The organism is Marinomonas posidonica IVIA-Po-181, assembly GCF_000214215.1.
Lineage (GTDB): Bacteria > Pseudomonadota > Gammaproteobacteria > Pseudomonadales > Marinomonadaceae > Marinomonas > Marinomonas posidonica.
On record NC_015559.1, the window covers coordinates 2014525 to 2129867 of the forward strand.

Genomic DNA, 115343 nt, shown 5'->3' on the forward strand with positions numbered 1-115343 from the left:
TCCGCGCCCGCCTCTTTTGCTCTCGTGGTAAGATCAATGGCTTCATGCGTTGAATTAGCCCCTGTACCGGCAATGACATGAACTCGGCCATTTACTTTTTTCACCACCTGACGAACCACATTCGCATGCTCTTCATGGGTTAAAGTAGATGACTCTCCTGTCGTGCCAACAGCAACAATACCGTGAGTTCCTTCATTGATATGAAACTCAATTAGATCATCTAACTTCTCAGTGTCTACAGCGCCATCGGGTAACATGGGGGTGATAAGCGCAACTAAACTACCTGTGATCATTTTTGAGTCTCCGATAAAATTATAAGCGCGCCTATAGTAACGCCCAGACACAGGTTTAACAATAATTGACGGTTGTAAAGCCTATGTAATTTTCGCTTATCGAGGTTTGCGCAAGATTTTTTCACTTTGACTTGTTAAGCTAATAATATATCTATCATTTTTCACACTATTAAGAGAAATATTATGACCATTAAAGTAGGACAAGTCGCCCCTGATTTTTCGGCTAATGATCAAAACGGTGAAACCATCACCCTAAGCCAATTTAAAGGTAAAAAAGTGGTGTTGTATTTCTATCCAAAAGACAACACACCTGGCTGTACCGCACAAGCTTGTGATCTTAGAGACAACTATCAAGCATTACTAGATCAAGGCTATATTGTATTGGGAATCAGCCCAGACACAGAGAAAAAACATCAGAATTTCATCACCAAATACGAACTGCCTTTTCCATTAATAGCGGATACGGAAAAAGAAGTTCATGAGCTTTATGGTACTTGGCAACTTAAAAAATTCATGGGCAAAGAATACATGGGAACGGTACGTACGACCTTCATCATTGACGAAAACGGTGTTATCGAAGAGATTATTGCCAAGGTCAAAACTAAGGCGCATGCAGAACAAATCTTAAAATAACCTCATCCTCGACAACAAAAACGCCCCTGACTATCGTTAGCCAAGGGCGTTTCCTTATTATCTATATGCCGCCGCGAATATGTTGGCGTACATTGGTCTGATAAAAGTCTTTTAGCATAGTATGAAGCTCGTCATTCAAAACGGGCAAATCTGATGCCTGTGCATTTCGTATCACCTGACTTGGCTGACTTGCGCCTGCAATAATAGTTGATACTTGTGGTTGATCCAATATCCAACGCAGCGCCACATCCAGTACATTATGGTTAGACGTCAGTCTCGCCTTCAATTCGTCAATCAGGACCACACCTGTCTCAAATGGAATGCCGTTAAAGGTTTCACCCACGTGAAATGCTGCTCCATCCTTGTTATAGGAACGATGATCCTGCTCATTAAATTGATACCCATGATGCATTTTTCCTGATAACAAGCCACTGGCTAAGGGCAATCGAACAATTACACCAATGTTTTGCTGCTCAACCAATGGAAAGACCTCTTCCACGGCATCTTGGCGAAAGATATTAAACAGCATCTGCAAACTGACCAACTTATCACTTTGACAACAGAACCTTGCTTCATCAAGCATTTCCACACTGGCACCAAAATGCTCAATAACACCTTCTTGCTGCAAGTCTTCCATCCAAGCCAAAATGTCTCCCGCAAACAATACCTCTCTTGGCACACAATGCAGTTGTGCAAGATTAATAATCTCGACTCCTAGACGTTTAGCAGAGGCTTGTAGGCTTTGTTTGATTTTCTCTTTAGTGTATCCGTCCGGATAAAGAGCCGCATCTCGACCCACTTTCGTCGCTATCTTTGGTGCCAGTGTCGAGGAGGCTAACCAACGCCCTATTCGCTCTTCGCTCAGCCCTGCACCATATACATCGGCTGTATCAAAAAAGCTAATGCCTTGTTCTGAGGCAGCATCTAATACAGCGATTGCTTGCTTGTCTTCTACCGGCCCAAAATCATTGCCCAATTGCCAACATCCCAAACCTATCTCTGAGATCGACCAACCAGTTTTACCCAATATTCTTGTTTTCATCTGATATCCTTATTATTTGTTTTATACCAGCATTTATTGCCATTACCCTAGCAATTATCGATTGTCACATCCTCTCTCCACTAAGACAGTTTGATGCCTGCTAGCATTACGATGACACCGACCCTCACATTATTGATCACTCTACTCGGCTTTGCATTAAGGAAACACATCGATTATTTAAAAATCGCCACAACTTATAAACTTAGTCACCAACATTGCGATTTCGGTCTGATGATTATCTTCCATAGTATTAGTGGACTTCTTGATCTTATTTTCACAACCTATGGCAGGAGTCGTTTAATCTCAACAGTCTAAAACCAAAAAAACCACGCTCAGGGCGTGGTTTTTTTTAAGATGTAGCTCTTTTTATTGGCGCGTAAGCCTATCATTCCCTAAGACTAAGCCCTGTACCGTTGAGCGATAAGGATTTATGTCCAGACCTCCTCGACGTACGTACCTTGCATACACAGTCAAAAACTCTGGCTGACAATGACGCATAATATCGATAAAAATGCGCTCGACACATTGCTCATGAAAATCCGTGTGCTCACGGAAAGAAACAATGTACTTCAACAAACTTTCATGATGAATTTTAGGCCCGCGATAATCAATAAAGACCGATCCCCAATCAGGTTGATTAGTGACAGGGCAATTTGATTTTAGCAAATGACTGACTAGGCGCTCTTCTACCTGTCCTGCCTCTTTCTCTACTCGCAACAAGTCACTATTAGGATGATAGTCTTCAATTGTCACCTCTAATTCGTCAATACAATAGTCCGGCGTCAATACCACCAAGGAAGACATGGAATCCAGTTCACGAATGACCACACTCACCCTTGCCCCCGCAGCGGCAGACAAGTCTTTTTCCAAAATTTCTTGTACCTGATCGCGACTCTCATAACGCATTTGATTTAGCGAGTTAAGGTATAATTTGAACGACTTTGACTCAATAATATTGGGAGACTCACATGGCAATCGAAATTCCGCCATAGCGACCACGGGCTTCCCCTTCAAGTCTAACCAAGACAACTCATATGCATTCCAAACATCTTCCCCATAAAAGGGTAATCGTTCAGACGCAATTCCCATATCTGTCCATTTATCAACCCGTCCAATGGGATAAAGCAACCCTGCATCGTACTCAGAAACATACTCCGTTTGCTGACCCAAGGGTAAAAAGCCCATAACTTACCTCAATTTCGAATGCCTTTGCCCTGATTGAGCAAACGCAAACCGTACCAAAACAAAACCACAATAAACACACTCACCATGACTAGAGCCCAATAAATATTAATATCAGAGACCCCTAAAATTCCGTAACGGAATGCGTTCACCATATAAAGAACCGGATTCAATAAAGACACCGACTGCCAAAAGTCAGACAGCAAATCAATCGAATAGAACACCCCACCCAAATAGGTTAAAGGGGTAAGAATGAAAGTGGGAACAATGGAAACATCATCGAAACTACGAGCATAGATCGCATTCACAAAGCCGCCAAGTGAAAACATGACAGCCGTTAAGCAAACCACCAACACAGTTAAAAACAAGTTCTCTAGTGCTAAATGAGTAAAGAACAACGACAAAATCGTTACGATAAAGCCCACAAATAAGCCGCGCGCCACGCCTCCCAAGACATACCCTAATAAAATGACCCAATTAGGTGTTGGTGAAACAAGCAGCTCTTGAATACTAAGCTGAAATTTCGCTGAAAAGAAGGAAGACGATACATTTGAATAGGAGTTGGTAATCACCGACATCATAATCAAGCCCGGCACAATGTACTGCATGTAACTAAAGCCACCCATTTCACCAATACGGTCACCAATCAAGTTACCAAAAATAGCAAAATACAGGGTCATTGTAATGGCTGGCGGCAACAAAGTTTGAGGCCAAATGCGAGTAAAACGGCGAATCTCTCGAACCAAAATGGTATAGAACGCAATCCAAATTTCTGAGTTTTTCATCTGCTTAGCCTTTAATCAATTTAACAAACAGCTCTTCCAAACGATTCGACTTATTGCGCATGCTGACCACATTCACATTCGCCTGATCCAAAGCACTGAATATACGGTTTATCGATTGTCCTTTTACGACCTCTACTTCCAAGCTACTACCGTCATGATTCAAAACAACATGAAAGTCATCAACCGACCAGTCTAATGGCAAGGCTTGATCTAAATCTAAAATGAATGTTTCCTGGTTAAGGGTCTTCAATAAGGCTTTAATACTGGTGTTTTCGACGATTTCGCCTGCGTTGATGATGGCGATATTGCGGCATAACTGCTCCGCTTCTTCGAGATAATGAGTCGTCAAGATAATGGTCGTGCCATTTTCGTTGAGACCTTTAATGAACTCCCACATTGAACGACGCAGTTCGATGTCTACACCCGCCGTTGGCTCATCCAAAATTAACACTTCTGGCTCATGAATTAACGCTCTTGCTATCATTAAACGACGCTTCATGCCGCCAGACAACATACGAGATTGAACGTCTTTCTTATCCCATAGATCCAGCTCTTTGAGGTATTTTTCAGCGCGCTTCGCTGCGATCTCCTTATCTATGCCATAAAAACCCGCTTGAGTCACAACCACATTAAAGACAGTCTCAAAAACATTAAAATTAAATTCTTGTGGCACGACCCCTAAATACTGTTTTGCTTTAGCAAAATTTTTATCAATATCTTCACCAAAAATCGCCACCTTACCTGAAGACTTATTGACTAAGGAACACAAAATTCCAATGGTGGTAGACTTACCTGCTCCGTTTGGGCCCAGTAGCGCAAAGAAATCCCCCTTCTCTACGGTTAGGTTTACGCCTTTTAATGCCTCAAAACCACTTTCATAACGCTTTTTGAGGTCACTAATTTCGATCGCATATGTCATAATTACCGCTCTCGTACGGCATCAGCCGACTCAATAGTTACTAATTAAATAGGGTTTTACGTGGAATCACGCACACAATACATACTGAGCGCCTTTGCAGACTTACGTCAGCGAATTGCCGAACATGATCCTTTTAACTCAACAGATCTGGCAGAAGAAGAAATTGATTTTCTTGAAAAGTGGGATCAACTAACAGCTCGCATTGAATCAAATGCCCCTGACTACACATTTGATGCTCAAGAAGTATTGTCACGCTTTATTCGCTGCTACCCAAACCTAGTCCCCCTGATTAAACGGGAGTTACTTTGGTTTATGGGTGGAGAATGCCTGCATTTCTTGGGTGATGAAGAAATCAATTTTTACCAACAGCTTGAAGATCAATTATACGAATTAGATCGCCAAAAAATTGACTATAATTTGCAAGATGAAATTAACAAGCTAAGAAATACCCCTAAAAACCTGCATTAAAACAGTGGTTGGGCGGCCTAGACCGCCCAACTGAACCTATACCTTTTTAAACACCAAGGTACCGTTGGTCCCACCAAAGCCAAACGAATTATTCAACACCACATCAATCTTACGCTTCTGAGGTGTAATCGGTACATAATTCAAATCACAGCCATCGCCTACTTCTTCCAAATTAATGGTTGGCGGCGCCACTTGATCACGAATTGCCAAAATTGAAAAAATGGATTCGACAGCACCTGATGCCCCTAGCAAATGCCCAATCATAGACTTAGTTGAGCTAATCGCCACATCGGAAGCGTCTTCCCCCATTACCGATTTAACCGCTTGGGTTTCGGCTAGGTCACCCGCCAAAGTAGATGTACCATGGGCATTAATGTAATCAATTTCCATTGCCGCAACACCAGCGTCCTTGAGAGCGGCCGTCATGGCAGAAGCGGCACCTTCTCCACCTTCCGGCGGCGCTGTCATATGATGCGCATCGTCACTCATACCGAACCCTGCCAGTTCTGCATAAATGGTCGCACCGCGTGCGACGGCGTGTTCATACTCTTCCAATACAAGAATGCCGGAACCGTCTCCCATAACGAAACCATCACGATCTTTGTCCCAAGGACGACTCGCGGTTTTAGGATCATCATTACGGGTTGATAAGGCCCTCGCTGCCCCGAAGCCCCCGATTCCTAATGGAGTAATCGCCATTTCAGCACCCCCCGCAATCATGACATCAGCATCACCATAAGCAATCATTCGACCAGCCATGCCGATATTATGAGTGCCTGTAGTGCACGCTGTCACAATTGAAATATTCGGTCCTTTAAAGCCAAAACGTATCGCTACGTGGCCAGAAATCATATTAATAATCGCGCCTGGAACAAAAAAAGGCGAAATACGTTTAGGGCCGGATTCATTCAATAGCTCTAGATTTTTTTCAATCATTGGCAAACCACCAATGCCCGAACCTATTGCACAACCAACACGAGCCAGATCCACTGTCTCATCACGAATGTCGGCATCCTCCAGCGCTTGAACAGCAGCGGCGATACCATATTGAATAAAAAGATCCATTTTGCGTGCTTCTTTAACGCTCATATATTGAGTCGCATCAAAATCACTTACTTGAGCCGCAAAACGCGTGGAGAACTGATTAGTATCGAAAGAGGTAATGTCAGACACACCACTTTTACCTTCTAATATATTATCCCACGTATCTTTCACATTATTGCCAAGGGGTGTCACCATTCCCATACCAGTGACTACAACCCGACGACGAGACATAAGATTCCTCCAGAAATCCATCACCACAACCTGAGATGGCTATTAATAAGAAAAGCCGCTGTAGCGAATACAAGCGGCTTTTCGGGAAACTCAGTTCACTAATAAATTACAAGTTAGCGTTGATGTAGTCGTTCGCTGCTTGTACTGTAGTGATTTTTTCAGCTTCTTCATCAGGAATTTCAGTATCAAATTCCTCTTCAAGAGCCATAACCAACTCAACTGTGTCTAGGGAATCTGCACCTAGGTCATCAACAAAAGATGCTGAAGCGACAACCTCTTCCTCTTTAACACCTAGTTGTTCGCAAACAATTTTCTTAACGCGTTCTTCAATGCTACTCATTAGAAGTTCCTACTCTACTCATTAACAGCTCATTGTGAGCATATTATAATATTCAATCGCCTTACGGCATGATTCTCAACATGAACCGGAGACATATTTTCGTTGAATTAAAATTAAAATTCAACTCAAATTACGACATATACATGCCACCGTTGACATGCAAGGTCTCACCGGTGATGTAAGCAGCGCCTTGCGACGCCAAAAATGCGACAGCTGCCGCAATTTCTTCAGGTTGACCAAGGCGAGCGGAAGGCACTTTTTCCACCAATTTGGCTTTGTGCTCTTCTGGTAACACCTTAGTCATATCTGTTTCAATAAAGCCTGGGGCAACACAGTTAATTGTAATGCCTCGAGAAGCGATTTCAGCAGCCAAAGAACGGCTAAATCCTTCAAGACCCGCTTTCGCTGCAGAATAGTTGGTTTGACCGCCATTCCCCATTGAACCAACCACTGAACTGATGCTAATAACACGGCCAAATTTCGCCTTTGTCATGCCTCGTAAGCAAGCTTTAGTGACACGGAAGACTGATGTCAGGTTAGTGTTTACCACTTGCTCCCATTCATCTTCTTTCATGCGCATCATTAGGTTATCACGGGTAATACCAGCGTTATTCACCAAAATAGTTGGTGCACCAAATTCAGCCGTAATTTCTTTTACAACGGTATCAACTGAGTCACTGGATGAAACATCCAATACCCAACCCTTGCCATTCTCACCCAGGTATTCGCTAATGCTTTGCGCACCTGACTCACTAGTGGCTGTTCCTATTACTGTTGCACCCTGTTCAGCAAGTACAGTGGCGATGGCTTTACCAATGCCACGTGTCGCTCCTGTCACTAGGGCAATTTTTCCTTCAAGACTCATGCCTGTCTCCAATATTTCACAAATAAGACTGAATGCTTATCCAGCCAAAGTTGATTCAAAGCCAGCCAAGTCTCCAATAGAAGACGATGCTAAACCTTTGACAATTCGCTTATTCAATCCACTTAACACTTTGCCAGGGCCACACTCAATCGTCGTGACCACACCCAACTCAGATAGCAGTAAAACAGACTGTGTCCACAATACTGGCTCGCTAAGTTGTGCGACTAAGTTTGCCTTAATCACTTGCGGATCAGAAACCGCCTGCCCTGTCACATTCTGCACCAAGGTGCAGGTTGGCTCTTTAAATTCAATAGAATTTAACTTAACCGCTAGTTTTTCACCAGCCGGAATCATTAATTCACAATGCGATGGTACGCTAACAGGCAAAGGCAAAGCACGTTTTGCACCCGCTTCTTTCGCATTTTCCATCGCCGCTTCAACTGCCGCAACATGACCCGCAATCACCACCTGACCTGGTGAGTTGAAATTTACGGCACTAACAATACCATCTGCTGCCTCACATGCCGCAACGACTTTATCATCATCTAAACCAATGATCGCCGCCATCGCACCTTCACCAGCTGGTACTGCTTGCTGCATGTATTCACCCCGAAGCTTAACCAAAGCAACAGCATCCGCAAAGGCCATAACGCCTGAACAAACTAATGCAGAATATTCACCAAGACTATGGCCTGCAACATAAGCTGGCTGATCACCACCCTGTTGCTCCCATAAACGCCATAGAGCAACACTTGCCGTAAGAAGTGCGGGTTGAGTTTTATCGGTTTGACTGAGTTTCTCGGCATCATTTTGAACAAGATCCCACAGATCGTAGCTAAGTACTTCAGACGCTTCAGCAAACGTTTGCTGAATAATTTCGTGCTTTTCAGCCAAATCAGCCAACATTCCCAATTGCTGAGAACCTTGTCCTGGAAAAACAAACGCTGTTGTTGTGCTCATCACATCTCCTCTTTACTAAGTCGCGATTCAATGGCTTTACTTAAATTAGCCCGCGCAATATCCATTCCATATTCAATCGCCCCAATCATAGCAGGCAGATCAGAGCGACCATGACCTTTTACCAAATTGCCACGCACACCCACTAAGCAAGCACCATGGCGGCGTTCAGTTTGGTAAAAAGTCTCAAAAACAGGTGCCACCTGCTTTGAATCACCAAATTTATTCATTAAAAAAGACAACAAACCTTCCGAGGCTTTTAGAACCGCATTGCCGACCATGCCATCACAAACAATGACATTTTTTTCACCTTCAAATAAATCCGTCCCTTCAGCATACCCTAAATAATTAGGCCAACTTTTATCAATTAAAAGGCTATCCGCCTCTTTTATTACCACACTGCCCTTTGAACTCTCCACACCAACATTGAGCAAACCGACATTGGGCGTTTCATTGCTTAACGCCTCGACATAAGCAGCCCCTAATTCAGCAAACCCAACCAACATAGAAGCAGGGCAATGCACATTCGCACCTAGATCCACCAAACACCTAAGCGGATTTGAATACAGTTCACGAATCAAAGCTGGGTACAATTTAGGCCGAATAACACCTAGCAAATGCCTTGCTAAAGCCACCATAACACCTGTATTTCCAAGCGTTACCACCACATCAGCAGAACCCGATGACAGAGCACGAATGGATTGGTAGAGAGACGTATTGTGTCGGCGAAATAAGGATAAAACAATTTCTTCATCCGCTTTGATCACATCGCTACAAGCGATCAATGATAAGCGTTCATGATGTGAAGGCAGATCAAGCCCATCAACAGGAGTGTAATAGAGAGTAATAGCAACCTCTGGATATTGAGCCAATATCGAGACTGCACCCTCAAAAGCAATGCGGGGACCTAAGTCCCCGCCCATAGCGTCTAAAGCTACCCTGATCATGGGTATCTTAGTTACTCACCTTTAGGGGCGATAACTTGACGGCCACGGTAAAAGCCGTCTGCAGAAATGTGGTGACGACGGTGAAGTTCACCTGTTGTCTTTTCTACAGATAGTGTTGCGCTAGTCAAAGCATCGTGTGAACGACGCTGGCCGCGACGTGAACGAGTTACTTTACTTTTTTGTACTGCCATTTTTGGAGCTCCTAACTTTACTTAGCCTTTAATTGGGCCAATATACTAAATGGATTCGGTTTTTCGTCATCCGCTGCGTCATCGGTAGACGATGCATACTTTTGAGCTGTTGGGTTGCAACCACTTTCTTCGTGATAAGCGACTATAGGTAAAGCGAGTATAATTTCTTGCTCAACCATGTCTGCTAAAATTACTTCACCATCGGTCATGACAACAGGATCGTAATTGTTTGGAAGATTCTTAGCATGATCTTCGTCGTAGACGAACCCCAATGCAAGATCGACCTCCAAATCATGATCAACCGCCCCCATACAACGCTGACAAACAACTTGCACGTTTGCAGTTAATGATCCGGTAGCAATATATCGCCTATCCTCATCAACTCTAAAGTCTAAATGTATAAATGCATTACCCTCATCAGAGGCTAAAATAGCACACAGCTCCTCAAATTGATTAAGGGGCATGTTCCCTTCAAATGCCAACTCATTGTTTGCATATTTACGAGGGTCAAAATATTTAGGTAATGTGTCATTTAACATGGCGGCAAATGATATTGCCAAGGGGCGCCATTGTCAAAGTCTAAGTACACTTTAAACGCTTTTTTTCACTTTATTTTGAAACAGATAGGCAAAAAAAAGTAAAATCCGTTCACTCCACTGCAATCTGGTAAAATTAACATGCAAAAAAACATCATTCTAGGCTCATCCTCTCCTTATCGAAAGGCATTAATAGAACGCTTACAAATTCCTTTTGAGTGCTTATCCCCCAACATAGAAGAAGGCGCACACTCAGATGAATCACCTCAACACCTGGTTGAACGACTCAGTATCGAGAAAGCTGAAGCCGTCTCCAGACAGCTAAGACAACAAAGCACCTCACAAGACGATGCCTGCTACATTATTATTGCTTCGGATCAAATCGCCGTACTAGACAATAAGATTCTTGGAAAACCACACACCAGCGACAAAGCCTTTCAGCAACTTAAAGAGTTCAGCGGCCGTAAAGTGACCTTTTTAACAGGATTGTGCGTATACAACACCACCACTCACTCATACGAATACAGCTTGAGTCAGTATCATGTGTATTTTCGGTCGCTAAAGGATACGGAAATAAAGCGCTACATCGACATTGAACAACCTCTCGATTGCGCCGGCAGCTTCAAGTGCGAAGGATTAGGAGTCTCGTTATTTGAAAAAATGGCAGGCGATGACCCAAATTCATTAATCGGTCTACCTTTAATTGATCTTTGTCGATTACTCAGAAATCAAGGCATCAACCCTTTGTAAAAGAGTGATAAACAGATTGATTAGAGTCCATACCTACAATCGCTTTGCGAGCGATCTGATAAGCAAATTCAATCCAGCTGTTAACAGAAGGAGCAGAAATGATTTCTTCAACTCCCTCCACATCACTCTCTAGAGCTATGGTCCAGCCCTAACAAAACTCACTCGATCTACACTAAGGGATGCTCGCCCCATATCAGCCAAATTAACAAAGCGTACCTTTTCCGCTAAACGCGTTCCCAGACCTGACACCAATTCATCAATATAACGATCACCAACGCTCAAGGCAGGCATCCTGTCTTGCTGTTGACTGGTGACAAATCCAATCACTGATTGACCTGCAGGCAAGTCCGTTAAAAAACGACGAATACGCGGTATATCTTTAACATCAAGTTGCGCCATAATATTGCCTGAAACCATATCCTCATTAGGCAAAGCAACTTGATCTAAACGCACCATGACATCACCCGCACCACGACGATTCACATACAATATCTGATACAAACTATCAGCCGTCTTTACCACCAAGAGGGACTGACTTTGATCAGAGCCATACAACAAGTAATCACCAAAGAAGTTATTTGCCCAAGCATTACTGCTGCCACAGCTTCGGCTCTGACATTCAAACAAGACTTGATGATCGACTTTGGTTAATTCAGCGTAATAGTGCTGATAGACATCCGTTAAAAGTACATTGCGATTGATCTTGTACAATGAAGTCACAAGATTTCCGGTTAATCGCTCAACCTTCTCAGGCTCCCAGCCTCGCCCAGAGCGTTGAATTTTTGCCAACGGCACCTCAACCGATACCGCTTGCTCAGAACGACTTTTCACCAATTGCGCATCACGGTAACTCTCGACAGCCGATGAATCAGCAAACGCAAAGCTCGCCCAAGAAAAACTTAACAATGCAAAAAGACTGAGCTTAACCATAATTTCTTACCCTTACACAAGCTAGCCTGTGGCAAATTAATTTTGATCAATGAATTGCTTAATTTCTGTTGCCACCTCAAAGCTACTCTCAGACTCTAGGTGGAAATGATGATTCCCATCGAGCCACTTCATTTTCACCCATGGAAATTGTTTTATACGCTGATCAACCACTTCTGGATGGCTTTGATAAATACCGTCTTTTGCCAGCAAGACTAAGGTTGGACACTTAATTTCCTGAATAAACGCCTCTACCCCAGTTTCGTCCATACGAAACGGTGATGGGAAGGTCAACTTGATATCATGACGCCAGACCCAGCACTGCGAATCCGACCATCTCGCCCCACGACTCACCAAGTTTTGCGAAGCAGCTTTAGAAAGTTTAGTAAAACCCTCCATTCTCGCCAGCACCATTGCCTCTTCCGATGGATAGCTAGTCTCTCGGCCCTGCTTTAGCTTGGCCATTTTATTGACCGCTCTTTGCAAATGGCCAACGCGTTCAGTAGCGGATCCACTCATTGGCCCAATGTTATCCAAGACAATCAAGCCACGCACTTTATCCGGAGCGATGGCGGCGACCAGCATAGCAACAGCCCCACCCATACTATGTCCTATCAACCACACGCTTTGCTTAGATTGACTCAACACCGACACTAGGTCCAAGACATAGTCCCATAAATGATAAAAGCTACCAGCTGGACGATGGCTCGATAGCCCATGGCCAGCCAAATCTAGTGCGGTATGAGTATAATCAGACAAATAAGGAGCAAGCTGAGAAAAACTGGCCGCATTATCTAACCAGCCATGCAGTGATAATATTTTAATGTCAGAGGAATCTTTAGAAAGCCATTGAATGGCCGCCAGCTCGGTATGCGCCAGCTTGTATACGATGTCATTTCCCATAATACGCATTACCAATCTATGAGAGTTATTTCCATTATCTGGGTGAAGTATGCCAACGAAGTTGACAACACGCCGGCGCAAAAAAGTCCCCTTCTAAGGCTGCCATGGTGGCCGTTGTCATTGCAAACTGAAACGGCAGAGGCTCATCACTTAGATATTCCACCAATTGTTGCGCAAAAGGTTGGTGAGTCACCAGCAAAATAGATTCACCATCTTGCTGCTGCAACCAATCCGCTACATCAGCAGGCTGACCTGAAGGTGTAATCGTTGTTGCCGTTTCGAAGGACAAATTCATATCCAGTTGCGCTAAAAATATTTTTGCCGTCTGTTGAGCACGAATAAACGGGCTAACAAATACCCTATCGAATATTTCCGACCTGGCCATGAAAGCTTGAGCGGCAGACTTTACTTCTGCCACCCCCAGCTCGGTTAACTCTCTTAATTCATCTGCGCCATGAGAATAAGGTGTCGCATTACCATGCCGCAAAACATAAAGACGCTTACGCTTCATCATCAGACGTTACTTGAGGCCAAGGTTGGAAAGGAAAAGGTTTTTCCTCATCCGCATAAGACAAGTAAGCAAAAATCTGACCGATAAAAGCAGAGACATTCGTTAGCCAACAAGCCAAGGTAACAGGCTCATGCTTTGAACCCAGCTTAACCAAACTCACCAACACCACTAGGATGCCAAACACGGTTAAAGCCAAATTTAGAACAAACCAATAAAACACCATAAAGATCAAACGAAACCAAAAATCCTGTTTGGCATAGCCTGGTTTAGACATGCTCATTCTCCTCATTAGTCGCAAATTCAACATCCCACTTCTGCTCACCCGTCATCATAGAACCGATAAGAGAATCCAAAGTAGCACCGTCAAATATTAATTTAAACAAACCTTCTGCAAGTGGCATATAAAGGCCATGTTTATGCGCCTCCTCAACCACCATTTTCAGTGTATTTACACCTTCAGCCACTTCGCCAATCGAACCGACCGCCTCTTCTAGGTTTTGGCCAGATCCAATCGCAAAGCCCACGCGATAATTACGACTCAATGGCGACGTGCAAGTAGCAATCAAATCTCCCATCCCCGCCAAGCCCAAAAAGGTCATAGGATTGGCACCAAAATGTACAGCAAATCGACTCATTTCAGCCAAACTGCGCGTCATAATCATCGACATGGTATTTTCGCCAACTTTTAGGGCTTTCGCCAAACCACAGACAATTGCATAGATATTCTTTAACGCCCCCGCCAATTCCACACCTTTACTGTCAGCATTTTCGTAAACGCGAAACGTTGGCGATTTAAGTAACTCTATCACTCGCTGGCGAACTAAGTCATCTGAACTCGCAATAACCGAGCCTGTCATCTGACCAGCGGCAATTTCTTTGGCCAAATTAGGGCCACTTAACACCCCAATTTTTTGCGTAACCGCATTACGTTTCAGCACATCACTCATTAACTCAAAGCGATTCGGATTGAACCCCTTAGTGGTACTGATCAATATTTTATCCGATGTTAACAATGGCTCTATCCGCTCAACCACTTGCTCAAACGACTTAGACGGAATAGACACAAAAACGGTATCACTGTCACGTATCGCTTGCTCTAAGTTACTAGTCGCCAATAACTCTTGATGAAGCGGGGCATTAGGAAGATAGCGACTGTTTAGCCCTGTTAAATTAATCTCTTCAACTTGTTGCTCGTTACGCATCCACTGACTAACCTGGTGACCATTCGTTGCCATAATATTGGCCAACGCGGTACCAAAACTTCCGCCACCTAAAACACATACAGAATGCTTAATCATGATCTGTTCCTTTCTTGTCATCTCAAGGTTAGGATGAACAACTGACTTCTAAGGATTTTCCCCATTCCGGCGACCTCTGAGCAAGCTCATCAGATGCTTGATGTTCTTCGAACGGGGAAGTTAAAACATTTAACAAACGCCTAAAGGGTAAATAATCACCTTGCTCGGCCGCTTGAATGACGCTATGCGCCAAATAATTTCGCAATACAAATTTGGGATTCGTTTGCAGCATACGTTCCGACATTTGCGACCACGACAAGGTATTTGAGAGTCTAGCCGCCTGATATTGCTGCAACCAGTTAGATAAAGCTTGACGATCAATAACTTCATCTAACAACAAGTCGAACTCACTCTCTCTAAAATGCGCTAATAATCGAAAGAACACACTGTAATCCATTTTTTCTTTTGTTAGCAGACTAAACAAAGACGGCAGTAACACATGAAGATCCGTCGTTTTTTCTAACCCTGTCTTTGCTAACATCAAGTCATCATAATGTTGCTGTAACTCAGCTTCATAAGTTTGTAAAATTGATACTAACTGATCTCGTTCTAAATGATTGGAAAAGCAGCGCATCAGACAATTCAAATTCCACAAACCAACACCGGGTTGACGCGCAAAGGCATAACGCCCTTCATAATCAGAATGATTGCACACCCATGATTCGTCAAAATCTTCCATAAATCCATACGGACCATAATCAATGGTTTCCCCCGTAATGGAAAAGTTATCCGTATTCATGACCCCATGTTGAAAGCCAACGGCTTGCCACTTAGCTATCATCTGCGCGGTTCGCTTTACCACTGCCAGCAACATAGCTACAAGTGGCTGCTCCGCTTGACGACACTCTGGATAATAATAGTCTAGACAATGCTCAACCAACTGATCTAATTGCGCCTGCTTACCTTGATAAAAGAAAAATTCAAAATGCCCAAATCGAATGTGTCCGTTTGCGGTGCGCAACAACATGGCACCAGGTTCTGGCCTCTCTCGATAAACCGCTTCTCGACTATCAAATAACGCCAGCGCTCGGGAACTTGGAATGGACAATGCCGACATAGCCTCACTGGCCAAATACTCTCGAATACAGGATCTCAATACAGCACGGCCATCCCCACGACGAGAATAAGGCGTCAGTCCCGCCCCTTTCATATGCAAATCATATAAAAGACCATCCTGCCCACGAACTTCGCCCAATAAGACTCCCCGCCCATCACCAAGTTGAGGTGAAAAGCCACCAAACTGGTGACCTGCGTAGACCATACTCAGACCTTGAGGCAAAACAGTTTCGCCCATTAATAAGGCTTTAGTTTCAGGAGATTTAATATCAACAGATAAGGAAGTCGCTAGCGCTTGGTTAAATTCAACCAAACGCTGCTCATGAAGTGGCTGAATCGCCACATGTGTGTAAAAAGCGTCGCCTAGAGTCGCATAATGATGTTCTAAATTCATCCTAGCCTACTCGTTAGATTTGCTTACTTAGACATGTCTACCATGTATTCGCAGCGAATACTTTCCCCTACCGTTTTTTCAATTTCTGGGATCATGAAAGCATCGTCTTCACTAGCAAAACTAACAGACTTGCCAGTTTCACCACCTCGACCAGTACGACCAATACGATGCACATAATCCTCAGGATCTTCCGGTAGAGCGTAATTTACCACCAACTCAACATTATCAACGTGGATACCACGCCCAGCAACATCGGTTGCAACCAGTACCTGAATACTGCCATCTTTGAAACTTTTTAAGGTTTTTACTCGCTTATCTTGTGCCACTTCACCCGACAAAATTGCGCAATTAATTTTTTCCATTTTTAGACGTTCGTACAAATCCCGCGTTTCATCACGACGATTGGCGAAGATAATGGTTCGTTGACTGCCATTTTCTTCTATTAATTGCTTCAACACAGGCCATTTTTGATCGGCTTCAACCGTATAAATCACCTGTTCGATGTTTTTGTTGGTCGCTTCTTTTGGCACAACCGACACTTCCTTTGGAAAATAGGTCCATTGTTTCGCCAAAGCTTGAATGTCTTTCGGGAAAGTCGCACTAAACAGCATGGTTTGACGGGTTTCTTTGTGCGGCGTCATACGGATAATGCTTTTCACATCTGGAATGAAGCCCATGGACAACATACGGTCCGCTTCATCCAGAACCAAACACTCCACTTTATTTAGCAAGACTTTACGACTACGAGCAAAATCTAATAATCGACCCGGTGTGGCCACAAGAATGTCCACATTTTCGGTTTGCAAAGCCTGTTTTTGCTTTTCGTAGCTTAACCCACCCACTAACGCCACGACATTTAAATGACAGTTAGCCGTTAGCTTCACAGCTTCATCTGCAATCTGTAACGCCAATTCACGGGTTGGCGCAATAATCAAACCACGGGCGAGATTGTTAGCTCGCTCTTCTTCCAATGGGTAATCTAGGAAATCCGTGATCATGGCAATCAAAAACGCCGCGGTCTTACCCGTACCTGTTTGAGCCTGACCTATGATGTCATAACCCTGCAATGTAGTTGGCAAGGTTTCCGCTTGAATCTCACTGCAATACTCAAACCCCATTTCTGCAATGGACTTTAACACTCGATCCGGTAAGTTCAAATCATGAAAGCGTAATTTACCCTCCGCTTCTGGCACCTTAAAATCATCTATAGACCAAACACCTTGATTCGACGTTGCCTCATCCATTTTTGCTTCACTTGCCTTACCTTGAGCTTTTCTAGGTCGCTTATTTTGACGGCGAGTTCGTTTCGGTTTGGTGTTACTTTCTGGTGCTACGTCTTGATTTTGGTTTTCCATATCGGAATCTATACACTTCTTCGGTTAGAGGTTAATTATCTGAGCATGGAGTGTACCTAATTGATCCAGCTTTATCATCTTTTCCTTTAAAACAGGGTAAAAACTCAGTGGAGTTTAAACCGCTGTTTCTTTGCCATCACCCCAATCGATAAGGCGGTAAACTCTGAACCAATTGGTTTCCATAACGCTTGGTTTTAAGACGCTTATCCAATATATGAATGGTCCCTGAGTCTGTTTCACTTCTTAACAAGCGACCTGTGGCCTGCACTAGACGCAACGAGGCATCTGGAATGGTGATTTCCATAAAGGGATTGCCACCACGCTTTTGGATCCATTCCGCTAAGGTGGCGTCAACAGGATCATCAGGCACAGCAAACGGAATTTTGGCAATAAACACAGAGGAAAGATAATCACCGGGCAAATCCACCCCTTCAGCAAAACTGGCCAAGCCAAATAGCAAACTGCCTTTATCCTCATCAATTCGTGATTTGTGTGACTCTAATATGATTCGCTTCGATTGCTCACCCTGTATTAACAAGATATCTTTCAACGACTCTTTCAAAGATTGCGCCACGTCTTCCATTTGGCGACGAGATGAGAACAACACCAAACTGGCTTTATCTCGATCCACCTTCTCGTTTAGGTAATCAACAATTTCAGCCGTATGCAGCTCAACCTGATTTGGCTCAGATTTCATCTCTGGAATCACCAACACGCCATTATTCTGAAAGTCAAAAGGGCTTAACACACGCAGATACTCGCTCTCTCTCGGCACCCCCGAACGCATATTAAACCGATGAAATTGATTCAACGCCGTGAGTGTCGCAGAGGTCACCACGGCACCAAAACACTTATCCCATAATTGCTGCCGTAAAGTATTGGCCGCTAGAATCGGGGAAGCCCCCAACTCAATATCCTGCTCCATGCCCTGACCAGATAAAATCAACCAACGAGCATTTGGTGGATATTGCTGATCATCCGTCGTTGAATACAGCTGCCACAAACCAACACTTTGCTCGATTCGCCCCAATATCGCCCCTAAAATGGGCTGCCAAGTTTCGGCCATTTCAGGCGTCACACCCATACCCTCATTCTGCTTGGCTTTTTTGCATTCGTCCTGAATGCTTTCAACGCTATTAAATAATTTTTGATAGCTGGTCGACAAACTGTATGCCAATTGCTTCAACTCATCAGGCACCACACCAAACTCAAATCGATGCTGATTATTATTCTGATCCAATCCCAAACCATTAATATAAGGTGATAAGCCTTGCTGAGCGTATTGGATGAAATTGACAATAGTCTGAATCTGTTGCGGCATTTTAATCAGCAATTGACCCGTTAAACTCACCTCATCGGTAAGCTCCTGCTTCAAATTCACCAAATTCTTTTCCAATTGTCTAAGCCAGCTAATACTTTGCTGCAACCTGACCTCATGACGGAAATGCCCTATGGCTTTATCAGGCAGGTGATGGCCCTCATCGAACACATAAATGGTTTCTTTCGGCGGCGTCAGAATAGCACCACCACCTAAGGACAAATCCGCCAGCACAAGGTCATGGTTCGCGACGATGACATCAGCCACTTCAATCTCGGCACGGGCTTTAAAAAATGGACAGGCCGAATAATTGGCACAATTACGATTCGTGCATTGTTGATGGTCAGTCGTTAAGCGACGCCAGTCTAGCTCTCGAATAATACCTTCCCAATTATCTTTATCACCATCCCATTTACCTTTACTTAATGCTTCATCCATCTCTTGATAAAGCACAGTATTGACATCATCCGATTGGAGGTGCTGCTCAAACAAACCGGCAAACATATCGTCCATAGCCTGCTCTTGTGTGCCTAGAAAAGCCTCCAGATTGTTGAGACAAAGATAGCGACCGCGACCTTTCGCTAAGGTGTACTTAAAATTTACCTCGGTATTGGACAAGATATCAGGTAAGTCTTTATGGAGAATTTGTTCTTGCAGAGCCACGGTGGCTGTTGAGATAACAAGCTTTAATCCTCTTGCCTTTGCAATAGGAATGACAGCAAGACAATAGGATAAGGTTTTACCTGTTCCCGTCCCTGCCTCGATGACTGCCACATGTTTTTCATCTAGCCGCTCTCCCTCGGTACCTTGTTTAATGTTTCCCAACGTACGCGCGATCGCACCTATCATTTGGCGCTGACCAACCCTTGGTTTATGGGATTTGGCATCCAGCATATCGCGATAGGCTGATTGGATTTTATTTTTTAATTCGTCTGAAAGCATTTATTTTATTGAGAATCGTTAAGAATGCTGTATATAATAACAGTTACTGTATAAACAACCAGATAGTGCCATGATTAAATTAACCAAAAGACAATCTGATGTACTCGATACCATTCGCGAGTTTATTAATGAAACCGGATTCCCACCTACCCGTGCGGAAATCGCGAAACGACTTGGCTTTAAATCCCCAAATGCGGCTGAAGAACACTTAAAAGCCCTCTGCAAAAAAGGCGCAATTGAAATGCTGTCCGGCGCTTCTCGTGGCATTCGATTGGTTGAGTCTTCCGAAAACAACGCTCCAGAAGACGAGTTAGGTTTGCCCGTTATCGGTAAAGTGGCCGCAGGATACCCTATATTGGCTCAAGAGAACATAGATACCCATGTTACTGTTCCAGGTAATATGTTCTCACCGAAAGCAGATTATTTCTTGTCGGTTTCCGGCACCAGCATGAAAAACATTGGCATTATGGAAGGTGATTTATTGGCCGTCCACAAAACCAATACGGTTCGCAATGGGCAAATTGTCGTTGCCCGCATTGGCGATGAAGTCACCGTTAAACGCTTCGAGCAAAAAGGACGCATTGTTCGATTAATTCCTGAAAACGAAGACTACCAGGACATTGTTGTGGACCTTGAGAGCGAAGAGTTTGCAATCGAAGGCCTGTCTGTCGGCGTTATTCGACAAGGACTATAAAAGCCAATACACATCATAAAAAAGGTGGCCTAAAGCCACCTTTTTTTTGTTGATCTTGTTTAAAATCATTAATGAAGAATTTTAGGACGGAAATCATCGTCCATGTAATCCAACCCTTCATCAGCCATAGACTCATCCGAATACACAAAATCAATCCCTGCATGAAACATGCATTTTGCCAATTCAAAATAACGATCCTGCAAATAAGACCGTGTCGTGTCTGAAATTTTCAGGGTTGCTAACGGCTCTGTTTCCTCGCCACTGTCACTGGCTGGGCGTAATACAATATCGCCGTTTTCCAGCTCAACAATTTCAAGGTATGACTCTTTCATATTAATACTCAGATGACTCTTCTCTAAAACGTAACACCAAGTCAGTTAGCTTGGTCAAATACAATTGCATTGAGGCACCATCATCCCCACCAGAACCAATAAGGTCCGTTCGGCCAAAAGATGATTGAACCAAATGACACTCTAATTGTTGCTGATAAGCACTCAGAAGCTGGCAACACCAAGATCTAGACTGACTTATTAAGTCCTTTAACTCTGACAGAACCGGTACAACAGACTGCTTGGCTTCGGCTTCAGAGGCCAATGTAATCACATCCAAACAATCAGACAATGCATAACTCTGTGCAACTTCTTGCAACAAACCATTGAAGGCACTGCGTAATTGAAACAAAGCCGAGCCTTCAAGACTACTGACCAGCCAAGCTTCGTCACTTGACTGAGCAAGTGCCAGTAAACGCTTTGCAGCATCAAGCCTTTGATTCGTTACACTGGCATAACTTACGCTGATCATTTTTTCTTTTTACCTTCTTCGATGACCCATTTACCGCCATCATAAAAAGCTTTCCACCCCGTTGGTTTGCCTTCATTTTCCGTCATAATGTATTGCTCTTTGGTTTTACGACTATAACGAATCAAGGTAGAACGGCCTTCTGAATCAGCAACGGGCGCATCTGCGAAAAAATGATATTTTGGATCAATTTGATCCATATATGGAATCAATTCTTTCACATAAGGCGCACGGGTTTCGCGTTTACGAGGGAATTGGCTAGCGGCCAAGAACAAACCAGTTGCACCATCACGCAACACGTAATGATCCTCCACCTTCTGACAAGCCAAGTCCGGCATAGGCACTGGGTCCATCTTAGGCGGCGCAACTTCACCGCTTTTAAGCAGCTTACGAGTATTCTTACACTCTTCATTGGTACAGCCAAAATACTTACCAAAGCGCCCCGTCTTAAGCTGCATTTCTGAACTGCATTTATCACACTCAATCACCGGCCCATCGTAGCCTTTGATTTTGAAGCTGCCCGCTTCCACTTCGTAACCGGTACAAGATGGGTTATTACCACAAACATGCAGTTTGCGATGCTCGTCCATCAAATAACTGTCCATGGCAGAGCCACAAATCTTACAGCGATGCTTATTGATCAGCGCCTTAGATTCACCTTCTTCATCGTCGACCGCAACCGCTTCATCGCCACGAATAAGATTAATAGTGGCCTTGCAACGCTCTTTAGGCGGTAAAGCATAGCCAGAGCAAGACATGAAGACCCCTGTGCTGGCGGTACGAATCTGCATAGGACGACTGCATGTTGGGCATTCAACATCCGTCGGCGTTGGCTCATTTAGCATCATGCCGTCATCGGGCGACTCCGCTTTTGCCAACACATTGCTAAAGTCACGATAGAAAGCATTCAGAGTTTGAATCCAGTCTTTATCCCCTTCAGCGATTTCATCCAAACGCTCTTCCATTTGCGCCGTAAAACTAAAGTCCATCAAGGATGAGAAACTGCCAACCAATCGATCGGTGACAATGTCTCCCATTTTCTCTGCATAGAAACGACGATTTTCAACTCGAACATAACCACGATCTTGAATGGTCGAGATAATAGACGCGTAGGTTGAAGGTCGACCAATACCACGCTTTTCCAATTCTTTCACCAAGCTGGCTTCGCTGAATCGAGCCACAGGTTTGGTAAAGTGTTGCTCAGGTAGCAACTCTTTGAGATCTAAAAACTCACCCTGAGTCACATCAGGCAAGATATTATCTTCGCCTTTCTTCACAACCGTTTGCATGGCTCTGGTGTAACCATCAAAGCGCAAAATACGCCCTTTCGCTTTAAATTCGTATTCCTCTGCCACCACGGTAATCGTGGTAGAAGTGTATTCAGCAGGCGTCATTTGACAGGCCATAAATTGGCTGCGAATCAAATCGTATAGACGGTGAGCGTCTTTTTCCATCCCTAACAAATCATCCACGCGCACATTCACATCAGAAGGACGAATGGCTTCGTGAGCCTCTTGCGCACCTTCTTTACTTGAGTAACGAATAGGATCGGCGGGTAAGTAAGCTTCACCAAATGAGCTTAAAATGTATTGACGTAAAGACTCAACCGCCTCAGCACTCAAATTGGTCGAGTCGGTACGCATATAAGTAATGTAACCCGCTTCATACAAACGCTGAGCCAGCATCATGGTCTTCTTAACGCCATAGCCTAAACGCGTACTCGCTGCTTGTTGCAAGGTCGAGGTAATGAAAGGTGCAGAAGGCTTGCTCTTAGTCGGTTTATCCTCGCGACTTTGAACAAGGTACTTCGCCATTTGTAAACGAGCCACATGCTCATCCGATTGCAACTGATTAACCGGTCGATATTCTTTACCTTGGTACTTCGCCGCCTCAAATTTAATCATGTCATCACTTGAGGTCGATAACATGGCATCCAGTTCCCAAAACTCTTCTGGAACGAAGGCACGAATTTCCTGTTCACGCTCAACGATCAAGCGTACCGCAACGGATTGAACTCGGCCAGCAGACAAACCACGCGCTACTTTCGCCCAAAGTAATGGTGACACCATAAAGCCAACCACACGATCGAGAAAACGACGCGCTTGCTGTGCATTGACTCGGTTTAAATCCAACTCGGAAGGCGTTTCGAAGGCAGACTGAATGGCTTTCTTGGTAATTTCGTTAAATACAACACGCTTATAACGGCTGTCATCACCACCAATGGCCTCACGCAAATGCCACGCAATGGCCTCTCCCTCTCTATCCAAATCGGTCGCGAGATAGATGGTGTCAGCATTTTTGGCCAATCGTTTAAGTTCATCGACGACTTTTTCTTTGCCGGGCAACACCTCATAATTAGCATGCCAATTATCTTCAGGATCGACGCCCATACGAGCAATTAGCTGCTTACGAGACTTACGGCTTTTATACTCAAGCTTTTCTTCTGGGCTCATTTTACGCGTCAAAGCGGCTTGCTTTGCTCGCTCCTGAGGCGTCGAAGTCGCGGTTTTACCCGATGGAAGGTCTCGAATATGACCTACACTCGACTTAACGACAAAGTCATTGCCTAAGTATTTATTAATAGTTTTCGCCTTGGCTGGCGATTCCACGATTACCAGTGATTTTCCCATTGAACTGTGTAAGCCTTTTATAAAGTCGATCTGCAAATACTAATTGCACGAAGTTTAATCTCTCGGGGCGCTGATATTAAGCAAACACCTTTTATATGACAAGCGATCCCTGTATTGTTTCTATAATAATTCTTGCTGAACTTGGTATTTCTTATTTAACATACTGAATTCATTGCTAAAGGACAATCATGGCTACGCTGCAAATTTTAACCATCGCGTTTTTAATTATCATAGTACTGTTATCAGTCATTATTGGTTCACGCGCCCATCAAAAAGAAAAAGAGATCACCGAACGCCGAGTTAAACAACTCCAACTGTCCAATCGCGCCGATCGTGTTGAACAACATATACGTGGTCTTAAAGACGTCAACACCGACTCTATTGCCTCTGATGTTCTGTATGACTTCTATCTAGACACACTTCGAGAACTTCTGCAATATTCCGACGATCCTGAAAAAATTGAAATTCGTATCGCGACCGCTGAAGAAGGTCGCAATATCGACCCAATTGAATTTAGCCCAGAACCAGAGCTATTCAGCTTTCAGGAAAAAAGCAACTACAAAGAAAGACTCACCAAATTAGCCAAAATGTTACTTTATTTACGTCGTAAAGGTCGTATTAGTAATGCCCACTATCAGGCCTGCTATGACTATTTACGCTGGTTAAACTTGTGGATCCAGCTTAACCGTCAAATCGTCCAAGCCAACAAAAACTTTGACAATGGCGATACCCGTGTTGCTCAAACACTCTATGGTGTCATCCTGTCACACCTCAAATCTGACGCCATAGAAAGACCAGAGAAAAACACGTTAAAAACCTTTGTCACCGAACGCATGAGAGAAATATTATCGCCACAAATCGAGGCCATGAAAGAAAGTGAGAATCCTGAGGAAGCGCTGGCCAAACTCATGCAAAGCGTGGAATCTCCTGACGCCCCAATGAAACCCAAATAGCTCAAGTATTCCGTACGCAAGGACGATTTTTAAATCACTAGTTTCATCCAGAATCACACGCTTAATGGCAACTTTGTAAAAGATTGCAAGAGTTCGGCAATGTCGTCCACGCTCGATTCATCGCCTTGCTCCTGCCAATAAAAATCGACACTGGCCGCTTGAATTTTAATGCCTTCAAGTCGACCTTCAAATTCTGTCAAAATGGCCTTATCACGATTGGTTAGAGCTATCGACTGACTGGCCCACCAAGCTGACGAGATTGAATCGTATTTCCACACCTCATAAGGCAAAAGCCACACAGGCTTAACAAGAGCCTCCAGCGGCTTAGCCCGATACAAAGAATAACTTACCACTTTTTTGCGTGTCATTGACTTATCCCACTTGTCAGGAAGGTCAATTGATGTAAGCTGGACTGTGAGGTTAAGCTGACGCGCATGCATACGCAGAGCCATACGTTGACGCTCTTTTTTTGGTGGCACAATCCACAAAGCGGAACCCATTAAAGACAAGACGATACAAATAACAATAAGAGCAGTCATATTAGTGTCTCTTTCGTTTTAAACTATAATAAATATATCAAGCCAACTCTGGAGGTATTCTAGATGTATAACAGAATTCTACTCGCTGTTGATCTAACGGATGAAAGTATCAAGGTGGCTAATAAAGCCGTTGGTTTATGCAAAGCAACAGGCGCTAAGTTAACCATCCTTCATGTTATTGAATCACTCAACTACGCTTATGGCGGCGACGTCCCTATCGACATCACTGACATTCAAGCACAGCTTCAAGATACAGCAAAAGAACGCATTGCCATTCTTGAAGATCAAATTGATGCACCCGTTGAAGAATGTTGCATTACACAAGGTGGTATCGAAAGTGAAATACATCGCATTGCAGAAGAAAAGCAGGTAGATCTAATCGTGGTTGGCAGTCACTGCCGTCACGGATTAGCACTTTTACTTGGCTCCACGGCAAATGGCGTTCTTCATGGCGCACCATGCGATGTACTCGCCATCAAGGTCGTAAAAGACTAAATTACTTGCAATAGAATAAGAAAGGCGATGCATTCATCGCCTTTCTTCCATCTTTCGTTACCGCATATTATGCGCTAGCTTCTTGTCCAAGTCGTGCCTTCGCGACTGTCCAAAAGCTCAATCCCTTGATCCGCTAGCTGGTCTCGAATTTCATCACTGCGTGCAAAGTTTTTGTCTTTGCGAGCCTGAGTACGCTCATCAATCAAGGCTTGAATCGCGCTCTCATCTAACCCTGCCGTAATGGTGCTATTTTGTAAGAAATATTCAGGCACTTGATCCAAAAGACCTAATAAGCTTGCTAAAGATTTCAACTCCGCCGCCAAGTTGGCCGCTTTATCACTCTCTTCCGCTTTCGCTTTATTCAACTCTCTGACCAATTCAAACAACACAGAAACAGCGACAGGCGTGTTGAAATCGTCCTGCATCGCCTCTTCAAAACGAGCCGTATATTCTGAGGCAACCCATTCTTCAGCAACACTCTGCTGGCGCAACGCCGTATACAAGCGCTCCAGCGCCACTTTAGCTTCGTTAAGGCTTTGATCAGAATAATCAATCGGACTACGATATTGGCTAGACACCATCAAATAACGAACCACTTCAGGGTTGTATTTTTCCAATACATCACGCACCGTGAAAAAATTCCCCAATGATTTGGACATCTTTTCGTTGTTAACGCGAACCGCACCACAATGCATCCAATAGTTCACATAATCCTTGCCCGTCGCCGCTTCCGATTGCGCGATCTCGTTTTCATGGTGCGGGAACTTAAGATCAGGACCACCACCATGAATATCGAAATGACTGCCTAGGCAATTAGTTGACATCGCTGAACACTCAATGTGCCAACCTGGACGACCCAGCCCCCAAGGTGACTCCCAAGCCACTTCTCCGACTTTTGCTTGCTTCCACAAAACAAAGTCAGCAGGATGCTCTTTTGCTGTTTCTACATCAATACGTGCACCCGCCAGCATGTCTTCCAGTTTGCGATTATTAAGCTTGCCATATTCTTTAAACGCAGTAGCTCGATAATAGACGTCACCAGACGTACCCTGATACGCAAAACCTTTGTCGATCAAGACTTGAACCATATCTATGATTTGTTGCATGAATTCAGTGGCTTTCGGCTCACGATCAGGCATTTTATTACCTAAACGTAATTCATCTTCACGCTGCGCTGCAATCATACGCTCAGTTAAAGCTTGCGTGGTTTCATTATTTTCTTCCGCACGCTTAATGATCTTGTCATCCACATCCGTGATATTTCGGACATAATTCAGTTCGTAGCCCAAATGACGAATAAAGCGTGAAATCACGTCAAAAGAAATCATGGCGCGAGCATGACCAATATGGCAAAAATCGTATACCGTGTTGCCACACACGTACATACCAACCTTACCTTCTTCAATTGGTTTGAAAATTTCTTTCTTCCCACTGAGGGTGTTGTAAATCTTCAGCATCGCCGTTATTTTCCTTTTGCTTCAATTTTCGCCCACGAATCACGCAAGGTCACTGTACGATTGAACACCAAACCCTCTTCCTTCAAATCGCGACAGAAATAACCTTCACGTTCAAATTGGAAGCCTTGGCCTTTCTCTGCTTCTAACAAAGAAGGTTCTACTTTCGCACTGGTTAATACGGTTAGAGATTCTGGGTTAATAAAGTCTAAGAAGGTCTTATCTTCGTAATTTGCATCTGGCGCTTCGTTATCAAACAAACGATCGTATAGGTTTACACTCGCATCAACAGCATGCTTCGCACTCACCCAATGAATCACCCCTTTCGGCTTATAACCCTCTGGGTTCACACCCAGGGTATTTTCATCATAACGACAATGTAGCTCAATGACGTCACCAGCATCATTTTTGATCGCTTCATCACAGGTAATCACATAACCACCACGAAGACGAACAGCGCCTTCCAGCGTTAAACGCTTCCACTTACGAGGCGGCACTTCTGCAAAATCAGCCGCATCAATATACAGCTCCTTACTAAAGGGCACTTGGCGCTGACCTGCAGCTTCATTCTTCGGATGATTACTCACCGTGAAGATTTCTTCTTTGCCTTCAGGGTAGTTAGTTAACACCACTTTAATTGGATTAAGAACCGCCATGGCGCGATTGGCATTCGCGTCTAAGTCTTCACGAATCGCATGCTCCAGCATGCCAACGTCGACCACACTGTCCGATTTAGTCACCCCAATGCGTTCACAGAAATTGCGAATAGATAAAGCAGTGTAACCGCGACGACGTAGACCTGAAATAGTCGGCATACGAGGGTCATCCCAGCCATTAACGTGCTGCTCATCCACCAGCTGTTTTAGCTTACGCTTACTGGTCACAGTGTAATTCAAGTTTAGGCGAGCAAACTCTATTTGCTGCGGATGAACCGTGCCCAAAGTCGCCAACACCCAATCGTATAATGGGCGATGATCTTGGAACTCCAAGGTACAAACAGAATGGGTCACGCCTTCGATTGCGTCAGACAAACAATGGGTAAAATCGTACATAGGGTATACGCACCACTGATCACCTGTTTGATGGTGGTGAACGTGACGTACGCGATAAATAATGGGGTCTCGCAGGTTGATATTTGGACTCGCCATATCAATCTTCGCGCGCAACACCACTTCCCCATCAGCGTATTTTCCCTTCTTCATGTCTTCAAAAATCGCTAAATTTTCTTCAACAGAACGGTCACGAAATGGACTATTTTTACCCGGCTCTTTCAATGTTCCGCGATATTCTCGCATTTGTTCGGCATTTAATTCACAAACATATGCCTTACCAGCTTTAATTAACTGTACAGCGAAATCGTATAACTGACCAAAGTAGTCGGAGGCAAACTTAGGCTCGTCCTTCCACTCAAATCCAAGCCATTCAACATCACGTTTGATAGACTCGATGTACTCAACACTTTCCTTTTCAGGATTCGTATCGTCAAAACGCAAGTTACACTGACCTTGGTAGCGCTGGGCCAAGCCAAAATTCAAACAAATTGACTTTGCATGACCTATGTGAAGATAGCCATTTGGCTCAGGTGGGAAACGAGTCAGCACTTTGCCGCCGTGCTTGCCTGTTTCATTATCTTTATCAATGATTTGGGTAATAAAATTACCTGGTTTTGACGTTTCTGACATGTTTGATGTAAGTCCCGATAAATATTCGTCTAACTGTGAAAATTTGTTCAACGTGCAAGTATATAGCATTTGAGTTTGTATGGGAGATGACTCAGCAAATTTCTTTTTGCGCCACTGACATTTGTACGATTAATCCATTTGTGAACTTACAAGGCATATCGAGCGACAAAAAACACCAAGACTCCGATGACGATGGTCAACAACTGATGCTGACGATAGATGCCTACAGCAAATGCGGCCAACGCCCCAAGCAACCAAGGGTTATCAAGCGACACATCCATTTCACCACTTGGCATTAACACCATTGGGGTAATAATGGCCGTCAGCACGGCCACAGGCATATATTTTAACGCTCGCTCCACATAATCTGGCATGGTCACCTTATGTGCTCGCGCCAGCAACACAAAACGAACCCCAAAGGTAACAACAAACATTCCCAAAATAATAACAAGCGATTGCGTGACACTCATGAGTCAACTCCTTCTAACCGAACTGCATTACCATGACGCCTCTTCCTCTGCTCAGCAAAGTAACCAACCAACACGCCAATCACAGCCGAACTCAATAAACCTAAATTATTCGGCAAATCTGCTAATACAATAGATGACACCGCCGCACTCACGAGACATAGCCAAAAAGGGTGATTTTTCAAATAAGGCGTAATAATTCCAATAAAGGTCGCCACCATGGCAAACTCCAACCCCCACTCGCTCATGCCGGGAATCAACTCACCCGACAACACGCCCAATACAGTGGTAACATTCCACATAAGATAAAAAGCCCAAAATGACCCAAGATACGCTTTATGGCCCGTTTTATCATTCAAGGCACCTGTCGTATACAGCGGCCTTACGGCAGCGTAAGTTTCATCAATCAATCCAAAACCCATCATCAGACGCGTCGAAAAAGGCAAATGCTTAACGTATTTCACCATGTCCGCGGCGTACAAAAGGTGGCGAAGATTCACAATAAAGGTGGTTGACACAATCACCCATATCGGCGCATTGAGCGCAATTAATCCCAACGCAACGAACTGTGCAGAGCCAGCAAACACAATGGCTGACATAGCAATGGCGAACCAAGGGCTTAAGCCATAACTGGAAGCCAAGGAACCAAATAAAATACCAAAAGGTATACCGCCAACAATCATCGGAATGGAAGCGACAACACCTGTCTTGATGGATGCAAACGTATTCAAGGGTTTCCTCCTAGTGCTTTTTCCATATATAAGTCAGCCCTTTTGTATAAAGATGTGAAGGGAACAGGCTTAGCCACAAAGCCATTTTTTTCATACAGAGACTTGGCGGCTAATAAGCAATTCGCCGTTTCCAAATACAGGGTTTTCACGCCTTGAGCACACGCTATTTTATGACAATGACTTAACAGGCGTTGCGCAATTCCCATACCCTGACAATGATCGGCAACCGCGAGTTTTAAAATTTCACCCACTTTGTCAGGATGAGGTTTAAAAGCAAGACAACCAAGCACAGACTCCTTTCCATCTCGTTCACACACAGCCAACCAGATTTGTCCATGATACTGAGACATCCAAGCCTTCGGAGAGTCTAATAGCTCGTAATCGTGTTTATTAATTTGCCCAGGAAAATAGCGTTCAAGCCAGTTCATATTCAAATCATGAAAAGCTAATTGATGCTGTTCAGATTCTAATTGCACTATCGTGATGTCAGACAATCGATCCAACACCTTATTTGCTACACTGTCTGTTAATACTTGCTGTTCCAACTTTACCAAAGCCGTCATAAAGTCATCGCTTGAAAAGGACAGCATGCGCTCTAACACTTGTTGCATCTCCAACAAAACAGGTTCCACTTTCGCCATCGCCTGTTGACCCATTGATGATAAAGTCAACATAGTGCGACGCTGGTCTCGCTGATCCTGAATTTTATCCAACAAGGCTTCGTTTAGCATTTTGCTGATTTGCTTACTGATCGCTGGATGACTCAAATGGAGACGATCTGCCATTTCTGTCACAGATAACGCTCCCTCAACTTGCAACAAACGCAGTATCGGAAAATAGGTCGATGAGATTGGAATCTCACAATACCCATAAATCTCTTGGACTTGCGCAAAAAGATAATCACTTAAACGCTTCATTCGACTCCCTAATGTCAGCACGCCAAACTGCTCCATATCCACCTCCTTAATAAAGCAATACAGCCATCTTCAAACTGGATGATAACAAGTTTTTCAAATTTGCGTAACCGGTTACATATATAAAACTCCAAAGATTGCTTTTAACTCAGCTAACCACTCGTTTGACACCACCAACCTCTGCTATACTGCGCCCCAAATTTATTCCCATCGGAGAAACAAAATGTCAGAAAAAGCCGTCGTGGTATATTCAGGCGGAATGGACTCATTTACTGTGCTCAACACCGCCATCCAACAAGGACTAGAAGTTTATGCGATCTCCTTTAACTATGGTCAAAAGCACAGCAAAGAACTGCAAGTCGCCGCTCAGGTTTGTCAGAGTCTAAACATTCCTCATAAAATTGTTGATATCACCGCCATCAACAGCTTGATGGCCAATTCGTCTCTTACCAGTGACGAAGACATCCCTGAAGGCCATTACGAAAGTGACAGCATGAAGTCCACTGTCGTACCGAATCGCAACATGGTGCTGCTGTCCATGGCTATTGCTTATGCTGTGTCTTTGGAGGCAGGCAAGGTATATTACGGTGCTCATTCAGGTGACCATCACATTTATCCAGATTGCCGACCAGAATTTGTCGATGCGATGAATGCGGTTGCTCAGATTGCCAACTACCAAGCAGTCGACATTGTTACTCCTTTCTTACACTCATCTAAAGGTGAGATTTTGAAAGCCGGTTTAGACATGAAGTTGAACTATGGAAACACCTGGACTTGCTATAATGGCCGCGAAAAGTCCTGCGGCAAATGCGGTGCTTGTAACGAACGCCTAGAAGCCTTTGCCGAACAAGGTCAGACCGACCCACTAGAATACGAATTAAGTTAAACTTGCTCTAACACTTGGCTTTTGTTCCACAAACGTCCAAGTCATTAGGTGACAACCCTACCTCGACTGTTTTTCGAGGCATACAAGGTAAGCACATGTACTCTGTAAAAGAAGCCTTTTACTCCTTGCAAGGAGAAGGCGCACACGCTGGACGCCCAGCATTATTCTGCCGTTTTACGGGCTGTAACCTTTGGTCAGGCCTAGAAAAAACACGCTCTCAATCGGATTGCCAATTCTGTGATACAGACTTCATCGGCACCGATGGACAAAATGGTGGCAAATTTCGTTCAGCCGAATTACTACTCAAGCACCTCGACGCGTTATGGCCCGCCCAACAGGAATACAAATATGTGGTATTTACCGGTGGCGAACCTGCTCTTCAATTAGACGATGCATTAATTAGCACAATGAAGCAGGCAGGCTATACGATTGCCATTGAAACCAACGGCACCTTACCTTTACCTCAAGGGATTGATTGGATTTGCGTGAGCCCTAAAACCAACAAACCACTTGTGGTCACCAAAGGCAATGAGTTGAAGTTGGTGTATCCACAACACCACTTACTACCAAACCAATTTGAAACACTGGCCTTTGATCATTTTTACCTTCAGCCTATGGATCAAAGCCACTTAACGGCTAACCAAATTCCACTACAAGACACCCAGGCAGCCACTTTAAATTATTGTTTAGCACATCCAAGGTGGCGTCTGAGCCTACAAACACATAAAATGCTCAACATCGATTAGCTGTCCAAATTTAGACTGATATAAAATAAGGAATGAAACATGATTATTTTACACACCAACCACGGCGATATTCAGATTCAACTTGATTACGAAAAAGCGCCTAAGACAGCAAAAAACTTTGAAGACTATGTGACTTCAGGTTTTTATGACGGAATCATCTTCCACCGTGTCATTAATGGCTTCATGGTTCAAGGTGGCGGCTTTGAACCAGGCATGACTCAGAAAGACACTCGCGCTCCAATCGAAAACGAAGCTGACAATGGTCTAACGAACGACGCAGGCACATTGGCAATGGCCCGTACTATGGACCCTCATTCAGCTTCCGCTCAATTCTTTATCAACGTCGCGGATAATAGCTTCCTAAATCACCGCAGCAAAACTCCTGACGGTTGGGGTTATGCCGTATTTGGTAAAGTAACGGCCGGCATGGACGTGGTAAACAAAATAAAAGAAGTCAGTACAACCGTTAAAGCAGGACACCAAGATGTGCCAGCTGAAGATGTGATCATTGAGTCAGCTGAACTGGTAAAAAGCGAAGGCTAATGACCCGATTCTTTATTTCAGATTTACATCTAAGTGACAAACGCCCGGATCTCATCCGGGCGTTTGTTCAAATGATGGATGAACTTAAAGCTCAGAAAACGCCCGCGGAACTGTATCTATTAGGGGATTTTTATGAAGCTTGGATTGGTGATGATTATCAACCCGAATGGAATCAACCGATTGAACTTGCCTTAGCACAATTATCTCAATCCGGTTGGCAGATCTACTTTCTGCACGGCAATCGTGATTTTTTAATTGGGCAAGCTTGGCTAACCCGTATTGGTGCCAGATTACTCGACGAACAAAGCGAACTTAGCCTGGAAGAAGGCAAGCTTTTGCTTGCTCATGGGGATGAATATTGCTTAGCCGATACCGAATATCAAGCCTTTCGTCGCACCGTTCGTTCTCCCGCCTGGCAACAACAGATTCTCAGCTTACCGATTGAGCAGCGCATTGCCTTAGCAGCACAGCTGCGCAATGACAGCCAAGCCATGGCGTCTGAAAAAGCCATGAGCATTATGGACGTAACGGAACAAGCTGTGATCGATTCATTGCAACAACATACTTGCACCGCCATTATCCATGGCCATACTCACCGACCAGAGATTCATCACAATGGACAATACATACGTTGCGTTCTAGGTGATTGGGACAAGTACATCTGGTTTGCTGAGGTCCAGCAAGGTCAATTTAAGCAATCACGCTCAAGCGTTGAAGCCTTCTTAAAACAAGGGCTAGAGGCTTTGCAAACGGTTCATCAACAAACGCTATTTCACTAGCGCACAAAAAAACCAGTAAGTATTGCTTACTGGTTTTTTAATCGAGGGTGTTTTGACTCATCGCCCTAACAACTCTTTTACCCAAGTCGTTTCTTCAGTTTGACGAGAACGATCAAACTCCAGATTACGATGATGTAGCATGGCAATCGCTCTGAAGAAGGCGTTATTTACCATCACGGGTGACAACTTAACACCATGCTCTTGCCACCAGTAATGCTGTGCCTTACTGGTTAACACCTGATATAAATAATCCAACTCCATTGAGCCGCGGTACATCACATCCAGATCGACAATGGGATCGACTTTTGCGATTTCCAGCGCTAACCAATAAGTCACGTCTGGCAAGGTTTCACTTTTTTGCGAGCTCATAAGTAGGTCTCCTAATGAGATTACATTATGAGTTTAGCAGTTCACTGCCTTACCAATGTTAAGAACCGAAATAGCTTTGTGCTAATTTGTAACTTATGCAGCACTCGGCGGGCCACTGTGCACGCGGAATTCAACGTCTGGCTCGGTAATCAATTTATGCTCCAGCTCGCGGAAAAACGCGACTCGCTCATCGATTGATTCATTCGCGTATTCTTCAGCCAAGGCAAGGTAATCTTCAAAATGGCGCGCTTCAGATTTAAGTAAGGATATATAGAACTTTGACAATTCTTCATCCAAATGTGGGGCCAATACAGCAAAACGTTCACAAGAACGAGCTTCCACAAAAGCACCTATGATCAGGGTATCCACTAAGCGAGCAGGCTCATGCGTACGAATATGTTTACGTAGTCCGTCAGCATAACGAGATGCCGTAAGATGCTCATAGGCCACATCACGATTGCGCATGAGTTTATGAACTTGTTCAAAATGCAGTAGCTCTTCTCGTGCTAAACGAGACATTTTATGTAAAAGGTTATCGCGATCTACGTAACGATACATTAAGCTCATAGCCGTTGATGCGGCTTTTTTTTCACAATGCGCATGATCATTTAAAAGTAAGTTTTGGTTTTCTATGGCCCAATTCACCCAAGCTTCAGGGGATTGACAGGGAAGAAACGCGACAAGCTCAGGGTACGCGGATAACATTAGTCTACCTTTTTGTGTTAAAAAACGAGATTATACTAGTTATTCGCCATTTAGGCAGCAACGTCTTGATTTGGAAATCAATTTCGTAATGAATGAATTTTATCAACCTACAAAATTAAAAATCGGCCAACATGTTGGCGTTGAACTGGACCCTTACATTTTGAACTACCCTATGGACAGCCAAAAAACCACTTGGATGGCGGATCAGGGTGGTCGTCCATTTGTCCTGCGTTTTTATCAATCAGACAAAGGTAAGGTAGAAGAGTTTTTACAAAACGCTCGCAAATACACCAGCATAAAGCATCCTGCGATCACACCTAACTACCCTCCTTTTTATTCAAACTTGTGGGTATTTTCTTGCTCGGCTGTGTGTGGTGGTGAAAACCTTTACAGTTTTCTAGGCAAATACCCAGAGGGTGCCCCTTTAAATGTGGTGATCAGCCTCTTGGATGGCATAGCAAAAGCGTTAGACCAGGCCCATAACAACAACTTGTTGCATGGCCATCTTGATTTATCGTCCGTTCAGGTCGTCAACGGCATCGGTATTATGACAGGATTTGGTGCACACAATTGGATGCAGAAAATTGACGACAAAGACATGGACAACCGCTTCATTCCGCCAGAATATCGCAAACAGGATCAAAAGAAGTCCCCAGCAGCAGATAGATTCGCCTTTATGCGGCTTTTAATGGCTGCCTTACTGGGAGAATCCATACTGGATAAAAACCTAGCAACCGACTTACCAGAATCTCACACACACTTAAGTGATAATACTTGGCAAAAACTCGTCAAATGGACCCGTGAAAGCGAACAAGCTAGGCCTAAAAATCTCACCGAAGTCATCCGCCTGATTCGCGCAAACCTTTACAAACCTGATTCCCAAGATGAATCGGCACTCAAAACCTACATTCGACGCCAGGTAAAAAAGGTCAACAAAAAGCTCATTGGTATTAGCGCTGCCTCTGTCGCCAGCCTAATACTAGCGTTGATTTTTTGGCCAGAAGCAAACGAAGACCCCATTGCAATCAAACCAGCACCCGCCAAAATAGAGAAACAAGAAACCCCGTTTGAGAAACTTCCCAAGGTACTGGAGGAACCACTCGCAACTGGCGGCACAGCCCCTAAAGTCGAAAAAATCCCACCGGCGACTTTTTTGATGGGCGATCAAAATCGCTTTGGTGACGACAATGAAAAACCCGTCCATGAAGTGGACATCCCCAATGGCTTTTACATCAGTAAATACGAAGTAACCTTTGATCAATACGACAAATTTGCTCAAGCCACTGGTCGAAGCCTGCCCCTTGATAATGGCTGGGGGCGCGGCAAAAGACCGGCCATCAATGTCAGCTGGTATGATGCAAAAGCTTATACAGCATGGTTGTCTGAACAAACAGGGCAAGAGTATCGACTGCCAACTGAAATCGAATGGGAATATTCTGCGCGAGCCGATTCCAGCACGGCTTTCTGGTATGGCAACGACGTTAAGCCCGGGTATAGCGTTTGTGACAGCTGCGGCAGTCAATGGGATGCCGTATCGACTGGCCCTGTCGGAAGCCAGGCCAGCAACCCTCTTGGTTTGTTTGATATGCATGGCAATGTAGCCGAATGGATAGAAGATTGTTATCACGACTCTTATGAAGGCGCCCCTACAAATAATCAGGTGTGGCTGGATAATCAATGCGATAATCGAGTACTACGCGGTGGTTCTTGGTTCGATATTCCAAGGGTTGGTAGAAGTGCGACACGCTATCGAGCACAGCCGGACCTGAAAGCCAGCAACTGGGGATTTCGTGTGGTGAGAGTGATTCAGCCCCTGTGAAAATCGGTGCTCGCTAAATCAGAATAATTCCACTAAATGTCACCTATTCGAAATTGTTATGGCCCTGTCGCACTCTTGTCACGGTTTTTCCTATAATATAAGTAGGGTCAAACGTATAGAGTTGTTTTACATCATGGTCTGGCAGCGGGCCATTTTATATACGTAATATTTACGCGAATTTAAGTCCAGAGGTGTTATATGAGCCTGTATCTAGAATACTTGCAAGAAATTGAAGACCGTAAGGGTGAAGGGTTACACCCAAAACCAATCGACGGCGGTGAATTATTGACTGAGATCATCGCTCAAATTAAAGACACAGAACACGAACACCGAGAAGATTCTCTAAACTTCTTTATTTATAACTCACTACCAGGCACCACCAGCGCCGCTGCTGTGAAAGCCAAATTCCTTAAAGAAATCATCTTAGGTGAAGAAACAGTTGCAGAGATCTCTGCCGAACGAGCATTAGAATTTCTTTCCCACATGAAAGGCGGACCGTCGGTCGAAGTACTGATTGACCTGGCACTTGCTGATGACGCTAAAGTGGCTTCTGCTGCTGCAGAAGTATTGAAAACTCAGGTTTTCTTATACGAAGCAGACATGGAACGCCTTGAAGTTGCTTACAAAGCTGGCAACAAGATCGCAACAGAAATCCTAGAGAGCTACGCTAAAGCGGAATTCTTCACCAAACTACCTGATATTGATGAAAAAATTGAAGTCATCACCTACATTGCGGGTGAAGGTGATATCTCTACTGACTTATTGTCTCCAGGTAACCAAGCACACTCTCGTGCTGACCGTGAATTACACGGTAAATGCATGATCTCTCCAGAAGCTCAGCAAGAAATTGTCGAGCTAAAAGAAAAGCACCCAAATGCTAAAGTCATGTTGATTGCCGAAAAAGGCACCATGGGGGTTGGTTCCTCACGTATGTCTGGTGTTAACAACGTGGCGCTATGGGCAGGCAAACAAGCCAGCCCTTATGTCCCTTTCGTTAACTTTGCACCAGTCGTTGCAGGTACTAACGGCATTTCTCCAATCTTCTTGACGACCGTTGGCGTGACTGGCGGCATCGGTATCGACCTTAAAAACTGGGTTAAGAAAGTAGACGCGAATGGCAACACAGTCGTTGATGCAAATGGCGACCCTATTTTAGAAGAAGCCTACTCTGTCGCAACTGGCACGCTTTTGACAATCGACACGAAGAAGAAGAAATTGTACAACGGCGACAAAGAGCTGGTTGATCTTTCGGACTCTTTCATCGCGCAAAAAGTCGAATTCATGCGTGCAGGTGGATCTTATGCTGTCGTCTTTGGTAAGAAGTTGCAAACGTTCGCAGCAGAAACTCTTGGCGTTGAAGCACCACAAGTTTATGCACCATCGCAAGAAATTTCAGTTGAAGGCCAAGGCTTAACCGCTGTTGAGAAAATCTTTAACAACAATGCTGTTGGTGTGAACTCTGACACACCTCTACACGCGGGCTCTGACGTACGTGTGAAAGTAAACATTGTTGGTTCTCAAGACACCACTGGCCCAATGACGGCGCAAGAGCTGGAGTCCATGGCAGCTTCTGTTATCTCTCCTATCGTTGACGGTGCTTACCAGTCTGGTTGTCACACAGCGTCCGTATGGGATAGCAAAGCGCAAGCTAACATTCCTAAGCTAATGAGCTTCATGAGCAACTTCGGCTTGATCACAGCACGTGATCCTAAAGGTGTTTACCCACCAATGACCGACGTTATCCATAAAGTGTTGAATGACATTACCATTGACGATCGCGCCATCATCATCGGCGGCGACTCTCACACTCGTATGTCTAAAGGTGTCGCGTTCGGTGCTGACTCGGGTACGGTAGCGCTTGCACTGGCAACAGGTGAAGCAGCAATGCCGATTCCTGACTCTGTAAAAGTGACCTTTAAAGGTCACATGAAGAGCCACATGGACTTCCGTGATGTCGTTCACGCGACTCAAGCACAAATGCTTAAGCAGTTTGGCGGTGAGAACGTTTTCCAAGGCCGCATCATTGAAGTACATATTGGTACTCTTTTGGCTGACCAAGCCTTTACATTCACCGATTGGACTGCAGAAATGAAAGCGAAAGCATCAATCTGTATCTCCACCGATGACACACTTGTTCAATCACTTGAATTGGCGAAGAGCCGTATTCAAATCATGATTAACAAAGGCATGGAAAACGAAGCGAAAACGCTACATGGTCTTATTGCACTAGCAGACAAGCGCATTGCCGGCATTAAGTCAGGTGAACAACCTGCTCTAGCGCCTGACAACAATGCAAAATACTTTGCTGAAGTGGTAGTGGATCTAGATGAAATCGCTGAGCCTATGATTGCTGACCCTGACGTAAACAACGATGACGTTTCTAAGCGTTATACCCACGATGTTATTCGTCCTGTGTCTTTCTACAACAACAAGCCAGTTGACTTAGCGTTCGTTGGTTCTTGTATGGTTCACAAAGGTGACATCCAAATCATCGCGCAAATGCTACGCAACATTGAATCAAAACAAGGTAGCGTATCATTCAAAGCGCCTCTTGTTGTTGCCGCGCCAACCTACAATATTGTCGATGAGCTTAAAGCAGAAGGCGATTGGGATATCCTTACCAAATACGCTGGCTTCGAATTTGACGACAGCAACCCTAAGGGTCAAGCACGTACTAAATACGAGAATATCCTGTATCTAGAACGCCCTGGCTGCAACCTGTGCATGGGCAACCAAGAGAAAGCGGAACCAGGTGACACGGTAATCGCCACTTCTACTCGCTTGTTCCAAGGTCGTGTTGTTGCGGACTCTTCAGAGAAGAAAGGTGAATCACTATTGGGCTCAACCCCTCTGGTTGTTCTTTCCGCTGTATTGGGTCGCTTCCCATCAATGGATGAATACTTATCTGCCGTAGACGGAATCAATTTAACTGATTTTGCGCCACCAGTAGAGGAAATGACAACAGCGCCTGCTGAACTGATCGCGGTCAGCAGTCACTAGTTATTAGACATTCGTTCAGCTTGAACACATTAAAAAGCCGATACTGTTAATCAGTATCGGCTTTTTTATTATATTTAAGCATTTAACCGCCCTATCCCCGCGACCCACAAGACTGCGTCTAGTTGCTTTTGCAACACATTGGCTTAAACACAAACAGCCATGACATGGTCAGCGACATCAGTATTGGCATATCAGCTTAAAAAAGCTATCAAAAGGGCATTAAAAAGCCCCGCAAAAGCGAGGCTCATTCTGATTAGAATGGGTTAATTAAATCACTTCTCGTTCTACGAGTTCGTCAAATTCGGCTTGCATTTGCCTTTCTGAATGACTCTCTACGTCCTTAGCATTGATGTGATGCTGTCGGCCAGAGTGTTTGGCTTTATGCTTAATTAACTGTTTTTCTAATTTACTAACTAAAAGGTCTAGGGCGGGTTTAAGTTGCTTATCTGTCTTAACGGTTGCAAATAAGTCATGACCAGGAATATGAACAATGGCCTCTACAATAAGTTCATGGATCTCATGCTTTTCAGTATTTAGAATCACTTTAATGCTAGTTATCTGATTGTTGATACGCGCCAAGTGATCCATTTTTTCTTTGACTACTTGTTGTACTTCTTCACCAGACTGGACATGGTGACCGTTGATATTCAATGTATACATATAGCATTTTCCTTCTGTTTTAGTCAGACGTTTAATTTATTTATTATTAATCCTCCTCTTGCCTTCCTATTATTAATCTATGGACGATGACATCCAATTTCAATCCCAATAATGTAAATACTTGCTCAAGATCATGTAGACAAAGGGTGATTTTTTCATCTGCTTCAAATCCTCGCTACCTTTAACAGAATGGTTTCAAACACTATATTTTCAGTGTAGCAGGAGCACGCCAAGTCACCATGAAATTATGTAATTAAATTTTAATAAAATCATGTTAGGAACAAAAAGTAGCAGGCAAAAAAAAGCACAGCTTAGGCTGTGCTTTTTCCAACTATTTTCGGACACTAGTCTTCAAGCAAGATGCGCAGCATGCGACGAAGTGGCTCTGCCGCTCCCCACAACAGCTGATCCCCTACGGAGAAAGCACTGATGTATTCCGGTCCCATATTCAACTTACGAATACGCCCAACTGGAATATCCAAAGTACCTGTTGCAGCAGTTGGCGTGAGTTGTTCCATAGTTGCTTGCTTGTCATTGGCAATCACTCGAACCCAATCGTTATGCTCCGCTAATAAACCTTCGATATCCGCCACTGGGATATCCTGGTTAAGCTTGATCGTAAAGGCTTGGCTATGGCAGCGCATGGCACCAATACGAACACATAAACCGTCTACTGGGATAATGTTTGACGTATTGCCAAGGATTTTATTCGCCTCTGCTTGCGCCTTCCACTCTTCACGACTTTGACCATTATCTAACTGTGCATCGATGTAAGGAATCAAGCTACCAGCTAATGGCACCCCAAATTGATCGACAGGCATATCGGCCGAACGCATTTTTTCCGCCACTTTACGATCAATATCTAAGATCGCACTAGCAGGATCAGCAAGCTCACCAGCGACCGCTCCTTGCAACATGCCCATTTGATTGATCAATTCACGCATATGACGAGCACCGCCACCAGATGCCGCCTGATAGGTCATGGAAGTCATCCACTCGATATGACCTTTATCAAACAGACCACCTAGGGCTAATAACATCAAACTAACGGTACAGTTACCACCGACAAAGGTTTTCACGCCATCTTGCAAACCTTGCTTAATGACGTTTTGGTTCACTGGGTCTAATACGATGATGGCATCTTTGTCCATACGCAATGAAGACGCGGCATCGATCCAGTAACCTTTCCAACCAGCCTTACGCAACTGAGGGTAAATCTCCTTGGTATAATCACCACCCTGACAGGTGATAATAATGTCCATCTTCTTCAATGACTCAATGTCTTTCGCGTCTTGAAGCAATGGAATATCTTTACCAATTTCTGGCCCTTTCTGCCCCGTCTGAGATGTAGTGAAAAAAACTGGATCAATGTGATCAAAATCATTTTCAGCCAACATACGTTGCATCAATACGGAACCGACCATTCCGCGCCAACCGACTAAACCTACAGTGTTTTTTGACATGGTTTTCTACCTTTTTTTGTGGGGTCACTCATACCAAGAGCAATATCCCGAATGAATGCTTAACACTCTATTGTTAAGCTTTTAATGCTGCCAGTACCGCATCACCCATGGCTTGCGTACTCACAGTTGTACAGCCTTCAGACGCAATGTCTGATGTTCTCAACCCTTGATCAAGAACCTTACTAACGGCCGCTTCAATTGCATCAGCAGCAGGCTTAGCCGCCAACGAATAGCGCAACATCATCGCAACGGACAAAATCGTGGCTAATGGGTTAGCAATGCCTTTACCCGCAATATCTGGTGCAGAACCATGACAAGGCTCATACATCCCACGACCTTCGGCATTTAATGATGCAGAAGGAAGCATGCCAATTGATCCCGTTAGCATAGCGGCAGCATCAGAAAGGATATCACCAAACATGTTGCCAGTAACCATTACATCAAACTGTTTTGGTGCCTTAACCAACTGCATTGCAGCATTATCGACTAACATATGCGTTAATTCGACATCAGGATACTCTTTGGCCACTTCTTCCATGACTTCTTTCCACAACACCGTCACTTCAAGCACATTCGATTTATCAATTGAGCACACGCGCTTACCGCGTTGACGAGCCGCCTCAAATGCCGAGCGAGCAATACGACGAATCTCAGATTCACTGTATACATAGGTATTAAAACCTTCACGTTCACCATTTTCTAAAGTGCGGATACCGCGAGGTTGGCCAAAGTAAATACCGCCCGTTAACTCACGAACAATCAAGATATCCAAACCCGCTACGATTTCAGGCTTCAAACTGGAAGCATCGGCCAATTGTGGGTATAAAATGGCAGGACGCAAATTAGAGAAAAGCTCAAGATTAGAACGCAAGCCTAATAAACCTTTTTCTGGTCGAACGGCCATGTCTAAACCGTCCCATTTTGGCCCACCAACAGCTCCTAATAAAATGGCATCAGCGGCTTTAGCTTTTGTTAACGTCGCTTCAGGTAAAGGCGAGCCAGTCTCATCGTAAGCTGAACCACCCACCAAAGCACTTTCATGCTCAATATCCAATGCAAAGGTGTCATTAACGGCATCTAATACACGTACCGCTTGTGTAACAATTTCTGGACCAATGCCGTCACCAGGCAAGACCAATACTTTTTTTGTCATTACTAATCCTTACTAATTGAATTATTGTTCACGGCTTAAAAATAACCAAGGAGCCTCATTCATTCGCTTCTCTTCATAACGACGAATGTTCTCTTCTTGTTGTAGCGTCAAGCCAATATCATCTAAACCATTCAACAAACAATGCTTACGAAATTGATCAACCACAAATTCAAACTTAGCACCAGAAGGGGCCGTCACGGTTTGGTTTTGAAGATCAATGTCAATCTGAGCACCTTCTTTACCATCGACTTCAGCAAACAGTTGATCAACGTCTTCTGCATCCAAAACAATGGGTAATAAACCATTTTTAAAACAGTTGTTGTAAAAAATGTCAGCAAAACTTGGGGCAATAATTGAACGAATGCCATAATCATCCAGTGCCCAAGGCGCATGTTCACGGCTCGAACCACAGCCGAAATTCTGTCGTGCCAATAAAACACTCGCACCAGCATACCTAGACTGATTTAGCACAAAATCTTGACGCAAAGGACGACCTTCACATGATTGGTCTGGCTGCCCTTCGTCTTCATAGCGCAATTCATCAAATAAGTTTTTACCGAAACCCGTACGCTTAATGGATTTCAAAAACTGCTTCGGAATAATCATATCCGTGTCAACGTTTGCCAAATCCAAAGGAGCCGCCAAACCTGTGTGTTTTGTAAAGGGACGCATATTCTCTCCTAGTGTTTCACAAATTCGCTAACGTCAACGAAATGGCCAGCTATCGCGGCCGCAGCGGCCATGGCTGGACTGACTAAATGCGTACGCCCACCAAAACCTTGTCGACCTTCGAAATTACGGTTAGAGGTAGAAGCACAGTGCTCGCCGTTGCCTAATTTGTCTGCGTTCATTGCCAAACACATTGAACAACCAGGCTCACGCCATTCAAGACCAGCCGCCTCAAACACTTCATGTAGACCTTCTTTCTCAGCTTGTGCTTTCACTAAACCGGAACCTGGTACCACAATTGCTTGCTTCAAGCTTGAAGCCACTTTACGGCCTTTCACAACTTCAGCAGCAATACGTAAATCTTCTATACGAGAGTTTGTGCAAGAACCGATAAATACACGATCCAATGTTACGTCCGCCAAAGTCGTTTTGCCCTCAAGCCCCATGTATTTCCAAGCACGGGCATAACCTTCTTTTTTCACTGGATCCACTTGATCTTCTGGACGAGGAATCGCTTCATCAATGGCAATAACCATTTCAGGTGAGGTTCCCCAAGTCACTTGAGGTTTGATGTCTTCCGATTTAATGACCACAACTTCATCAAACTGGGCGTCTTTGTCTGACACCAAATCTTGCCAAGCCGCCACCGCCATATCCCAATGCTCGCCTTTTGGTGCATAAGGACGATCTTTCACGTATTCGATAGTCGTATCGTCTACTGCAATTAAGCCAACTCGAGCACCCGCTTCAATGGCCATATTACAGACGGTCATACGACCTTCCATCGACAAAGACTGAATACCAGTGCCACCAAACTCGATGGCGTAACCAGTGCCACCCGCTGTACCGATTGCGCCGATAATCGCCAGTACGACGTCTTTAGCCGATACCCAAGACGATAATTCTCCGTCTACTCGAACCAGCATATTGCGACTTTTCTTTTGTACTAAGCACTGAGTGGCTAATACGTGTTCAACTTCAGAGGTACCAATACCATGAGCCAAAGCCCCAAAAGCACCGTGAGTCGAAGTGTGGGAATCACCACATACGACGGTCATACCCGGTAAAGTAGCGCCTTGTTCTGGCCCAACAACGTGCACAATACCCTGACGAATGTCTTTCATGTTGAATTCAGTAATACCAAACTCGTTACAGTTTTCATCAAGTGTCGTGACTTGAATCTTTGACACTGGGTCTTCGATACCATCTACACCTGAAATACGCTCATTTTTGGTTGTCGGCACATTATGATCCGGCGTCGCCAAACTGGCAGAGATACGCCATGGTTTACGACCCGCCAAACGCAAGCCTTCAAATGCCTGCGGTGATGTGACTTCATGAAGTAGCTGCAAGTCGATATAAATCAATGCACTACCATCATCTCGTTGTTGGACAAGGTGGTTATCCCACAATTTGTCGTAAAGGGTTTTACCAGCCATAAGTTCTCTCCTAAAAATCTTATTGCGCTATCCTAAAACTTTGGCTTAAATTACTCAAATTCATATTTTTCATGTTTTGGATTATTTTTTGGAATGCTAGATATTGCTGAGTTAATTACCTTTATAAAAGTTGCGGAGACACACTCATTTTCCGATGCCGCGACACGTCTATTTGTCACCCAACCAGCCGTCAGCAAACGCATTGCGGCATTGGAGTCCAACCTTGGTGTGAAATTATTTGATCGTATTGGCAGGCAGGTACAGTTAACGGAAGCCGGTATTCGCTTATTACCCAAAGCAAAGAAAATGGCGGAAGACCTTGAAGACATCAAGCGTAGCATGACATTACAGATGCAAGACGTCAGTGGCGAGCTTCGCCTGTCTACAAGTCACCACGTGGGATTACATCGCTTACCAGACTCACTAAAACGTTTCCAGCAGGATTATCCTAGTGCGCAATTAGAAATTGAATTCACTCAATCGGAAGAAGCCTACCAAGATGTTTTAAAAGGCCACGCTGAACTCGCAGTCATTACCTTATCCAATAAAGAGAACAGCCTATTAGAATCCATTCCAATTTGGTCGGACCCCCTAACATGCGTGGTTAGTAAGGATCACCCCTTAACACTCCTAGATCAAATTAGTTTAGTCGATCTCGCTGAATACCCTTGCGTGTTACCAAATAAAAATACCTTCACTCGACAAATTGCCGAGCAAGTATTTGGTAAGCAAGGTCTGAAACCACAGGTACGAATGAACACCAACAACCTTGAAACCTTGGCGATGCTAGTGAGTATTGGTTGGGGTTGGTCGTTACTGCCCTCTACTCTGGTTGATGACAGATTGACGGTTTTGAACTTTCCTGAGCTCAATGTGGAAAGAAAATTAGGCGTATTGCACCATAAGCAAAAAACCCTTAGCCGAGCAGCCAATGCTTTTATCACTTTGTTAAAACAAGCCTCACATTGAGGCCTTTGTTTTAACAGCATGGCTTGGCTTATCTCTCTTTCTGGCTGCTAATCAAAATAATGAGCGCCAACCCACTCACCATAGCGGCTGCAGTAAAAGCCCAGGCGCCCCCTGCCCACTCCCAAAGATAACCAGTAACGACCATGCCTAAACCGCCCCCCAAACCGATGGCGAAGGCACTGTACATTGCTTGTCCTTGTCCCGCATAACGCTCTGGAAACAAACGTCTAATTTGCTCGATTGATACCATATGAAACAGGGCGAAGGTAATACAGTGAAGCATTTGCGTTAGCATCAGTATCCATACATTTGAGGCAAACCAACCAACCAGAAGCCAACGAATCACACCACAGACAAAACACAACATCACCAAATGTACAACATCAAATCGTTTTACCGTATTGCCAAAAAACAGAAACAGAATGATTTCTATGATCACACCAAATGCCATTAGAAGACCAATGACCTCACCACTGTAACCAAAGTTCGACAAGTGGACCGCAAAAAAAACATTGAAAGGAGCATGCGACATGAAGGCCAAAAACGCCAAGCCAAAAAACAACAAAGACTCAGGGGTTTTCAAAAGAGTAACGAACGACACTTGCTCTTTATGATTACTCGCTTCGTATGCCTGCTCTTTCACAAAAAAGATGGTCACTACCGCCAACGCCAGAAAAGTACACATAGTGGGTATCACTACCCAGGCACCAAATTGTCCGATCAAAAAGCCACCGGCGGCCACAGCCACCACATAGCCGATCGAACCACCCACCCTTAACCTTGTATAAGGTACATCCAATCGACGAATACTGCGCACAGCAAGGGAGTCTGTCATGGGTAGTAAGGCGGAATAGAATAGCGCCATGCAACAGGTTAATAACCAGAGGCTTTCAAATTCCTTATTCCAATTAAACGGTAAAACCGCGATAAAGCACCCAAGAACGGCACATTGTAAAATCCGCTTAGGCAAGCCAATTTTCGCCGTTAACCATCCCCAAAAGTGGGGTATCACAATACCTGACAAGGTAAAGGTCGACATGAGACGACCAATTTCTGACGCAGTTAAGCCTATCGATTTATAATAAACTGAGATGTAGGGCATCATCACCCCAATTAAACAACAGAAGAAAAAGTAGAAGAAAAACAATGGCCAGGCCACTGGTCGAGCTTTTCGTGAAAACATCTTAGCCTCAAAGATCACATCTATTCGTAATCATTATTATGCAAAAAGCGATTTCTTTGAGTATGCTGGAAATACTGAAAAAAAGCACGATCCAACCAATAATAACAACCCGCTCAGTTTAGCTCAGATTTTTAAGCTCAACCAATAAAGGAACTCAACATGACAACAAATCAGCCATGGTGGCGCGGTGCGGTCATTTATCAGGTGTACCCTCGCAGCTTTTTTGATGCGAATAATGATGGCATTGGCGATCTCGCTGGTGTGACACAAAAAATGGACTACATTGCCAAGCTAGGCGTTGACGCCATCTGGCTGTCGCCCTTTTTCACCTCGCCGATGAAAGATTTTGGATACGATGTTTCAGATTATTGTGATGTGGATCCCATTTTTGGCAACCTAGACGATTTCGACCAGTTAATTCAGGCTGCCCATGAAAGGGGACTGAAGGTCATCATAGACCAAGTATTGAATCACTCCTCAGATCAGCATCCTTGGTTTATTGAGTCTCGACAAAGCCATGATAACGATAAAGCAGATTGGTATGTTTGGGCCGACGCCCAAGACGATGGCACTGTGCCAAATAATTGGCTATCGGTATTTGGCGGACCCGCATGGCATTGGGATAGTCGGCGTCGGCAATATTATTTACACAACTTCCTCGATAGCCAACCTGATTTAAATTTCCATAATCCTGATGTGGTCGATGCGTTATTAGAAACAGTGGAGTTTTGGTTGAAGCTTGGTGTAGATGGTTTTCGTTTAGACACAGCAAATTATTATTATCATGATCTAGCACTTAGAAATAACCCACCAAATGAAGATGTGGTAGAAGGCAGTATTGGTATTAGATTAGATAATCCCTATGCTTACCAACTTCACTTGTATGATAAATCTCGCCCTGAAAACATCGCTTTTTTACAACGTCTGAGAAGCCTGCTGGATCAATACCCTGGCACTACGACCGTTGGCGAAGTGGGGTGTGACTTCTCCCTAAAAACCATGGCGGATTACACACAAGGCGATGACAAACTCCACATGTGTTATTCGTTCGACCTATTAACTCACGATAGTAGTATGCAGCACATACGAGACACCATGGAGACCATAGAAAAAGGCTTGGGTGACGGCTGGCCTTGCTGGTCGATTGGCAATCATGATGTAGAGCGAGTGGCGACCCGCTGGGGCAAAGATCAAGACAATATAGCCAAAAGCAAAATCTACATGCTGATGTTACTTAGTCTGCGTGGCAGCATTTGTTTGTATCAAGGGGAAGAGCTGGCGCTAATAGAAGCCGAATTAAGGTTTGAGCAGCTGGTTGACCCTTTTGGCATTGCATTTTGGCCTGAGTTCAAAGGGCGCGACGGCTGTCGCACTCCTATGCCTTGGGATACAAGAGAAAATGCTGGATTCAGTCAACATCTTTCAACCTGGTTACCCATCCCGACTCAACACTACCCTCTTGCGGTCAGCAAACAAGAACAAGATCAAGACTCATGCTTGCACGCTTATCGAGACTTCCTGACCTTCAGAAAAAGTAGAATGGCACTAAAAGTAGGAGACATTGCCTTCCTATACAACGATGAAGATAGGTTGATTTTCATTCGGAGGTATCAAGACCAGAGCTGCTTAATTGCAATTAATACCAGCCAAAACGAGTTTCAATACCCATGCCAGCATGAATTAGCGGCCATCGAATTGCCCAATAGCTTACCAGCAGGAAAAATCGAAGCGGGTTTGATTGTCTTACCCGCTTACAGTGTTGTGATCGCCGATTTAATTGAACAATAAGGCCATGATAGCCTGTTTAAGGATTACTCGGCCGATGGCTGGTCGAGTAAATCCTCTTCCCCTGGCCAAGCATTAATAATGGCTTTCACCAGCGTGGCCAACGGAATCGCGAAAAAGATTCCCCAGAAGCCCCAAATGCCACCAAAAAACAGCACAGCAACAATAATCGCCAACGGATGCAAATTAACGGCTTCCGAAAATAACAGCGGTACCAGCACATTGCCATCTAAGGCTTGTACGACCAAATACGCCACAACGACATATAGAAATTCGTTTTGTGTACCAAATTGATAAAACGCCACTAAAACCACTGGAATGGTGACCGCCGCTGCGCCGATGTACGGAATTAACACCGACAAGCCAACCAATAAAGCGAGTAATTCAGCGTACCTCAAACCAAACAATAGAAACACCAAATAAGTCACCACACCAACGACTAACATTTCGATAAACTTTCCACGAATGTAGTTAGCGATCTGATCATTCATTTCATGTGAAATCCGACGCATCATTTTTCTTTCTTTTGGTAACCAAGACGTCAGATAGGTCAAAATAGACCTTTGATCTTTTAACAAAAAGAAAATAACTAAAGGGACTAAGACCAGATAAATAACCAAGGAAAACAAAGAAGGAATGCTTGATATGGAGAAAGAAACAATCCATTGACCCAAATTAGTCGATTCATTCGCCAAGGAATTTATCACTTCATCAATGGTAGTTTGACTAACGATTTCACTGTGCCCTTCTGCAAAGCGCTGAACCACGTCCCTGAGCTCAGTGAACATTCTTGGCGCATCTTTAAAAAAGCGGTCTGCTTGACGCCATATAATCGGCACCATGACGCTGATAAAAACCACACAACCGGTAATAAAACCAACAAATACTACCAATACAGAAGAGGTATGGCCTAAGCCCATGCGCTGGATACGCTCAACCAAACCTTGTAATAAAAAAGCCAAGACAATGGCAATCAATACTGGCGCTAGGATGCCCCCCCAAAATGCGAGAACACCGATACAAGCCAGTAATAATAATAGAAAAACCACCACTTCTTCATTCGAAAAATAACGCTTAATTAACCCGTCAACAATTTTTAACATAGCGCCTCAATTGAATCCTTTTGAATAATGAAACAAAACTCGTTCTTATCATTTGATAAGGACAGAAGCGAATAACCCTGCATTTCAAGGTACTGAGGAATGTCTTTCAGTGAGCCAGAATCACATGTCGTCATGCTCAAAATTTGACCTGCCTGCATCTTACTTAATGCCAACTTTACTTTGAGTAAAGGCATTGGACACCTATCTTCTCTTGCATCTAAGATTACGTCATACTGAGTACTGTGTTCGATCATACATTCTTTATCTGCTTATTTGACCGCCTTATTATGAGACTATTTTCTACCGTTACAACCAAATTGACATTCATCACCCTAGTTTTTTGCGCTTCAATTATCCATTTTAGCCATGCTAGCATCCCTGATCTAGAAGCGAATAAAGACGAAAGAACACTCTCAAACCCATCCTATGTTTTAGGCCAGTACTGGTTTCGAAAGCTTAATGGCAGTCGTGCATTGATTGATTTCCCGCCAGCCTATGACTATTTCAAAGACACTCTAGCCATTTTATTACCCCAAACCGATTTATATAATAAAACCGTTGAAATGACCTTTCTGAACAGTTCACAGAGCAATGCCTTCGTCATTCCTGGTAATCACATGTTTTTGTATTCAGACATCATGGAAATCATTACCAATGAGGAAATGCTGCTTGGCTTAATCGCGCATGAATTGGCCCATTTAGATTTACAACATTATGAAAGACAAAATCAGCATTCTGGCGAAGAACTGCAAAAAACACTCGTCATGCTTGGCGCGGGCATTGCCGCCGCATTAGCGGGTGCAGGTTCAGATGCGACAACGGCATTATGGCTAGGTGGTATTGCCAACCAAGCAGAGAACACCCTCACTTACAGTCGTAATCAGGAGCAAGAAGCCGACCGTCGCGGCCGCGAATACCTGATTAAGGCTGACATTAACCCTGATGGCATGACGCAACTGTTTCAAGCCTTTTTTAAAAAAGCATTGGGGCGTCCTAAGTTAGAATTTTTATCAACCCACCCGTCACCTGATACACGAATGTCTGATTCCTTTAGTACGGCGACAAAAGAGAGTATTTTAAATCAGCGGGATGGGCGTGACTTTGAGTTTTTCAGAGCCAGCTTGTTAGCTTATAGAGCAGGATTAGAAGATCAACCTTATCGTTATCTCTCTCAGCATATCCACAGCCGTGATCCAAGCCATTTTGCGAAAGCCTTGTTTGCATACTTAGTGCAATCCCCCGAACGCGCGATTCACTATTTAGAACAAGTTCAAACACACAATCGTTATACCCATTATTTGCTTGCTTTAAGCTATGCGTCCTTGAATCAATATTCAAAAGCCATAGAGGTATTAAATAAAGAGTTAAATTTAGCACCGAACAATATTTATTTCTCCTCACTAAATTCACAATTGACCCAAAAAAAGCCAGACGCGTTAAAATCGGATTATTTATATCAAAAAAGAATTATTTGGAGAGCTTATATTCAATATTACAAAAACAACAATAACAAAAGCATGGCACTTTATTATCGATCTCTTCTTGATTTCAATAGAGGAAAAGAACAAACCGCTAAAGCCCTATTAAAAAGATCCATCAAAATAGTAGACACGGATAATGTCGAAAAACTTAAAATCACTGAAAAAGAATTTGAAAAAATCATCAAAGCGGAAAAAGACGAAGATTTAAAACCAGAAGATAGTTAAACCATTTCAAGCAAAATATAAAAAGCCAGATGAGACAAGCCCATCTGGCTTTTTATCATTCACAATTATTACTCAGCCTGTAGAGCATCAAACTGTGCTTGTAAAGCATCATGTTTTTGTAGGTATAAAGCCGTTTTTTGAGCTGGAGTGTAAGCACCGTTTAAATCAACACTGGCATCAACGTTTGCCCCCATGTTTTCCAGTGTCATGGCCAGCGCTTCAACACTGCCGCGAGCGCTCATTAGACGATCAGAAGCACTTTCGTCAGATGCAGCCATTGCGGCAGTTGAAAAAACAGAGACTGTTACTAGAGTAAGAATGGTTTTATTTAAGTTGTTCATAATAATATCCTTTTAAAAATTGATTAATTAAATTGTGAATCGGATTTTACTAAATATTATTCAGCTGATTGAGCATGAAGCGCATCGAACTGATCTTGTAGATTAGAATAGACTTCAGTATAAACCGCTTCTTTTTGGCTCGGTGTGTAAGCGCCATTTAAATCAACGCTAGCATCCACTGTCGCGCCCATATTTTCTAAAGTGTTTGATAAAGCTTCGATACCTGCTTTTGTACTTTGAATACGATCTGAATAGTTATCATCAGAACCAGCAAATGCAGATGTCATTACTGTCGCTGTTAATAGTGTTAGAGCGGCTTTTGTTAACGTTTTCATATTTACCTCCTAAAAGGATTTAATTTAAATCGTTTTATGAAGCTGTTTTGCTTCGGTAGAGATATAGTAGTCTTTTTCGGTTAATAAAAAAGTCTTTCGACCTCGCTTCCATTCTTTTTCCAAATACGAATTAAACAACACAAAATTGAACCAAATTCACATAAATACACTCTTTAAATCAGCAAATAAGGAATAAAAAAACAAACACATATTTTATTGAACTTATTTATAATACTTGTGAAGGTAGCCAACTTGGCTGAGAATAGAAGCCTAGTAACATAAAAGAATGAAGCAGAAGACAACTCATGCCACCGTTAGCACTCATTGATAATTTAGAACACCTTCCCAATCCTTTTACGCAGTTTGAAGCCATTGCGGCATCACTGACACCAAATGCTCCACAATTAGCGAAAGCGGAATATCATCGAGATTTGCAATTAGCCCTTTGCTTCATTTATAGCTACAACGGCTCACAAGCCACATTTAATTCCTATCGACGAGAGGTAGAACGCCTCCTATTATGGTCTTGGAATATTGCCAAGACCCCAACCAGTGAATTACGTCGAGAACAAATTGAAGACTTCATTCATTTTTGTATTGAACCACCAGAAAGCTGGATAGGTACCAAAAATGTCGCACGCTTTAAATTGCATATGGGACAGAGGACGCCGAACAAATCATGGCGACCTTTCGTCGCACATGTAAGTAAATTAGCGTTTAAAAATGGCGACACGCCTAAAACCAAAACTCATGCCTTGTCTCAAGCTGCCATTAGAGCCACCTTTTCTATTCTGTCGTCGTATTTTGGCTTTCTCATGCAAGAAGATGCGGTTCAACAAAATCCTGTTGCCCTGATTCGTCAAAAAAGTAAATTTGTCAAAAAAGAAGTGACTCGAAAACAAGTCCGTCGCATTTCCAATTTACAATGGGACTATGTCATTGAAACAGCAGAACAGCTGGCGGATGAAGATCCAATAACTCATGAAAGAACCCTCTTCATCATGAATGCCTTATTGGGTATGTATTTACGTATTTCGGAATTAGTCGCGGATGAAAGATCCGCCCCTGTTATGGGCGACTTTACTAAGGACTCAGATGGCCACTGGTGGTTTAAGGTACTGTCTAAAGGCAATAAAGAACGTCTAGTGGCCGTTTCAGATGAGATGTTGAACGCTTTAATGCGTTATCGGCAGTTCCGAGACTTACCCAGTTTACCGACCGTCGCAGAAGCCACACCACTGATTCCGAAAAATCGCGGGCAAGGCGCAATGACCAGTACTCGACAAGTCCGTAATATTGTTCAGTCGTGTTTTGATCAAGCGTATTTGCGTATGTGTGAAGATGGCATGCGAACAGACGCCGAAGATTTACGCGTCGCCACGGTTCACTGGCTACGCCATACGGGCATTTCAGAAGATGTAAAAATTAGACCAAAAGAACATGTAAGAGAAGATGCTGGTCACGCTAGTATGGCCACTACTGATAAGTACATTGATACCGAGTATCGTGAGCGCCATGCCAGTGGCCGCAAAAAAAGTCTACGACCACATTAATACAGACATTAAGACCAGCGTTTTAAGCTTAGTTCATCTTTTTCAACCGCTGAAACCCATTGGCTTTTATCGCCCTGGGTTTCTTTTTTCCAAAAGGCAGCCCGACTCTTTAAATAATCCATAATAAAATCACAGGCTGCAAACGCTTCGGCTCGGTGCGCTGCACTAACACCAACAAACACGATTTGATCATTAATGGACAATTGGCCAACCCGATGCACCACGGTCACATCTAGTAAAGGCCATCTCTCTTTTGCCTCATTAACAATACTTTCTAGGTTGTGCTCTGTCATGCCGGGATAATGTTCTAGCTCAAAACTACAGGCTTCGACAGGCTGATCCGAAAAATGTCTGACTAAACCGACAAACATAGCAACCGCACCGGTTACATTCTTTTCCAACAAGTCTTGATAAAGCTCTTGAACCTGGAAGTCTTGCTCTTGCACCTGAATCATCTAGCCTCCAGTTACCGCTGGGAAAAAGGCAATTTCACGAGCCGAGGTCGGTACCATGTCATTATCTCGTGTAAATTCAAAATCTACCGATGAATGAACACTAGAGTCCAATAAGTGATGTCCAGTTTTAATGTCTCTGGCTAAAGCTTGCTTTAAGTCACCAACACTTACTGGCAGATCAATTTCAAATTGATAATCGCTCATCTCAAGCTTTTCTCTTAGTGAAGCAAAAAAGACCACGTTAATCTGGCTCATTCGTTACGCTCCAATCACCACTCTTACCACCGGTTTTCTCTACTAACTGTACATTTTCAATAACGATGCCTTTGTCTACCGCTTTACACATATCATATAGGGTTAACGCTGCCACACTGACACCGGTTAAGGCTTCCATCTCCACCCCTGTTTTGCCGGACAATGCACATGTACAAAGCACCTCTAATTGATGTTCATTTAATTGTGCAATATCAACACTGACTTTGGTGAGCATCAAGGGGTGGCAAAGTGGTATTAGGTCTGAGGTTTTCTTTGCCGCTTGTATACCTGCTATTCTCGCGGTTGCCAAAACATCGCCTTTAGCGAAACCTCCGGCCAATATTTTAGTCAACGTCTCAGGCTGCATAGTCAATACACCTCGTGCTGTCGCAGTCCGTTTAGTGGGTGCTTTATCTGAAACATCCACCATGTGCGCATGTCCACGGTGATCTAAATGCGTTAACGAATCGCTCATATATATCCTAAACAAATCAACATATTTGAAAATTTCACCTATATTTTAAGAAAGCTGAACGGATTGCAAGCCAAAACAAGGAGAAGTTTCAAATTAAGATAGGACATTTAGAGAATGAACGGCGGTATAAGATTAATTTGCCTATTCACAGCCTTGCTCGTCTCACAAGTCTCCTGGTCCTATGACATTCAAATCGAAGCCAATGCCTTTCCAACGTTCGCTGAAAAAACACCTTTAACGCCAAAAGAAGCTTTATACCAAGAGTACAACACTGATTTGTACGAGGGCTCACAAGACTTTTCGGACCATGCCTACTGGCACAAGATTACCTTTCCCAAAACCTACCCTTTTTCACAGCAAACATTTTATCTAGAGTTAGATTATTACGTTATTGAAGAGCTGGATTTTTATGTGTTTCATGATACTCAGTTGGTCGAACATTTAAGACGTGGGGCTTTACAAGACTGGAACAAACTTGGTGCCGTCTACGATGGCATCCTCATCCCCATCATACTGTCACCGTTCAATGAAACTCATTTACTCATTCGAAAAGCAGGCGATAGCCCCTTACTGACCCCAGTGCGTCTGCTTAATAATAGTGAGGCCGAATTTAGCCGATTGCAAAAACTGATTTTCTGGACCGCGATTATTAGCTGTCTTGTTATTTTGTTAGCACACAACGCCTTGGTCTTCATTCTGTTAAGGCAAGCCGGTTTTATTTATTACCTAGGTTTAAATGCTCTCGTGTTCATCGCTCTTTCCATTATCACAGGCTTTAGTCGCTGGTTGTTTAACGAAGCCTTCAGTCAATGGTTAGTGGCGAATATCTTCCTGATTTTTGGTGTCGGTGCTTGGCTATTATTCCGCTTTAGTCTGCATTTCCTTAGGGAAGTCAAAGTGCCTTCGCCGAAAAGCTTTCTCGCGCGTCACGGCGACTGGATCTTCATCATTTTTTTACTGTGTAATGCACTTTTACCTGTAAAAACGGTTGCTGGACTCTTTGCTGGAATAGAGGTCTTTCTGTTCATTAGCTGCACTTATTGGGGTGTCAAGGCTTTCATACGAGGTTTTATTGCCGTCAGGTTCTATCTGTTTTCTTGGCTGTTCCTAATTGCAGGAAGCATTATAAACACCTTACTGTTTTGGAAATTGATTCCAATTAACGATTTTACTGAGGCCATTTTCCCCGCCTTTAGTATTATTCAATTACTTGGCTTCTCTTTCGCCCTAGCCGATAAAGCAAAGCAAAGTGAGCGCAACCGTCAACTACAGCTTTTAACCGATCAATCAACGGGCTTACCAAACCGTTTATTCTATTTTGACGAGCTACCAAACCAGATTCAGCTGCAAATTAAAAACCAACAGCCCATGGCTCTGGTGATCATAGACATCATTAACCATCATTCATTAAGTCAGGCTTTTGGTCCAGCTAAAGCCGATGCGGTTATGTGTGAATTAATGCAAGAACTTCATCAACATATCCAACCTATAGAAGGATTGCTTGCTTTTCATTTACCAAACAAAACTCATAAAAGGCTCATCAGAATGACGGCTAGGAATTTGGCCTTCATCAGCACGACGCCCAATATGTTAGAAACACAGATACAACGAGTTCAACAGATGCTAGAGCATCCAACTCAGCTCAACAAAATACAATTCCGTCATCAATACAAAATAGGCAGTGCCCTCTTTCCAAGCCAAGGAAGCAATCTGGACAGACTCTATCAAAATGCGCTTATTGCCCATAATTCCGTCACCTTCTCTTCTGGTACTTGGGCGGCCTTTACGGATGAACTTAAAAGCGATCACGCGCAACAACTCACCATTATCACCCTGCTACGAGAAGACATTCGAAATGGCAGACTCCATTACCATATCCAACCTCAAGTCTGCTTACGAACCAATAAAATTATTGGCGGAGAAGTGCTATTACGTTGGCACAATGAACAATTAGGCCCTGTATCACCCGCAGAATTTGTCCCCTTGGCAGAACAAGCCGGTTTGATTTACCCATTAACAGAGATGTTATTTGAAAAAGTCTTTGTCTGGGCAAGCCAGCATCAAGATCTGCTCAAGACAACCAGTTTATCTTTGAACATTTCAGCGTTGGACTTGCTGCAAGCCGATTTTGCACAAAAAGTCTATAACAGTATCAATGTACATCAATTAACCCCTGAGCAATTTACCCTCGAGATCACTGAAACCAGTATGTTTCACAATAATGATATTGTGAATAATAACGTTGAAGAGCTTCATAAAACGGGCTTCAAATTGTCCATCGATGACTTTGGCATTGGCTACAGTTCCATGTTGAATTTAGTCACATTGAAAACCAATGAATTGAAGATTGATCAGTTTTTTGTCATGGGTCTGCTTAAACAGAAATCCAACCAATACCTATGCCAAAACATGATTCACCTTTGCCAGCAATTAAACATCACCAGTGTTGCGGAAGGCATTGAGGACCAACAAACACTGGCAACACTCAAAGACTGGCAGTGTGAAATTGGACAAGGTTATTTCTTGTACAAACCCATGAGTCCAGACGACTATTTATTACTACTGCAAGAGACTCTTTGTGAATAGTTTGTACCAATCTCGAATTCAGGCATAATGAACCTCATCGCTAGTTGACGACACATTATATTGAACATCATGAGCCTATTAGACGACTATCAGCTACTGGAAATTCCCACCAATGCAAGTGAGCAAGAAGCCAAAAGTGCTTTTAGACGTCTAGCAAGGAAATATCACCCAGACAAAAACCCCGAAACCGATACCACAGAACATTTCCAACGCTTACAAGCGGCTTATGAAAATGTCCAAAACGCCATACGTCAAGGTGCTCAAACCGCTGATTGGAAACCTTTTTCATTCACCCAACCGGATCCATTCCATACTGCGGGTTTTCGTCATAGCAACCAGTCAAATAACGCAAGCGATAAAGCGCAAGAAGCTTTCATTCGTGAGCGACAACGCGCTTATGAAGAAATGAAACGCAATAATGCTCATCAAGAAAAAACTCGCAATGAAGCCATTAAAGCAGCTCGAAATACCCTTAATGAAAAACGCATTAAAGCACTGTATGAAGAGGCCTTTAAAGCATCTGAAAACTTCACCTCTGACGGCTACAAAGGTTCATCGAGCCAGCAAACAAATTATGATATTCCGCCCTATCAAAGCTTTATAGACGATGAGATGGAACAATCAACAGAAGACCGCCCGAAAGTTCATGCGGTTAAACTGGATGCTGCTAAAGCCGCTTTTCGAGCGGCCACTTACATAGCCTGTTTTGCGGCAGGCATTTACGCCACCCTATATTGGCAAGATCAGAACGCACTAACAGAGATGGACACTCCAAACCCACGCTATGTCGCAGGCTTATACCCTCAGTTTCGGATTGGTACCAATTACACCTTACAAGCCAGTTCACTCTATGCTGAGCCTGACAGCACCAGTAAGGTGTTGGAAGACATACCTGCCCAAGTAGATGTCCAAGTGTTCAAACAGCAAGGTGATTGGTTAACCATTCGCTATCAAAATAAAAATGGCTGGTTGCCAGCTCAATCTACCGGCTTTGGCAGTATTAGAAATGCCAGAAAAACGGGCTGTTTTGGTTACCCTGGTATCGCTCCTGATCATGGTGAACTTATCGGATCTGCACAAGGCAATAGCCGTCTGCGCATTTTAAATCAGCTGCCTAGCCAAAGTTTATTAACCTTTCAGTCTTTTGATGGCAAACCGCCTTTTTCCATCTATCTAAATAAAAAACAAGCTTTTGCCGCCAACTTCATTCCAAGGGGACAATATCGATTGGTGCTTGAGACAGGATCCCTGTATCATCACGCCTGCCAGCAATTTCTCTTCAATGATAAGAAACGCATTATCCTTGATAATGTTGACTTTGCTAGCACAGAACAAACCCTTACATTGAGCAATTTATAAACACCTTGTAAAGCCAATTTATCGAGTAATTCATATCCATGCTAAGCAACATTCGTATCGTTTTAATCAACACTTTCCACCCAGGTAATGTGGGGGCGATTGCCCGTGCTATGAAAAATATGGGATTAAAAAACCTATATCTGGTAGACCCGAATGACTACCCTTCTGACGAAGCTACCAGCCGTGCAGCTGGCGCGGTGGACTTACTCGAAAATGCCACCATAGTTCCTACCTTTGAAGAAGCCATTGCGGATTGCAGTTTGGTCATTGGCACCAGTGCACGACATAGAACCTTTCAGTTACCTATTATGAACGCTCGTGAATGTGCTGAAAGTGTGATTCCTGAAGCCGTTAACCATCAGGTTGCTATTGTCTTTGGACGTGAAACCACTGGTTTACTAAACGAGGAAATTGCCCAATGTCATCGCCAAGTTTATATTGATGCGAATGATGAATACCCAGTGTTGAACATTTCTCAAGCGGTTCAAATTATTGCTTATGAAATCTGGATGGCCAATCAAAATAAAGGCTTTGCCCAGAAAGAAATACCTGAATACCCACATAAAAAAGACATGGACCTTTTTTATAACCACCTCGAAGAGACACTTTACGGCATCAATTTCATCATTCGAAATCATCCAGGTAAAGTGCTCGATAAATTACACCGCTTCTTCAATCGTTCTCGACCAGAAAAACAAGAACTTGGTATTTTGCGTGGTGTATTAGCAGCCGTTCAGCGAGAAGCAGGTTTGGTCGACGCCAATAATCATCAACAAACTGATAAACCTACATCAGAGGATAACAACACTTCATCAAGCTCAAGTGCTTCTTGATTGATAACACCTCTAGAAAACAAAAAAGGGCATTGTGAAAACAATGCCCTTTTTGATATACCGCCAAATAAGACAGTACTTACTCTCTAAAGCTTGAACTTGTTAACCTGACCTCGAAGAGACTCAGCTAATTCTTTCAATTTGTTTGCTTGCGCCAAGCCCTCTCCCATTTCCGACTGAAGCTGTGTGGAAACCTCACGAATCGCATAGGTATTTTGACCAATTTCACTGATCACACTTGTTTGCTCTTCTGCAGCCGTAGCAATTTGTGCTGTCATGCCATTGATCATATCAATCGATTTCGCAATATCCGCAAAACTGCTACCAGATTTCTCTGTATCATCGACACTGGTTGATGCCAATGTATGACATAGCGCCATTACGTCAACTGCTTTGGCTGTCGTCGTTTGAAGACGAGAAATCATGCCAGAAATTTCTTCTGTAGACGTATGAGTTCGTTGAGACAATACTCGCACTTCATCCGCTACAACAGCAAAACCTCGTCCTTGCTCACCCGCTCGAGCAGCTTCAATTGCCGCATTTAAGGCTAGCAAGTTCGTTTGCTCAGCAATGTCACTGATAGTAGAAACGATCGAATTAATTTTATCGCCCTGTTGGTTAAGCTCAGTAATCACATCCGTTGCAAGCGTGACCTCTTGCGCCAATTGACTAATGGATGACAAGCTGGTTTTGGCTAACGCTTGTCCACTGCTACTAATGTCCACTGTGTTATTGGCTCTTTGCGCAGTCTGCTCGGCATTCGTTGCAATTTCTTGGGTGGCTGTTGTCATTTGTTCGACGGCGGCCACAACCGACACCATTTCGTCCTGCTGACGAGTTAAGCGCTTGGTGCTTTCGGCAACAGAATGGGCACTGGACTGGGACTGCTCAAATAAAACATTACTCAAATTATCAATGTTTTTAATGATCTCTCTCAATTTCAGAACGAAACCGTTAAAGTTAGTCGCCAGCTTACCCACTTCATCTTTGCTTTTGGTGACAATGTTTACGGTTAAATCCCCATCACCTTGAGCAATGTCTTCCAAAGCCGCTGACACTTTTAAAAGATCACTTAATAAAATCCGAATCAACAAAGTCAGTACAAAAATAGACGCTATGATTAAAACAATGACAGTAACGACCTGATAAAGCATAAGCTTTTGAATTGGCGCCAACAATGTCGCTTTGTTACCTAGCGACACCAAAGACCAAGGGGTGCCTTCGATGCGCACTGATGACATCAAGTATTCATCTTGACCAATACTCACGTCATCTAACGCTTGCGTTCTGACATTGTCTTTGATGCGTTCTAAATCTAAATTCGATTTCAATTCGCTAAGCGGTTTGTTGTTCAAACTTCCATCTGGATAAGAAATCACATTACCACTATCTGATACGATGAAAGCTATCCCATTACCTGGTGCTTTCAAACTGGAAACCACGTCATTGATGCCAGTTAAAGCAACGTTGGCGGTTACCACACCCAAAAACTGACCATTGGATTGAATTTGATCTACCGATGACAAAATAAACACTTTAGACGATGAGGCAAAAAACGGCTCAGTAATAGTCGGGCCATTAGAATTCGCGCCAGCTTGATACCAATCACGGACTTTCACATCATAACCCGCTTTTGTATTCTTACCATTCACTCGGTAAGCATCGCCAGTTTCCGTACCAAACAACACACTAATAAAATCGCCAGCCACTTTACCTTGAATCAAGGATTTGACAATTTCTTCATCATTGTTCGGATCAGATTCAATAATCTTTTTCATGGAACGAACAACTTGTTGCTTGCTATCAAGCCAGCTACTGATGCGACTTGCGCTGCTAACACCATATTGATGCATACCAGACTCTACATCATGTAGAATCTGGCCACGCATGGATGTGAGTGAAATAGCCACTAAGATACAAGCTGTAATAACCAAGGTTATACAACTCACTAAAATCAATTTTCGATGTAATGTCATTTTAAACCTCAACGTCTCTCAAACAAATGCTGTGCTTACCACAATTCGTGGCTTAACCCTGTTGCAATAGATAAGATTTTTCAAAATAAGTAACATACTTACTTAGGGAAGGTACGAACAAGTTCACTGGCTACGGCAACGTGCTCCTGCGTTGCTCTAATCCCCTACATCCATGTAGGGGTCAGCGTGGCAATAACTCTTTTTTATTCGAGGCAAGTTTCGCCGTCCAATATCAGTATATTGGCAACAAGCTTAACAAAGAATAAAGAGAGCTTAGCTCTCGCCCTTCGGGTCTTTCAGAGAATCGGCCTCTCTGTGTTAAAAGTGATTAAAAAGTATTTCATTCCTGCTCACTCTTGCCTTGATAGACCTTTCTCTGATAAGACTAACGTCCAGAAGACTTATTCGCACCTTCCCTAGCTATAGAGATTTTCTTATTCTCCCTGTTTCCAGTTAGAAGCATTATTTCAATAACAACGCTTTTTAATGGCATTAACCTCATATTTCGACGTTACACCGCCAATTTACTCTTTTAATTGAACGTCTTTATATGCTTGATTCGCGTTACCATTCATCATGAACCCGCATCAAAAATCATTTTTCTGCTCTTCCTGCGAACTTACGCTCTTCAACATTCACCTTAATACGATCGCCCGTTGAAATATGTTCAGGCACTTGCACCACAGCCCCAGTTGATAAAACGGCTGGCTTGGTTCGAGACGTTGCTGACGCCCCTTTAATTGAAGGGTCTGTCTCAATGACTTCCAACTCCACATTTGTCGGCATGTCTAATGCAACGGGCACATCATTCACTAAGACAACTTGTACACCAGCCGTCTCCTCATTAAGAAATTGTGTTTCTTCTTCGATCGCAACCTTATTCAAGTTGTAAGGTGTGTAATCTTCATTATCCATAAAGACGTATTCATCACCATCTAAATAAGAAAACATTGCAGGTCGACGAATTAAATCCGCTAGATTTATCATATCAGAATCTTTAAAAGTCTCATCGAGTTTGCGACCAGATACCACATCGTACATGCGCATCCGGTATAAACTGCCTCCTGCGCGACCTTGCGGAACGGAACGTTCAATGTCTTTTACAATGTAAGTTTTGCCATCAAGTTCAATGGCGGCATTTTTTTTAATATCACTTGCCTTAGGCATGCTTATCTTCCTAACAAAAAATTAAACGATTATGACTTACGCCTTCATATAGGCACTTTGAATCACTTGATATATTGGATAAAGAACATCTGCGCCTAATATTTTTGCTCGCTCAGGGGACCATCCTACTGCTTCATCGGGCAGGTTTTGATTGTCTTTAAACGGCATTTCCAACGTAAAAGACAAGCAACGATATGTTTCACCTACCCATTTGGTGGCAACGGTTAAATTGGCCTCACCAAACTGGTCTGGTGTATAACCAATCTCGGTTTGGAAATCAGGGCTGACTGACAAAAACACCTGTTTGAACAATTGTTCCATTTCAGCCATACGCTGATCAAAAGAAGGTACGCCTTGGCAACCATCAACAAAATTAACGGGTAAGGCTTCATCCCCATGGATGTCTAAAAATAGATCCACTCCTGTTTCCGCCATTTTCTTCTGCACAGCCAGTACTTCAGGACTAAACTCTTGGGTCGGATTTTTCCATTCACGGTTCAAATTCACGCCTTTTGAATTCACCCTCAAATTACCATGAACAGCACCATCCGGGTTCATATGTGGCACAATGTAAAAACGACATTGCTGTAATAAATGACGAGCAATCGGATGGGATTCATCGAACAGTCGCTCAAGTAATCCTTCGACAAACCATTCCGCCATGGTTTCACCTGGATGTTGGCGAGCAATGATCCAAATATTCTTCGCTAAACCTTGCGTTTTACTGACTTCTAATAAGGTAATATCACGACCTTCAGCGGTTTCACCTAAATGATCGGTAATACAATCCTCATGACTGGCAGCCCAAGCAATCATATCTAGATGACGCTCATAACTGTACGGGGCAAAATAAGCATAATAAATGCTGTCCTGTTCGGGCTGATGACGAATAACCAACTTACCATCTTGATAGTCAGTGGGAACACGAAACCAGTCTTCTCTATCATAAGACGCCACCGCTTGATAATCCGTCCAACCGTCTGGGTAAGCCGCATCACTGGCATTTTCAAATTGAATGACGCATTCTTCTCCCATGCCGCCTTGCAAACGAAAATAAAACCACTGTAAAAATTTAGAGTTTGTATCATTAGGGATTTTTACTCTAATATTGTCCGGCTCTGAGGCATTAATAACGGATATATTTCCACCGTCAAATGCACTGCTGATCTTGATTCGGCTGGTCATTTTTCTTCCTTAACAAGCAACATTGGTTCTAATATATGGCAAGTTTACCTATATTCATCACGGCTGTCGCCAACTCTTCTGACGATCCAGCTTTCCCACTCCTTTTCACTTGGTCCACCCATGAAGCACAAGTAAAAGAAGTGCTCGTGATTCCAGATGACGAGTGGTTAGATCAACATAAGATCGAACAAAACCTACACGATTTAGATGAACAACAGCTTTATGAATTTGGCTTCGAAGGCAGCGACATTTTAGCGGAATGGACAAATGAATTTGATACCGATGTGATCTACGCACTAGACCCAGAATTGATCACAACATTGGTTAATGCGACTTACGATATTAAAGGCTTGGACCCAAGCTTTGAAGTGCAAAGTATTCATCACTGGTTTGAAGAGCAAGGTGTCAATTTAACTAAGGCACTTGAAGAGCAAGGCCATCATACTCCTTTGCATTTATTAGCACCGGATGAGTTGATCATTCAACTGCTCCAAATCGCGGCTGAACATGACTTAATTGACCCTAATGATTTAATTGTTGAGGAATGAATCGCACATCAAGTTGATCAATACTCAATATGAAGATTTAAAACTGGTCGCTTAACCTGTCCTATTTTAGAGTTTAGTCATGAGTAACCAACCATTTTAAAGAGACATTATGATGAAAGACTTGTTACCCGATTTGTGTGACCTATACCCTGAACTGATTCAAATTGCAGAGCCAGTTTTTCAATCATACGGCAAACGTACCTGCTTTTATGGACAAGTCGTTACCGTTTCGTGTTTTGAAGACAATAGTCGAGTGCGAGAGTTAGTCACTGAAAATGGTCAGGGCAAGGTCATGGTCGTCGACGGAGGCGGCAGCAAAAGGCGAGCGTTATTAGGAGACATGTTAGCCGAGAAAGCAGCTAACAATGGCTGGGAAGGCTTTGTCATTAATGGCGCGATTCGTGATGTGCAGGCTCAGGCAGATTTAAACATAGGGATTCACGCCCTTTGCGCTCATCCATTACCAACAGAGAAAAGAGGGTTGGGTGATCTTGGGCGAACACTTTGCTTTGCTGGTATTCAAATTGCCGAAGGCGATTACATCTATTGCGATTTAAATGGCACCTTAGTGTCAAAACAAGCACTAACACTACCTGAATAGCATTAGTACTTTACGACATTTCGGATAGGCCTTCTAAGCTACAAAGACGCCATGGTGTGAGTAAACAAACTTCTCACACCATTCACTAACATTTGCACAGCCATCATCAACAACAACATCCCCATCAGCCGTTCCAAAGCAGCCAAGCCTTTTTCTTTTAAGATGCGATTCAACAAAGGCGCAAGAGCTAAAATCAAGACAGAAATGCCCCAAGCGGCAAAGACTGAAATTAACAAACCAGTTTCGTCTCCAGGATAACTTTTTACCATCACCAACAAGGTTGCTAAGGTTGATGGACCAGCCAACATAGGGATAGAAATGGGGACAATAAAGGGTTCAATAGGCTGATGTTTATCGGCTTGAATAACACTAGGAAAGATCATTTTTAATGCAATCACAAACAGCACCACGCCACCAGCGATCGAAATAGACTCGGTTTCTAAATGAAGTAAAGCCAGAAACTCGGCACCAAAAAACAAAAAACTCACTAATATTGCCAGGCCGATCAAACCATCTCTCAAGACAATTTGAGACTGGCGCTTTTGCGACACGCCCTTCATTGCAGACAATAAAATGGGAATATTACCAAACGGATCGATTACGAAGAGAAATAACAAGGTGGCCGATAAAATCGAAAAATCAATATTCATGAACTACTCAAACAGATAAAAATCGCCAGCATTCTAATCAAAATAGCGAACGGGGTCTAGATATCATAACAGACTTGATTCCGACCTGATGTTTTGGCTTGATATAATAATTTATCTGCTCGCTTCAAAAGCTGATTTCGGGTTTTACACTCATCTGAAACAGCGACAACACCAATGCTAGCAGTAACTTCAATTAACTGTCCCGTATACACAAACTGATAATCTTCAATTCGTTTTTGGATCGTTTCAAATCGCTGTATCAAACCCTCACGACTTTCTGACACTAACACTAGACCGAACTCTTCACCGCCTAAGCGGCCGAATAGATCATTCTCTGCAATATGCTCTTGGACCAAACTCGCCACGTCTATTAAAACTTTATCGCCTATGTCATGCCCGAAGCTGTCATTAATATCTTTAAACTTATCTAAATCCAAAATACCACAAGCGAAACAAGTGTCTCCTTCATTGGTAAGAGCATCAAACACTCTTTCTAAACTAACTTCAAAAAAACGACGATTGGCGATGCCGGTCAAATAATCAGTAGAAGCCAAACTTTCCAACATCTTGTTTGACTCGACTAAACGACTTCGCATGTCTGAAATACGCTTCATCGCATGCATCTTTGCAGCCAATACTTTTTGGCTAATGGGCTTGATAAGGTAATCATCTCCCCCAGCCATAATACCATCTTCGACATCTTTCTCATTAGCACTGGCGCTTAAAAAGATAACCGGAAACCACTCTTGCTTATTCTGTTGTTGTACTTCTCGAATCGCCTTAACGGCTTCAAAACCATTTAACTTTGGCATTTGCACATCAATAAGAATAAGGTCGATTTCATTCAAATGCGCTGAATACTGAGACACAGCTTCTTGCCCATTTTTAGCTTCGATTACCTGACAGCCAAGTTTTGCAAGGTGTAATTTCAGCAACAAACGATCTGTATTAGTGTCATCCGCAATCAGTACTTTCATAAATTCGCCATGACTCGTTGTAATTCATTTTTCACTTTTTGATAGGTGATCAGCATATTCTTTACATCTTGGTCAAAACTGACAACCTGCCCTAATCGACCCTCGACTTCTAACTTAGCGGCCATTTCAGATAAGGAGATTGCACCAACATTTTGACTAACTGACTTAAGACTATGAGACAAGCGAGTAATATTCTCAAATTCATTCTCAGAAAAATCGATTTTGTTGAAATCATCCATGATTTGATCCACATCTTCATAAAAAGCATTAACCAGTAATTGTACGTCATCCCCTAATGCTTGTTTTAATTCTTCTAGTACTGATACATCAATAAAACATGTTCGATCAGAGCTCATTTCAGTTTCAGCTGGTTGAATCACATCCCGAGTTGAAAAAGAAGGATGATTTTTATTCGGCAGCCATTCTTCAATCAATTGTGTAAGGTGTATTTGTTTAAATGGTTTGGGAACAACGCCGTCACCTCCTGCACGAAAAACCTCTGCTGACGTTTCCGGCATGATGTCTGCCGTTAAGGCAAAAATCGGCACGCGATTAAGCTGTTCCACTTTCTCAGCTTGACGAATGCGTCTCATCGCCGTCAAACCGTCCATGACTGGCATATGTAGGTCCATTAAAATCAAATCTGGCTGGTGCTGATGCCAACTTTCCACACCAAGTTCGCCATTTGTTGCCTCTAAGACTTCAAACCCCATTCTAGACAAGACGCCATGAGCCACCGCCATGTTCGCTTTCATATCTTCTACTACTAGAATACGGCCACATCGACCATCTTCTTGCAAGTAAGTTTGATCAGTATTGTCTTGATCTGGCTTATTTGGCTCCTCAGTCGACACCTGATAGGCTAAAACCTCTTTCGAAACACAATAGGCTAAGCCTTTCTTCAAACTCAGTGCGCCCATAGGTTTTGCAATACACAAATTAATACCGGCATCCGTTAACTCTTGATGCGATAACAACCCGGCCGAGGAAGTGATCAATATAGTAGGTTGATATAACGAACCACAAAACTCTCGGATTTTCTTAGACAACATCAAACCATCCAAATCTGGCATCATGTAATCCAGCACTATAATGTCGTATGGCTGTTGATTCTCATAAGCCCAATGGATGCGAGACAAGCCCTTACGTGGTTGCGATTCTGTGTCGGCAACAATGCCGGAGGATGCCAATTGATTCTTTAAAATGGTCAAATTGGTTTCATTATCATCAATGACAATGGTTTTCTTACCGATCAGTAAGGCTTCATCTGTGACGTGCTCTACTCTTGGCTTGGCATGACTTTCCGTCAAAGTTAAAGACACGCTAAAGCAAGAACCTTCATTTAATTCACTTTCTAATGCCACTTGACCATTCATTAAGCCCACTAATTGTTTCGTAATAGCCAGCCCTAAACCAGTACCACCAAACTTCCTCGTTGTGGAACTGTCAGCTTGTACGAAAGCGCTAAACAAATGTGGTTGTACATCCCTCGCAATACCCACACCGGTATCTTTAACGCTCATCGTCAGAGCGACTTGTCCCTGATGATCCACTTGGCCTTTAACTGAAACTAATACATGGCCAACGTGAGTAAACTTAATTGCGTTACTCACAAGATTGGTAATGACTTGTTTGATCCTAAAAACATCGCCAACCAAGTATCTTGGACAAGAATCTTCATATTCAACTAATAGATCAATGCCTTTTTCTTCAGCCTTAATCATCAACAACCGCACCACATCGAAAATGGCTTTTTCTAAATCGAAATCCACTCGTTCAATGGACAGATGGCCGGCTTCAATTTTAGAAAAATCGAGAATACCATCAATCAATTCCAACAAACTTTCGCCTGAATCTTGTAAGACTCTTAACTGTTCACCTTGCTCTCGATCTAATTTAGTCCCAGACAACAACTCAGCCATACCAAGCACCCCATTTAACGGGGTTCTTATTTCATGACTCATGGTGGCAAGGAAGTCACTTTTTGCTTTGCTCGCTGCAACAGCCTGCTCACTGGCTGAGCGCAATAACTCTTCCGTTTCTTTGCGCGACGTGATGTCCATGTTAACACCGACCAATCTAGTCGCCACTCCCTCATCATCGAACACCACAGCGGCATTCGATTTAAGAAAACGAGTTTGTCCGTCATAGCGAGTGATACGAAAATCAAAATCCAATTCTTCCGAAATCGCTGTGGCATCTTCTTCTGGTCGCACCGTAAAACCAATACTTTCAATTCGCTCAAACGTATCTCTTAATCTGAGTCGGTCTTCTTCATAGACACAATCTTCCCAAACCTCTAATGGTGCTTTCTCATGGTCACTGGGCATACCATAAAGGCGATACATCCACTTGTCCCAACGTAAACTTCTATCTTTTAAATCAAGTTCCCATACCCCGATACCAGCGGCATCCGCCGCAATGGAAAGACGCAGGTTTGTATTGATCATTTTTTGCTCGACCGCCATTCGTTCACTGACATCACGAACATGTGCAATGTAACCCACCAGCGAGCCATCCTCAGCATCAATACGGCTACCTATGGTTTCCGAATGAAAAACATGGCCCTGCTTATTGCGATACGACACATGGAAACGATCGAACATTTTTTGGGCTTCACCATAATATTCTTGCCCTTTTTCAGTGAAATCGGATTCATCGGCATAAAGTTGTTCAGTCGTTTTCTCTAACAACTCTTCTTCTTGATAACCAAACAGTTCACAAAAAGCAGGGTTTACCATTTTGATTTGTCGCTCTTTATTAACAAATACAATGGCTTCAGGGGCATTGACAAACAATGACTCAAACATTTTCTTCTGTTCGTGTAAGTCTTGTTCTGCACGAATCTGCTCAGTTCTATCTTGGAAGGAAACAACCGCTCCGGTGATCACATCATTGTCGTCTCGCACCACCATGCAAGAATATTCGCACACAAAGGTATAGCCATTTTTAGACTGATGCTCTGCCCTAGAATAGCTTCTTTGACCCGTTTCTAGAGTTGTTTTTATGGACTCAATCACCGGCTGGCAGGACTGATATTTTTTCTCTGTGCTACCGAGCAAAGCTAGCACGTTCTTGCCTAATAGATCTTCTAATTGATACCCTAGAATATGGCAAGACGCAGTATTGGCAAAGGTTACCTCTCCCTCACGGCTGATGCCCAAAATCCCTTCATGAATAGCCTCCAAAATCAGATGTTTTTGGTGTTCTGCTAATCGCAAATTTAACTCATCTTGATGGCGGCTAATGGCATTACCAACCCACTGGGATAAGAGCTTAATTAATTCATAATCGTCTTCTCCAAACCCTCCATTTTTAGGGTTGGGACTGGAGAAATTCAAAGTACCATAACGCTTATCACCCACATAGATTACCACTCCTATGTAGGCCTCAAGAGTAAACGTCTGATAGCAAGGATGATTCTGAATATCACTCTCTGCAGTATGATGGTATGAGGTTGGTAAGTCATTGTTAAACGTATGCACACAATAGGTATCGTCGACTTGAAACTGAGCACCGACTTCCACTTCACCATTCGGTGTCACGGCATATTTTATTTCATAGTTTGACCCTTCTATTTGGCTTATAAGGCCAAAAGGGAGGGCGAATTGCTGACAGCCGACTTCTAAAATACGCTCTAATTTATCTTCTAAGGACAAGGAATTATCAGCCGTCACTGCATGAAGAGACTTAAGCGTATTAATTGCACGTCTTTGTGACGTGATATCCTGCATGCACAAATACAGCCCAGTGACTTTACCAGCTTCAAATCTAGGCACATAAGACGATTTTAGATAACGTGTTTCTTGTCCTTCCCCAAGCGTAACCTGGTAATTATATTGAACTGAGGCACCAAGCAAAGCCTCCTTTAACTTTCCTTCTATTTGCCCATAAAACTCTGAAGGAATAAGTTCTTTAATACGTTTACCAAGAATTTCATGTCGGGAAAGGGACAAGCGTCGTTCATAAGTATCGTTAACAAACTCGTATCTAAGGTCTTGATCCACTAAGGCGACAAGAGCTGGGATATTATCGTGTAAATTGAGCAAGTCCTGCTGGCTCACTTCGGAGGTATCATTATGGCCGATAGCGGAAAGTAAGGTCACCACAGAGGCAAGATCCGCTTCCGTTTGCGCCGTTTTTTTTGAATACGTATGATGACCGACACAAACTAAACTGGCTTGAATCTGCCTCACTGGCTCAACAAAACAAAAACTAAGATTGGCGACATCGCTCAAGATAGGTGTCAGATTATTAACAGCACTTAGATCAGGATACCGACACGCACCTTGCATCGCCATATTGGTTGCTAACGCATCAGGGTAAATGACCTTATCTAGGGTACCGACTGAAATCGTTTCGCCATTTCGATACACCAAAGCCACATAAGAAGCTCCCACCAATCCCTGGACTACATTTAATGCCGCCTCTATTTTTGACATTTCCCTTCTCCATTACAACCAATCTAAACAAAAGTGTGCTCTGACATAACCCCATAAACATAACAGAAATTTATAGATTAGCTATGGCAGTGAGAGAATTTTTAGTTTAAAAGACAACGTCATACTTACAAATCGAGCACATTGTCTTTTCATTTGAATGGCTCTGTTTTTACCTATTAAAACAGGCGAAACACTAAGGAAGCAACTTATCAATCAGCACACAATCTTCGGTGTCATTACGGCTGTTTTTGACTTTATCCAAAATCTTTTGCGCGACGTCTTTTTGTCGGCTAGAGATATACTTTGAATCAACTGTTTTTTGAACATTATCAAGGTACTTATTCAACTTTGGTGTGCAATAGTCATCAAAGGCGAAAAGGCTGTTTGAAGACAGTCCGAGGATACTGGTGAAAATCGGTAAAAATATAGTTTTATTTAATGACATATTTGCTTCCTGACGAATCAATTTTTCATAAAAAATTAGACCACAGGAAAGCGTAAATATAAAGCTAGCAAAGCATTTTCTATGATAAGAAACAAAACGCCCTAATGCATACTCGGGCGCCTGTTTCTCAGATACACTTTAGCTTAACCTAATCACTTGATCGCAAGTCTTGCAGACCAAATCAGGGTCATGACTGACCAATAAGACAGCACAACCCGTTTCTCTTGCCAGTTCTACCAGTAAATGGGTCACTTCTTGCGCTGTAATAGGATCCAATCGAGATGTTGGCTCATCCGCAAATAAAAACACAGGATCCAACAATAACGCTCTCAGAATCGCAAAACGCTGTAACTCACCACCAGATACGGACAAGCAATTACGTTCAAGTATCCCTTCAGGCAAGCTTAATCTTGCCATCAGCGGCGCAATACGTGATCGATCAAGATGATGAAGTTGCACCAAGTCATCAAGCAACTGCTGTAAGCTAACACTGGAGGTAAAAGCAGAAGGCGGATCTTGATACAGTTTCAACCATTGATAAGGCTTAGACGAATTAAGCCGCCGATTCAAATGACCTTGTTGTAATGGCAATAACCCTAACAAAGCATCGCCTAACGATGATTTACCACAGCCACTGTCGCCAACCACACCGACGACTTCACCTTGATGCACGGAAAATGAGATGTCTTTGAACAAGGTTCGGCCACCCCGCTCAATCGCCACCTCGTCCGCTTCTAATACTAAGGTGTTACCAACTTCCGCGAACTTCTGCTCAGGCCATTGCTTTGGCTCAGCCGCTATCAAGGCTTTGGTATAAACATTTTTAGGTTGGTTTAAGACTTGTTGGGCGTCACCCTCTTCCACCAAAGAACCGCCTTTAATCACCATCAAACGCCCAGTGAGTTGACGAGCAATCGCCACATCATGAGTAATGGTGAGTAGACTGCCCCCTTCGGCTCGCGCCTGTAGCAAACGCACAATGCCATCACGGCGGGTGACATCCAACCCTTTAGTTGGCTCATCGGCTAAAATCAGATTTGCCCCTGCAGCCGTCGCGGCCGTAATTGCTAGGCGTTGTGCCATACCACCCGACAACTGACCTGGGCGCTTGTGACCATTTTCCGTTAAGCCAACGTGCGCTAAATCCAGTCTGGTTTTCTGCTCTGCAGAGGCTTTGTCTTCCCCCTGAACCAATTGATAAACCTCTTTCACTTGCTCTTGCCCCTTCATTAAAGGATCAAGAGCATGCCAAGGTTCTTGCGGTAACATCACCATCTCACGCCCCCATAAGGCACGTCGTTCAGTAACAGATAAGGTATTGCCAAATACCTCAACCTGCCCCACCAAGCGTAATTCATCAGGCAATAAACCCATAATGGCTTGTGCTAAGAGACTTTTACCTGAACCGGTTTGACCTAAAATAGTCAAGGGCTCACCTTCTCTCAAGCTAAACGAAATCGGCTCCAGCAAACAGACATCATCAACGTAAACGGCTAGATCCGTAATTTTTAACATTTCTCTCATGCACGTTTACCTGCTAATAGATGAAAACCAAACACCATCAAAGCAATGACAACCAAAGGTTGAGCCAATAACCAAGGTGCTTCACTATAAAAAGGAAACAACTCCACCGCCATCAAACCAAGTTCGGCCAAAGGTGGTTGAATACCTACATATACAAAACCTAATGACGCCATGGTTAAAATCGCATTCGCGCCACCAAATGCCGCCAGCGTAAACACCGACGGGGCGATAGCAGGCCAGATGTGGCGTCTAAACTGATACCAAATACCAAACCCCATCATGTTAGAGGATTGACGTGCAGGACTCTGAATTACCCCTTGTGTAATGGCACGAGTAACGCGGAAATATTCCACCCATTGCACAAGCGAAATAGCGATGTACAACACCCAAAACGATCCCGGTGCAATGGCCGCAAATAACAGCACAATCACCAAGCCTGGTAAGGCCAACAAGATGTTCACAACAATCGCTAAAGCTTGATCTACTCGCTTTCCTGCCCAAACCGCCGTTACCCCAAGCGCCGCACCCAGAAAAGCAGATGTCACAACACATAAGATTCCAAGGGCAAACGACAAACCAATCGCATGTGCCATGCGCGACAACATGCTACGTCCAAAATGATCCGTGCCTAACCAATGATCAGAATTAGGCGGAACCAAGATGGCGTTCAAATCTTGCTGGGAAATACTGTAAGGCGATAAGGTGATGCCCAATAGAGAAAACAGCAGTAAGCCTAATAACAAAGACAAACCTACCCATTGAGATGTTCTTAATGTCATTGTTCGACTCCTCGTGGATCTATCCATAAACACAACAAGTCGACAAGCGTATTCAAAACTACAAACACCACGCCCATGGCAAGAGCCGCGCCCTGAATGACTGGGATATCACGAGCAAAAATAGCGTGAGCCAACCCATGACCAATACCCGGCCATGAAAATAAGGACTCAATCATCACAATCCCTTCAATCATACTGACCAACTGAATGCCGAAAAACGCCACAACCGGCACCGCTATGTTACGCACACCATGACGATGAAATGTCTGCCAAGCGGAGAGACCTTTCACCTTGGAAAACTGATAAAAAGCCGCTCGGAATGTTTGTTTAGCCGCATCACGAACCACACGATTTGATACCGCGGCCAAACTTAACGCCAGTGTCACCGAAGGCAATACTAAATGCGCAAAGCTTCCGTAACCTGCGACAGGAAACCACCCCCAATGCAAAGCAAACAAGAGCACAAAAAGCACACCAATCACAAATACTGGAATGGCTCGAATGGCGCTAGATAAACCCATCAAAACAGAATCCAATGGATTGCCTCGCCAAGCAGACAACAAGCCTAAAGGTATAGCGATCAGAATCGACACCATTAAGCCCGCGAACGCCAACAACATAGAATGCCCCAGCATATGTTGCACTGACTCGATAACAGGTAAACCACTCACCATTGAGTTGCCCAAGTTAAACTGCAACAAATCTGTTAACCAGTGCCAATAAGCTTCTAGAGGGTGCTGATTTAACCCTAACTCTTCGCGTACCAAAGCAGCGGCCTCTGAGTTTACGTTATCCTGTCCATAACGACTGGCAGCAATACGATACGCCATATCACCTGGTAAAGAGCGCATCAGCACAAAGGTTAAGGTGCCAACCCCCCATACCACAGTGATCAGTTGTAACAGCCGTTTTAAAAGCAAAGCCTTCATTAACGAATAAACTCCATCTCATTCAATAAAAAGTGACGTTCAAACGGATCAAAACGGAAGCCTTTGACACGCTTACTCACCGAAGTTTGTTGAACATAGGAGGTTACTGGAATAACAGGACGTTCGTTATAAATTAACTGCGCGACTTGTTGAGCTTTTTGACGGTATGTTTGAGCGTCCGTGGTCTGCTCAAGTTCTGATAACAAAGTGCTAACCGCATCGTTGTGCCAATTCATCGCCCCCCAATCACCGCCACCATGTTTGCCATAGTCCGCCAGTAAAACCGCGAGTGGATCCGCCATAAAGCCATAATTTCGAGCAATCAATGCGGCTTGCAAAGAGCCATCTTGATGGCCCATCGGAATCGCACTGGAGTTCGTGACATCGACTTTTGTTTTCACACCAATGGCTTCCCATTGCGCCTGAATCGCCGTTGCTACTGTAGTCAGTTCCGGACGATCTGCATAAGTAATCAAACGTATCGTGAAGATATCACCTTGTTTCTCAAGGTAGCCGTTCGCATTTTTTTGCCATCCAAGTTCCGCCAATAACGCTTCCGCTTTGGCCTTACCATCAGAGCCCTTATTCGGCACATCTAGATGCCAATTCGACATAGAAGCCGGCATGATTTGCTCCGTTTCGGCCCCCGGTGTTCGCAGTACGCCGCGGGCAATACCAACGCGATTAATAGCATCACTCAAGGCTTGACGTGCACGAATATCCTTTAGAAAAGGGTATTCGCTGTTTAATTTGATGACAATGGTTCTAGGGATGGCATTCGAGTGCAACGTAAGATTTGGCAGACGCTTCAAAATTGGCAGAGTAGCGGGATCCAAACCAAACACAATGTCTGCTTGCCCACTGCGAGCCTGCAAAACACGACTTTCTGCACGATGCCCGGTCAAATAACTGGCGTAAGGAATGCTGGCTTTTTTGCCCCAGTAATCATCAAACTTCTCTACCACCAATTTGTGTGGTGGTGAAAATTGGTACAACTGATACGGGCCTGTTGAAGACAAAGCCAATACTCCACCGTCTTTCGCATAAGCACTAGGCGATAAGATGGCATTCGCATAATTGGCTAACACCGCTCCCAGAACAACATATGGACTTGATAAGCGAATAACGACCTTATGCTTGCCCAACGCTTCGATCTGTTCGATCGGTGCTTTTCGTAACGCACCGTGTTTTTGCAAAGCAATGTATAGACTGTTTACAACTGCCACAGCATCTAGCAAAGAACCATCATGAAAATGAACATCTTGGCGAATATCAAACGTCCAAGTTTTTGCATCGTTACTAATGGACCAATGACTGGCCAACGCAGGTATTAATTCGCCATTTTCATCAACGTCTAATAGGGTTTCAATGATTTGCATACGGCTAAAAATATAACCGTTCTTAGAGGGGTCTAAACTAGTGAACTCGAAAGCCGCACTAATAGACAGAGTGTTATCTGGAGTAGGTTTAGCCAAACCCTGGCCACTAAACACAACGCCCAATACACTGATTAATACAATAAATAGCCTTGTCACGGAGATGATTTCCTATTCAACCAAGAAAGAAAGGTTATGATATAACATATTTTATGAGAATCACACTTATTCAGAATGAATATTAGGTTGAATCGAGTGAAAAAATGTCTTAGACACAAGCAGTTAGGACAAATAAAAAAAGGCCAGTTTCAATGCATTAAAACTGGCCTTTCTGTACTAGCTATTAAATGATTAGCGGAATGCGCGCTTTCTCGCTCTTTCAAGACGCTTCAAAATAGCATCCAATCGCTCAGGTTTAACCATAAATTCTTGGAAACCTTTCATTCCTTCTTGCGCCATGCTTGGTTCAGTATCACGGTCATAAAACTGTGCTGTACCAGACGCATTGTTCAGCATATCAACGCCTTTGTTTAAGAAGTAATTATCAGGCGCTTGGGCTTTAACATTAGGTGGAATCTGGATCAAGGCCGCATTCACCAAAGTTTGGTTATCGCCACGGGACATAAATTCTAAGAACTTACGAGCGTCGGCTTTGTTCTTCGCTTTGGCGGGAATGTGAATGGTATCCATCGGAGCATCTTCTGCCATGCCCACACTTGAATCAATTTGCGGGAACTGGAAGAAACCGATTTTACCGTCTAACTCTTTCGGAAAGTTTGGCGTAATGAAATTACCAATCAGGTACATTGCGGCCTTACCATTGTATAGGAAAGGCTGTGCCTCTTGCCAAGAGTAGGACGCATGGTTTTTCAGGAAGTAGCCTTTATCAACCAATATTTTCCAATTCTCAAATGTCTTACGCACACGTGGGTCAGTATAAGGAATCTTGCCATCCATTAAATCAATGTGGAATTCCAAACCATTAGTTCGCATGTTCAGGTAATCAAACCAACCCGCCGCAGTCCAAAGGTATTTGGTACCAATGGTGACAGGGGTGACGTCGTTAGCTTTTAGTTTGGCATTCACCGCTAGAAACTCGTCCCAAGTTTTTGGTTCAGATAAGCCTAAATTCGCAAAAATGTCTTTACGGTAATAAATACCCCATTGGTAATAGGTATATGGCATACCCCATTGTTTACCATCGATTGTCATGGCTGGCGCAGCAGATGCCATATCTTGTTTAAGACCATTGTTGTCCCAAAGATCACTAACATCTTCAAACAAACCGCGATCCACAAACGCTTTCATACGGTTACCTGCATACCAAAACACCACGTCTGGCGGCGTGGTCGCTAACCAGTTACGAATCGCCGTTTTATACGCTTCTTTGTCGTAAAGATTGTATTTTACCGTGATATCTGGATTTTCTTGTTCGAATTTCTCAATGATTTCAGCAAAGGCTTTCTTTGGCGCTGGATCAGCCTGATCCGAGTTAATCACTAAGGTGCCGGCACTGGCAAATGAAGCGGCGGTTAACGCCATTGCTCCGACCAACATGGATTGGATTTTTTTCATGATAAGCAAGTCCTCTTTTTCTTTTTATTTACTGGAACCAAGTTTCAGTATTAAACAATTTTTCATAATATTCAATAAAAGAAACTCAGTTCCACTTTATTTTTTTTGCTTTATTAGCACTTTTTCCAAATAGCAATATTTGCCGCTTCCAAGCGACGACTTCCGATGACTAACTCCGCACCGTCTGGCACAAAGTCAATGCTATGAGAGGCGTAATTCATCACAAAGATCAACTCCCCTCTTTCACGGATTCTGAGACCTTCAGGCAGGTAATAAGTCTCTAAGCCCGCCAACCCAGCCAGCTGAGCAAAGCTCGCTTTGAGTACCGAATTATCCAGACAAGACCCTAAATAATAATGGCGACCTTCGCCGACTAAGACAGGGTTACCGCCATGGTCTTTTAACAGGCAAGGTAAATCCGTTTTGATTTGCTCATGCCAGTGCTTCAGCACCCCTACCCCCCAACGTCCTGATACTGCAGGCTGAGTATGCTCAGGAAGCGCATCCACACGTTCAACTTGCAGAGGCAATCGTTCCGCTAGTGGGCCGGGCGCTAAATTTTCAGGAATTTGGTAAGTTTCGGTCTTACTGCCCGTTCTAGGTCCTGCTAATAGAACCCCTTGATAAGCATCTAATCTACGATTTAAATCAGCAGAGATGTGAGCTTGGGCGGGCAACACCAACATGTCATAAGTGTCTAATGAGGCGGTAGCGGGAATAATATCGACCGACAATCCCAATTCACGAAGCGCTTGATAACTTCGATAACACCAGAATAGATATCGATAAGCTCTAGATTGAGGCTGAATATCCAATGACCAACAAGCATCATAATCAAACATCAATGCCACTTTACCGGCACTCGGTAACGACACAAGTTCATCTGCATCCATCCCCAGAGCTTGCGATAGCTGTTCAACTTCTGACGCGACTTTTGACGCCTCTTTAGCAGCCTCAGCTTCTTCCGCATCAGGTCGTAACAAGCCTGCATGCATTTGTTCTTGAGCAAATGGGGCTTGTCGCCAACGAAAATAGGACACCATTTCTGCCCCATGAGAAAAGGCTTCCCATGTCCACAAACGCACAGCGCCATCAGCAGGCGTTGGATTGTGTGGCGCCCAGTTTACCGGACCAGGCTGTTGTTCCATGATCCACAAGCGCCCTTTGCCACAACCACGATACAAATCATGGTGGAAAGCGCCAAAGTCTGGATGCCCCACTCGTAAATAGGTTTGCTTTTCGGCTTGTGTATAAATTGCTTCTTGATCTAAGAAACCAAGCGGATACGTGTCCCAACTTGCCACATCAAGGTCTTCACCTACTTTATGATGATCAAAAGCGGTAAAAAATCCCATGTAGTTATGAACCAGATCACGCCCTGCTGAATGCTCGCGCAGAATGTCTACCTGCAACTTATTGTAGGCAACAACCTGATCTGAGCTGCAGCGCTGAAAATCCAAACGATGAGAAGGATTGGCTTCAGTCACCGTAAGATTTGGCAGCTCTATTTCGTCAAAACTGCGGTATTCCATGCTCCAGAAAACATTACCCCAAGCCTGATTCAAGGCCTCAATGGTGCCGTATTTGTCTTTTAGCCAAAGCCGAAAGGCCGTCAAATCCGCGTCAGCATAACTGAGAATTGTATCGTGACAACCAAATTCGTTATCCGTTTGCCAAGACACAACCGCCGGATGCTGACCATATCGCTGTGCCATTATGGTCACAATTCGACGACACTCTTCACGGTATTCTAGACTGGCAAAGGTGTAATGGCGGCGCGAACCAAAACCACGCTCACGCCCCTGTTCATCTTTAGCCAACATGCCAGGGTTACGATCGACCAACCACTTAGGCGGCGTAGCGGTGGGTGTACCTAAAATGACCTTCAAGCCGTATTCATGCAAGATATCCAATGACTCATCTAGCCATTGCCAATTCATCTGTTCCGGCGTGGGCTCAATAGTGCTCCAACTGAATTCACCGACACGAACATATTCAATGCCGATTTTCTTCATCTGTTCCGCATCAGTGCGCCAGCGCGAAGTTGGCCAATGCTCTGGGTAATAACAAACACCTAATTTCATTTTATGCTCCAGCAAACGGCTGACTTGGCTCACCTGCCACTTCTAGGCCGTATTCTGCTTTCAAATCAATCGCCACCACATGCCCAGACAAAGGCTGCTGTTCTAATTGAGCGTCACTGGTGGCGACACTGGCAGAGGTGATAAATAAAGTATTGCCATCAACACCGCCCAATACACAACTGGTCGGCTTCTTGAACGGCAATTCTACTGTTTGCATGACTTCTCCCTCTGGGTTGTAACGCACAATGCGTGAACCATCCCAGTTGGCGTTCCACAAACAGGCTTGCTGATCAATGCAAGATCCATCCGCACCAATGCCTTCTTTCACTTCAAAGAAAGGTTTTTGTGATCGCACGTCGTAAAATTCTGGATAAGGAAAAGCATGTACCTTACGAGTCATGGAATCGCCGAAATAAAAACGGCCACGCTCTGCATCCCACGCCAAAGTGTTGGCAATACCAACGCCTTCCAGCATCAATGTCTTTTTGCCTTCAGGGGTCACTTTCCACAAACGACCACTGACACCTTGTTCCTCATCATCCATAGTGCCAACCCAAAGGCTGCCATCTGGATCACACTTAGCGTCGTTACTTCGATTGCTTGGAATATCACTATCCAGATCGCATAAGTATTCCAATTCGCCAGTTTGTTTATCTAGATAAGCGACACCGTCAGCCAGAGTCACCAATAAACGCTCACCTTGAGTAGTAAATACCGCCGACACTTTTTTCGGCAAAGTCCAATGCTCAGTTTGATTCGTGGTTTGATGCCAACACCACACCTGACAAGCTGGAATATCGACCCAATACAAAGCTTGTTGTTGTGCGCACCAGAAAGGCCCTTCCGCTAATTGATGACGCTGTACACTGATTTGTTGCATCTTAGTTCACTCCTTGCCATGCTTGCCACGCCTTAGCAAAAGCTTGCGCATTGGCTTTGGTCGTGGTGACAGATTGGCCTTTCTTATACAAGGCTGAACCCAAACCAAAACCTTTTGCACCAGCAACAAAATACTCACTGACATTATCTGGTGTGACACCGCCAACAGGGCAAATCCAAGTTTCACTCGGAATTACGGCTCCTAATGCCTTGATTACCTTTAGCGAAGGTAAGGCTTCCGCTGGGAAAAGCTTTAAGCCGTCCGCTCCCGCCTGTAGAGCGGCAAAGCCCTCACTGGCCGTAAAGAAACCCGGTAAGGCAAACAGACCCGCTTGCTTTGCTGCCTTGATTAAAGACACATCTGTGTGCGGACACACCATAAGACCAGCGCCAGTTTCAACCAATTGCGCCAAATCTTGTTGGGTTAACACTGTGCCAGCACCAATCAAAGCCTGATCACCAAAGGTCTCTTGTAATAAGCGAATGCTGGTAAAAGGATCAGGAGAATTCAGCGGGACTTCAATCATCTTAAAGCCAGCATCCAGTAACACCTGGGTATGTTCAACGACTTCATTGGCTTGCACTCCTCGTAGGATGGCAACCATAGGAAATTCTTGCATTAAGGCATCAAAAGAATGCGTCATTTTATTTTCCTTCTGCTAAATTCGGCGTGTTGGATGTCAAATTTGCCAACCGCTTTAAACCACGAATACTGGCTTCGCCTGCTTCCATGAAGTCCACATTCAAATCATGTTCTGACAGCGCCATCTGATAGCGCTCAGTTAGCGCTTTGCTACCAATGATCAATATACTCTTCACCTTGTTTGGTAACGCAGACAAAGTGTCATTCACATCATGTCCAATCACTATGCCAGACAAGTAGTCACGCACTTCATGAGCCGCTAATTCACCGCACACATACCGACTACGAGCGCTAAATAATTGGTGTAGGATGCCACCCGCTTGCCGACTGGCTTTGAGACCTCTTTGGAAAGCTTGCACCTGCAATTCATCCGTATGAGGCAAACCCTTTACTAAACTGGACTCGTCATCCAAACGAGCAAACAATTCGCCGGTTATGGCAGTCGAGAATCCCGTCACTTGCCCTTGCTCAATTTGAACCCATTTGCAATGGGTGCCTGGCAAACAAAAAACGCGCTCTTCACGGCTTAAATTTTGACTCTCCAGCCAATCCAACGCACCCAATAACTGAGTTTCTTCACCTCGCATCACATCGGCCATGCCAGCGACACCTTGACTTTGTAAACCTGGCACAATGGCAATTTGATTCGGTAACGAAGTGGTTAGCCAATAAAGATGATTAGCCAACTCATCAAGCGGCATAGGACAAGCTTGATAAGGCACTTCTTGCCAACCTCCTCGACTGCCGACCATACCCGCCATGTAAATCGGCAAGCCAGATTCCAACCAATCATCGAGCAGATCCGCCAAGACTTTTTCAAACTCATCACTAGACAGCTTTAGCATCCCCTTATCACTGCTTCGCTGAGCTTGGATTTGTCCTTGCTGATTCATCAAAAAAGCCCGTAGATTGGTGGTTCCCCAATCAACAGCAATAAAATTTGTTGAGGGTTTTGATAACGGCGAAACAGAATTCACGGAGGTCATTACAAACGTCCTCCATCAACGACCAAACTTTGTCCAGAAATCATGCGACTGTCGTCTGCGCCTAAAAATAGCACCAAATCCGCCACGTCTTCCGGCTCAATTTTTTCTTTCAACGCTTGCTGTGTCATCAATTCTGCTTCCGCTTCTGGAGTCAGCCACAAACGTTTCTGTTTCTCAGTCATCACCCAACCAGGCAAGACAGTATTAACCCGAATTTTATCGACACCAAGCTCTCTTGCCAGACCTTTGGTTAAGCCTGAAATACCAGCTTTTGCGGTGACGTAACCAGGGTAGCCTGCTAGGCCAAGCATCCAAGAGTTAGAGCTCATATTAATAATGCTGCCACCACCGGCTGCCGCCATACTAGGTGCCACCGCTTGTGCGGCAAAAAAGTGATGTTTTACATTCACCGCCATACATTGATCGAACTGCTCAGAAGTCAGTTCTTGCAAACCATGGCGATGATCATTCGCGGCATTATTGACCAGGATACGAACCGCCCCCCAGGTATCGATTCGCTCAGCGATGGTACGCTTTAAAAGATCAATTTGAGTCAGGTCGACCAACTCAAAATGGGCCTGATACCCGAGACCTTGCAGTTCTTTAGACAAGGCATCGCCAGCGACCTGATCAATATCAAAAAAGCTGACTTTACAGCCTTGTGTTGCTAAAGCACGAACCAAGGCTTCACCTATGCCAGATGCGCCACCACTAACAAGAGCGTGACGTCCTAACAAACTTGGATAAGAGGTTTTATTATTGTTATTTGACATTAATGAGACTCCCTACTCACTTTTGAACCACTTTTGCCCACCAAGAAATCCAAGTCGGCACCACTATCGGCCTGCATCACATGATCGATATAGAGCTTGGCGTAACCACGCTGATAGTCACTGTCTTCTGCTTGCCAAGCCGCTTGTCGACTTGCCATCTCTTCATCTGAGATGTGCAAATGCAGTCCGCGGCCAGCAAGGTCTAAAGTAATCTCATCGCCATTTTTAACCAATGCCAACGGCCCCCCCATGGTAGCTTCTGGAGCAACGTGCAACACCACAGTGCCAAACGCCGTACCACTCATTCGTGCGTCACTGATGCGCACCATGTCAGTGATACCTTGCTCCAACAATTTACTTGGTAAAGCCATATTGCCTACTTCAGGCATACCTGGGTAACCTTTCGGGCCACAACCTTTGAGCACCAAAATAGAGTCTTTATCCACATCCAATTCAGGTGTATCTATGCGTGCTTTGTAATCTTCAATGTTTTCAAACACCACGGCTTTGCCAGTGTGCTGGAGCAAAGCCGGAGTTGCCGCACTTGGTTTGATAATGGCACCTTGTGGACACAGGTTACCTTTAAGTACCGCAATACCGGCTTTTTCACGCAATGGTTTATCTAATGGACGAATCACCTCGTCATTAAAACACTCGGCTTCTTTGGTGACATCTGACAAGCTGGACCCCGCAACTGTCATGGCCTGCATATCAAATTCATGCTGAAGACGTTGGATCAAGGCTGGAAAACCTCCGGCATAATGGAAGTCTTCCATTAAAAATCGGCCGGATGGCATTAAATCAACCAAGCAAGGAATTTCTGCACCGATGCGATCCCAATCGTCCAAGGTCAACTCCACACCAACACGACCAGCAATCGCCAATAAATGCACCACGGCATTGGTTGAACCACCAATCGCCGCATTCGCGCGAATGGCATTTTCAAACGCTGACTTGGTTAGAATATCAGAGGGTTTCAAGTCTTCTTTGACCATTTCGACAATGCGCATACCAGTTAAATGAGCCAACGCCTGACGACGTGCGTCTACCGCTGGCAAGGTGCCATTTTCTGGCAATGACATGCCCAAAGCTTCGGTCAAACAAGACATAGTAGACGCGGTCCCCATCGTCATACAGGTTCCACGAGAACGAGACATACCAGACTCAGCACGCATAAACTCGTCAAGACTCATCTTGCCACCACGTACCGCTTCACTGAACTTCCACACGTCCGTACCGGAACCTATGTCTTGACCTCGGTATTTACCGTTCAACATTGGGCCAGAAGACACCACAATGGCAGGTAAATCCACAGAACAAGCGCCCATTAATTGCGCAGGGGTAGTCTTATCACAACCTCCCAGCAAAACCACACCATCCATGCCATAAGCTCGAATTGACTCCTCCACGTCCATGCTCATTAAGTTACGAAATAGCATGGCCGTAGGCTTCATTTGGGTTTCACCCAGTGACATCACAGGAAACTCCAATGGCACGCCACCAGCTTCCCATACACCACGTTTAACGTATTCAGCCAATTCTCTAAGGTGAGCATTACAAGGCGTTAATTCACTCCAAGAATTACAAATACCAATAATAGGACGACCATCAAAACTGTGATCCGGTAAACCTTGGTTTTTCATCCAACTACGATGAATAAAGCCATCTTTATCCAATTTTCCGTACCATTCTTGGCTGCGTAGCGGCTTTTTGTTTTTGTTGTCATCACTCATTCGTTATTCTCCGACAAAGGCACAGCTGTCACCTCTAGTAAAATCAAGGATTCAGGATCAAGAATCGGCAGTTGTAGGCCAACCTGACTCAAGCTTGCGCCATTTAAAATTAGTTCTCTTTGCCACCAAGCCGGTTTGGCTTTCATTAAATGGCCTGGTAATGGACTGTGCTCTAACACAGTGACTCGATAAGACTGTTCTGCAATCAAATTAGGCAAATGAATGGGCAGTGTTTGCCCTTGCTTTGGCATCGCCAACTGACTATATACCGCCACCCCTGTTAACCCATCCTGACTTAATGCCCACTGAGTTTGCGCTCGACCATCGGCACTGGGCAGACGCCAATTATTGCCTTCGTGCAAATGCCCTCGGACACGTTTGTATTGGTTAATCCAATTGGCAATCGTCGCTCTTTGTTGCGGGTTCGCATCCAGCAAATTCCACTCAATGCCAAGGTGACCTAACATGGCCGTACCAGCACGAAAGGCGACATCATGAGTACGACTGGTGGTGTGACTTTGATCGGGTCCGATGTGCGACCCCATCACTTCGGGTGGGAAAAAGTAACTAAATCCACGCTGTATACTCTGGCGCTCCAAGGCATCATTGCAATCTGACGCCCAAAAACGCTTAGTGAAATTTAAAATACCAAAATCTACTCGCGCCCCACCAGAAGAACAGCTTTCAATTTCCATATGCGGGAAAGCATGATTTAATTCAGCCAACAATCGGTATAACGCTAGCACCTGAGCATGTGCTTGCGGAGCAAGGTCACTGCCTGATTGGCAATAATCCCGGTTCATATCCCACTTAACGTAATCAATGGAGTTGCTCTCAAACAGATCAAATAAACGCTCGCGTAGGTAAGCATAAGCTTCTGGATTTGCCAGATTGAGTACCAATTGATTACGTCCTAAATACCCTTCGTATTGAGGCAATTGCAGGGCCCAGTCTGGGTGAGTTCGATAAAGATCTGAATCAGGGTTGACCATTTCAGGTTCAAACCATAAACCAAACTCCATTCCTAAATTTTTCACATGGTCTATTAGTGGTGATAACCCATTTGGGTATTTGCCTTCATCGACAAACCAATCACCTAATGCCGCTTCATCGTGATGACGGCCTCGAAACCAACCATCATCAAGGATATAACGCTCGACACCGACTTCAGCCGCTGCAGACGCTAACTCTTTGAGCTTTGTCATATCATGGTCAAAGTAAAAGGCTTCCCAAGTATTCAAATGCACAGGACGAGGTTTATCTAGCTTAAGACGCTCTCTGGCTTCACGATGAAAACCATGGCTCATTGCATTCAAACCTTCACGACTGTGACTGGCGAGCAACTCTGGTGTGGTAATCGATTGTCCATTAGCAAGGTGAATCTCACCGGATAAATACAAGGCTTCCGCTTGAATATAACGATGCCCCTCAATGGTATAATCCGCTTTTAATCTATGATTACCACTCCACGCCAGATGCACTCCCAGCACTTCACCACGCTGTTCAGAAAAACCACTTTCGCCGACCATCACTGCTGGAAAATTAGCGTGGCCATTACGACCATGCCGGTTTTCTTGTAACCAGGTGCTTTGCCATGGTTCTCTGACCTGCTGAAACTCTTGACACCAGCGACCATAAAAACTCACTCTCTCTGTCAACTCTGGCGACACAGGTAAGGTACAAGCTAAGCGTTCAACGGATAAATCACCCTCTCCTACATTGGTTAAGGTCAACTGTTGACGCAATACACCTGATGGCAACAAGCCAATATCTAGCATTAAAACCAGTTGAGCCGTACTATCTTCTAAAGTCAGCATCACTCCGTCAGCAAGCTCTTCAATTTGCTTCAATTGCCAACGCATTGCCCATGCTGGTCTATCAGCAGCACTTGCCTCAACCGCTGGCGACTGCATCCATCCACGCCCCGCTTCTGGAATCAAGCTCATGGCAGCAGGTTGGTCCATCATGGCTTGCGGAATACCCGCTTGTTGAGACAAGTACAAAGAATCCAGCTCTGTCGCCTTTGGTAAAGCATCACCAAAATACACTAACTCAGGCGAGGCATTTTGATGACTCGCGATGACCAGAGTCTTATTTTGTTGATCCAAACGATGAAACCGTATTGTGTTTAATTCAGTCATCCTCTTTAACCTTTAGTCGCGCCAAGGGTTAAGCCAGCAATAAAATGGCGCTGCATGGCAAAGAATAAGATCACTGGTGGCAATGCTGCCACAATCGACCCTGCCGCAATCAGCTGCCAAGATGCCATCCATTGACCTTTTAAAGCACTGATACCAGCTGTAATCGGCCTTACTTCATCACTTTGTACCAGCACCAAGGCCCAGAAATAATCATTCCAAATAAAGGTAAAAATAAGCACAGACAAAGCAGCTAACGCAGGTCTCACCAATGGCAATACCACGTACCAAAATATCTTCCACTCACTCACGCCTTCTACACGAGCTGCTTCAATCAACTCATCCGGTAATCCGACAATAAAATTACGCATAAACAGCGTACAAAAACCCGTTTGGAAGGCTATGTGAAAAATAATCAAACCTGTCGCCGTATCGTATAACCCCATACCTATGGTTAAATCACGTACCGGAATCATCAATATTTGAAACGGTACAAAGTTCCCCGCAATGAAAGTGGCAAACATCGCCACATTGCCGCGAAACTTAAACTTAGCAAGGGCATAACCTGCCAAGGTTGATAACGCCACAGCACCAAAAACCGCTGGCAAAGTAATCAACACCGAATTCAGCAAGTAGCGAAACATGGGAGTTTGAGTGAACACCAGCGTGTAGTTTTCTAGCAGCATCCACTCTGAAGGAACGCCCCAGTAGTTACCAGCGTTAATGTCGGCCGTGGAACGTGCTGAGGTCAGCATGACCGCAATCAAAGGCAACAACCACAGCAGTAAAGATAACCAAATCGCGACGCGATAGCTGATGTTAAAAGGTAACGATCTTTTCTCTATAGGGGTCGGAAACATTAGGCTTTCTCACTCTTCAGCATGCGCCACAAGAAATAGGCGATATAAATATCCATAATCAAGAACAACACTGTCGCAATCGCCGCGCCGTAACCTGCTCGATAATTGAAAATAGATTGTTCATACATGAAATAAGCCAGCACACTGGATGAGCCAAATGGCCCTCCACTGGTCATGGTTGCGACCAAATCAAAGCTTCGCAGTGCACCAATCACTGTAACGACTACTGCAATAAAGGTAGCCGGACGTAACTGAGGCAGAATCACGTGCCAAAGCATTTTCCAACCATGAGCGCCGTCGAGACGAGCCGCTTCAATTTGATCGGGATTGAGGTTATTTAAGCCTGTGAGATACAAGATCATACAATAAGCAATCTGTGGCCAAAGGCCCGCCACTATGATGCCGAACGTCACCCAATTTTCATCGGATAAAATGGCCACTGGCTCCATGCCAAATAAACCGATAGCCTTGTTAAACAAACCAAATGAAGGGTCATAGAACCAAGAGAACACAAGGCCAACAACGACTTGAGAAATAACGAAAGGAAAAAAGAACATGGATTTGACTGCTCGAATCCCCATGACTTTTTGATTGAGGAAAAGCGCGATGGCTAAGCCAATAGGCGGTGCCAACATAAAAAAAACCATCCAATACACATTGTTTTTTAATGCCACCCAGAATTGGTAATCATCAAACAGCTCTAAATAATTATCAAAGCCAACAAATACTTTTTCGCCGATGCCATCCCATTCATAAAAACTTAGCCAGATACTCTGGAGAATCGGAAAGACAACGTAGACCACAAACAAAATGACTGCTGGCGCTAAGAATAATACCGGCATCCATTGCTGCTGCTTGCTATGCAACTTCTGCATGGCTCACATACCTCTTTATTTTTATTAAATAATGAATTGCCAAACTTGACAGATCACTCACCTAATAAAATAATGGAATAAAGTTCCATTTTTTGCAATACTGATTTCAGAAGATTTTCTAAGACGACTTTTCAAAGCGATCTTGATCGCCATAAAAATAACAAAGGAAACACAATGTCAGCGCCAGAAAACAAAAGCGGAGGCTCGTCTCTTGATAAAGCACTTAGCCTATTGCAAGAAGTTTGCATGACACCTGTGCCACTGCGCTTTGCCGATTTGGTCGAAAAGACAGACCTACCTAAAGCCACCGCACACAGAACCTTATCGTCGCTTGCCGACAAAGGTCTGGTCCGCTTTGATGACAATACTCAGCTGTACCATCCAGGCTATGGCTTATTGGAATTGGCACATCAGGCTTGGTCTAAAATTGACGTACGTGACATTGCCGCCGATCAAATGAAATCTATTTGGCGCGAAACGGGTGAAACCATTCACTTGGCAGTACTTGATCGCGGAGAAGTCATTTACATAGACAAACTAGAGAGTCAAAAAAGCCTGCGATTATTTTCTGCTGTTGGCAAAAAGGGCCCTGCCTATTGCACAGGTGTTGGCAAAGCCATGATGGCTTTTTTAGATGAAGACAATCTTGCTCAGGCCATCAAAGAACAAAGCTTCGTTCAGCATACACGCCATACTCTACGTAATGAAAGTGAGCTACGTATTGAACTGGCAAAAATACGTAAAAATCGAATTTCACTTGATTTAGAAGAACACGAAGAAGGCATACAGTGTGCCGCTTCCGTGATTCTGAATCACAACAATGAACCCATCGCTGCGTTAAGCATTACGGCACCAAAGTTTCGCGTCGATGAGGAACGCTTTCAACACTTTCAAACATTGGTTAAAGACGCCTGTACGAAAGTATCCATTCGAATGGGGGCCATGGCCTCTAACTAGCATAGGAAAAGTCTATTATGGCGACGATAAAACTAACAAACGTCATCAAACGATTTAATGACATTGAAACCATCCACGGCGTCAACCTTGACCTAAAGGACGGTGAATTCGTGGTTTTTGTTGGCCCATCTGGTTGTGGCAAATCCACACTATTAAGATTGATTGCAGGCCTTGAAGACATCACTGAAGGTTCGCTTGAAATCAACAAGGTCAACATGAATACTGTCGCTCCAGCGGATCGCGGCGTGGCCATGGTATTTCAGTCCTATGCACTCTACCCTCATATGACTGTCGAAGAGAACATGAGTTTCGGTCTACGCATGAATGGTGTTGCACCAGAAGAGATCAAACAGCAGGTGGCCAATGCGGCCAATATTCTTCAGTTAAATGAACTATTGAATCGCAAACCTAAACAGCTTTCTGGTGGCCAACGTCAGCGAGTGGCCATTGGTCGCGCCATCGTCCGCCAACCAGAAGTCTTCTTATTTGATGAGCCTCTATCAAATCTGGATGCAGAGTTACGGGTTGATATGCGGATTCAAATTGCACAACTGCACAATCGCCTAAAAGCCACGATGATTTATGTCACCCATGATCAAGTGGAAGCCATGACCCTGGCGGACAAAATCGTTGTCTTACGGGCCGGTAATGTTGAACAAGTTGGGTCACCATTAGAACTTTACCATAATCCAAGCAACGAATTTGTAGCGGGCTTTATCGGCTCACCTAAAATGAATTTTCTCGACGCGACGGTCATCAGCATAAATAACGATAACCTTGCCACCATTCAAGTAGCAGCCCAAGAAATTGAATTAACAGTAGACCCAGCCAAAGTATCAGTAAACAGCAAGGTGAAACTCGGCGTTCGTCCAGAGCACATCAAAGAAGAGACGACTGATGCTGATTTTACCATCAACCTAGACATTGATGTGGCCGAACATCTAGGCGGTCTAACCTATCTCTACGGACATTATGATGAGCATAAGCTGACCATTGAAGTCAGTGGAGCCAACCTAACTCGAAACGGTGAGAACATCACAGTAGGTATTAAAAAAGAGGATTGTTACCTGTTTAATACAGCAGGTGAATCCGTTATCCAGCGCCCTGTTCCAAAAAGATAAGCAGTGGTTAAGGAAGGTGCGAACAAGTCTTCTTGCCTCAGCATGTGGATAAAAGCCTGTTATTCGAGGCGAGTGCTGAATGTGAATAGTTGGCCTATTGTCGAGGTGCTCAACAAAGAATACAGGCTTTTAGACCCTGCCGGCTTAGTAGACTTATTTGTACCTTCCTTAGCCTGATATAACAGAAAAGGCCACTTCCTTTTGAAAGTGGCCTTATTTATAACACCTTGCAATAAAACGCCATGACTCAGTGTAATTCCGCCAAGAAGTTCATTAAATAAGAGAAGCCACGCTGTGCCACTAATGGATTGTACAGACTGCTCTGATCAGGGTTGTTGGCACTTGGCAACATAAAGGAATGCACTGTATTACCAAAGTCAAAAAACTGAAAATCAATGCCCAAACTTGACCAATATTGTTTGGCAGACTGAGCGTCTTCATCGCTCACCAAAGGATCTTGATAACCATTCATAATCATCAGCTTTACCTTCTGGTTAGCTTGTTCAGGAGATTGCGCACGATAGAAGGACATCACCCCATGAAAGCTTGCCGCCCCAAGGGTTTCTGTAAAATGCAATCCCGCTTCCAAGGCTAATCGCCCACCCAAACAAAAGCCAATATGGACAACAGCGGAATCCCCTTGCCGCGCTTGTTGAGTCAGCTCCTGCTGTAGCGCATGCAACGACTCAGCATCCGCCAACAATGCCCCCATTTTTGCTCGTTTATCCGGAAAGTCTTGTGGATTTTGCCCATGACCATATAAATCAATTGCTGTCACCGCGTAACCCTGCTCCGCTAGACGATCTGCAAACTGTTTCTCAAAGTCACTTAAACCAGAAAAAGTAGGCCATATCATAATTTGCAAGGGACTCAGTGAAGCCGCCTTATTCTTTTGATAGTGATGTCGCTCGATATTATGCTTAAACAAAGAATCAAAATTTTGGCTCATCATTCACCTCGGTACTCTATCTTAAAATAATTATTTTTCAGTCTAACGTTGAACTTTTCGATAGTGCAATTCATTAGCACATCTTCCCTTTTATCACCTTATTTAGGATTGCATCACTGCAAACAAAAAAGCCGACATGATCTTTCATCATGTCGGCTTTTTAGCACTTCTGAAGATTACTGACTTAATTGCACAATCAATTTGTTCATGCGGGATACAAAAGTCGCTGGATCTTCTAGCTGACCACCTTCTGATAAGGTCGCTTGCTCAAACAACAACCAAGCCATATCAGAAAAACGCTCTTCGTCTGATTCAGCGTCCATTTTCACCACAATTGGGTGATCTGGATTCACCTCTAGAGACGGTTTTGAGTCAGGAAGCGATTGACCTGCCTGCTCTAACAAACGACGCATCTGCAGACCCATGTCGTGCTCGCCGACAACCAAACAAGCAGGTGAGTTAGTCAAACGGTCGGTTGAGTTTACGCCGGCTACCTTCTCTTCTAGTACCGCTTTCATGCGATCTAGTAGCGGTTTCATCTGCTCAGCTTTTTCTTCTTTCTCTTTCTTCGCTGCTTCGTTATCTTCTTCCGCTAAGTCCAACTTACCTTTGGTCACGTCTTGGAAAGATTTACCTTCAAACTCTTGCAGAGAAGACATCATCCATTCATCAATACGATCACTTAGCAGTAGAACCTCAAAACCTTTCTTACGAAGAATCTCAAGATGCGGGCTGTTTTTCGCCGTATTGTGATTCTCAGCATAGATGTAATAAATCTTATCCTGACCTTCACTCATACGGGATACGTAGTCAGCCAAAGACACGGTTTGATCAGCGCTGTCTGTTTCAGTTGAACTGAAACGCAACAAGGCCGCAATTTTATCCTTGTTGCCCATATCATCTGCAGGGCCTTCTTTTAACACATTGCCGAATTCATTCCAGAAAGACTGGTATGTTTCAGGATCATTTTTCGCCATTTTTGACAACATGTCTAACACACGCTTGGTCAAAGCGGAGCGCATTGAATCCACCGCACTGTCATTCTGTAGAATCTCACGAGACACATTCAAAGACAGATCGTTGGAGTCAACCACACCTTTCACAAAACGCATGTAAGGCGGTAGGAAAGCTTCTGCCTCATCCATGATAAAGACACGCTGTACATACAGTTTCAAACCACGCTGCATGTCACGGTTCCATAAGTCATAAGGCGCTTTGGAAGGAATGTATAGCAAGCTGGTGTATTCCAACTTACCTTCAACCTTATTATGCGACCATTTCAATGGCTCTTGGAAGTCGTGTGAAATGTGCTTATAAAACTCTTTATACTCTTCGTCTTTTACGTCATTACGAGCACGGGTCCATAAAGCTTTAGCTGAGTTTACCGCCTCAAATTCAGGCGTTGTATTTTCTGCAACCGGTTTTGGATTGCCTTCCTCATCAAACTCTGGGTATACCACCTTTTCCATTTCCACTGGAATGGAAATATGATCAGAATACTTAGTCACCAAAGTACGTAAACGATAGTTATCAGCAAATTCTTTCTCATCGGCTTTGAGATGAAGTGTAATACGTGTACCGCGAGTGGCTTTCTCGACATTCTCAATAGTGAATTCACCTGAACCATCAGAAATCCAACGAACAGCGTCGCCTTCTGCAGCACCAGCACGACGAGTTTCAACAGTTACCTTATCGGCCACAATAAAGGCAGAGTAAAAACCCACACCAAATTGGCCAATTAATTGGCTGTCTTTTTTCTGATCACCACTTAACTGCTCAAGAAAAGCAGACGTACCAGACTTTGCGATGGTACCAAGGTTTGTAATGGCTTCTTCACGAGACATACCAACGCCATTATCATCAATAATGACCGTGCCCGCGTCTTTATCAAACTCAACACGGACGCGTAAATTTGGGTCATCAGACAAGAGATCAGCGTTCGCGACAGACTCAAAACGTAGCTTATCTACCGCATCAGACGCATTGGAAATAAGTTCACGCAGAAAAATTTCTTTGTTTGAGTACAAAGAATGGATCATCAAATGAAGTAGTTGCTTTACTTCCGTCTGAAACCCTAACGTTTCTTTTTGAGTATCAGTTGCCATGTTATTACTTGCTCCTATTTGAATGAACCTTTGGTTCTAACCAAAGGTGTAACACTTTTCACATGTGCAACATAGATAAAGCCTCTTGAACGGATTTCAAGAGGCTTATATACAATTTTTTTGTGGAAATTCAGATTGATAGGATTTGCTAAATTGAAAAAGACACTACTTTAATCGCACAATGGTTAAACCATCGCCAATCGGCAGCTGGGACAAGGTCACATCTGGGTCAGAATGAATGGTGTCGTTTAATTTTCGAACGATATTGGTGTCTTTATCGTCAAAGTCATCATCCGCGACATTCCCCCACCACAAGGTATTGTCAATCAACATACAGGCACCTGGCTTTAGCAGCTGCTTCGCCAATTGATAATAATTTAACAAGTTTGCTTTATCAGCATCAATGAAGATAAAGTCATAACTTTGCGCTTCTTTCTCAACCTTTTGTTCCATCACAGACAAGGCATCCGCACATTGAGTTAGAACACTGGCTTTAACATCAGCTTGTGCCAAATACTTATTTGCAATATCCAACCACATTTGTTTTTTATCAACTGCAAGCATACTAGCCTGCTCACCCAAAGCTCGCGCAATGGAAATAGTGCTGTAGCCAGTAAAAACCCCTATTTCCAAGACTTTTTGAGGGTTCAACAAAGACACCAGCATGGTCAAAAACTGGCCAACCTCTGGAGACAACGCCATGCGCGCCATATGATACTGCGCCGTCTCGCGACGTAAATCTTCTAGCACTTGCGGTTCACGTACGGAGTGATCAATCAGGTAATCATACAGTCTATCATCCACTTTCACTGTACGATTCACTGGACGATTTTCGGCTGAAACGGGTTTCGGAAAATTAGGTAGCATTTGAATTCATCACCAATCCACGACTGAGCGTTTTAAACGTTTTTGAACGAAATTCTCGACGATACAATACCGCCACTACCATCACACTGGCCGCCATACAAAAATAAGGCCCTAAAAACCAACCACAAAATGCCATGGCAAAATAATAAGCTCTTAACCCATAGTTAAATTGGTTCGCCGCCAAACTGCAAATTTGCGCCATGTGTCTTGCATACAACTCTCGTTCACTGTCCTCAATACCTCGCTCCGTTGCAAGAGGTGCACTACCGACCAGAACGGAACAAAAATTATACTGACGAACAGACCATGTGAAGGTAAAAAAAGCATAGGAGAAAATCACCACTAACACGATAATTTTTAACTCCCACTCTTGTTGGCTCATAGGGGCCAACAAATAGAAGTCAGAGATGATTCCCAAGGCCTTTTCAGAATAATTAAACGCCGTAAACAAGCCTGCGATGATCAACAAGCTACTGGAAGCAAAAAACAAACTACTGCGTTCAAGGTTTGCCATCACTGAAGCATCGGCAATGCGATTATCTCGCCTTAACAAACGCGACATCCATGCCAAACGAAATTGATGTAACACACTCACCAAACAAGCACGACGTTTAGAGTTGTATTGCGCGTATAAGGCATACCCCCACCAACAAGCAAAAAAAACAAACAAAGTGGTAAGATCAAGTGGGTTTATTAACAAGGCAACTGAACGGCTATCCATATAATAAGGCTCAACTATAACAATGGCTTAAGTTAGTGTAATTAGAGCATTTTTATCGCTTCCTGTGTAAATTTATAGTCGATATAAATTCACCTTATTGATGAGCGTATTTGCAAACAAAGCCTCCTTAAAAACTTGCATCCGTTAAAAATATCGGTAATATGCCAGGCTCTCTACACGGCATGCGGATGTGGTGGAATTGGTAGACACGCTGGATTTAGGTTCCAGTGCTTCACGGCGTGAGAGTTCGAGTCTCTCCATCCGCACCATCTTAGTAATATTTTTCGCTTTCAATACAGACACAAAAAAACCGAACCCATCACTGAATTCGGCTTTGTTTTTTTTTGCATTATCTGGCGCTTAGGCTTTTAGCTTCCAAGATACCTCTCGACCGGAAAAGAAAGGCACAATAGGCTCACCGTTTGCCAAGTTAATGCTATCCGGCACTTGCCACTCTTCTTTGACTAACGTCACTGTGTCTGTGTTACGTGGTAGACCGTAAAAGTCTGGACCATGTAGGCTAGCAAAACCTTCTAGCTTATCTAAGGCATCTAGCTCTTCAAACACTTGAGTGTAAAGCTCCAATGCAGACCAAGCACTGTAACAGCCCGCACAGCCACAGGCATTTTCCTTTTTATGACGAGCATGTGGCGCAGAATCGGTTCCGAGGAAGAAGCGGTTTGAACCAGACGCCACGACTTGACGCAAGGCTTCTTGGTGCGAAGAACGCTTAAGAACAGGTAAGCAGTAATTATGCGGACGAACACCACCCACTAACATATCATTTCGATTCATCATTAAGTGCTGCGGTGTAATGGTTGCCGCAACGCCTTCGCGAGCAGAAAGCACAAAATCAGACGCATCCTTTGTGGTAATGTGTTCAAACACCACTTTTAGATTAGGTACACTCTCGACAATTTTTGTCATATGCTGGTCGATAAATTCTTTTTCACGATCAAATATATCAACATGGTTATGCGTCACTTCACCGTGAATCAATAGCAACATATCATTTTCAGCTAAAGCTTCGAAAATTGGATAACGCGACTCAACAGACGTCACCCCCGAATCCGAGTTAGTCGTCGCGCCTGCCGGATACATTTTTACTGCCACGACACCCGCTTGCTTAGCCGCTTTGATGTCTTCTACACTGGTTTTATCAGTGAGATACAAGGTCATCAGCGGCATAAAATCACTGCCTTGTGGTCGAGCGGATAGGATACGCTCTTTATAGCTCAGAGCCATGTCCGCATTCATTACAGGCGGCACCAAGTTCGGCATCACAATCGCTCTTGAAAAACAACGCGCTGTCGCTGGCACCGTTTCCAACAACATATCATCATCACGAAAATGTAAGTGCCAATCGTCTGGCTTTATTATGGTAATTTCGTTCATCTTCAGCCCTTTAAGATAAATAAAAAAATACACTGTAAAAGTGTCTTGCCTAGCCAAAAAAAAGCCGCTTATTAGCGGCTTTTTTTAATACTTAACTGTCTTTACGTGGAGCACGTGGACGGCGCTCGCCACGGTCACGACCGCCACTCGAACGACGGCGTTCACGATCACCGTAACCACGTTTCTCGCCACCACCCGGACGACGACGTCCTGATGGCGATGCTGCGCGTTTATTCAACTCGTCAGCATTTTCTAATTTAGCGATGTCCGTACGCTGACCACAAATGCGCATCTTGCTCAATTTACCTAACGCACCTGACTCCAAGTTAGAAGGCAAATCAACGGTCGCAAAATCTTCATAGATTTCGATGTGACCAATGTAACGACTTTCAATAGACGCTTCATTCGCAATCGCTCCTACAATGTTACCCGGCTTAACACCAGCACTGTAGCCTACTTGAACAACGTAACGTGTCATTGCAGTATTTGGATCATCCTTAAGCGGCATAGCGTCAGCCGTTACAGGACGAACTTTGCGCTCACGTGGCGCTCTGTCTTCACGACCGTCACGGCTATCACGGCCTTCGCGACGCTCACGACGCTCTTGACGAACTTCCATTTCAGACAACAACAAAGGTGTTTTACCTTGTGCCATATGAGCTAACGCCGCAGCCATTTTAAGAGGATCGACTTCATTGTCTTTTTGATAGCTTTGGACAAGCTCCAAGAAGAAGTCAAGATTCTCGTTATCCATGGTATCAGTGATGCGCTGTTTAAAACGACTCACACGCTGCTCATTGATGTCAGATGCGGTTGGCAAATTCATCTTCTCAATTGGCTGACGAGTCGCACGCTCAATGGCTTGCAACATACGACGCTCACGATGAGCAACAAACAAGATTGCCGTACCAGAACGACCAGCACGACCTGTACGACCGATACGGTGGACATAAGATTCGGTATCGTATGGGATGTCATAGTTAACAACATGGCTAACGCGTTCAACGTCTAAGCCACGTGCCACTACGTCGGTCGCCACAAGAATATCGATTTGACCTTTCTTGATACGATCAACGGTACGCTCACGTAAGTTCTGACTAATGTCACCGTTTAGCGCCTCACAAGCATGCCCACGAGCGGTTAGCTTTTCAGCCAGCTCAACCGTGGCCGCTTTGGTACGAACAAAGATGATCATGCCATCATGCTCGTTCATCTCAAGAATACGGGTCAAAGCGTCCAGCTTGTGTAAGCCGCTAACTTGCCAGTATTTTTGAGAAATAGTGGTCGCTGTTGATGTCTTAGTGACAATTTTCACTTCTTTTGGATTGTTCAAATGGCGATTAGCCACTTGGCGGATCACTGAAGGCATAGTCGCTGAGAACAAAGCAATTTGGCGCTCTGAAGGCGTTTGCTCCAGAATCCACTCAACATCATCAATGAAGCCCATGCGTAACATTTCGTCAGCTTCATCTAATACAAGTGCTTTTAGGGTATCCAATTTCAAAGTCTTACGACGGATATGATCCATCACGCGACCTGGTGTACCAACAACCACTTGCACGCCACGTCGAAGTTGACGTAGTTGCGAGTCATAAGACATACCACCGTAAATTGGCAATACGTGGAAGTCAGGAATATTGCGAGCGTAACTTTGAAATGCTTCAGATACCTGAATAGCAAGTTCACGAGTTGGAGCCAATACAAGTAATTGTGTCGTTTTATCTGTCACGTCAATGCGAGACAAGAGCGGAAGCGCAAATGCTGCCGTCTTACCAGTACCCGTCTGCGCTTGCCCCAAAAGGTCGTGACCTTCTAATAGATATGGAATACTTTGCGCTTGGATAGCAGAGGGTTGCTCGTAACCTAGGTCAGCAACCGCTTTTAGAACAGGGGCAATTAAGCCCAACGAATCAAATGTAGGCTGAATATCAGCATCAGACATGTAAATGTGTACCTTTTTTTGGTGGGAGTAAGGCCTGTAACAATTTACATGCCTCAACGAAACTTCTCAGGGATTTCTCTAGAGGAAAATCTAAGTGCGGCATTATATACAATTAAACTAAAATTCGCTAGCAAGAATTGAAATAAGATACCAGTCTTTTGATTTTATTTTTCGACCTCAGAAACCCCTTTGTCGGAATCCAGCATTATGGCCAACCAACGCATCTTAGGATTCGCTTCAAATGCCAGTTTTACAATAATAGTCAATGGAATGGATAAAAGCATACCTACTGGCCCAAAAACCCATCCCCACAAGAGTAAAGACAAGAAAACCACCAAGGTAGACAAACCTAACCCCTTACCCATGTACCTTGGTTCAATCATGTTACCAACGATCAAGTTAACAATCACAAACCCAAGTGCCGTCAGACCCGCCGACAGACTACCCAGCTGAACAAATGCTAGCAACACGGCCGGAATGGCGGCAATGATCGAACCTATATTAGGCACAAAATTGAGTAAAAACGCACACACTCCCCACAGGATGGGAAAATCAATGCCCAATACCCACAACCAAGCCGTTATCAACACACCGGTCAAAATACTCACCAATGTTTTGATCACCAAGTATCGGTTGACTGAGCTAATAAAGGTTTCAAACCGTCCCATCGACTCTGAAGCATTGTTCAATGCACGAGATAATTTATGGGGTAATTCAACCGCTTCAAACAAAATAAAGATCACGATCATCACCACCATGACCAAGTTAGTTAATGCACTGCCCAACCCTCGCAATGCATTTGCAACCATCTGCATTAAAGAAGATGGGTCAATGTAGCCTTTCACCTGATCATATGACACTTGAATGCCTACATTATTCAATAACTGAATCACCCCAGACATTTCTTCAGCAAAGCGTTGTTTGTAATTGGGGAGCTGGCTTGAAAAACTGTCAAGGGACGACCCAACCAATAATGCAATGGAACCAACACCAACCAAAATCAAGAAAACCACCAGTAAAATGGATAACCAAGTGGGAACTTTACGCTGGCGTAAACTCGACATAGCGGGCGCACAGATGATGGCAATGAACACCGACAACATAAAAGGCACAACAATCTGTGATGCCGCTTTTAATCCGGCAATGATAATAATAAATGCCGCAAAGCCGACTAACCATTGAATACCTTTATGCTGTTCACTCATCTTTGCCGCCTTACATGTCCATTGGGTAAATACTTTGCGCATAATCCGCTAAGTCTTGCAGCATGATTTGCTGACGACTTGATAAATCGGGTGTTTGGGCGATGGCATTTAAGCGATCAAAATATTGTGCCATCGTAATTGAACCACCACCATCCGTCTCTAATAAACGAATTTGACGATATTCTTCCCATTCCTGTCGTTGTTGTTCGGTTAATTGTTCTGGATAGTTACGACCTATGTAACGCGTCAACATTTCAGGCAAGCGTCGATCATCAAATGATAAACTCAGCTCAGTTAAATGCTCCGCAGGCGTTGATCGAATGGTATCCATTCTAGTTTTATCTTCTCGAGAAAAGAAACCGCCTGAATAAAGCATTAAATCGGGATCTTTATCAATCGTCCGCTCTTCTTGAACAAACACATCGCTTAGCTTCGCAGCCAAACCAGTATGCTGTTTAATCATGGCAAGATTGTGACGACATTTGTCACCATCTAATCCGAGTCGATTCACGATCTGCTCATCTTTTAAAAAGGTTGCAGGCGCCACCGCAGGTGCACGATTGTAGTGAATCACTTTGAGAGGTAAACGGGATATATCACCAAGCTCATCTTGTCGGGTAAAAACACGATGTTGGATTTCTTTAACACTCAACTCTAACAAAGGTTGAGCATCTTCCATGAGATCCCACACAATGATGCCATTTTTATTGGTTGGATGTGGCGCAACAGGCACCACAAACGCAGCATAATGCCGTGCCTGTCCAAACATGCCCGAAATATGCAAAAAAGGCTTCATACGAACAGGGTCAATGAATTGCTGAAGTTCATGCTTTTGACGCATCTTGAAATAATAAGCAAATAATTTAGGTTGCTTATCCTGAATCAATTTCGCTATTTCAATGGTGCCATAGACATCAGACAAGGCGTCATGAGCTTGTTCATGAGCAATGTTGTTCGCCTTGGTCAAATCCTCTAGCTTCATCGATACCTGGCCATCTTCTTTCTTAGGCCAAACAATGCCATCCGGGCGCATGGCGTACGTCATACGAACCAAATCTATCATATCCCAACGGGAACAATTATTTTGCCATTCACGAGCGTAGGGATCGATAAAGTTACGATAAAACCCGTGACGTACCACTTCGTCGTCAAAGCGTATGGTGTTGTAACCAAGAGCGCAGGTACCAGGAACAGATAACTCGGCTTCAACCGCTTGCATAAATTCCGCTTCACACAAACCATCACGGTTCGCTTCTTGCGGACTAATACCGGTTAATAAGCAGGCCTCTGGCTGAGGCAGTGTATCTTCTGCCAGACGGCAGTAAAACATGACAGGTTCACCAATAGGATTAAAATTAAGATCGGTTCTAATGCCGGCAAATTGCATAGGACGATCTCTTGCTGGGTCCGTTCCTGTTGTTTCAAAATCAAACCAAAAAAATGACGTTGGGCCCGCTGCAGTCACAAATAATTCCTGTTAGCCGTTAAAGAAAAACCGTATTATACGCATCTTAAAGTGTTTTTGGCGATGAGAGGAGCTGTTCTATGCCAATCCCAGTAAATTGCCCATGTGGAACGGGCAATCCTTACGAAATGTGCTGTGGCATGTATCATAACAACCCAGGTACGGCGCCAACGGCGGAAATTTTAATGCGTTCACGCTACAGTGCATTTGCCATTGGTGACTTTGAGTACATTGCCGTAACGCAAAAACTCAAGGAAGACCCAAAACAAAACGCAAAAGACATAGAAGCAAGCAATCAAAACACACAATGGATTAAGCTAGAAGTCACCGATACGGAAGCAGGTTTAGAAAAAGACAAAACCGGTATGGTGTATTTTTCAGCTCACTTCAAAGAAGGAAAACACATAGGACGGCTGAGTGAACGCTCTCTTTTCAAAAAAGTAAAAGGTCAATGGTTTTACTTATCAGGCGAACATGAGGTGGAAAAGAACACCCCTCTGATCAAATCAGATGAAATGAAGATAGGTCGTAATGATCCATGTTCTTGCGGGTCTGGTAAGAAATTCAAAAAATGCTGCGCATCAGCATAGTGCAAACTTTCATTCGATGAATTAAGGCTTTGTTGATGAAAGTCTTAATTTGCTTGCTCTAATTCACGTAGATGCCATTTTTTCTGAATACGAATGAGCTCATCCTTAATGGACAAAAACAAGCGTACTAATTCTGGATCAAAATGAGATCCAGCGGAACGCTCAATATGCACTAACGCTTCCTCGACCGTCCAACTCTTTTTATAAGAACGCTCCATGGTAAGCGCATCAAATACATCCGCCATCGCTACTATGCGAGCCGATTGAGGTATGGCCCTCGCTGCCAGCCCATAAGGGTAACCTGAACCATCCCATTTTTCATGATGGCCAAGGGCCGCCTGGGCTGCCAATTGAAATAACGGCGCATTACTTTTACTCAATATATTGTGGCCAGCCACCGTATGCGACTTCATGATTTCCATCTCGTCATCCGTCAGCTTATGAGGTGATTTTAAAATAGAGTCAGGAATCGCCACTTTACCAGTATCGTGCATTGGTGCCGCCATACGTAGCAGTTCAACTTGCTCTTCTTCCCAACCCGCCGCTCTGGCTAACGCAGCACTATAATCCGCCATGCGCCACATATGAATTCCGGTATCGGTATCATTCAAATGACCAACTTCACCCAACATGGTGACAGCGGCCTCAAGTGCATCGTCTAATTGTTGAGTACGAGCCGCAATAATGGCTTTGTTTTGCTTATCATTTTCAGACAACTTTAAATGTGTTGCTACTCGAGATAGAGTCGTCATAGGTGAGATTGGTTTGGTGATAAAGTCCACCGCCCCCACCCTAAACCCTTCAATTTCATATTTCATGTCGGTTGTGGCCGTCAAGAATATTACTGGGATATTCGCTGTCTGATTCTGACTTTTTAACTTTTCACATACTTCAAAACCACTCATTCCAGGCATCATGACATCCAATAAAACAATGTCAGGTTCACTCGCTGCAATGATATTTAAGGCCGCGACACCGTTTTTCGCCACCTGAACTTGATAATGCTCTGCCAGTATCTCTTTAAGCAAATCAATGTTTCTTGGCACATCATCTACGATCAATACTTTTTTCTTATCTGTGAGCATATCAATGCATTCCGTCGTCATATTCATTGCTTCTTGTCCGAATAAACTCATGATAAATAAACCCTTTTCAATTCTTTCAAAACCCTACAGGCATCTTGGAAATCGTAATCAGTAATATAAGCTAATACTTGCTGAAGGGTTTCTTGTTGATCTTTGTCCGTTAATCGAGATAACAATTGCTTCACCCTACCCTCAGAGGACACGTCACCCGCCATTAAGAGTAGTTCAATGGCTTCGATTTCTGCCAACCTTTCTTTTTGGTCAGTTAAAACGATTGTCTGCTCATGGTTAACCGCTTCTTTCTCAGTAAGTAAAGTCAATGTTTTCTTCATTAACAAGTGATGGTCTAACGGTTTGTACATAACCTCATCAAATAACGCATCCATCTTTTCTGTGCCATCAACATTCACCACATCCGCCGTTAGACATAGGATAGTAGGAGCCCTATCGCTCAATTTATCTCGAATTAACTGAGTCGCTTGATAGCCATCCATGATGGGCATTCGAATGTCCATTAAAATTAAATCGTATCGGTTTTCAATGGCTTTTTCGTAGGCTTGTTGGCCATTCTCAGCCCAGTCGAGTGCGATTCCCATCTTGCTGTAAATGGCCTTCACTATATTGGCATTCACGACATTATCTTCCGCCAACAATATACGCTTATTCTTCAGAAAACGGGTTTCTAGCGATTCACTTTGATCAGATGTATTGTCAACATCCTGAGCAAACAATAATGCCTTATTTTTATGTTTTAACTCTTCAACTTTCTTCGGTGTTATCAAGGCCGAAAAAGGCTCATCCTGTTGGGGCATATCTTGCTTGCAATATATTCCCGCCTGCTCTTTCAATATTTGGTACAAATTAGGAGTCAGTTGCTTGGATTGAGAAAAATAATCATAACTCACTAAAATCGTACCAATACTTCCATTCGACTTACCTGCAAAAATACCTTCTAACTCGGCAGGCTCAGTTAAAACGATGTTTTTCATGCCAATTTCTGTGAGAAAATCCACTAAATAAGCGTCTTCTTTCAACAAAACCAAATTGGAATTTTGATTCCTTCTTAAACCCACAGGTCGATATGGCAAGACCACTTTAAACAATGTCCCAGCACCGCCTTCGCTGTCATAGGATAATTCACCACCAAATAAATCCACCAGCTGACGGGTAATACTTAAGCCTAATCCTGTACCGCCAAACAAACGAGTTGTGCTGCTGTCAGCTTGTTTAAACGATTCAAACACATCGACATTTTTACCTATTCCAACACCAGTATCTTGTACCTCAATAAGCATATGATTTTGGTTTGCCAAGCTAACCCGTAAATCCACACGACCTTCATGAGTAAATTTAATCGCATTGCTAAGCAAGTTAATCATAATCTGCTGCAACCGAGTCGGATCACCAAGCATGTTGTTGGACAATTCGAAGTCACGACTGACGCTGAACTGCAAATTCTTCTTGCTGGCCATCTCAGCATTGACCTGATATACATATTCTAGAACTTGGTCTAGGCTGAACTCGGCTTCTTCTAACTCAACACCATCTGATTCTAGTTTTGAAAACTCCAATATACCATTGATAATGTGTAGCAAAGCATCCGCAGAGGTTTGGATTTTTTTCACTCTGTCGTAAACTTTATCTTCCAAATGGTCTTCTAATAGCAGATGACTAAAACCGATAATGGCATTCATTGGGGTTCGAATTTCATGACTCATCGTTGCCATAAAATCTAATTTGACTTTCAGTGCCTCTTCGGCCGACTGAACTGCTTTCTCTAACTCATGCGTTAGCTCTATGGATTTGCGATAAGATTCAGTAGCGATTCTTAATTGCCTAAACAACATGTAGATGATAAACATCACAGTTATTGCCAACAAAGAAATCAAACTGGCCAATTTGATAAATAAATCATAGGACACCTCTCTTCGCTCAACCTTTTCAGCTGACCTTAAGGTGAGTGTATCCATGACAATGGACTCTGTTGTTTTGAGAATACTATTACTTTCTTTTAGCGCACTCTTCACATCAACGTTGACACCGTCAACAAACAACAATGAATCAAGGTGAATCATCTTTTGGGTTATGGCATCAATTAGTTCATCTGCATGAGGCAGTCTTTGATACACTTGTTTTAGTTGACCAAATTTCAGAATATTCAACCGACTGTAGAGAATATCAAAACGGTCTCTAGCTTCTTGCAACTGCTGTTCGTTTGGTTGGTCTTCCAATAATTTCAGGGCGTTCATCAGTTTTAATGACTCCCTATCCAGTTGATACGAAGCCCATAATGCGTCTTCCTCAACCGCAGTCATAATCACTTTTTGACGCTCAACCAACTCTAAAAAAATGCTTGCTGTTACCGCTAGAAAAATAATAGCCGCACTCACCAACATATAGATGGATGAACGTTTCTCCGCAATAGAGCGTAACGGTCTCAGTAACGACACAAGCCTCATCAGTCAACTACTCAACTAGGATGGATTTAATCTGCCAAACAGAACGATTGTGTATCACTTCATTATTAAGCTCAGGCATGTCGCTAAAAGGGTAAATAATGAACAGTGGTCCTTTGTCACGTATCGACATGGCTTCACCGTTCATATCCATGGCCAACATAACATCATAGTCGGTCGCATCAGAGAGTGGCATTTTCGCACTGTAATCATTCAGTGCGGAGACTTTTAGGGTTTCACCCATAGCACCAACTGCCTGCAAAATCGAACTTAACATTGGCCCTTGATATAAATCAGAACCTTCCGTCCAAGGCGTTACCGTTTCCATATCAAACACACCTAAGGACAGCAACATGTCGCGATCAAACTCAGCGGTATTCTTATCTGTATTAGTATGAGCAATTTCGCCAGAAACGGTTAAGATCACCTTTCCTGTAGGCTTAGGCAAGGTGGCTGCTGTGGCCGTCATACTAATAACCGCAGATAATATGTAAGTGGCACACGTTAGAACAATGGATTTAGTCATATCCTACCCCGTAAATTCGAATTACTAAGCAGTATAAATAAACAACCCTCGCTTTCCTCTAAGTGATTACGAAACGCTACGCTTTAGCAACCTAGCAAAACAAAGGAAAACACTAGATACAAAAAAAACCGCACTAGGCGGCTTTTAAAATGTCTACATGCTTACGTTTATGGAACATCATGACCTTGTGATGCAATTAGAATACGAAACCAATCATCATCAGTGAGCGCCAAAGTGGTGGCTTCAACAGCCAACTGTAAGCGCGCTATTTTCCCAGATCCCATGACTGGACAAATCCCTGCTGGGTGCCTCAACAACCAAGCCACAACCACTTGATCTATTGTCATACCTAGGCGTGATGCGATCTCTTGCAATACAAGCTGGACCCGCTTCGAGATATCATTTGTTGTTGAAAATAGTTCGCCACCAGCAAAAGGTGACCACGCCATCGGCGTCACCGCGTGGCGCTGCATATGATCCAAACTGCCATCTTGAAAATGTTGCAATTCCAACGGTGATAGTTCCACTTGGTTAAGAATTAGAGGGGCATCTAAGCGTGATTGTAATAAATCAAACTGATGTGGCGTATAGTTCGACACCCCAAAATGCTTCACCTTGCCTAAAGTAAAGAGTAAATCAAACGCCTGCGCCACTTCATCAGCATCCATCAATGGACTTGGACGATGTAACAATAAGGTATCAATGTAATCGCACCTAAGATTGGACAATGAGCGGTCAACACTGGCCAAAATGTGCTCACTACGATAGTCATAGCGATGCACTTGCACCTCTGGGCGATTCTCTGACGGCAATAAAATACCGCATTTAGTAATAATTTCCATCTTATCACGTAGCGAGGGTTTCAATGCTAAAGCCTCACCAAACAAAGCTTCACATTGATAATTACCATAAATATCGGCATGGTCAAATGTCGTCACACCAAGATCAAGACACGCTTCAATAAAATTTAATGTTTCCGAAGACGACCACCCCCACTCTTGCAAACGCCAAAAGCCCTGCGCAATTCGGGATCCTTCAAAACCCAGTGGATGGTACTGATGGCGCATAATGAAACCCTTAATCGAAATGGATGATGGTCACGTATTCTATGCGATCAATAAGATAACTCAACCATAGGCAGAAAGATTCCTGCCACACATGCCTGACACATCTCGCGATCAAATGTATAATGTGCCTCATTCAAGACTGACCTCTAACACAGAGCGACGCGACCACTTACAGACGGGATATTTTTGAGCCATACATTAACCCTTTATTTACTTAGCCTTTAGGCGCTCATCAACAACAAACATAAACCACTGTGATGGATACAAACATGAACTCTATAACTCTAGGCCCCCTTTCTAAGGCTGACGGCGAAATCCAAATTCCTGGCTCTAAAAGCCTTTCCAACCGTATTTTGTTATTAGCCACCTTGGCCAAAGGCACCACCAGAATCACTAATCTATTAGACAGTGACGACATTCGTCATATGCTCGATAGTCTGACTCAACTGGGCGTTAACTACCGCCTAGAAGATCAAGGTACTACCTGTGTATTAGAAGGTCTTGGTGGCCCGATTCAAGCCGATTTCGGTGACTTATTCTTGGGTAACGCAGGCACGGCAATGCGCCCATTAACCGCCGCTCTGTGCCTTGGTCAGGGTGAATTTCGCTTGCACGGTGAACCACGCATGCACGAAAGACCGATTGGCGACCTAGTCGATGCACTGAAAGTACTTGGTGTTGACATTCAATACGAAGGCGAGGTCAATTACCCACCACTGCGTATCAAAGCCAATGGTCTAAACGGCGGCGAAGTATCCATTAAAGGCAATATCTCAAGCCAATTTCTGACGGCCATTTTAATGAGCGCACCATTAGCGCAACAAGACCTGACTATCAAGGTAGATGGTGAATTAGTTTCTAAACCTTACATCGACATCACATTGCACGCCATGAAACAATTTGGTGTCGAAGTGGAAAACCAGAATTACCAAGCTTTTATCGTCAAAGGTCAACAAACTTATCAAAGCCCAGGCGACATCATGGTCGAAGGAGATGCGTCTTCTGCCTCTTATTTCTTAGCCGCCGCCGCGATTGCCGGCGGTAAAATCAAAGTACATGGCGTTGGTACAGACAGCGTCCAAGGGGATGTTAAATTCGCTGAAGTACTTGAGAAAATGGGTGCCAAGATCACCTACGGACCAACCTGGGTACAAGCAGAACGTCAGACACTAAAAGGTGTAGACCTAGATATGAATCATATTCCGGATGCGGCTATGACCATAGCAACAACGGCGCTTTTTGCTGAAGGTACCACTCGTATCCGTAATATTTATAACTGGCGCGTGAAAGAAACAGACCGTTTAAGTGCGATGGCCACTGAACTTAAAAAGCTTGGTGCCGAAGTCGTTGAAGGTGAAGATTTCATTAGCGTAACACCGGTAAAAACCTTACAGCACGCGGCAATCGATACTTACAATGATCACCGTATTGCTATGTGCTTTTCATTGGTGGCGTTCTCAAATACGCCTGTCACAATCAATGATCCAGGTTGTACCTCTAAGACCTTCCCAACCTACTTTGAGTTATTTAATCAAGTCACTCAATCCTAACGAATGACCAGCCTCACCAAGCCTCAGTGACTTATGCATTATTTCATGGGTCACTGAGGCTTTTTTATAGCGAATTATTTTTGATTATCTGGTGTCGCTGGCGTTTCCAACATTTTAATCTGCTTCGGTGTTAGCAATTCATACAGAGACGCACGATTCTCCGCATAGGCCATGGTTAACGCCTTAGTTTGCTTGGCGCTTTTATCCGCCAGAGCATCAACTTGCTTCAAATACCCTTTTGAATTTGGCGTAAGCTGACTCAACGCCACTTGAGTTTTATGTAGTTGTTCTTGAATTTTATGGATTTTTTGGCCATCTCGTTCGAACAATTCAGACACTTTCTGCTCCACATCACGGTTCAATCCCAACTTCTCAGCAATGCGCTCCGCCAATTGTTGATGGTTAGGGGAAGCTATTTTTGCTTCTTCCGGCTCAGCAAAGGCTTTCATTGTCACACCCGCCATTAGCGCAATGCCTAAACATATGACGGCAATCCTTGCTGTTCTTTTGTTGGTCAACATACTTTCTCCTAAGTCGTTCTGTTTGCGATGAAGACATTATGTCTGGACTTATGTCAAACCGAACAAAAGACCTAGGAGAGAGTAATAAAGCTTGTCAGCATGGCGTCAATAGACACGCATTAGCCCATTTAGAAACGACTCGTTAAGGCAGGATCCCAATCTTTCCAAACCACCTCTTTTCCTTGAGCATGAATCATAGCCGCAATGTCAGAAACACTTCTCTCATCACTAATCTGAAATTGTTCCAGTGCTGGCTGAGCTTCTTCAGCATACCCTCCCGGCTGCGTTTTAGACTCAGCACTCATAGTCGTAAAGCCCATTTTCACGGCATGCTGCCTAAATGTGGGAGATTCCCGTGTCGACAAACTCATCTCTAAATCCGCATCAAACAACCGCCAAGCGGCAATCAGTTGTACCAATTGGCGGTCACTGATCACTGATTTAGGCTCGATCCCTCCTTCACAAGGACGAATTCTAGGAAATGCCACACTAAAACGGCTACGCCAATAGCGCTTTTGCAAATGACGAAGATGATGAGCCATAGCAATAGAGTCTGTACGCCAATCCTCTAAGCCTAGTAGCACCCCTAATCCTATTTTGTGAATCTGTGCTTGACCAATACGATCCAGCGCATCTAAACGATAGTTAAAATTGCCTTTATTGCCTCGTAAATGATGCTCTAGATAGGTTTTACGTCGGTAGGTTTCTTGATATACCAAGACCGCATCCAATCCCAATTGCTGAAGCCGCTCATAATCAGCCATTTCTAATGGCTGAACTTCCATAGATAGCTGACTAAAATGGGGCTTTATTCGCGGCAACATACGCTCGAAATACGGCATGGCAACCTTATTTGTTTCGCCTGTAACCAAAAGAATATGGTCAAATCCTTTCGCCTTAATAGCGGCCACCTCAGCATCTACTTGCTGTTCATTAAGGGTCAAACGACGAATAGCATTCGACATAGAGAAACCACAGTAGGTACATTCATTGGCACAAGCATTTGACAAATAAAGCGGCGCAAATAAACTGATCGTGTTACCGAAACGCTGTTGAGTGATACCTTCACTCTTGGCCACCATCTCCAGCAAATAAGGTTCTGCGGCAGACGAAATTAACGCCGCAAAATCTTCCACGCCCAGCTTATCTTTTGCCAAAGCCCGAATGACATCTTGTTCGGTTTTCATCTGATGACTACGTGACATTGCTTGCCAGTCCATATCGTCAAGTACCTGACTGAACTGGCCTGTAATGGCTTGGCTTTGCTCAACTATGCGAACAACAGACACTTTACTCATGATAAAGCCCCAATAAACTCGGTCAGTGGGCTGGTAGCGTGCGCCGCATCAAATCGCTTTTCACCCAATCCGGATTCGTAGGCTAATCGACCCGCTTCAACCGCTAAACGAAACGCCTTACTCATTTGTTTAGGTTGTTTCGCTACTGCCATCGCGGTATTCACCAAGACCGCATCCGCCCCCATCTCTAGAGCCAAAGAGGCATCCGATGGCGCTCCAATCCCAGCATCCACAATCACTGGCACATTTGCTTGCTCAAGAATAATGTCTAAAAAGGGTCGACTCGCCAGCCCCATATTCGATCCAATCGGCGAGCCTAACGGCATCACACATTGACACCCCACCTCTTCTAGGCGCTTACACAAAACAGGATCAGCATGCACATAAGGCATGACCACAAAGCCTTTTTTTATCAAGGCCTCTGCTGCGACCAAGGTTTCATTACCATCCGGCATCAAATAACGAGGGTCTGGGTGTATTTCCAATTTCACCCAATTCGTCTGCAACGCCTCACGAGCCAGCTCGGACGCAAAAATGGCTTCTTGTGCATTTCTTGCCCCGGACGTATTAGGTAATAGCTTTACCCCCATTCTTTGCAAGGGTTTCAGAATATTGTCTGTTTGATGCTGCAAATCTAAACGTCGTAGAGATAGGGTTACCAATTCAGCGCCACTGGCCAAAATAGATTCCGTCATCGCCTCGGCACTAGCGTACTTTCCAGTACCGACAAATAAACGAGAGCCAAATTCTTGATCTGCAATAATTAGTGGTGTCATACCTAACCTCCAGCAATGGATTCAAAAATAAACACTCGGCAAGAGGCAAACAGATCGGTCGTTGCCCAAACGCTGCGAGGAATAATGTTTTGATCTATGGCTACCGCCACACCAGAGGACTCTTTTTGCAAAACATCAAGTAAGTCTTGTATATGACGACCATCAAATTCAAACAACTTGTCATTAAGATATATCTTCATTTCCGACCTCCTTTGATTGTTCAAACTCCCCTATCAAGAAGCGAGTCACCCGCTCTGGTGCTTCGGCCAAGGTAATGGCGGTAACCAAAGCCACACTGTTCACCCCTGTGGCCGCAACCGCGGCAAAGCGTTCGCAGTTAATTCCGCCAATGGCTACGGTTGGGTAATGACCCTTTAGTAAATTAACATAATGCTGCAGACGCTTAAGCCCCTGAGGTTGAGATGGCATTTGTTTTGTTTGCGTTGGATAGATGTGACCCAAGGCAATATAGCTGGGGTTGAAGGCCAAGGCTCGAGCGATTTCAAAATACCCATGCGTGCTAACCCCTAAGCGCAAACCAGCTTGTTGAATATGTGTTAAGTCAGCCACTTGCAAGTCTTCTTGCCCTAAATGAACGCCATAGGCTCCGTACTTGATGGCTTTTTCCCAGTGATCATTGATGAACACCTGCGCTTGATGGGTTTTCCCTAGCAAAATTGCTTGTTGAATTTGCTCATCCAGTCCTACAGCATCCGTATCTTTAATACGCAATTGCGCCATGCGAACGCCTTGCCTTAATACCAATTCCAACCAAGCAATCGAATCGACAACAGGATAAACGCCCATTAAATCCACATCCACCATTGGAAATGGAAGAGGTTGCCCTAATCTCATGTTGGCCATAAGGATTTCAGGCAAGTTTTCAATCTGCTCCGGCCACCCAGGCCTTCCCAATGGGCCAGCTCCCTGCCCAATTTGCACGCCCGTTTTGAGTGCGCCTGTAATGTATGCCTTAGCCATAGTGATCGCATCATCAGCAAAGTAGTCATATCCCAAAAAGCAGGACAAGGCGGTTGATAACGTGCAGCCTGTTCCACGGGTATTGTGGACAGACAATTTTTCCGTTGAAAAACCACACACTCTTTCGCCTTTAAACCACCAATCTGTCGCAGCGGCATCGGCATAATGCCCCCCTTTCAGCAACCAAGAAACTTGGCTAACGCCATATTTTTCGATGATTTGAAAGGCGATTTGATTCACCGCTTGATGTGCCGAAATCTGAGTAAGCGCTTCAAATTCCAACAAATTCGGAGTGATATAATCGACATAAGGCAGCATCAGAGTTAGCAAATCGACCGCCGCCTCACTTTGTTGCAGCCGATTACCAGTCTCACTGCTGGCCGCCATGACAGGATCAAACACAATGTTAATCTCTGGGCGTTGTCGTTTTATTTTTTCTAACCACTTACTGCACGCGACAACCAACTCATGATTAGGTAACAAACTCACCTTAATGGCTTGAGGATAAACATCATCCAACAGGACCTGCCACTGTGCATCAAACATCGCCACACTGACTGGCTCAACCAATTCAACGACTTTGGAGTTTTGAGCCGTGACACAGGTCACGATCGATTGCATATGGCATCCTAGGTCTTGCCCGGTTCGTAAGTCGGCTTGCAATCCTGCATGTGCCGACGAGTCAGACCCGCCAACACACCAAATAACAGGAGGTTTTGACATTATCTCACCTCCTATTTAAGGGTGCCCTGTTTCAAGATCTGTTGTCAAAACCGTTTTGCTTGCCGCTGACGCCTCATTTTTTGACGATCTGGCCAATAGATTTGAATCAAACTTATCCGTCGTCAAATACACATCACTGCCTAAATCACGAAATTGTTCAGACATTTTTTGCATGCCGGCAATCGGGTTATCCTCCTCAATAGCGACTAAATCAATTCCATTCGCCTCTAACCCAGCCGCATAGTCACGAACTTCTTGAGTAATCTTCATCGAGCAGAATTTCGGTCCACACATAGAGCAGAAATGCGCCACTTTACCAGACGCTTGAGGCAAGGTTTCATCGTGATAGGTACGGGCTGTTTCTGGGTCAAGGGACAAATTGAATTGATCTTCCCAGCGAAATTCAAAACGAGCCTTAGAAAGAGCATTATCTCGAATTTGCGCACCTGGATGCCCCTTGGCAAGATCCGCTGCATGAGCGGCAATTTTATAGGTGATCAAGCCTTGCTTTACATCTTCCTTATTCGGCAAACCTAAATGCTCTTTCGGCGTCACATAACACAACATAGCACAGCCATACCAACCGATCTGAGCCGCACCAATACCAGACGTAATATGGTCATAACCCGGTGCGATGTCTTGTGTTAACGGCCCTAAAGTATAAAAAGGCGCTTCATGACAATGCTCTAATTGCTCAGTCATATTCTGCTCAATTAATTGCATCGGAACATGCCCTGGCCCTTCAATCATGACTTGTACATCGTACTCCCAAGCCACCTTTGTTAATTCGCCTAGGGTTCTCAATTCTGACATTTGTGCTTCATCATTCGCGTCCATAATAGAGCCCGGGCGTAACCCGTCCCCCAATGACAGCGCCACATCGTATGCCGCACAGATGTCACAAATATCACGGAAGCGTTCATACAAAAAACTTTCCGTATGATGAGCCAAACACCATTTGGCCATAATAGAACCGCCGCGAGACACAATGCCGGTCAAACGCTTCGCGGTAAGCGGGACATAACGCAACAAAACGCCAGCGTGGATCGTGAAGTAGTCCACACCTTGCTCCGCCTGTTCAATCAAGGTGTCACGAAATACCTCCCAGTTTAGATTTTCAGCAACGCCATCGACTTTTTCCAACGCTTGATAAATCGGCACAGTACCAATAGGGACAGGTGAATTTCGTAGAATCCATTCACGGGTTTCGTGTATGTTTTTCCCCGTGGACAAATCCATTACAGTATCCGCCCCCCAACGAGTCGACCAAACCAGTTTTTCCACTTCTTCTTCAATGGAAGACGTGACCGCCGAATTACCAATATTGGCATTCACCTTGACCAGGAAATTGCGGCCTATGATCATCGGTTCAGATTCTGGGTGGTTAATATTATTTGGAATAATGGCACGACCTTTTGCCACTTCATCTCGCACAAATTCCGGTGTAATCCTATCTTGCAGGTTGGCCCCAAAACTATGACCAGG

At 43.9% G+C, this 115343-nt stretch carries 108 protein-coding genes and 1 tRNA gene (2 of these 109 only partly in view); 26 read left to right on the forward strand and 83 right to left on the reverse strand.

Annotated features, from left to right (window positions below; genetic code table 11):
* Window positions 1-293 carry the beginning of a 4-hydroxy-tetrahydrodipicolinate synthase gene (gene dapA, locus MAR181_RS09430; protein WP_013796359.1) on the reverse strand. The gene continues 589 nt to the left of window position 1, outside the view, so 293 of the gene's 882 nt are visible here — the first part of the coding sequence; it begins with the start codon at window positions 291-293; its stop codon lies off the left edge, out of view.
* A gap of 183 nt (window positions 294-476) precedes the next feature.
* On the opposite strand from dapA, the gene bcp reads away from it, so the two are divergent.
* Complete coding sequence (bcp, locus tag MAR181_RS09435; RefSeq protein ID WP_013796360.1) at window positions 477-926, forward strand: thioredoxin-dependent thiol peroxidase; 450 nt, start codon at window positions 477-479, stop codon at window positions 924-926.
* A 61-nt stretch (window positions 927-987) separates the two neighbouring features.
* Here the strand turns inward: bcp and MAR181_RS09440 are convergent, their stop codons facing one another.
* The 4 genes from MAR181_RS09440 to MAR181_RS09455 all read right to left on the reverse strand — a co-directional run bounded on the left by MAR181_RS09440 (window position 988) and on the right by MAR181_RS09455 (window position 4854).
* Window positions 988-1968 carry an aldo/keto reductase gene (locus tag MAR181_RS09440; protein ID WP_013796361.1) on the reverse strand — a complete coding sequence of 327 codons (981 nt, stop codon included), beginning with the start codon at window positions 1966-1968 and terminating at the stop codon, window positions 988-990.
* A gap of 366 nt (window positions 1969-2334) precedes the next feature.
* Window positions 2335-3153 (reverse strand): NADPH-dependent 7-cyano-7-deazaguanine reductase QueF, encoded by an 819-nt coding sequence (queF, locus tag MAR181_RS09445; RefSeq protein WP_013796362.1) that lies wholly within the window; start codon window positions 3151-3153, stop codon window positions 2335-2337.
* Between the two features lie 8 nt (window positions 3154-3161).
* The gene (locus MAR181_RS09450; RefSeq protein WP_013796363.1) at window positions 3162-3935 is read right to left on the reverse strand and encodes an ABC transporter permease; all 774 of its coding nucleotides are present in this window, start codon (window positions 3933-3935) and stop codon (window positions 3162-3164) included.
* A gap of 4 nt (window positions 3936-3939) precedes the next feature.
* On the reverse strand, window positions 3940-4854 hold the full coding sequence (locus MAR181_RS09455) for an ABC transporter ATP-binding protein (protein ID WP_013796364.1): 915 nt from the start codon (window positions 4852-4854) through the stop codon (window positions 3940-3942).
* A gap of 60 nt (window positions 4855-4914) precedes the next feature.
* On the opposite strand from MAR181_RS09455, the gene MAR181_RS09460 reads away from it, so the two are divergent.
* Window positions 4915-5322: a PA2817 family protein gene (locus MAR181_RS09460; protein ID WP_013796365.1), complete on the forward strand. Its 408-nt coding sequence runs from the start codon at window positions 4915-4917 to the stop codon at window positions 5320-5322.
* Window positions 5323-5358: 36 nt separating this feature from the next.
* On the opposite strand, the gene fabF is transcribed toward MAR181_RS09460, so the two are convergent.
* The 7 genes from fabF to MAR181_RS09495 form a co-directional block, all read right to left on the reverse strand.
* Entirely contained in the window at window positions 5359-6597 is a 1239-nt protein-coding gene (fabF, locus tag MAR181_RS09465; RefSeq protein WP_013796366.1) for a beta-ketoacyl-ACP synthase II, read from the reverse strand.
* 106 nt (window positions 6598-6703) lie between these two features.
* Window positions 6704-6937: an acyl carrier protein gene (acpP, locus tag MAR181_RS09470; RefSeq protein WP_013796367.1), complete on the reverse strand. Its 234-nt coding sequence runs from the start codon at window positions 6935-6937 to the stop codon at window positions 6704-6706.
* Window positions 6938-7067: 130 nt separating this feature from the next.
* Window positions 7068-7802 (reverse strand): 3-oxoacyl-ACP reductase FabG, encoded by a 735-nt coding sequence (fabG, locus tag MAR181_RS09475; protein ID WP_013796368.1) that lies wholly within the window; start codon window positions 7800-7802, stop codon window positions 7068-7070.
* A 36-nt stretch (window positions 7803-7838) separates the two neighbouring features.
* Entirely contained in the window at window positions 7839-8762 is a 924-nt protein-coding gene (fabD, locus tag MAR181_RS09480) for an ACP S-malonyltransferase (RefSeq protein WP_013796369.1), read from the reverse strand.
* Window positions 8762-9706 (reverse strand): fatty acid synthesis protein, encoded by a 945-nt coding sequence (locus MAR181_RS09485; RefSeq protein ID WP_013796370.1) that lies wholly within the window; start codon window positions 9704-9706, stop codon window positions 8762-8764. The genes fabD and MAR181_RS09485 overlap by 1 nt, the downstream gene beginning before the upstream one ends.
* Window positions 9707-9717: 11 nt before the next feature.
* Complete coding sequence (gene rpmF / locus MAR181_RS09490; protein WP_013796371.1) at window positions 9718-9897, reverse strand: 50S ribosomal protein L32; 180 nt, start codon at window positions 9895-9897, stop codon at window positions 9718-9720.
* A gap of 17 nt (window positions 9898-9914) precedes the next feature.
* Window positions 9915-10457, reverse strand: a complete 543-nt coding sequence (locus tag MAR181_RS09495; RefSeq protein ID WP_245546142.1) for a YceD family protein — start codon at window positions 10455-10457, stop codon at window positions 9915-9917.
* Window positions 10458-10574: 117 nt separating this feature from the next.
* On the opposite strand from MAR181_RS09495, the gene MAR181_RS09500 reads away from it, so the two are divergent.
* Complete coding sequence (locus MAR181_RS09500) at window positions 10575-11183, forward strand: Maf family protein (RefSeq protein ID WP_013796373.1); 609 nt, start codon at window positions 10575-10577, stop codon at window positions 11181-11183.
* Window positions 11184-11318: 135 nt separating this feature from the next.
* On the opposite strand, the gene MAR181_RS09505 is transcribed toward MAR181_RS09500, so the two are convergent.
* From MAR181_RS09505 to dinG, 8 genes are all read right to left on the reverse strand, one after another.
* On the reverse strand, window positions 11319-12113 hold the full coding sequence (locus MAR181_RS09505; protein WP_013796374.1) for a DUF4892 domain-containing protein: 795 nt from the start codon (window positions 12111-12113) through the stop codon (window positions 11319-11321).
* A 36-nt stretch (window positions 12114-12149) separates the two neighbouring features.
* Window positions 12150-13094, reverse strand: a complete 945-nt coding sequence (locus tag MAR181_RS09510) for an alpha/beta fold hydrolase (protein WP_245546143.1) — start codon at window positions 13092-13094, stop codon at window positions 12150-12152.
* Window positions 13048-13527: a phosphohistidine phosphatase SixA gene (sixA, locus tag MAR181_RS09515; RefSeq protein WP_144011232.1), complete on the reverse strand. Its 480-nt coding sequence runs from the start codon at window positions 13525-13527 to the stop codon at window positions 13048-13050. Before sixA ends, MAR181_RS09510 begins: the two co-directional genes overlap by 47 nt.
* On the reverse strand, window positions 13514-13798 hold the full coding sequence (locus MAR181_RS09520; protein ID WP_013796377.1) for a DUF4389 domain-containing protein: 285 nt from the start codon (window positions 13796-13798) through the stop codon (window positions 13514-13516). The genes sixA and MAR181_RS09520 overlap by 14 nt, the downstream gene beginning before the upstream one ends.
* A complete protein-coding gene (locus MAR181_RS09525) occupies window positions 13791-14822 on the reverse strand; it encodes an NAD(P)H-dependent glycerol-3-phosphate dehydrogenase (protein ID WP_013796378.1) in 1032 nt (343 codons plus the stop codon). Before MAR181_RS09525 ends, MAR181_RS09520 begins: the two co-directional genes overlap by 8 nt.
* Before the next feature lie 28 nt (window positions 14823-14850).
* The gene (locus tag MAR181_RS09530) at window positions 14851-16272 is read right to left on the reverse strand and encodes a protein adenylyltransferase SelO (RefSeq protein WP_013796379.1); all 1422 of its coding nucleotides are present in this window, start codon (window positions 16270-16272) and stop codon (window positions 14851-14853) included.
* 23 nt (window positions 16273-16295) lie between these two features.
* A complete protein-coding gene (locus MAR181_RS09535; RefSeq protein ID WP_013796380.1) occupies window positions 16296-17627 on the reverse strand; it encodes a DEAD/DEAH box helicase in 1332 nt (443 codons plus the stop codon).
* A gap of 136 nt (window positions 17628-17763) precedes the next feature.
* A complete protein-coding gene (gene dinG / locus MAR181_RS09540; RefSeq protein WP_013796381.1) occupies window positions 17764-19887 on the reverse strand; it encodes an ATP-dependent DNA helicase DinG in 2124 nt (707 codons plus the stop codon).
* A 70-nt stretch (window positions 19888-19957) separates the two neighbouring features.
* Here dinG and lexA point away from each other — a divergent pair, with 70 nt between their 5' ends.
* Window positions 19958-20581, forward strand: coding sequence for a transcriptional repressor LexA (gene lexA, locus MAR181_RS09545; RefSeq protein ID WP_013796382.1), 624 nt, complete (start codon window positions 19958-19960; stop codon window positions 20579-20581).
* Between the two features lie 68 nt (window positions 20582-20649).
* On the opposite strand, the gene MAR181_RS09550 is transcribed toward lexA, so the two are convergent.
* From MAR181_RS09550 to topA, 3 genes are read right to left on the reverse strand one after another with little or no spacing between them, the layout of a single operon-like run.
* On the reverse strand, window positions 20650-20913 hold the full coding sequence (locus tag MAR181_RS09550; protein ID WP_013796383.1) for a hypothetical protein: 264 nt from the start codon (window positions 20911-20913) through the stop codon (window positions 20650-20652).
* A gap of 1 nt (window position 20914) precedes the next feature.
* Window positions 20915-21382, reverse strand: coding sequence for a DUF6586 family protein (locus tag MAR181_RS09555; protein ID WP_013796384.1), 468 nt, complete (start codon window positions 21380-21382; stop codon window positions 20915-20917).
* Window positions 21379-24009 carry a type I DNA topoisomerase gene (gene topA / locus MAR181_RS09560; RefSeq protein WP_013796385.1) on the reverse strand — a complete coding sequence of 877 codons (2631 nt, stop codon included), beginning with the start codon at window positions 24007-24009 and terminating at the stop codon, window positions 21379-21381. The genes MAR181_RS09555 and topA overlap by 4 nt, the downstream gene beginning before the upstream one ends.
* Window positions 24010-24197: 188 nt before the next feature.
* Here topA and MAR181_RS09565 point away from each other — a divergent pair, with 188 nt between their 5' ends.
* Window positions 24198-24962: a Tim44 domain-containing protein gene (locus MAR181_RS09565; protein WP_013796386.1), complete on the forward strand. Its 765-nt coding sequence runs from the start codon at window positions 24198-24200 to the stop codon at window positions 24960-24962.
* Window positions 24963-25015: 53 nt separating this feature from the next.
* On the opposite strand, the gene MAR181_RS09570 is transcribed toward MAR181_RS09565, so the two are convergent.
* Window positions 25016-25501 (reverse strand): hypothetical protein, encoded by a 486-nt coding sequence (locus MAR181_RS09570; RefSeq protein ID WP_013796387.1) that lies wholly within the window; start codon window positions 25499-25501, stop codon window positions 25016-25018.
* 63 nt (window positions 25502-25564) lie between these two features.
* Between MAR181_RS09570 and MAR181_RS09575 the strand changes: the two genes are divergently transcribed.
* Window positions 25565-25996 (forward strand): universal stress protein, encoded by a 432-nt coding sequence (locus tag MAR181_RS09575; protein WP_013796388.1) that lies wholly within the window; start codon window positions 25565-25567, stop codon window positions 25994-25996.
* Window positions 25997-26070: 74 nt separating this feature from the next.
* On the opposite strand, the gene cysS is transcribed toward MAR181_RS09575, so the two are convergent.
* From cysS to MAR181_RS09600, 5 genes are all read right to left on the reverse strand, one after another.
* Window positions 26071-27453 carry a cysteine--tRNA ligase gene (gene cysS, locus MAR181_RS09580; protein WP_013796389.1) on the reverse strand — a complete coding sequence of 461 codons (1383 nt, stop codon included), beginning with the start codon at window positions 27451-27453 and terminating at the stop codon, window positions 26071-26073.
* Window positions 27454-27458: 5 nt separating this feature from the next.
* The gene (locus MAR181_RS09585) at window positions 27459-29132 is read right to left on the reverse strand and encodes a glutamine--tRNA ligase/YqeY domain fusion protein (RefSeq protein ID WP_013796390.1); all 1674 of its coding nucleotides are present in this window, start codon (window positions 29130-29132) and stop codon (window positions 27459-27461) included.
* 146 nt (window positions 29133-29278) lie between these two features.
* Window positions 29279-29602, reverse strand: coding sequence for an AzlD domain-containing protein (locus MAR181_RS09590; RefSeq protein ID WP_013796391.1), 324 nt, complete (start codon window positions 29600-29602; stop codon window positions 29279-29281).
* Window positions 29599-30330 (reverse strand): AzlC family ABC transporter permease, encoded by a 732-nt coding sequence (locus MAR181_RS09595; protein WP_013796392.1) that lies wholly within the window; start codon window positions 30328-30330, stop codon window positions 29599-29601. Before MAR181_RS09595 ends, MAR181_RS09590 begins: the two co-directional genes overlap by 4 nt.
* Window positions 30327-31283: a bifunctional helix-turn-helix transcriptional regulator/GNAT family N-acetyltransferase gene (locus MAR181_RS09600; protein WP_013796393.1), complete on the reverse strand. Its 957-nt coding sequence runs from the start codon at window positions 31281-31283 to the stop codon at window positions 30327-30329. The genes MAR181_RS09595 and MAR181_RS09600 overlap by 4 nt, the downstream gene beginning before the upstream one ends.
* Before the next feature lie 184 nt (window positions 31284-31467).
* On the opposite strand from MAR181_RS09600, the gene queC reads away from it, so the two are divergent.
* The 4 genes from queC (at window position 31468) to MAR181_RS09620 (ending at window position 34198) form a co-directional block, all read left to right on the forward strand.
* Window positions 31468-32130, forward strand: coding sequence for a 7-cyano-7-deazaguanine synthase QueC (gene queC, locus MAR181_RS09605; protein WP_013796394.1), 663 nt, complete (start codon window positions 31468-31470; stop codon window positions 32128-32130).
* Between the two features lie 95 nt (window positions 32131-32225).
* Complete coding sequence (gene queE, locus MAR181_RS09610; RefSeq protein ID WP_013796395.1) at window positions 32226-32876, forward strand: 7-carboxy-7-deazaguanine synthase; 651 nt, start codon at window positions 32226-32228, stop codon at window positions 32874-32876.
* A gap of 39 nt (window positions 32877-32915) precedes the next feature.
* On the forward strand, window positions 32916-33419 hold the full coding sequence (locus MAR181_RS09615; protein WP_013796396.1) for a peptidylprolyl isomerase: 504 nt from the start codon (window positions 32916-32918) through the stop codon (window positions 33417-33419).
* Window positions 33419-34198 carry a UDP-2,3-diacylglucosamine diphosphatase gene (locus tag MAR181_RS09620; protein ID WP_013796397.1) on the forward strand — a complete coding sequence of 260 codons (780 nt, stop codon included), beginning with the start codon at window positions 33419-33421 and terminating at the stop codon, window positions 34196-34198. The genes MAR181_RS09615 and MAR181_RS09620 overlap by 1 nt, the downstream gene beginning before the upstream one ends.
* A gap of 57 nt (window positions 34199-34255) precedes the next feature.
* Here the strand turns inward: MAR181_RS09620 and MAR181_RS09625 are convergent, their stop codons facing one another.
* Window positions 34256-34567: a hypothetical protein gene (locus MAR181_RS09625; RefSeq protein WP_013796398.1), complete on the reverse strand. Its 312-nt coding sequence runs from the start codon at window positions 34565-34567 to the stop codon at window positions 34256-34258.
* A gap of 93 nt (window positions 34568-34660) precedes the next feature.
* Complete coding sequence (locus MAR181_RS09630) at window positions 34661-35272, reverse strand: MiaE family protein (protein ID WP_013796399.1); 612 nt, start codon at window positions 35270-35272, stop codon at window positions 34661-34663.
* Window positions 35273-35360: 88 nt separating this feature from the next.
* On the opposite strand from MAR181_RS09630, the gene MAR181_RS09635 reads away from it, so the two are divergent.
* Both MAR181_RS09635 and MAR181_RS09640 read left to right on the forward strand, forming a co-directional pair.
* On the forward strand, window positions 35361-37091 hold the full coding sequence (locus MAR181_RS09635) for an SUMF1/EgtB/PvdO family nonheme iron enzyme (protein ID WP_013796400.1): 1731 nt from the start codon (window positions 35361-35363) through the stop codon (window positions 37089-37091).
* Between the two features lie 198 nt (window positions 37092-37289).
* Window positions 37290-40091 carry a bifunctional aconitate hydratase 2/2-methylisocitrate dehydratase gene (locus tag MAR181_RS09640; protein ID WP_013796401.1) on the forward strand — a complete coding sequence of 934 codons (2802 nt, stop codon included), beginning with the start codon at window positions 37290-37292 and terminating at the stop codon, window positions 40089-40091.
* Window positions 40092-40358: 267 nt separating this feature from the next.
* Here the strand turns inward: MAR181_RS09640 and hpf are convergent, their stop codons facing one another.
* From hpf to leuC, 5 genes are all read right to left on the reverse strand, one after another.
* Window positions 40359-40751, reverse strand: coding sequence for a ribosome hibernation-promoting factor, HPF/YfiA family (gene hpf / locus MAR181_RS09645; protein WP_013796402.1), 393 nt, complete (start codon window positions 40749-40751; stop codon window positions 40359-40361).
* Between the two features lie 344 nt (window positions 40752-41095).
* Window positions 41096-42214: an aspartate-semialdehyde dehydrogenase gene (gene asd, locus MAR181_RS09650; RefSeq protein ID WP_013796403.1), complete on the reverse strand. Its 1119-nt coding sequence runs from the start codon at window positions 42212-42214 to the stop codon at window positions 41096-41098.
* A 73-nt stretch (window positions 42215-42287) separates the two neighbouring features.
* Window positions 42288-43367: a 3-isopropylmalate dehydrogenase gene (gene leuB, locus MAR181_RS09655; RefSeq protein WP_013796404.1), complete on the reverse strand. Its 1080-nt coding sequence runs from the start codon at window positions 43365-43367 to the stop codon at window positions 42288-42290.
* A gap of 21 nt (window positions 43368-43388) precedes the next feature.
* Entirely contained in the window at window positions 43389-44039 is a 651-nt protein-coding gene (gene leuD / locus MAR181_RS09660; RefSeq protein WP_013796405.1) for a 3-isopropylmalate dehydratase small subunit, read from the reverse strand.
* A gap of 8 nt (window positions 44040-44047) precedes the next feature.
* A complete protein-coding gene (gene leuC / locus MAR181_RS09665; RefSeq protein ID WP_013796406.1) occupies window positions 44048-45475 on the reverse strand; it encodes a 3-isopropylmalate dehydratase large subunit in 1428 nt (475 codons plus the stop codon).
* A gap of 93 nt (window positions 45476-45568) precedes the next feature.
* On the opposite strand from leuC, the gene MAR181_RS09670 reads away from it, so the two are divergent.
* The gene (locus tag MAR181_RS09670; protein WP_013796407.1) at window positions 45569-46444 is read left to right on the forward strand and encodes a LysR family transcriptional regulator; all 876 of its coding nucleotides are present in this window, start codon (window positions 45569-45571) and stop codon (window positions 46442-46444) included.
* Between the two features lie 28 nt (window positions 46445-46472).
* On the opposite strand, the gene MAR181_RS09675 is transcribed toward MAR181_RS09670, so the two are convergent.
* Window positions 46473-47627, reverse strand: a complete 1155-nt coding sequence (locus tag MAR181_RS09675; protein ID WP_013796408.1) for an MFS transporter — start codon at window positions 47625-47627, stop codon at window positions 46473-46475.
* 159 nt (window positions 47628-47786) lie between these two features.
* Between MAR181_RS09675 and MAR181_RS09680 the strand changes: the two genes are divergently transcribed.
* A complete protein-coding gene (locus MAR181_RS09680; RefSeq protein ID WP_013796409.1) occupies window positions 47787-49415 on the forward strand; it encodes an alpha-glucosidase in 1629 nt (542 codons plus the stop codon).
* 23 nt (window positions 49416-49438) lie between these two features.
* Here the strand turns inward: MAR181_RS09680 and MAR181_RS09685 are convergent, their stop codons facing one another.
* Both MAR181_RS09685 and MAR181_RS09690 read right to left on the reverse strand, forming a co-directional pair.
* Window positions 49439-50515: an AI-2E family transporter gene (locus MAR181_RS09685; RefSeq protein WP_013796410.1), complete on the reverse strand. Its 1077-nt coding sequence runs from the start codon at window positions 50513-50515 to the stop codon at window positions 49439-49441.
* Entirely contained in the window at window positions 50509-50769 is a 261-nt protein-coding gene (locus MAR181_RS09690; protein ID WP_013796411.1) for a sulfurtransferase TusA family protein, read from the reverse strand. Before MAR181_RS09690 ends, MAR181_RS09685 begins: the two co-directional genes overlap by 7 nt.
* 33 nt (window positions 50770-50802) lie before the next feature.
* On the opposite strand from MAR181_RS09690, the gene MAR181_RS09695 reads away from it, so the two are divergent.
* Window positions 50803-52221, forward strand: a complete 1419-nt coding sequence (locus tag MAR181_RS09695) for a M48 family metalloprotease (protein WP_013796412.1) — start codon at window positions 50803-50805, stop codon at window positions 52219-52221.
* A 68-nt stretch (window positions 52222-52289) separates the two neighbouring features.
* Here the strand turns inward: MAR181_RS09695 and MAR181_RS09700 are convergent, their stop codons facing one another.
* Both MAR181_RS09700 and MAR181_RS09705 read right to left on the reverse strand, forming a co-directional pair.
* Complete coding sequence (locus tag MAR181_RS09700; RefSeq protein WP_013796413.1) at window positions 52290-52562, reverse strand: hypothetical protein; 273 nt, start codon at window positions 52560-52562, stop codon at window positions 52290-52292.
* A gap of 56 nt (window positions 52563-52618) precedes the next feature.
* Window positions 52619-52897, reverse strand: a complete 279-nt coding sequence (locus tag MAR181_RS09705; RefSeq protein ID WP_013796414.1) for a hypothetical protein — start codon at window positions 52895-52897, stop codon at window positions 52619-52621.
* A 305-nt stretch (window positions 52898-53202) separates the two neighbouring features.
* Here MAR181_RS09705 and MAR181_RS09710 point away from each other — a divergent pair, with 305 nt between their 5' ends.
* Window positions 53203-54450: a tyrosine-type recombinase/integrase gene (locus tag MAR181_RS09710; protein ID WP_013796415.1), complete on the forward strand. Its 1248-nt coding sequence runs from the start codon at window positions 53203-53205 to the stop codon at window positions 54448-54450.
* Window positions 54451-54458: 8 nt separating this feature from the next.
* Here the strand turns inward: MAR181_RS09710 and MAR181_RS09715 are convergent, their stop codons facing one another.
* Genes MAR181_RS09715 through moaC form a run of 3 tightly spaced genes read right to left on the reverse strand, consistent with a single transcriptional unit; the run spans window position 54459 to window position 55635 of the window.
* The gene (locus tag MAR181_RS09715) at window positions 54459-54905 is read right to left on the reverse strand and encodes a molybdenum cofactor biosynthesis protein MoaE (RefSeq protein WP_013796416.1); all 447 of its coding nucleotides are present in this window, start codon (window positions 54903-54905) and stop codon (window positions 54459-54461) included.
* Window positions 54906-55160 carry a MoaD/ThiS family protein gene (locus MAR181_RS09720; RefSeq protein ID WP_013796417.1) on the reverse strand — a complete coding sequence of 85 codons (255 nt, stop codon included), beginning with the start codon at window positions 55158-55160 and terminating at the stop codon, window positions 54906-54908.
* Window positions 55147-55635: a cyclic pyranopterin monophosphate synthase MoaC gene (gene moaC / locus MAR181_RS09725; RefSeq protein ID WP_013796418.1), complete on the reverse strand. Its 489-nt coding sequence runs from the start codon at window positions 55633-55635 to the stop codon at window positions 55147-55149. The genes MAR181_RS09720 and moaC overlap by 14 nt, the downstream gene beginning before the upstream one ends.
* Before the next feature lie 114 nt (window positions 55636-55749).
* Here moaC and MAR181_RS09730 point away from each other — a divergent pair, with 114 nt between their 5' ends.
* The 3 genes from MAR181_RS09730 to trmJ all read left to right on the forward strand — a co-directional run bounded on the left by MAR181_RS09730 (window position 55750) and on the right by trmJ (window position 60413).
* The gene (locus MAR181_RS09730; RefSeq protein WP_013796419.1) at window positions 55750-58221 is read left to right on the forward strand and encodes an EAL domain-containing protein; all 2472 of its coding nucleotides are present in this window, start codon (window positions 55750-55752) and stop codon (window positions 58219-58221) included.
* Window positions 58222-58290: 69 nt separating this feature from the next.
* Window positions 58291-59580, forward strand: coding sequence for a J domain-containing protein (locus MAR181_RS09735; protein ID WP_013796420.1), 1290 nt, complete (start codon window positions 58291-58293; stop codon window positions 59578-59580).
* Window positions 59581-59618: 38 nt separating this feature from the next.
* Window positions 59619-60413, forward strand: coding sequence for a tRNA (cytosine(32)/uridine(32)-2'-O)-methyltransferase TrmJ (gene trmJ, locus MAR181_RS09740; RefSeq protein ID WP_013796421.1), 795 nt, complete (start codon window positions 59619-59621; stop codon window positions 60411-60413).
* An 86-nt stretch (window positions 60414-60499) separates the two neighbouring features.
* Here the strand turns inward: trmJ and MAR181_RS09745 are convergent, their stop codons facing one another.
* From MAR181_RS09745 to MAR181_RS09755, 3 genes are all read right to left on the reverse strand, one after another.
* Window positions 60500-62389 (reverse strand): methyl-accepting chemotaxis protein, encoded by a 1890-nt coding sequence (locus tag MAR181_RS09745; protein ID WP_013796422.1) that lies wholly within the window; start codon window positions 62387-62389, stop codon window positions 60500-60502.
* A gap of 594 nt (window positions 62390-62983) precedes the next feature.
* Window positions 62984-63556 (reverse strand): elongation factor P-like protein EfpL, encoded by a 573-nt coding sequence (efpL, locus tag MAR181_RS09750; protein WP_013796423.1) that lies wholly within the window; start codon window positions 63554-63556, stop codon window positions 62984-62986.
* A gap of 36 nt (window positions 63557-63592) precedes the next feature.
* Window positions 63593-64741 carry a M14 family metallopeptidase gene (locus MAR181_RS09755; protein WP_013796424.1) on the reverse strand — a complete coding sequence of 383 codons (1149 nt, stop codon included), beginning with the start codon at window positions 64739-64741 and terminating at the stop codon, window positions 63593-63595.
* 35 nt (window positions 64742-64776) lie between these two features.
* On the opposite strand from MAR181_RS09755, the gene MAR181_RS09760 reads away from it, so the two are divergent.
* Both MAR181_RS09760 and MAR181_RS09765 read left to right on the forward strand, forming a co-directional pair.
* Window positions 64777-65289 (forward strand): hypothetical protein, encoded by a 513-nt coding sequence (locus tag MAR181_RS09760; protein ID WP_013796425.1) that lies wholly within the window; start codon window positions 64777-64779, stop codon window positions 65287-65289.
* A gap of 112 nt (window positions 65290-65401) precedes the next feature.
* Entirely contained in the window at window positions 65402-65890 is a 489-nt protein-coding gene (locus MAR181_RS09765; protein ID WP_041651717.1) for a putative 4-hydroxy-4-methyl-2-oxoglutarate aldolase, read from the forward strand.
* A gap of 38 nt (window positions 65891-65928) precedes the next feature.
* Here the strand turns inward: MAR181_RS09765 and MAR181_RS09770 are convergent, their stop codons facing one another.
* From MAR181_RS09770 to MAR181_RS09855, 18 genes are all read right to left on the reverse strand, one after another.
* Window positions 65929-66540 (reverse strand): MarC family protein, encoded by a 612-nt coding sequence (locus tag MAR181_RS09770; RefSeq protein ID WP_013796427.1) that lies wholly within the window; start codon window positions 66538-66540, stop codon window positions 65929-65931.
* Window positions 66541-66596: 56 nt separating this feature from the next.
* On the reverse strand, window positions 66597-67517 hold the full coding sequence (locus tag MAR181_RS09775; RefSeq protein WP_013796428.1) for a GGDEF domain-containing response regulator: 921 nt from the start codon (window positions 67515-67517) through the stop codon (window positions 66597-66599).
* A complete protein-coding gene (locus MAR181_RS09780; RefSeq protein ID WP_013796429.1) occupies window positions 67514-71959 on the reverse strand; it encodes a PAS domain S-box protein in 4446 nt (1481 codons plus the stop codon). Before MAR181_RS09780 ends, MAR181_RS09775 begins: the two co-directional genes overlap by 4 nt.
* A gap of 193 nt (window positions 71960-72152) precedes the next feature.
* The gene (locus MAR181_RS09785) at window positions 72153-72404 is read right to left on the reverse strand and encodes a hypothetical protein (protein ID WP_013796430.1); all 252 of its coding nucleotides are present in this window, start codon (window positions 72402-72404) and stop codon (window positions 72153-72155) included.
* Between the two features lie 138 nt (window positions 72405-72542).
* Window positions 72543-73928, reverse strand: coding sequence for an ABC transporter ATP-binding protein (locus MAR181_RS09790; protein ID WP_013796431.1), 1386 nt, complete (start codon window positions 73926-73928; stop codon window positions 72543-72545).
* The gene (locus MAR181_RS09795) at window positions 73925-74707 is read right to left on the reverse strand and encodes an ABC transporter permease (protein ID WP_013796432.1); all 783 of its coding nucleotides are present in this window, start codon (window positions 74705-74707) and stop codon (window positions 73925-73927) included. The genes MAR181_RS09790 and MAR181_RS09795 overlap by 4 nt, the downstream gene beginning before the upstream one ends.
* Window positions 74704-75636, reverse strand: coding sequence for an ABC transporter permease (locus tag MAR181_RS09800; RefSeq protein WP_013796433.1), 933 nt, complete (start codon window positions 75634-75636; stop codon window positions 74704-74706). Before MAR181_RS09800 ends, MAR181_RS09795 begins: the two co-directional genes overlap by 4 nt.
* Complete coding sequence (locus MAR181_RS09805) at window positions 75636-77171, reverse strand: ABC transporter substrate-binding protein (RefSeq protein WP_013796434.1); 1536 nt, start codon at window positions 77169-77171, stop codon at window positions 75636-75638. Before MAR181_RS09805 ends, MAR181_RS09800 begins: the two co-directional genes overlap by 1 nt.
* Before the next feature lie 192 nt (window positions 77172-77363).
* Window positions 77364-78587: an ABC transporter substrate-binding protein gene (locus tag MAR181_RS09810; RefSeq protein WP_013796435.1), complete on the reverse strand. Its 1224-nt coding sequence runs from the start codon at window positions 78585-78587 to the stop codon at window positions 77364-77366.
* A gap of 113 nt (window positions 78588-78700) precedes the next feature.
* A complete protein-coding gene (locus tag MAR181_RS09815; RefSeq protein WP_013796436.1) occupies window positions 78701-80671 on the reverse strand; it encodes a beta-galactosidase in 1971 nt (656 codons plus the stop codon).
* A gap of 1 nt (window position 80672) precedes the next feature.
* The gene (locus MAR181_RS09820; RefSeq protein ID WP_013796437.1) at window positions 80673-81551 is read right to left on the reverse strand and encodes an SMP-30/gluconolactonase/LRE family protein; all 879 of its coding nucleotides are present in this window, start codon (window positions 81549-81551) and stop codon (window positions 80673-80675) included.
* A 1-nt stretch (window position 81552) separates the two neighbouring features.
* Entirely contained in the window at window positions 81553-82194 is a 642-nt protein-coding gene (locus tag MAR181_RS09825) for a 2-dehydro-3-deoxy-6-phosphogalactonate aldolase (RefSeq protein ID WP_013796438.1), read from the reverse strand.
* Window position 82195: 1 nt separating this feature from the next.
* The gene (locus tag MAR181_RS09830) at window positions 82196-83179 is read right to left on the reverse strand and encodes a 2-dehydro-3-deoxygalactonokinase (protein ID WP_013796439.1); all 984 of its coding nucleotides are present in this window, start codon (window positions 83177-83179) and stop codon (window positions 82196-82198) included.
* The gene (locus MAR181_RS09835) at window positions 83179-83952 is read right to left on the reverse strand and encodes an SDR family NAD(P)-dependent oxidoreductase (protein WP_013796440.1); all 774 of its coding nucleotides are present in this window, start codon (window positions 83950-83952) and stop codon (window positions 83179-83181) included. The genes MAR181_RS09830 and MAR181_RS09835 overlap by 1 nt, the downstream gene beginning before the upstream one ends.
* On the reverse strand, window positions 83952-85685 hold the full coding sequence (locus tag MAR181_RS09840; protein WP_013796441.1) for an IlvD/Edd family dehydratase: 1734 nt from the start codon (window positions 85683-85685) through the stop codon (window positions 83952-83954). Before MAR181_RS09840 ends, MAR181_RS09835 begins: the two co-directional genes overlap by 1 nt.
* The gene (locus MAR181_RS09845; RefSeq protein ID WP_013796442.1) at window positions 85682-87826 is read right to left on the reverse strand and encodes an alpha-galactosidase; all 2145 of its coding nucleotides are present in this window, start codon (window positions 87824-87826) and stop codon (window positions 85682-85684) included. The genes MAR181_RS09840 and MAR181_RS09845 overlap by 4 nt, the downstream gene beginning before the upstream one ends.
* Window positions 87827-87831: 5 nt before the next feature.
* The gene (locus MAR181_RS09850) at window positions 87832-88683 is read right to left on the reverse strand and encodes a carbohydrate ABC transporter permease (RefSeq protein ID WP_013796443.1); all 852 of its coding nucleotides are present in this window, start codon (window positions 88681-88683) and stop codon (window positions 87832-87834) included.
* Window positions 88683-89558, reverse strand: a complete 876-nt coding sequence (locus MAR181_RS09855; RefSeq protein ID WP_013796444.1) for a carbohydrate ABC transporter permease — start codon at window positions 89556-89558, stop codon at window positions 88683-88685. Before MAR181_RS09855 ends, MAR181_RS09850 begins: the two co-directional genes overlap by 1 nt.
* 174 nt (window positions 89559-89732) lie before the next feature.
* On the opposite strand from MAR181_RS09855, the gene MAR181_RS09860 reads away from it, so the two are divergent.
* Together MAR181_RS09860 and MAR181_RS09865 are read left to right on the forward strand one after the other, a co-directional pair.
* The gene (locus MAR181_RS09860) at window positions 89733-90515 is read left to right on the forward strand and encodes an IclR family transcriptional regulator (protein WP_013796445.1); all 783 of its coding nucleotides are present in this window, start codon (window positions 89733-89735) and stop codon (window positions 90513-90515) included.
* A 17-nt stretch (window positions 90516-90532) separates the two neighbouring features.
* The gene (locus MAR181_RS09865) at window positions 90533-91636 is read left to right on the forward strand and encodes an ABC transporter ATP-binding protein (RefSeq protein ID WP_013796446.1); all 1104 of its coding nucleotides are present in this window, start codon (window positions 90533-90535) and stop codon (window positions 91634-91636) included.
* 247 nt (window positions 91637-91883) lie between these two features.
* Here MAR181_RS09865 and MAR181_RS09870 read toward each other — a convergent pair whose 3' ends face one another.
* The 4 genes from MAR181_RS09870 to MAR181_RS09885 form a co-directional block, all read right to left on the reverse strand.
* On the reverse strand, window positions 91884-92588 hold the full coding sequence (locus MAR181_RS09870) for a dienelactone hydrolase family protein (RefSeq protein ID WP_245546145.1): 705 nt from the start codon (window positions 92586-92588) through the stop codon (window positions 91884-91886).
* 173 nt (window positions 92589-92761) lie between these two features.
* Window positions 92762-94690, reverse strand: coding sequence for a molecular chaperone HtpG (gene htpG, locus MAR181_RS09875; protein ID WP_013796448.1), 1929 nt, complete (start codon window positions 94688-94690; stop codon window positions 92762-92764).
* Window positions 94691-94855: 165 nt separating this feature from the next.
* Entirely contained in the window at window positions 94856-95557 is a 702-nt protein-coding gene (locus MAR181_RS09880; protein ID WP_013796449.1) for an O-methyltransferase, read from the reverse strand.
* On the reverse strand, window positions 95547-96278 hold the full coding sequence (locus MAR181_RS09885; RefSeq protein ID WP_013796450.1) for a DUF599 domain-containing protein: 732 nt from the start codon (window positions 96276-96278) through the stop codon (window positions 95547-95549). The genes MAR181_RS09880 and MAR181_RS09885 overlap by 11 nt, the downstream gene beginning before the upstream one ends.
* 184 nt (window positions 96279-96462) lie before the next feature.
* On the opposite strand from MAR181_RS09885, the gene MAR181_RS09890 reads away from it, so the two are divergent.
* Window positions 96463-96547: transfer RNA gene (locus MAR181_RS09890), tRNA-Leu, on the forward strand.
* A gap of 91 nt (window positions 96548-96638) precedes the next feature.
* Here MAR181_RS09890 and pyrC read toward each other — a convergent pair.
* The 4 genes from pyrC to sbcB all read right to left on the reverse strand — a co-directional run bounded on the left by pyrC (window position 96639) and on the right by sbcB (window position 102285).
* Entirely contained in the window at window positions 96639-97673 is a 1035-nt protein-coding gene (gene pyrC, locus MAR181_RS09895; RefSeq protein WP_013796451.1) for a dihydroorotase, read from the reverse strand.
* Between the two features lie 91 nt (window positions 97674-97764).
* Window positions 97765-99615, reverse strand: coding sequence for a DEAD/DEAH box helicase (locus MAR181_RS09900; RefSeq protein WP_013796452.1), 1851 nt, complete (start codon window positions 99613-99615; stop codon window positions 97765-97767).
* Window positions 99616-99779: 164 nt separating this feature from the next.
* On the reverse strand, window positions 99780-100820 hold the full coding sequence (locus tag MAR181_RS09905) for an AI-2E family transporter (RefSeq protein WP_013796453.1): 1041 nt from the start codon (window positions 100818-100820) through the stop codon (window positions 99780-99782).
* 10 nt (window positions 100821-100830) lie between these two features.
* Window positions 100831-102285: an exodeoxyribonuclease I gene (gene sbcB, locus MAR181_RS09910; protein WP_013796454.1), complete on the reverse strand. Its 1455-nt coding sequence runs from the start codon at window positions 102283-102285 to the stop codon at window positions 100831-100833.
* 80 nt (window positions 102286-102365) lie between these two features.
* On the opposite strand from sbcB, the gene MAR181_RS18680 reads away from it, so the two are divergent.
* Complete coding sequence (locus MAR181_RS18680; RefSeq protein WP_013796455.1) at window positions 102366-102875, forward strand: YchJ family protein; 510 nt, start codon at window positions 102366-102368, stop codon at window positions 102873-102875.
* 44 nt (window positions 102876-102919) lie between these two features.
* Here the strand turns inward: MAR181_RS18680 and MAR181_RS09920 are convergent, their stop codons facing one another.
* From MAR181_RS09920 to MAR181_RS09935, 4 genes are all read right to left on the reverse strand, one after another.
* Complete coding sequence (locus tag MAR181_RS09920) at window positions 102920-104011, reverse strand: response regulator (protein ID WP_013796456.1); 1092 nt, start codon at window positions 104009-104011, stop codon at window positions 102920-102922.
* Complete coding sequence (locus MAR181_RS09925; protein ID WP_171810316.1) at window positions 104008-106410, reverse strand: ATP-binding protein; 2403 nt, start codon at window positions 106408-106410, stop codon at window positions 104008-104010. Before MAR181_RS09925 ends, MAR181_RS09920 begins: the two co-directional genes overlap by 4 nt.
* A gap of 16 nt (window positions 106411-106426) precedes the next feature.
* Window positions 106427-106942, reverse strand: a complete 516-nt coding sequence (locus MAR181_RS09930) for a putative pterin-binding protein (RefSeq protein ID WP_013796458.1) — start codon at window positions 106940-106942, stop codon at window positions 106427-106429.
* Window positions 106943-107109: 167 nt separating this feature from the next.
* Window positions 107110-108009 (reverse strand): aldo/keto reductase, encoded by a 900-nt coding sequence (locus tag MAR181_RS09935; protein WP_013796459.1) that lies wholly within the window; start codon window positions 108007-108009, stop codon window positions 107110-107112.
* A gap of 269 nt (window positions 108010-108278) precedes the next feature.
* On the opposite strand from MAR181_RS09935, the gene aroA reads away from it, so the two are divergent.
* Window positions 108279-109559, forward strand: a complete 1281-nt coding sequence (aroA, locus tag MAR181_RS09940; protein ID WP_013796460.1) for a 3-phosphoshikimate 1-carboxyvinyltransferase — start codon at window positions 108279-108281, stop codon at window positions 109557-109559.
* A gap of 74 nt (window positions 109560-109633) precedes the next feature.
* On the opposite strand, the gene MAR181_RS09945 is transcribed toward aroA, so the two are convergent.
* From MAR181_RS09945 to thiC, 6 genes are all read right to left on the reverse strand, one after another.
* Complete coding sequence (locus MAR181_RS09945) at window positions 109634-110080, reverse strand: Spy/CpxP family protein refolding chaperone (RefSeq protein ID WP_013796461.1); 447 nt, start codon at window positions 110078-110080, stop codon at window positions 109634-109636.
* Between the two features lie 128 nt (window positions 110081-110208).
* Entirely contained in the window at window positions 110209-111378 is a 1170-nt protein-coding gene (gene thiH / locus MAR181_RS09950; protein WP_013796462.1) for a 2-iminoacetate synthase ThiH, read from the reverse strand.
* Window positions 111375-112154, reverse strand: a complete 780-nt coding sequence (locus tag MAR181_RS09955) for a thiazole synthase (protein WP_013796463.1) — start codon at window positions 112152-112154, stop codon at window positions 111375-111377. Before MAR181_RS09955 ends, thiH begins: the two co-directional genes overlap by 4 nt.
* 2 nt (window positions 112155-112156) lie before the next feature.
* Entirely contained in the window at window positions 112157-112354 is a 198-nt protein-coding gene (gene thiS, locus MAR181_RS09960; protein WP_013796464.1) for a sulfur carrier protein ThiS, read from the reverse strand.
* On the reverse strand, window positions 112338-113858 hold the full coding sequence (gene thiE, locus MAR181_RS09965) for a thiamine phosphate synthase (RefSeq protein ID WP_013796465.1): 1521 nt from the start codon (window positions 113856-113858) through the stop codon (window positions 112338-112340). The genes thiS and thiE overlap by 17 nt, the downstream gene beginning before the upstream one ends.
* 15 nt (window positions 113859-113873) lie before the next feature.
* Window positions 113874-115343, reverse strand: partial view of a phosphomethylpyrimidine synthase ThiC gene (gene thiC / locus MAR181_RS09970; RefSeq protein WP_013796466.1) — the 3' portion only. The gene runs 573 nt beyond the window's last position; only the last 1470 of its 2043 coding nucleotides appear in the window; its start codon lies off the right edge, out of view — the gene reads right to left on this strand; it ends in the stop codon at window positions 113874-113876.

Coding starts and splice junctions, on each gene's coding strand:
- MAR181_RS09625 (WP_013796398.1), bottom strand. CDS start 34,567: ATGAGCTCGCAAAAAAGTGAAACCTTGCCAGACGTGACTTATTGGTTA.
- MAR181_RS09590 (WP_013796391.1), bottom strand. CDS start 29,602: ATGAGTGTCACGCAATCGCTTGTTATTATTTTGGGAATGTTTGTTGTT.
- MAR181_RS09705 (WP_013796414.1), bottom strand. CDS start 52,897: ATGAAAACGTTAACAAAAGCCGCTCTAACACTATTAACAGCGACAGTA.
- thiE (WP_013796465.1), bottom strand. CDS start 113,858: ATGTCAAAACCTCCTGTTATTTGGTGTGTTGGCGGGTCTGACTCGTCG.
- MAR181_RS09685 (WP_013796410.1), bottom strand. CDS start 50,515: ATGTTAAAAATTGTTGACGGGTTAATTAAGCGTTATTTTTCGAATGAA.
- MAR181_RS09815 (WP_013796436.1), bottom strand. CDS start 80,671: ATGAAATTAGGTGTTTGTTATTACCCAGAGCATTGGCCAACTTCGCGC.
- MAR181_RS09790 (WP_013796431.1), bottom strand. CDS start 73,928: ATGAGAGAAATGTTAAAAATTACGGATCTAGCCGTTTACGTTGATGAT.
- efpL (WP_013796423.1), bottom strand. CDS start 63,556: ATGCCTAAGGCAAGTGATATTAAAAAAAATGCCGCCATTGAACTTGAT.
- MAR181_RS09485 (WP_013796370.1), bottom strand. CDS start 9,706: ATGATCAGGGTAGCTTTAGACGCTATGGGCGGGGACTTAGGTCCCCGC.
- MAR181_RS09850 (WP_013796443.1), bottom strand. CDS start 88,683: ATGTTTCCGACCCCTATAGAGAAAAGATCGTTACCTTTTAACATCAGC.
- MAR181_RS09530 (WP_013796379.1), bottom strand. CDS start 16,272: ATGAATTTAGAACATCATTATGCGACTCTAGGCGACGCTTTTTACACA.
- MAR181_RS18680 (WP_013796455.1), top strand. CDS start 102,366: ATGCCAATCCCAGTAAATTGCCCATGTGGAACGGGCAATCCTTACGAA.
- MAR181_RS09550 (WP_013796383.1), bottom strand. CDS start 20,913: ATGAAAGAGTCATACCTTGAAATTGTTGAGCTGGAAAACGGCGATATT.
- MAR181_RS09680 (WP_013796409.1), top strand. CDS start 47,787: ATGACAACAAATCAGCCATGGTGGCGCGGTGCGGTCATTTATCAGGTG.
- rpmF (WP_013796371.1), bottom strand. CDS start 9,897: ATGGCAGTACAAAAAAGTAAAGTAACTCGTTCACGTCGCGGCCAGCGT.
- MAR181_RS09825 (WP_013796438.1), bottom strand. CDS start 82,194: ATGACGCATTCTTTTGATGCCTTAATGCAAGAATTTCCTATGGTTGCC.
- acpP (WP_013796367.1), bottom strand. CDS start 6,937: ATGAGTAGCATTGAAGAACGCGTTAAGAAAATTGTTTGCGAACAACTA.
- trmJ (WP_013796421.1), top strand. CDS start 59,619: ATGCTAAGCAACATTCGTATCGTTTTAATCAACACTTTCCACCCAGGT.
- MAR181_RS09880 (WP_013796449.1), bottom strand. CDS start 95,557: ATGCTACCTAATTTTCCGAAACCCGTTTCAGCCGAAAATCGTCCAGTG.
- MAR181_RS09800 (WP_013796433.1), bottom strand. CDS start 75,636: ATGAAGGCTTTGCTTTTAAAACGGCTGTTACAACTGATCACTGTGGTA.
- MAR181_RS09830 (WP_013796439.1), bottom strand. CDS start 83,179: ATGACCTCCGTGAATTCTGTTTCGCCGTTATCAAAACCCTCAACAAAT.
- MAR181_RS09795 (WP_013796432.1), bottom strand. CDS start 74,707: ATGACATTAAGAACATCTCAATGGGTAGGTTTGTCTTTGTTATTAGGC.
- MAR181_RS09710 (WP_013796415.1), top strand. CDS start 53,203: ATGCCACCGTTAGCACTCATTGATAATTTAGAACACCTTCCCAATCCT.
- MAR181_RS09600 (WP_013796393.1), bottom strand. CDS start 31,283: ATGGAGCAGTTTGGCGTGCTGACATTAGGGAGTCGAATGAAGCGTTTA.
- MAR181_RS09450 (WP_013796363.1), bottom strand. CDS start 3,935: ATGAAAAACTCAGAAATTTGGATTGCGTTCTATACCATTTTGGTTCGA.
- pyrC (WP_013796451.1), bottom strand. CDS start 97,673: ATGAACGAAATTACCATAATAAAGCCAGACGATTGGCACTTACATTTT.
- fabG (WP_013796368.1), bottom strand. CDS start 7,802: ATGAGTCTTGAAGGAAAAATTGCCCTAGTGACAGGAGCGACACGTGGC.
- MAR181_RS09885 (WP_013796450.1), bottom strand. CDS start 96,278: ATGGATAGCCGTTCAGTTGCCTTGTTAATAAACCCACTTGATCTTACC.
- hpf (WP_013796402.1), bottom strand. CDS start 40,751: ATGTATACATTGAATATCAACGGTCACCATGTCCAGTCTGGTGAAGAA.
- MAR181_RS09630 (WP_013796399.1), bottom strand. CDS start 35,272: ATGTTATCCGCGTACCCTGAGCTTGTCGCGTTTCTTCCCTGTCAATCC.
- topA (WP_013796385.1), bottom strand. CDS start 24,009: ATGGGAAAATCACTGGTAATCGTGGAATCGCCAGCCAAGGCGAAAACT.
- MAR181_RS09525 (WP_013796378.1), bottom strand. CDS start 14,822: ATGATTAAGCATTCTGTATGTGTTTTAGGTGGCGGAAGTTTTGGTACC.
- bcp (WP_013796360.1), top strand. CDS start 477: ATGACCATTAAAGTAGGACAAGTCGCCCCTGATTTTTCGGCTAATGAT.
- MAR181_RS09865 (WP_013796446.1), top strand. CDS start 90,533: ATGGCGACGATAAAACTAACAAACGTCATCAAACGATTTAATGACATT.
- MAR181_RS09855 (WP_013796444.1), bottom strand. CDS start 89,558: ATGCAGAAGTTGCATAGCAAGCAGCAGCAATGGATGCCGGTATTATTC.
- queE (WP_013796395.1), top strand. CDS start 32,226: ATGTACTCTGTAAAAGAAGCCTTTTACTCCTTGCAAGGAGAAGGCGCA.
- MAR181_RS09520 (WP_013796377.1), bottom strand. CDS start 13,798: ATGTCTAAACCAGGCTATGCCAAACAGGATTTTTGGTTTCGTTTGATC.
- lexA (WP_013796382.1), top strand. CDS start 19,958: ATGATTAAATTAACCAAAAGACAATCTGATGTACTCGATACCATTCGC.
- MAR181_RS09770 (WP_013796427.1), bottom strand. CDS start 66,540: ATGAATATTGATTTTTCGATTTTATCGGCCACCTTGTTATTTCTCTTC.
- MAR181_RS09640 (WP_013796401.1), top strand. CDS start 37,290: ATGAGCCTGTATCTAGAATACTTGCAAGAAATTGAAGACCGTAAGGGT.
- cysS (WP_013796389.1), bottom strand. CDS start 27,453: ATGCTGAAGATTTACAACACCCTCAGTGGGAAGAAAGAAATTTTCAAA.
- MAR181_RS09675 (WP_013796408.1), bottom strand. CDS start 47,627: ATGTTTTCACGAAAAGCTCGACCAGTGGCCTGGCCATTGTTTTTCTTC.
- MAR181_RS09715 (WP_013796416.1), bottom strand. CDS start 54,905: ATGATTCAGGTGCAAGAGCAAGACTTCCAGGTTCAAGAGCTTTATCAA.
- MAR181_RS09945 (WP_013796461.1), bottom strand. CDS start 110,080: ATGTTGACCAACAAAAGAACAGCAAGGATTGCCGTCATATGTTTAGGC.
- moaC (WP_013796418.1), bottom strand. CDS start 55,635: ATGAGCGATTCGTTAACGCATTTAGATCACCGTGGACATGCGCACATG.
- MAR181_RS09775 (WP_013796428.1), bottom strand. CDS start 67,517: ATGAAAGTACTGATTGCGGATGACACTAATACAGATCGTTTGTTGCTG.
- MAR181_RS09785 (WP_013796430.1), bottom strand. CDS start 72,404: ATGTCATTAAATAAAACTATATTTTTACCGATTTTCACCAGTATCCTC.
- MAR181_RS09690 (WP_013796411.1), bottom strand. CDS start 50,769: ATGATCGAACACAGTACTCAGTATGACGTAATCTTAGATGCAAGAGAA.
- MAR181_RS09745 (WP_013796422.1), bottom strand. CDS start 62,389: ATGACATTACATCGAAAATTGATTTTAGTGAGTTGTATAACCTTGGTT.
- MAR181_RS09765 (WP_041651717.1), top strand. CDS start 65,402: ATGAAAGACTTGTTACCCGATTTGTGTGACCTATACCCTGAACTGATT.
- MAR181_RS09920 (WP_013796456.1), bottom strand. CDS start 104,011: ATGAGTTTATTCGGACAAGAAGCAATGAATATGACGACGGAATGCATT.
- htpG (WP_013796448.1), bottom strand. CDS start 94,690: ATGGCAACTGATACTCAAAAAGAAACGTTAGGGTTTCAGACGGAAGTA.
- MAR181_RS09635 (WP_013796400.1), top strand. CDS start 35,361: ATGAATGAATTTTATCAACCTACAAAATTAAAAATCGGCCAACATGTT.
- MAR181_RS09695 (WP_013796412.1), top strand. CDS start 50,803: ATGAGACTATTTTCTACCGTTACAACCAAATTGACATTCATCACCCTA.
- queF (WP_013796362.1), bottom strand. CDS start 3,153: ATGGGCTTTTTACCCTTGGGTCAGCAAACGGAGTATGTTTCTGAGTAC.
- MAR181_RS09735 (WP_013796420.1), top strand. CDS start 58,291: ATGAGCCTATTAGACGACTATCAGCTACTGGAAATTCCCACCAATGCA.
- MAR181_RS09810 (WP_013796435.1), bottom strand. CDS start 78,587: ATGAAAAAAATCCAATCCATGTTGGTCGGAGCAATGGCGTTAACCGCC.
- MAR181_RS09555 (WP_013796384.1), bottom strand. CDS start 21,382: ATGATCAGCGTAAGTTATGCCAGTGTAACGAATCAAAGGCTTGATGCT.
- MAR181_RS09720 (WP_013796417.1), bottom strand. CDS start 55,160: ATGAGCCAGATTAACGTGGTCTTTTTTGCTTCACTAAGAGAAAAGCTT.
- queC (WP_013796394.1), top strand. CDS start 31,468: ATGTCAGAAAAAGCCGTCGTGGTATATTCAGGCGGAATGGACTCATTT.
- MAR181_RS09565 (WP_013796386.1), top strand. CDS start 24,198: ATGGCTACGCTGCAAATTTTAACCATCGCGTTTTTAATTATCATAGTA.
- MAR181_RS09820 (WP_013796437.1), bottom strand. CDS start 81,551: ATGCAACAAATCAGTGTACAGCGTCATCAATTAGCGGAAGGGCCTTTC.
- fabF (WP_013796366.1), bottom strand. CDS start 6,597: ATGTCTCGTCGTCGGGTTGTAGTCACTGGTATGGGAATGGTGACACCC.
- MAR181_RS09570 (WP_013796387.1), bottom strand. CDS start 25,501: ATGACTGCTCTTATTGTTATTTGTATCGTCTTGTCTTTAATGGGTTCC.
- thiH (WP_013796462.1), bottom strand. CDS start 111,378: ATGAGTAAAGTGTCTGTTGTTCGCATAGTTGAGCAAAGCCAAGCCATT.
- MAR181_RS09935 (WP_013796459.1), bottom strand. CDS start 108,009: ATGCGCCATCAGTACCATCCACTGGGTTTTGAAGGATCCCGAATTGCG.
- MAR181_RS09455 (WP_013796364.1), bottom strand. CDS start 4,854: ATGACATATGCGATCGAAATTAGTGACCTCAAAAAGCGTTATGAAAGT.
- MAR181_RS09730 (WP_013796419.1), top strand. CDS start 55,750: ATGAACGGCGGTATAAGATTAATTTGCCTATTCACAGCCTTGCTCGTC.
- MAR181_RS09780 (WP_013796429.1), bottom strand. CDS start 71,959: ATGTCAAAAATAGAGGCGGCATTAAATGTAGTCCAGGGATTGGTGGGA.
- leuB (WP_013796404.1), bottom strand. CDS start 43,367: ATGACAAAAAAAGTATTGGTCTTGCCTGGTGACGGCATTGGTCCAGAA.
- MAR181_RS09760 (WP_013796425.1), top strand. CDS start 64,777: ATGGCAAGTTTACCTATATTCATCACGGCTGTCGCCAACTCTTCTGAC.
- MAR181_RS09845 (WP_013796442.1), bottom strand. CDS start 87,826: ATGACTGAATTAAACACAATACGGTTTCATCGTTTGGATCAACAAAAT.
- asd (WP_013796403.1), bottom strand. CDS start 42,214: ATGTCAAAAAACACTGTAGGTTTAGTCGGTTGGCGCGGAATGGTCGGT.
- MAR181_RS09620 (WP_013796397.1), top strand. CDS start 33,419: ATGACCCGATTCTTTATTTCAGATTTACATCTAAGTGACAAACGCCCG.
- MAR181_RS09670 (WP_013796407.1), top strand. CDS start 45,569: ATGCTAGATATTGCTGAGTTAATTACCTTTATAAAAGTTGCGGAGACA.
- MAR181_RS09440 (WP_013796361.1), bottom strand. CDS start 1,968: ATGAAAACAAGAATATTGGGTAAAACTGGTTGGTCGATCTCAGAGATA.
- MAR181_RS09615 (WP_013796396.1), top strand. CDS start 32,916: ATGATTATTTTACACACCAACCACGGCGATATTCAGATTCAACTTGAT.
- sixA (WP_144011232.1), bottom strand. CDS start 13,527: ATGATGAAGCGTAAGCGTCTTTATGTTTTGCGGCATGGTAATGCGACA.
- thiS (WP_013796464.1), bottom strand. CDS start 112,354: ATGAAGATATATCTTAATGACAAGTTGTTTGAATTTGATGGTCGTCAT.
- MAR181_RS09905 (WP_013796453.1), bottom strand. CDS start 100,820: ATGAGTGAACAGCATAAAGGTATTCAATGGTTAGTCGGCTTTGCGGCA.
- MAR181_RS09900 (WP_013796452.1), bottom strand. CDS start 99,615: ATGTCTGATGCTGATATTCAGCCTACATTTGATTCGTTGGGCTTAATT.
- MAR181_RS09500 (WP_013796373.1), top strand. CDS start 10,575: ATGCAAAAAAACATCATTCTAGGCTCATCCTCTCCTTATCGAAAGGCA.
- MAR181_RS09505 (WP_013796374.1), bottom strand. CDS start 12,113: ATGGTTAAGCTCAGTCTTTTTGCATTGTTAAGTTTTTCTTGGGCGAGC.
- MAR181_RS09930 (WP_013796458.1), bottom strand. CDS start 106,942: ATGACTAAATCCATTGTTCTAACGTGTGCCACTTACATATTATCTGCG.
- MAR181_RS09955 (WP_013796463.1), bottom strand. CDS start 112,154: ATGACACCACTAATTATTGCAGATCAAGAATTTGGCTCTCGTTTATTT.
- MAR181_RS09535 (WP_013796380.1), bottom strand. CDS start 17,627: ATGGAAAACCAAAATCAAGACGTAGCACCAGAAAGTAACACCAAACCG.
- MAR181_RS09860 (WP_013796445.1), top strand. CDS start 89,733: ATGTCAGCGCCAGAAAACAAAAGCGGAGGCTCGTCTCTTGATAAAGCA.
- MAR181_RS09585 (WP_013796390.1), bottom strand. CDS start 29,132: ATGTCAGAAACGTCAAAACCAGGTAATTTTATTACCCAAATCATTGAT.
- fabD (WP_013796369.1), bottom strand. CDS start 8,762: ATGAGCACAACAACAGCGTTTGTTTTTCCAGGACAAGGTTCTCAGCAA.
- MAR181_RS09575 (WP_013796388.1), top strand. CDS start 25,565: ATGTATAACAGAATTCTACTCGCTGTTGATCTAACGGATGAAAGTATC.
- MAR181_RS09700 (WP_013796413.1), bottom strand. CDS start 52,562: ATGAACAACTTAAATAAAACCATTCTTACTCTAGTAACAGTCTCTGTT.
- MAR181_RS09835 (WP_013796440.1), bottom strand. CDS start 83,952: ATGTCAAATAACAATAATAAAACCTCTTATCCAAGTTTGTTAGGACGT.
- aroA (WP_013796460.1), top strand. CDS start 108,279: ATGAACTCTATAACTCTAGGCCCCCTTTCTAAGGCTGACGGCGAAATC.
- dinG (WP_013796381.1), bottom strand. CDS start 19,887: ATGCTTTCAGACGAATTAAAAAATAAAATCCAATCAGCCTATCGCGAT.
- MAR181_RS09840 (WP_013796441.1), bottom strand. CDS start 85,685: ATGAGTGATGACAACAAAAACAAAAAGCCGCTACGCAGCCAAGAATGG.
- leuD (WP_013796405.1), bottom strand. CDS start 44,039: ATGCGTCCCTTTACAAAACACACAGGTTTGGCGGCTCCTTTGGATTTG.
- MAR181_RS09755 (WP_013796424.1), bottom strand. CDS start 64,741: ATGACCAGCCGAATCAAGATCAGCAGTGCATTTGACGGTGGAAATATA.
- leuC (WP_013796406.1), bottom strand. CDS start 45,475: ATGGCTGGTAAAACCCTTTACGACAAATTGTGGGATAACCACCTTGTC.
- MAR181_RS09870 (WP_245546145.1), bottom strand. CDS start 92,588: ATGATGAGCCAAAATTTTGATTCTTTGTTTAAGCATAATATCGAGCGA.